Raw genomic sequence first — 112,621 nt, forward strand, 5'->3', positions numbered from 1 at the left:
CCCCCGCCACAAAGTTTAAAAGGACAGCTTTGTTAAGGGACTCCACACTGTAGGAGAGCTTCACCGCTCACTTGCACTACAGGAGGAATGTTATTTGGCAGAGAAAACGACCTTAGCGGCCGTCAAGAAGTGTCTCGAGAGCTCCCCCCAGAGGAAGTTCGTAGAGACCGTTGACCTGGCCATAAACCTCAAGGATGTGGACCTGTCTGTTCCCAAGAACAGGATACAGGAAGACGTTGTTCTACCACATGGACGGGGTAAGGCGCTGAAGGTCTGCGTTATCGGAGGTGCCGAACTGGCCGCCAAGGCCAAGGGCGTCGCCGACCTCATCATCACTCCCGATGAGCTCGGGAAGATCGCTGATGACAAGAAGCAGGCCAAGAAGATGGCTTCCCAGTGCGACTATTTCATCGCCGAAGCCCCCTTGATGCCCCAGATCGGTAAGAGATTGGGTATCGTGCTCGCGCCTCGCGGCAAGATGCCCAAGCCCATACCGCCAGGCGCCGACCCCAAGCCCATGATCGATAACCTGCGCAAGAGCGTGTCGGTCCGCAGCAAGGACCGCCGTACCTTCCAGGCCCCTGTCGGCACCGCGGACATGCCCGCGGAGGAGATAGCGGACAACGTTGATGCCATCCTCAAGAGGGTCACCGGCAAGCTTGAGAAAGGAAGGCACAACATCGACTCGGCCTACGTCAAGACGACCATGGGCCCGGCCGAGAGGCTTCTGTAAGGAGGTTCTGACATGGCACACGTAGCATCCTGGAAAAAGGAGAAGGTGAAGGAGCTCACCGACCTCATGCTCAAGAACCCCGTCGTGGCCGTTGTCGACGTCCACGGCATACCGTCCCCCCAGCTTCAGAACATGAGGCAGGGGATGAGGAAGAACGCCGCCATAATGATGACCAGGAACAACCTGGTGCTCATAGCTCTGGACGAGGCGGCCAAGCAGAGGCCCGGACTGGAGAAGCTGAAGGAGCAGATCAGCGGCCAGTGCGCCATCGTGGCCACCCCGATGAACCCCTTCAAGCTGTTCCAGAACATGGAGGATACCAAGTCCCCCGCGCCCGCCAAACCTGGCGACATAGCGCCCGAGGACATCGTGATCAAGGCGGGAGACACTCCCTTCAAGCCCGGCCCCATCGTGGGCGAGCTGCAGAAGGCCGGCATCCCCGCCGCAATCGAAGGCGGAAAGATCGTCATACGCAAGGAAAAGGTACTTGTAGAGAAGGGGCACAAGGTGTCCGAGGAGCTCAGCAAGATCCTGCCCAAGCTGGAGATCTTCCCCATGATCGTGGGGATGGACCTCAGGGCCGCCTTCGAGGATGGCGTGGTCTACAACAAGGCCGTGCTCGACGTGCCCGCGGACTACTACCCCAGCATGTTGGCCACCGCTTCCCGCAACGCCATCGCGTTGGGCGTCAGCATAGTGTACCCGACCAAGCAGACCATCAATCCGCTGCTGGCCAAGGCGTACCGCGGTGCTAACGCTCTCAGCATCAAAGCGGCTATCCCCACAAAGGATAACATCAAGACTCTCCTGGCAAAGGCGAACGCGGAAATGCTCGCCGTTGCGTCTCGCGTCCCCGGGCTGGAGGACGAGCGGCTGAAGAAGCAGCTGTCCGCAGCTGCCGCGCCCGCACCTACGCAGGAGAAGAAGGAAGACAAGAAGAAAGACGACGAAGATAAGAAGCCCGAGGTCAGCGAAGAAGAAGCCGCTGCAGGCCTTAGTGCTTTATTCGGATGAAACAATCAAAGGAGGTATAAAAATGGAGTACATATACAGCGCCTTGGTCCTACACGCTGCTGGCAAGGCAGTTAGCGAGGAATCGATCGCGAACGTCCTGAAGAGCGCGGGTGTCGAGCCCGACGCCGCCAGGATCAAAGCCTTGACCGCTTCCCTCGAGGGCGTCAACATCGACGAGGCCATCGCCTCCGCCGCTGTCGCCCCCGTCGCCGCCGCAGCCCCCGTTGCTGCCGCGCCCGAGGCCAAGGTCGAGAAGAAGGAAGAAGAGAAGAAGCCGGAAGTCAGCGAGGAAGAGGCTGCTGCCGGTCTGTCCGCTCTGTTCGGCTGAACAGGACCGGATAGGTCTTTCTTCGACCAATGGGGCTCCGGCCCCTCTTTCAACCCCTTTCCTCGTTTTTCATTATCCTGATGCGTTCTGGATCAGTCCATCTTGTTGACCATGCCGGAGACCTCTTTCTCCAGAAGGTCGGCGAGGTCCCGGTCGATCTTGCTCTTCATGTCCTGGGGCACCAGGGAGATGCCGAGGTCCACCCCGTACTTGCCGAGCTTGACCATGGCATAGCCCTCCCTGACCTTGGCCTCCATGAGCTCGCCGATGGCGGAGCGGATGTTGGCCTTGAGATCGGGGTCGTCGTCCAGCTTCTGGCGTATGTGCCGCTTGATCTCGTCCTTGATGAGGTCCCTGGCCGCCTCCATGACCAGGTCCTCGACGCGCATGGCGCCCATGGGGTTCTTCATCAGTGCGGTAAGATAGTCATTGCCCTCAGCCATGAGGATGACAATGCAGGATGTTCTAGACGTACCTTTCCGTAAGGAGATATTTTTAAGCGGTGAGGGGGATTAGTTCTGGATAGCATGCGCTTATTCGACGTCTATAAGCTGGCAGTGGAGGAGGGAAAGAAGGCGGACCCCCGGCGGGGCCAGGAGATGGACCGGCTCCTCAAGCGGACCGAGGAGGCGTATCAAAAGCTGGAGGGGAAAGAGAAGGACCGGTCCGACGCCGACGCGCTGTGGAACCCCTACGCCGACTCCCGCCTGCTGTGCGGGGACCGGGACGCCGAGGTCCAGGGCATGATGTGGGGCATCGACATCACCGTGGGCGAGGCGCTGCTGGCGGACCGCCTCAGGGATAAGGGAAAGCGCATCGACGCGGTGCTGGGCCATCACCCCCGGGGCCGGGCGCAGGCCTCGCTGTACAAGGTCATGAGCATACAGGAGCAGATGATGGAGTCGTGGGGCGTGCCGATCACCGCGGCGGAGTGGATCATGGGGCCCCGGATGAACGAGGTCAAGCAGGCGCTGCACTCCGCGAACCACGCCCAGGCCGTGGACGCCTTCCGGCTCCTGGACCTTCCGCTCATGTGCATCCACACCCCCGCGGACCTGCTGGGCCAGAGGTTCATGCAGGACCTGCTCGATGAGAAGGGCCCGGAGCGCATCAAGGACCTGCTGGACGTGCTGGGCGATCTCCCGGAGTACGATGCGGCCATACGAGAGGCGGCGCCCCCGGAGGTGCTGGTCGGCGACAAGGAAAAGAGGGCCGGCAAGGTGGCCGTGAAGTTCGCCGGCGGGACGGCGGCGCCCAAGGAGATCTACGAGCAGCTGGGCCGCGCCGGGGTCGGGACGATCGTATGCATGCACGCGCCCGAGAGCCACATCGAGGAGGCGAGGAAGAACAAGGTGAACCTGATCGTGGCGAGCCACATGGCCTCCGACTCCCTGGGCCTGAACCTTTTGGCGGACATCTTCGAGGACCGGGGGATAAGTATTATCCCTTGCTCCGGATACATACGTGCGAGGCGCAAGTGACCAGCCAACGCTACGACCGGCCCGCGAAGGTCCTCAAGGACCCCGCCAAGCTCTCCTTCGACTACGTGCCCGAGCGCCTGGTCCATCGGGAGAAGCAGATGGAGCGCCTGTGGATGATCTTCCGCCCGGTGCTGGAGTCGGGGGTCTCCCAGACCGCCCTGCTCATCGGGAACGTCGGGACCGGGAAGACCGCCACCAGCAAGCGCTTCTGCCTGGACCTGGTCAAGAGGGGCAGCGAGACGGGCAAGCCCATGGACTTCGTGGTCGTCAACTGCCGCCAGAGGAGCACCGAGTCCAGCGTCCTGCTGCGCCTGGTGACGCACTTCGACGAAAGGTTCCCGGACAGGGGCTTCTCCACCGCGGAGATGCTGCGCACGCTGCACAAGCACGTGGAGAAGCGGAAAATGCACCTGGTGGTGGTGCTGGACGAGGCCGACGTGCTTCTGCGCAAGGGCGCCGGGGACATCATCTACCACCTGTCCAGGTTCGACGAGGAGAAGATCGGGGCCAAGTCCTCCATGTCCCTCATCCTGATCTCGCAGAAGTACCTGCTGGACATGCTGGACCCCGCCTCGCTGTCGACCTTCCGGAGGGCCAACGTCATCACCTTCGACCGGTACGGCGGCGAGGAGCTGCGGGACATCGTGGCCGACCGCGTGGAGCTGGCCTTCTATCCCGACACCGTTCCCCCGGAGTCCGTCGACCTCATCGCCGACGCCTCCGCGGAGTGGGGGGACGCCCGCTTCGCCATCGAGATCCTGGAGAAGGCGGGCATGCTGGCCGAGGAGGAGGGACTGCCTCAGGTCGCCCCCGAGAACGTCAGGGCGGCCAAGGCGCTCACCTATTCGGTGGTCACCTGGTCCAAGGTGGAGCAGCTGGACATCCAGAAGAAGTTCGTGCTTCTGGCGGTGGCCCGCTCCCTCAAGGACCATGCCTACGTGACCACCAGGGACGTGGAGAAGAACTACCAGGTCGCCGCCGAGGAGTACGGGGAGAGGGCGAGGGGGCATACCCAGTTCTGGGCGTACCTGCAGTCCATCGCCAACGAGGGCCTGGCGGAGACGAAGGTCTCCGGGGACCCCTCGGGCGGGCGGACCACCTACATCTCCGTTCCGGACATACCGGTCAAGGCCCTGCGGGAGATGCTGGAGAACATGCTCGGCGAGAAGGAGTGAGCCGGGACCGCAATCATTGATGATGGACGGCGCAAAGGCCGTTCCGAGGCCGATGACAAGACCCTGGGGAGAGCGGCTCGGGGCCCTGACAGCGAGAGCGGCGGGCACGTACCCTTTTGTGCCATGGCCGCCCGCGGTTTGCATTGGAGTGCCAATATTTCCCCTTCGGAAAAATATAATTATATGGCGGCCCCCGTATGAGTGGCCGATGGGCAAGTTCGTACTGCGCTGCGCTGGGTGCTCCAAGGAGCAGGGGCCGGAACGCCTGGGCTGCGCCATGGACCTGGGCCTCCTGAGGGCGGATTACGAGCGGAAGCGCCTGACCCCGGCGCCGCATCCGGGCATCTGGAAGTTCCTGGACTGGCTGCCGGTCAACGGGACCATCGAGCGGTTCACCGGCGGGCCGATAGCGTACCAGAGCGAGGGGCTGGCCGGCGAGCTGGGCCTGAAGGACCTCTGGATCGCCTTCAACGGTCACTGGCCGGAGAGGGGCGCGGACCTGCCAACCTGCAGCTTCAAGGACCTGGAGGCCCCGCCCACGGTGCGGCGGCTCATGGAGGGGGGAGGCAGGGACGTCCTGGTGGTCTCCTCGGCCGGCAACACCGGGCGCGCTTTCGCGCACATGTCCTGCCTGACCGGGTACCCTCTGGTGCTCGTCGTGCCCTCGTCGGCGGTGCCGAAGCTGTGGCTGCCTCCCGGCGATGACGATCCGAGCTCGATATTCGTGGTGTCGGTGGAGGGGGACTACACCGACGCCATCCAGCTGGGCGAGAGGATCGCGGCGAAGCGGGGCTTCGTTCCCGAGGGCGGCGCGCGGAACATCGCCCGGAGGGACGGCATGGGCACGGTGATGCTGGAGTCCGTCCTGGCCATGGGGGCGCTGCCGGACCGGTATTTCCAGGCCGTCGGCAGCGGAACAGGGGGCATCGCCGCCTGGGAGGCCTCCATGCGACTGATAGGGGACGGGAGGTTCGGCTCCCGCCTCCCGGTGCTGCACCTGGCCCAGAACCTGCCCTGCGCGCCCATTTACAGCGCCGTGCACGGCGGGGCCCCCGACCCCAAGTGCCCCAGCGGCATGTACGACGCGGTGCTGTTCAACCGCCGGGCCCCCTTCGACGTTCCCGGGGGCGTCGCCGACGCCCTCGCCGCCACGCACGGCTCGGTGGCCGGGATCACCAACCGGGAGGGGGAGGAGGCGTCCCGGATGTTCGAAGACAGGGAGGGGATCGACATCATGCCCGCCGCGGCGGTGGCGGTGGCCGCGCTGGTCAAGGCCGTCGCGGATGGCAGCGTAGGCAAGGACGAGAGGGTCCTGCTCAACATCACCGGAGGGGGCGAGGGGCGGCTCAAGAGGGGCTCGGCCCTGGACCGGCTCGAAGCGGACATGAACGTGCCCAAAGGCGAGGGGACGGAGCTGATCGTGAACAAGGCCAACCACAAGCTCAGAAAGGCCAAGAGGGCGGGCGCGTGAGCTCCTCTTCCGAGGTCTTCGAGGCCCTGAAGAGCTGCGGGGTGGATTTAGTCACCAGCGTGCCCTGCGTCAATCTCCGGGAGCTGCTGCTCATGATACGCGATGACCCGAGCATGAGGCATATCCCGGTCACCAGGGAGGAAGAGGGGGTGGGCATCTGCGCCGGCGCGTACCTGGGAGGGATGCACCCCGTCCTGCTGATGCAGAACTCCGGGCTGGGGAACTCCATCAACGCGCTGGCGTCGCTGGACCTGCTGTACGGCATCCCGCTGCTGATGGTGATGAGCCACCGCGGGCTGGAGGGGGAGCAGATAGTGGGCCAGGTGCCGATGGGGCAGCTGACCGAACCGCTGCTGGAGGCCATGGGCATCCCCGCGCACGTCCTGGACCGCGGTGACGACGCCGGGGCGGTCATCGAACGGGCCTGGGACGGTTCACTGAGGGAGCGAAAGCCGGCGGCGGTGCTGATAAAGCAGTCCTACTGGGGCCGGGCATGAAGCGGATGGAAGCGATCGAGCTCATCGCCAGGAGCGCCGGGGACGCCCTCATCGTCTCCAATATCGGCTATCCCAGCAGGGAGCTCGCCGCCGCGTGCGATCGGGAGGAGAACTTCTACATGCTCGGCTCCATGGGGATGGCGTCATCCATAGGCTTGGGGCTGGCGCTGGCGAGGCCGGAGCGGAAGGTGATCGCCCTGGACGGCGACGGCTCCATCCTCATGAACCTGGGGTCGCTGTCCACCATCGCCTGCCACGGGCCGGACAACTACCTCCTGGTGATCCTGGACAATGGGGTTTATGGCTCCACCGGCGCTCAGCCCACGCCGATATGCGCGCGGAGCGACCTGGCTAGCATAGCACGCGCGGCCGGCGTGCCGTTGGTGGAGGAGGCACGCAGCCTTGTGGAGCTGGCGGAGCAGCTTGCAAAGATGAACATGGGAGTCCTCGTGGTAAAGACCGAGCTTGGCAACGCTAACGTGCCAATCATCGAATTCGCTCCCGCCGAGATTCTCGAGCGGTTCATGGCTGCGGTCCGACAATCGTCCGACGAATTTCACGATAGAGCCAGATGAAAATCGTTTTCCTACAGAACGATTTTATGATGAAATCGTCCTATTGCAGAACAACATTCATATCAGGCTGAGATTGGGCAGGTAGATATCGTACTGAAGGGACAGTTCTGGAAAAGAGTGGACCCTGTAGTCAGAAAGGAGGAACATGGTCCTGGAGGCCATCTAGACCTGCCATGACCTGAAGGGCCCCAAGACCATGGCCAGAGAGGTCGGCGCGCTGAAGACATGCCTGGACGAGGTGAAAGCTTCCAGAGGGCCGATAGTAACGGCCGCTCCCCGAATGGCCTCCCCGACCGACGAGAGGATAGCTATCGTCGACACCCTGAATTGGGCCCCTAATGAATATGGGCGTTCTGACACCGTTCTGTATCGTGCCAATTACTGACGTTGCAAGAGAGTTACAATACTAGAGAACGAATCATGTATCGCTCAGTCCCTCATCTTCATGAAGCCCCAGAACGCCGTCAGCGCGAACATGACCGATGGGACCACCACGACCACGCTGGGGACTGCGCCGTCGGTGAGCGAGATCGCCGCGACGCCGAGGACGAAGACCAGCACGAAGCCGATCGAGCCGTTGAGCACCATTTTCTTACCGATCTCGCGGTTGCTTGTCGTGATCTCATGTTTGATCTCGGCCATGCGGCGGCCGCTCTCCGTTACCGCCACGCCCTCCACGGCGGACCAGCATTCTTCCAGCAGCAGGCCCCAGTTCAGTTTTGCTTCGGCCAGCATCATGGCCACGTCGGAGGAGTTGGCCATCGACGGCGTCGCTGTGACGGTGACCGTGACGCCACCGCTGGTCGGCGCGATAGCGAACTTAAGCTTCTTCCTGCCGTTGCGCTCCCACGACCTTATGCACTTCAGCGAGCCGTGGGACGCCTCGACGCTCGCCTTCCCATCACTGATGACCTTCTGCGCGTTCTCCTTTTGCAACCAGAGAACTATTCTATCTGTGATGTCCTCGGGCCTCATGCCCCTGAACTCATGTCGGTAGTTGAGATCCAGTGCCATTGTTACGCCTTCTCTTTCGTCAATTCACGTAGATGCGACAATAGTTGTACGCCGGGACCGAGAAAGAGTCCCTCGGGACCTTGCTCATCAAAAGCGCGCACAGCGGGTCGAAGTTGTCGGAGTCGAGCCTTACATTTATCGCCTGACCCGACCCGGCGATGGCGATGCCGGCGATCTGGTTCGAACCGCCGTAGTAGTCTACGCTGACGACGCTGTCCCACGGTATCTTGGCTTTTTCCTTGTACCCTCGCAGTCCCGGCCTGAGCTGTCTGATGCCCTCGTCGTTCGCCACGACGACGGAAAACCCAGATTCTAACGATTGCAATGGGGCCAACGTGACGACCACAATGGTAAAGCAGAGAGTAAACGTAGGCAAATCTCTCATCGTTCCATCGGTCCACGGATCTGTTCCTCCGAAAATTATGGAGAGTTCGAACAGAAGAATGAACACTATCCAGAAAAAATGTATGAAACCGAAGAAGTAGCCATGCATCTGCTTCCGCCACAGAACCATGTTGCGAGGGTCTTCGGTTCTCAGCCTATCTTCCAGAGCCTTCATCCGGCTCGCCGAGCGTCTGAATACCCAGCGTGAAGCTGCATAGGAAACCAGCCAGCCTATGGCGAATGCGCCAAATGTGATAAGGCAGGCCAAGAATATAGTTATTCACATGCCCCCAACAACCTCTCGCATCTAAAAAGCTCAATAATTGTGTATGTCACGTTTTATCCCTCCTACACCGCGGTGTTAGAAAAGGTACGCACGTCAATCACATCTAGAGGACGCGGACTGGCGACTGCTGTATAACTGGCTATGCTAACATAATGCCTTTTCTGAGCCCATTCCATACCAGACTCAGCAATAGAGAGGCCAACGTCAATGGTTAACTGTACTGCCGCACGGTTTCCTCCTGCAAGATATTCTGGCGCACCAATCATATCCATATATCCCGGTAATCTAAACTCTTTTAAACCAATTTTTGTTGGATATGGGAGCATGGGTTTCAAGTCAACAAGCTTCACGTTTTTGGCACTGCTAATGAATTTAGTCAATGAACCTGTTTTCAAAGCCGGAGCGAACTCGCCCAGTCCACCAAATGCAGCCCCTATCGCCCCAGAAATTAGCACTGAGTTCATATCGATTTCCTTACCATCTAATCTCTGGCTAGCATATTCCCCTACCGCACCTGCGGCGAAGCCTCCTCCCATGCCAATTGCCAACCCTAAGCCACATGTCGCCCCGGCGATTTCTGTTCTCAGTAAAGGGGCTTGGTTGAGAAAGCCCCCCTATCCTTCTTCCGGTAGATGAGCCAGCGGGAAGATGCCCAGTTGTTTCAATTCGTTCTCCCTTTTGCTCTTACTATTCATTGTTGGAATTAGTTCCTCATCTAATGATTCAGCTAGGCTTATTTGTTCCCAGATTGGTTTCTTCACCCTGTTGATTATTATCTGTTCATCATCTTTCATCAAGGTTCACATTTCCTGGCTATAATATCAGCGGCCCATTCATTCATCGCCTGGCAGAGGATGATCTGACATCCAGTTCTGAAGTGGCTCCCACCAATGCATATCTTTGTACCGGCGCTTGAGCCTCCGAATGACACGACGTCCCTTTGATGTCAGGCCGAACCGATCTCCATCAACTGCCAGCCATCCCCTCTCACGAAGACGCAGGAACGCCCAGGAGAGCTTATCAGGATCGGGAATATTGATGAAGAGGTCATCGGCCGATCTGATGACCTCCCATAATGGACGTATGCCGTCCAGGCGATAAAGAGCGTAAGCGACCCATGCCTCGCTGATCAGCCGTTGCGGTGGAAGGACCCCTCGTTCCCCCGCCAAAGCTGCTTGCAGGAACGGCAGGTATTCCTTTTCGAGCCTGCGGTACTCGGATTCGGCATTTTTGTCGAAGACCTTGGTCTCGGATTTCCAGATCTCGGCATTTTCATCGCCTGGCAGAGGATGTTCCGACATCCATCTCTCGATCAGTACATACCAGTACATATCATCGTCCTGGCTCAGGACGTCCCGAACGATATGACTTCCCTCGGGCGTCAGGCCGAACCGATCTCCATCAACTGCCAGCCATCCCCTCTCACGAAGACGCAGGAACGCCCAGGAGAGCTCGTCACAACTTGGGGAACTATGAAAGACGGCATCGGACCGATAGAGGACATTCCAAAGAGGGCGTATCTCATCGCGGTAATAAAGCGCGTAAGCCATCCACGCCTCGATGAACCGTCTTTGTGGTGGAGGGACCTCCCGTTCCCCTGCCAACGTCGCTTGCAAGAACGGCAGGTATTCCTTTTCGAGCCTGCGGTATGCAGATTCGGAATCTTCGACGTATGCTTCGATCCTGGCATTCATAAGCTCGTCCTTGTCGAATCCCATGGATGTCAGTATCTGGTCCAATTCGCGCCATGGCATCGGCTGGGGCGATCTCCAGTTCCCCTGCGGAGGGGTCACTTCCGCCACCCATAGATCGAGGTTCTCTCCATCAACGATTTTGATTTTCAGCATTGGTCCGACACTCCTAAGGCCAATTGATCTTTATCACATTTTCATATCCTCGTGCTGCTATCTCTTTTAGTTCCAACTGGTAGAATTTTTTAGTTTCCAAACCCATCTTCACAAACTCTGGATTTCGACCCAGATCTACAACGGGGTATCCCTTATCCATCATTTTGTTAATCCATTTGATATTTTTTACCTCCATCTTCGCCTCTGGCATTGTGCTCGGCAGTTTCCGCATGGTCTCGCCGCCGTACTTGAGTTTGAACTCATTGACCCGAGTCATGGATTCCCCAATGACGGCGAAACGACCGTTTGAAGGAAGGCTCTTGGATATCGGTGATAGTTTTGACGTTATTGATCCGGCAGTAGCTGCCAGACCTTTGGCCGCGAGTTTGGTTATCGCGGCTCCCGCCCCGAAGCCTATCGCCCCGGTCCCGGCGCCTATTGCCGTGCTCGCCGCCAATCCTTCCCAGGAGAAGCTCGATCCCGCATTCAGACCGTAATCCAAAGCGCTCGTCCCCGCGCCGATGGCTACCGAAGCGGCAAGGGCGAGAGCGGGTGACGCGACACCCGCGGTCGCCACCGTAAGTACGACACAAACAGCGACGACAGCAACTGTCTTCCAATTATTGCTGAACCAGTTGCCAATGTCTCCGAAGATGCTCATTCCGGTCGGGTCGATGAACATCAGCGGGCTGTTCACGCAGTACACGTACCGGTTCAGGGTCTGCGGCATCGACAGCGAGCCAAGCTCTGGATCTAGGGCGAGGAACCGTCCCAGCTCCGGATCATAGTAGCGAGCGAACAGGTACACCAGGCCGGTACCGTCGATCATTTCCCCGGCGAACATAACTTGGTCGTAACCGGTCGGGGAGTAAACGGCGCCGAACGGCTTGTACGTCACCGCCGAGAACAGGATGTCCTGTGGACCGGCGTTCCCGTTCTTCAGCACCAGTCTCGTCGAACCGAGAGCGTCGGAGATGTAGCAGTCGTTCTCGGTCCCGTCGACGATCCTTACGGCCAGCCGCCCGTTGGCATACACGTACTTGTTGGTCGTACCGTCGGAGGAGACCTCGTACACGGGATCGTGGCCGGAGTAGACGAAGCGGCTTGTGCCCGACGGATCGATCGTCATGGCCCTGGCCCCGTTGGCGTCGTAGCCATATTCGCCCATCACCGCTGAGACCCAGCTACCTGACTGCCACTGGTATTTGACAACGGAGCTCATCCGGCCGAGCGGGTCATACAGGTAGTTGTACTTCAGCGACGAGGTTTCCTTCCACGCCACGTTCCCGTCCTCATCGTACCTGTATCCCCATGTTCCATCCGAGGAGAGCTGGTTGTACACGCCGTAGGAGTACGACACGTTGTTCCCGTTCTCGTTCTTCCATATTCGGTTCCCGACGGCATCGTAGCCGTACTGTATGCTGCCCCACGCCCCGGTCGCTTTGGTCAAACGACCGAGAGCGTCGTACGTATAGTCCTCCGTGCCCGCCGGACCGACGCTGTCCTGGATCCTGAGCACGTTGCCTGCCGCGTCGTAGTTGTACCGCAGTCCCAGGATATCGGCACCGTAGCGGTCCTCCGCCGATATGCCGCTGACCCATCCTCGTCCGTTGTAAGAGTACGAAACGACGGAGTTGCCGCCGAGGTAGGTTTCCGTTGCTACGGAGCCGTCGAGGTTGTACGCGAGGTGCAGCAGGTTCGTCCCGCCGGATACTATGTCTACCAAACGGTCGAGGTCGTCGTAAACGTACGATACCCTGCCGGAATCAGGATAGTCGACGTGCAGCAGGTTCCCGACGTCGTCGTACTCGTACGAGAGAGTGAACGGAACGCCGTCCACGATCTCGATCATCTCGACGACCCGGTCCATGTCGTCATACTGGTAGGTTATCGTGCCTAGATCGTTGCTTTTCTCGACGACACGTCCTTTGAGATCATAGCCGGTGGTGATGGTATCATCCTCGCTCGCCACGCTCGTCAGGTAGCCGAAGCCGTCGTAGGAGGATGTGGTCACCAGTCCGCTCCTGGATGTGGATGTGAGCACCTTTCCGGCGTTGTCGTAGGTCCACGATTCGGAGAAGCCGTCCGGGTACAGGATGGAGGTCTGCCGGCCCAAGGCGTCGTAGTGCATGCGGGTGACTTCGCCGTTGGCCTGCCTCACGGTCTTGAGGTTGCCGGCGGCATCGTAGCTCATCAGCGTCTCGTAGTACTGCGTCGAGGAGTGGTACTCCCGGGAAGCGTTAAGGCGACCCAGCACGTCGTACTTCATCACTTTCTTGTTGCCGAGCTCGTCGATGTACGTTACCAGGCGGTTCACGTCATCGTACTCGGTGTACGATGCGTACCTGCTGGTGACGCTGCCGGCGCATTCGACGGAGAGATCGTCGTAGTACACGGTGAAGCGGTCCGCGTTGGAGCCGCCGATATCGACGAAGAATTCGAACCTCACATCGTCGCAGCGAGACCAGTCGATGTTCCAATCATCGGAGGGATGAAGAACGATATTCAGCCAGGTGTTCAGGGCCGGCTTGCCGTAGATGACCTTGGTGTTCGGGTCCGTTGTAGTTCGGCTGTCCGAACTTTGGGTCCAGCATGACAGCCAGTACGTGTAGTTGGCATAATTGCTCCCGGAGGCGTCGTACAACCTCAGCTTGATGCCTGACTCAAGGCGGTCCCACTGCCAGCCGTTGTGAGAGTACTCGCTCACGAACATCTTCACCGAGAGATCCGATATCTCACTGGCGCTGAGGTCCTTGCTCATCGTCGTGGTGCCGTAATCCTGACCGTCGGCGCCTCCTCCGATAGAGGTGAGCTTCACGGACTGCCCGGCGGAATGGTATTGCTCGGTCGAGAACGAGGAGGTAAGCCAGGAGCGGTGCGAGTACGGCTGCCATCCCGCGGTCGAAGTGAAGTCATCATTGATGGTCGTGGCACCGGTCCCTTCATCGTAAACGGCGGCGGAGGTTTGGCGACCAAGATAATCATATGAGTACTCGGTCGCCCGGCCCATCTCGTCTACTACCCGGACAGGCAGGTCCTGCCAGTTATATTCATACGTGACTTGGGAGTGCGGCGTGCTCGACAACCCGTAGCTTTCCACCTTGACGAGGCGGCCGATGACGTCGTAGTAGCTCACGGTCTTGCGTCCCAGCTCGTCATAGTAAGCGGCCTTGTTGTTCTCGTCGTCGTACTCGATGGAAACGCTGGTCCCGTCGGGGTTGGTCGTCCTAACGGTCCGGCCGAGCACATCGTACTGATAGCTGGTCGTAGCGTCGTAGGCGTCGGTGACTGAATTTAGCCGCCCGGTGGCAAGATCGTAAGAATATGATGTTCGCCCCCGCTCGTCCTGCGCCCGGCCATGTATGGATAGGTCGTCATAGTTTACCCTGAACTTGTCGGCGACGGTGCCGGAACCGTATACATGGAGCTCGATGCGCACCTTTGAGCAATCGCTCCAATCTATATCCCAGTCCTCAGAAGGATGCAGAACGACGTCAAGCCAGGCGTTCATCGGCGGCTTGCCGTAGATGACCTTAGTGTAGCTATCGGGAGCGGTGCGATTGTCCGTTGATTGTCTCCAGCATGCCAGCCAATAGGCGTAGGTGGCGTAATTGGTACCGGAGGCGTCGTACAATCTCATACGTATGGCAGAGTCCAGGGTGTCCCATTGGCGGCCGTCGTGAGAGTGCTCGCTCACGTACATCTTCGTCGAGATCTCGTTTACCTCAGCGATGTTGTATTCCTTCCAGGCGGTGACGGAGCCGGTATCGTAGGTACTGGGAGCGCCGGTGGTGAAACCGAGCTCCACCGAGCTGGAGGGAGAGCAGTATCTGGACGTGCTGTATTGCCCTACCAGCCAAGCAACATTGCCGTTGCTTGAACCTTTAGACAGAGTCCAACCGCTCGGCGATCCGAAGTTTTCCAGTTCTTCGACCGCTTCGCCGATCGCAGCGCCCCATGTACGCTCCAGGTATGTTCTTCCGTCCCCATATTCGTAATACGTCCTCACGCCGGCGGCATCGGTGCTCGACACCAGATTGCCGCAGATGTCGTAGAACGACTCGGTGCAGGCCCATCCGGAGCCAAGCCTGGACTTCGACGCGATAGGATACCCGTCATAATTGTACTTGATGTAGCTATCCTGCGCTGTCGTTCCTTCGTCGTTCTGATAGGTCAGCGCGCCTGCCAGACTGCTGTGCAGATCGCTCTTGATGTTGTTCGCGTAGAAGTCGGTCCCCTCGTAGCTGAACTTGTCGTAGTTGTAGATCTCATCATAGACGGGGCTGGCGTAGACCAAGGTCCCGACGCTGTCGTAGATCTCGAAGGAAGCGGAGATGGGGAACGCCCGAACGCCCTGGGAGTACAGGTCCAGAGTTACAGAGCCGGAAGTGGCGGTCTTCGACACCGTGGTACCGTTCACCAGCGTCATCTTCACCGTCATGCCGGACGATAGGCCGTCCACCCTGACCCCGAGGCCATGGACGCCGGAGCTGTCCCACTTGGCCGTCCCGCCCCTGAGGCCGTAGATGATCCCATAGATGTTGCTGCCATCAGGTATCCCAAGGTCAGATGCCTTGACGGTAAGTTGTGCCCATTGCCCCGTAATCTGCGGCACGTTCCCGATGCGATGAATGTGTTGTGATAGGGGTTCCAGTTCAGAGGGAACTAGAGTGGTGAATGCATCGTTTCCAGATGTGTCTCCGCCCCAGTATGCTCTCTTCCAGACACCGTTGACGAAGTACTGGAGCACGATCTCTTGAGGCATCTTCCCGTCCTCAAGCCATATATACTGAACGATAGCGTCCGATGCGTTCACGCGCATGTAGGATGTGGTGGATTTGAAGCCGTGGCCGTGATTATATATGCTTATCGAGTACCCACTCTGCCGATACTTGTCGCTGGTGACGGCATAATCGGAATCCGTTATCCAACTGTACTCCATCATGAAGGAATAAGTGGTCGAGCCGGACGGCCAGGCATCGTCGGCGATGGAGCTCCGGGATTGAGCGTATCCGCTGGAGATCCCCTTCACACCTGCGATGAAAGTGCCGTCTACGACAGAGTACGCATCCCCGCCCCAGATGTCCATCATGGGGGTGGAGATCGAGGTGTCACCTACTTTGAGAAGCCTAATGTACGCAGGTAACGACAGCCGGGAGAACGGAGGGATGCTGAGCGTTCCGGACTTGCTGCGGTCCAGAAGCTCGCCCCTTGAGTTGTACAGCTCGACGATGTCGTCCGCTTCCAGCCCGCTGACGGTGACGGTGCTGCTCTTGTATATCCGGACGTCGTCGAACCACAGGGCGGTCGCGGTTCCGCCATTTGAGTTTGCCTGGAACCTTATGGCGTTGAGCTGTCCCGACGCCAAGAGGGGAACGTTGCTCTTCACCAGCACTCCGTCGATATAGATGTCGTATGCATTGCTGGAGTACTTGACGGCGAACCCGACATCGTACCATGTGTTAGGCGCACATGGTGCGACCGAGACCCATGCGCTTCCGGTATAATATTTGAAATAGCCGCCCTGCGACTCGAAATTGATCCGGGCCGTGCTGCCACTCATCGCCATGATGTAGTTTGGAAGCGTGTTCCGCGTCATGAAGGAGGTCTGGATGTTGAAGTTGCCGCTCTGCCCGGCGAACTGATGAGTTGCTGACAAGTCGCCGGACGTTGTTGTTCGAGTAAGCTTGAGGGACGGCGCTCTTGTCGGGTCCGCAGATCCGTCCAGCTGCACGCTCCCCGCTCCGGCGTCCACGGTCCAATCCGAAAGGTCCCAGTCATCGAACGCGTCGTGGAATATTTTGCCAGTAGAGGTCCTTTCCAGTATGGTCCCGCCCTGGAACGAGTTCTGGGTATCGGTGTTGGCGTACGAATAGTATGAGTCGTGGCCGAGGGCGTCCCTGGTGAATATCACGTTGCCCCAGTCATCGTAGGCCATGTACTCCGAGTAGCTTACCTCAGCAGAGCTGCCGCTGTAGGTGTCCACTCTGCTTGGCTGTCCCCTGGCGTCGTACCACGTGGTGGTCTTCTGCATCTGCTCGCCCGCCGGGCCGAGCACGATCTCGCTGGAACTCTTCAGCGTGGACTGGAAGATGTAGATGTTGCTTCCCTGTATCGTCCCTGTTTCGTCGTAATTGACGAGCTTGCAGTAAGTCACCTTGCCGTTGACGATCTTGTAGTCGAAGGAGGTCTGGCGGATCAGAGCGTTGGTGGCCGCGTTCCTGATGGATTCCGAGATCACCAGTCGGGACGTTACTTCTGTCGCGGGAGTCTGATCCACACCGTAAGTGTACTGCACCTTTCCTCCGCTCGGATAGGTTATGCTGTTGAGCAGATAGTTGCTGCTCGGATCATAGGTGAACGTGGTGACCCTGTCATCGGCATCGGTCACTGACGCAAGGAACTGCTGTCCATCGTGCTGAGCGTAGCCGTACTGGATCGTTTCCCCGTCCGGCCGCATTATGCTGCTCAGCAGCCCATTGGAGTTGTAGTAGAACGTTATGGTCCGTCCCAGTGCCGAATCGGTTATGGATGTAAGGCGGCTGCCGCTATACTCGAGGGTCAGGCAGTTGTATGGTTCCGTGTATGAAGCGGCACCGGGATCATAGTTCGCGAGATCAGATATCTTCTTGAGAGCGTAGCCGGAGTGATCGAACTGATATCTCAGTCCGGCCGACGTGATCAGCTCGTAATATTTCGTCCCTTGCTTGTTCACGTCACGCAGGACGAAATGCACCCCGTCGTGATTGACGAACTCTTTGGCATCGCCTTCATTACCCCACTGAATGACGAAGCGCTGCCCGTTGGCCAGGTACACGTACCGATCATCCATCCACGGCAGGTCGAGCGACCAGAACCGGCCCATGTTGCAGGACGGGAACGCCTTGTAATCATATGGCGTATTGTGCATGAAATATTTCGGTTGCTGGTATATCCTCGATACCCCGAGGTCCAGGCCTCCCCGGCCGGTGATGGAGACATCGTTCTGAACGAGGGTTAGCTGGCCTGACCCCGGGGAGATATACTGGCCGTTCATGGCGAAATATGTCCCATACGGGGACAGCCCGTCCCTGTCCCAGGGGTCCGATGAATAGCCGGAGGTGCCGAATGGAAGTGGGATACTGGCATAACTGATTGAGCATGAACCGTCAAAAAAGTAGTTGGTCCATGCCAGTGCCAATGAGTTAATGGGGCTAACCCATGAGGTTAGTTGATCAAGGAAGACCTCGAATAAGTCCCCACAAGAACAAAGAGTGCCACCTGACCAAGAGCCAGAGTTTGCATATTTTTGATAATGTTGAACCAATGTTTCAGATGTTTCCTCATTAAAATAAGATATGTGCAGAAGGTTATTCGCATCAAGACTGATTGTAGGTGAATAACCACGCCCTATATTGGAAATGGGGTGGGAACCATCAAGACCTATGGCAACGTATCGAACATATTTGTCGGTTCCTACATAGGCAATGTGGACCGCCCCATCCGATGATGCTACAGCCGAAAACTGCCCCGCATTATAGATTGGGGAATAGCCGGAGAACATACCGATATCGTAAGGATATGGCCCTGCCCAACCATTTGTTTCAGGCAGATAATAGCTTATCCGAATGTATTGATTTTGATGTCCTGAAGGACTATAACCTGTTTCAAGCAGAGCTACGGACCCTCTTGCGAGCGGAAGTAGAACGATGTTCCAGTGAGAATAGAGGTCATTCCATGGCGGCACAGTCCAGGACAAATGAAAGCTGTCTTCTTCACAAGTTGCCGATTTCCAGACACGCGTACAGTATGACACCCCTCCGCCATCACAATAGTATGCTACCCAGTAGACGCCGTCCCCTATAGCCACCGATACTGGCGTTTTTAAGATATAGTAATTCGCATCATAGCACTTATCGATCAGAGCCCTGTCAATCCACTGTATGGTAGTCCCTATTACGGTACCTTTTTTCACGTATACTGTCAGGGATGAATCGCACCATCCCACCATCAGATTTCCATCTCTAAATGCAACATCGAATCCACATTCAGGATGAGGGGTAGTTCCCTGCGGCAGCGATACCTGGCCACTCCAAGTGATGCCATCCGCACTGTACCGGTAGCAGATGGCCGTCCCACTGTTGTAGAACAGCCAGTAGATGCCGTCATACCAGAACATCTTCCGTTGGCAAGCGAATCCTGTCGCATTCACATTGGGGACATCCCCGACCACGGTCGGATCGATGACCTCTTCCCCTTCCCGGAACGAGATTACCAGCGACCGTCTCTCCTTCTCTGGGGTTCCTTCGCTCCTCGCATCGTGCCGAGCGACGCTCAGGTCCCCTTCCGCGGCATCGTTCCAGTCGATCGTCAGCTTCTCCGAGCCGACGTTCAACGTAATGCTGAGATCTGACGAGGACGGCCTCTTGCCGACAATATCATCAAGAGATGTTCCCGCCCATTGCGCGTCAGACTCATCCACTGTGGCGTCCTCTCCCGGGATGATGACCCAGGCGATGTTCCAACCCTTCATATCGGCATCGGGCGCGACGACCGAGGCGGTGATCTTCGGTCTCTTCCCTTCCTCGAAGTCGTATACGACGGTCATGTCCCAAGCGGCCTTTGACAACGCGTCGTTGAGCGAGTAGCTTATCTCCAGGCGCTCATCGACGGCGGATAAGATCTTTCCGCCGAGGATATCGAACGACTCGCCTCCGGCATCGAGGGTAAAGAACGATTCCTCCACCAGCTTAGTGCCGTTCAGGGACGTCAAGGACATCTTTTCCGGCCGGGACTCGTTGAAAATATAAACGCCATAGAGGGTCCAGTAGCAAATGCCATACGGTTCTTTGGTCATGTAGCTCTGGGGGATGATATCGTCCAACGACGATACGGTCGGCTCGATCGGCGAGCTGAAGCGGTCCCGTTGCCGTTATCCGTCAGGTCGGCGCTGCCGCTCTTCTTCGGAACCGTTCCCTCTGCTCCGGTCATGCAACTGAACGAGACGGACACCACCAGCAAGGCCATGGCTATCGCGGAAGCGGCCTTGCGGTAATCGAACGATTTGTTCATTACCATGTTCTCCCCCACCATTTCACGCGGCTCTACGATCCCCTGTCGAAGGCCACGCTGCTGAACGATACATCCAACACAGAATCATCATTGGATGTATAGTCCGACTTGGTATTACGATTCTAAAATATAAAAGTTATCATTTTGCATTCACGCGCCGGGGCTCGGCAACATCTGCATAAATTCGCCGGAGAATGAACTGAAAGATCGACGCTGCCAGAGGTGGGCGCAGTCACGAACTCTGGGAGTTGAAAGCGTGACCGCGCTCAAGCAGGACAGGCGTGTTCATCCCGGCCAGTGCTTCCTCGGCTCACATGACGCGTTAGAGACCACGGTCCTCTTCTTGGTGAACATCTGCAGCCGGGACATCGAGGAGGGTATACTGCTCTGCTTCCATCCTTGGAAGTACTCGCCGCACGGCAGCGTCCGAACGCACTCGTTGATCCACACGTTCCCGGCCTCCATCCGCCTCGCCAGCGCACTCCCTTTATCCATGTCCCTGGTCCAGATGGTCGCCCCGAGCCCGTAGGGCGTGTCGTTGGCCAGCCTCACCGCCTCCTCCTCGTCGTGCACCACCTTGACCGGGCACACCGGTCCGAAGGTCTCCTTCCTAACCACTTCCAGGGAGTCGTCGCTGTAGCGCAGCACCGTCGGCTCGTAGAAGAAGCCCGGCCCATCGACGCTGCTCCCTCCGCAGAGAAGCTCCGCGCCCCCCTCCACCGCGCCCTGCACCACCCCGTTGACGTTCTGCCTCGCTTCCTCCCGGATGAGCGGGCCGACGTCCTCCTCTGCGTCGAGCTTGGAGGCGATTCCCACCAGCCTCGACAGGAACTCCTCCGCGACGGCCTCGTGCGCGTAGACCCGCTTTACCCGCACGCACACCTGCCCGCCGCGGGAGAAGGAGCCGTAGGCAATGCCCCGGGCGGCCTGCTCGATGTCGGCGTCCTCGCACACGATGGCCGCGTCGTTGCCCGACAGCTCCAAGATCAGGGGCTTGATCCCGGCGTTCCTGGCGACGTCCCTGCCGGTCTCGATGTTCCCGGTGAACGCTACGGCGTCGCAGTCGGAGCGCACCATCTCCCTGCCCACCTCTGCGCCGCCGATCAAAGGTACGTACAGGTCCTTGGGGTACCCGGCCTCGTGCACCAGGTCGGCGATCCTGAGCCCGGACATGGTGCACAGCTCCGACGGCTTGTACACCACGGAGTTGCCGGTCAGCAGCGCCGGCATCGCGGTGATCATGGTCTGCCAGAAGGGAAAGTTCCACACCCCGATGTGCGCCACGGCCCCGTGGGGCAGGAGCTGTATCTCCGCCCTGGTGTCGGGCCATCCCGCCGGGGGCAGCGGGTACTCCTTGTCTCCGGCGCGGAGGTATTCGGCGACGTAGCCGTCCACTCCTGAGAGGGCGCTGTTGTACGCCCCCACCAGCGCCTTCTTGGGTATGCCCACCTCCTCGAACATGGTCCCCACCACCTCGTCCATCCTCCTGCGGCACACCGCCTCGAGGTCCTTCAGGCGGGCGGCGCGGTCCTCCTTGGTGGTGCTGAGGCACCAGGCCTTCTGCGCCTTCCTAGCCTTCCCGAAGGCCTCGCGGACCTCGCTGGACGACGAGGAGCGGAATTCCTTGATCGGCTGTCCGGTGCGGGGATTTATGGAGCGGACCATGCCCAACGGAACGCTCTAAGCAATAATTAGGCTTGCGCCCCGGCCCGTCCAGAAGCGGCGGGGCCGATGGAAATCATTTTAGCCATAAGGGGAGCTACTCGGGGGACGACCATGATGCGAACCTCCCTGTACCCGGTCCACGCCGCCCTGGGCGCGCGCATGGTCGATTTTGCCGGGTGGGAGATGCCGGTCCAGTACACCACCGTGCTGGACGAGCACCGCGCGGTCCGGGAGCGGGCGGGCCTGTTCGACGTCTCCCACATGGGCGACATCGTCGTCCGGGGGGAGGGGGCCGAAGGCTCTTTGCGCCGGCTGCTCACTAATGACCTCGAGGGGTTGCCGGTGGGAAAGGGGATCTACTCGCACATTCTCGACGATCAGGGGAGGATCATGGACGACGTCATAGTATTCCACTTGTCCCCGGGCACCTACCTCATGGTGCCCAATGCCTCCCGCGCCGACGAGGTCTTCGAGTGGACCGCCGTCCACATGGAGGGAGGGGAGGTCATCAACGTGTCCGACCGCCTGAGCTGCCTGGCCCTGCAGGGGCCGAGGTCCCGGGACATCCTGCAGCGCCTGGCGGCCTTCGACCTCAAGGGGCTGAAGCGCTTCCACGGCGAGTTCGCGGACCTGAGGGTCCGGAGCGCCGAGGGGGCACGGTTCCTGCCCGGCCTGCTGGACCTCCCCGCGCCGGCCCAGGGAACGGTGCAGTGCTACGTCACCCGCACCGGCTACACCGGGGAGGACGGCTTCGAGATCCTCGTGGATAACGGGGCCGCCGCGGCGGTATGGAGCGCCCTGATGGGCGCCGGTAGGGATGCCGGCCTCCAGCCGGCCGGCCTGGGGGCCCGGGACGTGCTCCGCCTGGAGATGGGGTACCTGCTCTCCGGCACCGACTTCGACGGGGCCCAGACCTCCCTGGAGACGGGCCCGGACTGGGTGGTCAAGTGGGACCATCAGTTCATCGGAAGAGGCGCGCTGCTGAAACAGAGGGAGGAGGGGGCGCCCCGCAAGCTGGTGGGCATCGAGCTGCAAGGGAGGGGGATCCCCCGGCACGGCTATCCCGTCGTTGCCGAGGGGAGGGAGGTGGGCGCGGTCACCTCGGGAACGCTGTCCCCCGCCCTCAGCAGGGGCATCGCCCTGGCCTACGTCGACCCGGGGCACGCCAGGACAGGGCAGGCGCTGGAAGTGAGGATAAGGGACGCCCATGTCCCCGCCGCGGTGGTGAAGGTACCGTTCCTGGTGAAGGGAGGGCAGCATGCGAAGTAACGTGGTCCCCACGCTCCAGGAGCTGATCTCCTTTGAGAGCGACCTGCACTCCGACATGGGGCCGGTGCTCGGGTACGTGAGCGGCAGGCTGAAGGACGCGGGCATGAGGGTGCGCAGGGTAGGGAAGGAGGACTTCCCGGTCATCATCGCCACCTACGGCCGCGGCGGCATGCTCTTCTCCGGTCACCTGGACACCGTGCCCGTAGGCACCGGGTGGAGCAGGGAGCAGGGCGAGATCGACGGCCCCCGCCTGTACGGGCGGGGCTCCACCGACATGAAGGGCTTCGGCGCCGCGGTCATCGAGGCGGCCGAGGACCTGGTGAAGGAGAAGGTGCCCTTCTCGGTATGCTTCACCACCGACGAGGAGGAGCAGATGGAGGGAGTGGATGCGGCGGTCCAGGAAAGCGTGGTCAAGAATGCCAAGGGCGTGCTGGTGGGCGAGCCCACCGGCCTCGCCCCCGCGTACCGGGAGAAGGGCTTGTTCCGCTTCCGGCTCACCACCAAGGGCAGGGCCGCCCACGCCTCCCAGCCGTGGCTGGGAGATGACGCCGTGCTCAAGATGCACTACCTGATCGACCGGCTGCTGGACCTGGCGGAGATATCCACGCAGAAGAGCACCGGCATGACCCTGTGCGTCACCACCATTCAGGGGGGAGACAAGAACAACGTGGTGGCGGACCACTGCACCGCCGAGGTGGACATGCGGTTCCCCCTGCCGCAGACCAGCCTGGACGTCCAGGACATCGTGGTGAACCGCCTGCGGGGCGAGGCGTTCCAGATGCAGGTGGAGTACACCATCGAGGCGTTCGAGTCGGACCCCCGCTCGGAGATCGGCGCCGAGCTGGCGAGGTTCCTGGGGACCGAGCCCACCGTGGTGCCGTACGCCACCGAGGCGCCCAAGTTCGCGGCCGTCAATCCCAACGTGTTCATCTGCGGCCCCGGCGACCCCAAGCTGGCGCACACCATCGACGAGCACGTGCTGATCCGCGAGCTGGAGGAGGCGTACGACATGATCACGCACATCGCCCGCTACGTTCAGGGGTAGACCCGGGATACCGTGCGGGGGAACGGGACCGCGTCCCGAATGTGCTCGAGCCCGCACACGAACTTCACCACCCTCTCCACCCCCAGCCCGAAGCCGGAGTGGGGGACCGAACCATATCGCCGGAGGTCCAGGTACCATTCGTACGGTCCCATGGCGATGCCCTGCGCCTGCATCCGGGACACCAGCTTCCGCAGGTCCGTCTCCCTTTCGGAACCGCCTATGATCTCCCCGAAGCCGCCAGGGGCCAGCAGGTCGGCGCACGCGTACGTCCTGGGGTCCTCGGGGTCCTCCTTCATGTAGAAGGCCTTGCACTCCCGAGGATAGTTGGTCACGAACAGCGGGACCGTCTCTTCCGCCGTGAGCGCCCTCTCCTCCGGCGCGCCGAGGTCGCAGCCCCAGGACATCTCGTGGCCCTGCGTTCTGAACCTGTCCACCGCCTGGGAGTAGGTCATCCGCTTGAACGGCGGGCGGATGTCCCTCAGCGGTTCGATGTCCTTGCGCAGGAGCAGCAGCTCCTCCTTCCTCTCGGAGAGGACGTTCTGCACCATCGCCGTGACCAGCTGTTCCTGGACCTCCATGTTCTTCCGGTTGTCCGCCCAGGCCGCCTCCGCCTCCAGGTGCCAGTATTCGGTGAGGTGCCGGGGCGTTCGTGACTTCTCCGCCCGGAACGACGGGGTGACGGAGTACACCCGGCCGAGGGAGAAGATCAGCGCCTCCAGGTACATCTGGGCGCTCTGGCTGAGGTACGCGTCCCGGTCGAAGTACTTCAGCTTGAACAGGGTGGTCCCGCCCTCGCACGCGTTCGTCGTCAGTATCGGCGGCGTCACCTCGGTGAAGCCGCTCTCCTCCAGCCATTCCCTGGCCCCCCGCAGCGCCGCGGCCTTGACCTTCATCACCGCGTTCTGCTCCCTGGAGCGTATCCACAGGTGCCGGTGGTCCAGCAGCAATTCCTCGCTCTGGTGCTCCGTTATGGGGAAGGTCTGCGCCGGCCCCACCACCCGGAACGAGGCGGCGCGCAGCTCCTTGCCCCCGGGGGCGCGCTTGTCCTCGTGCATGGCGCCTCTGACCTCCACGGACGACTCGATGCTGGCTGAACGGGCGGCCTCGAACTCGGCGTCGGGCAGGCCGCCCTTCTTCACGGTCACCTGGACTATTCCGGAGCCGTCGCGCAGCACCGCGAACACGATGGCCCCGCTGGAACGGGCCCGGTATATCCACCCCCGGACCGCGACCTCCTGTCCCGAGGGGGCGTCCAGGACCTGCTTGGCGGAGGAGAAGGTCATGCACCGAGCAAGTGCGCGCAAGCATATTGTTTCTTTGCCGGCGTGACCGCGCGGGGGAAAGAGAGTTATGGTCGGTCCGGCGTTCCAGGACCGTGAACATCAGGCCGGCGGGCATCAAGGACCTGGACCGCGTGTCGTACATCGAATCGTCCTGCTTCGAGGCAGAGCGCTATCCCCGGGAGATGCTGGAAGAGATCCTGGCCCGGGAAGGCTTCCTCACCTTCATCGCCGAGGAGGGAGAGGTGCTGGGAGCGGTCACCGTCCACTACGCCGGGGAGGAGGCCCAGCTTGTATCCCTGGCGGTGCTGCCGGGGTTCCGGAACAGGGGCGTAGCCTCGGCCCTGCTCCGAACGGCCGAGGATGCCGCCCGGGACCTCGGGGCGAGGGAGATGGTCCTGCAGGTCAGGACGCTCAACGTCCCGGCGATGAACTTGTACCTGCATCGCGGCTACGTCCTGGCAGGGATCATCAGGAACTACTATGGGTACCGGAAGGACGCGTTCTTCATGCGCCGGGCGCTTTGAATTTCGCATTTTCAAGGCCTGAAAAATGACCGTGCCCTCTACAGCCAGTACATCTAAAGGAAAACCAATATATAGAGAAGGTGGTATTCGCCGTCCTGTCATCTCTCGCGGAGGTTGGCTCGAGGCGAAGGAAGATGGAAGAGACCCTATGCAACGTTGAATTCATCAAGGACAACAACGACTACATAGCCAGGGTGCAGAGCGAGATAGGCGGTCTTCGCGAATACCGGAGCGCCTCCCTCGAGGAAGTGCTCGAGCAGGTCATTATCGACCTCCAAGAGGAGTTCGAGACCGCAGGCTGAACCATTCTCTGGAAGCTGGCCGCGTTTGCGCTAGCCTCATAGGCCACATCTTCCCAATAATCTAGAGGCGCGAGGTCTTACCATGACGAACCACGAGAAGTCCGATTATGACAAGGTCATGTCCTCCTACTTCGGGGACGAGCAGGTCACTGCTATGATCAGCCTGAAGGTGGAGACCAAGGAGGCGGACGTCATCGCCGAGGCCATAGCCGAGAACGACGCCGTGGACTACGTCTACCTGGTAACGGGGGACACCGACATAGTCGCCATGGCGAAGTTCCAGACCTATGGGCAGCTCAAGAGGTTCCTGATGGAGACCGTGACCAGCATACCCGGGATCAAGGAGACCAAGACCTCCATGGTGGTCACCACGTTCAAGGAGGGCGGCGAGCTCAAATACGAGAAGGGCGAACCTCTCGACCACGTGGGCGCTGAGAAGTGACCCAAACCTTTCCCGCAAGGGGGGTACATTCAATGGTAGACAACACCAAACTCAAGCAGGTAATAGACGTATTAGACCAATTGGCGGAGGACACCTCGGTGCCCAGGAACATCAGGCGCGGAGCCACCGACGCTAAGGACCGCCTGCTGCAGCCCAACGAGGCCATGGACGTTAAGGCGGCCAGCGCGATATTCATACTTGACGAGCTGGCTAACGACCCCAACATCCCGCTGCACGGCAGGACCCTTATCTGGAACATCATCAGCCAGCTAGAGACGGTGAAGTGAGCCTTCGCCTGCAAACTTTTAAAACATAATCAGCAATCAAGTGGGAGCACAAGCGGGCGTAGTCTAGCGGTTAGGACTTAAGCTTCCCAAGCTTGAAGCCCGGGTTCGAATCCCGGCGCCCGCACCTCTTCCGATCTTTTCTCCTGTCACTGCACACTATCATAGCGATCGCCGTCCCGGCGAAAGTGATGAGTACGCGCCGCTCCGATGTGGTCCCGAGGAGAACGTGAGCGCATGAATCACACCATAGTGCATTTCGACATCCCCGCCAACGATGTGGAGAAGGTCAGGAAGTTCTACGCCGGCGTGTTCGGCTGGAAGACCGTGGACATCCCCCAGATGAACTACATAATGTTCCAGACCGTGCCCACCGACGAGAAGGGCATGATCCTGGAGCCCGGCCTCAACGGGGGGCTGTACAAGAAGGATTCCGAGAACCAGAAGCCGGTCAACTATATCCAGGTCGAGTCGGTCGACGAGTACGTCAACAAGGCCGTGAAGGCCGGCGGCAGGGTGGTGCAGCCGAAGGAGCACATCCCCGCGGTGGGGGACGTCGCAATCATCGCCGACCCCGAGGGGAACGCGGTGGGCCTGATACGGCCGGACGAAATGTGAGCCGGGCAAACGGCCTCCGATCAGACCGCGTTGCCAGGTTCTTGCTAAAAAAAAGTATGGAAAGTATACAAGAGTAGGGACTTTTCATATATACATGCGAAAGGAAACTGCCAGCACACCGATCGTGGCGCAAGCTGGATAAGTGACGGCCGCGTTCACCGTTAGATATGCTGGAGATCGACGGCTCGTACGGCGAGGGAGGGGGGCAGATCCTCCGCAGCGCGGTGGCGCTGTCCGCGCTGACGGGCCAGGAGCTGAGGATATCCAATATAAGGGCCAAGCGCGACAGGCCGGGCCTGGCGGCGCAGCATCTTGCCGCGGTGCGCGGTGTCGCTTCTCTTTGCGACGCCGAGCTCTCCCGCGCCGAGGTCGGTTCTACAGAGATCACGTTCAGCCCCGGAAAGGTGAAAGGGGGCGAGCACCGCATCGACGTCGGCACGGCCGGCAGCGTGACATTAGTGCTGCAGGCCTGCCTGCTGGCCTCCGTGAACGCGGAGAAGGCCACCGAGCTCGAGGTGATCGGCGGCACCAATGTGAGGATGTCCCCGCCGGCGGACTATTACTCCAATGTACTGCTGCCGCTGCTGTCCAGGATGGGGATGGACATCAAGCTCGAGATCGTGCAGAGAGGATTCTACCCCCGCGGCGGGGGCAGGGTGAGAGCGGCGATGGCGCCGTCGGCGCCGGGGCCGCTGGTCCTGGAGGAGCGCGGCGATCTCGTGGAGATGGGCGGGACCAGCTTCACCCAGGACCTCCCCGACCATGTGGCGGAACGGATGTCCCACGCCGTCCGCAAGAGGCTCCTGGGAGAAGAGCTGAGGATCCGCACCGAGCGCGCCTCCGGCGCCTCTCCCGGCGCCGGGATCGCGCTGTACGCAAAGTTCCGGAACACCGTGCTGGGCGCTGATGCCCTGGGGGAGAGGGGCGTGCCGTCGGAGAAGGTGGGAGAGAGCGCGGCCCGGCGCCTCTGGGAGGAGCTGGACGGCCCCGGCACCCTGGACGTCCACGCCGCCGACCAGCTGGTGGCGTACATGGCCCTGGCCGGCGGCCCCTCCTCGTTCGTGGTCCGCGAGGTCACCGAGCACCTGCGCACCCAGATGTGGTTGGTGCAGCAGTTCCTGGATGTAAAGTTCGAGGTAAGTAAGGCCGGCCGAGGGCACCGGGTGGAGGTCGTGCCTACCCGTACATCCCCGGGACGGTGACCTTCCTCAGCTCGTCCTGCTTCCCGGCCTTGTCGTACATCTCCTTGAGGCCCTTCTCGATCAGCTCGGCCTCCTGCAGCAGGGGCTTGATGTCCAGGCTGCCGTCCAAAATGAGCTTGTTGATCGCGGCGGTGACCGCCGCGGCGGCCCGGGCGTCAGGGAAGTCCGGACTGGCCTCCGAAAGCAAGGTGATGACGTCGAAGTGGCGGTTGACCCCTTCGTTGAGCAGTATCCCCGACAGGCCGACGATGACGCCGCCCTCGAAGATGGCGATGTCGTTCTTCTTCAGCATCTCCCGCGCTTCAGGGGTCGACGCCACCCCCAGCACGCTGTTGGACGCCGCCTCCTTCTCTTCCTCCCTTTCCTCCGGCTCGGCCTCCGGGACATCCGGAGAAGGCCCGGCCTGCTTGGTGCCGATGCCCTCGGGAGATATGAGCAGGCGACAGCGGTGGTCCTCCACCCAGTTCATTACGGTGACGCCCAGCTCCTTGAGTATGTGCGGAGGGGGCTGGAACTCCGACACGAACACCACCATCCTGTCCCCTTCCTGATTGACCTCCCCGGCGTGGATGCGGACGGGGCTGCTGGGGATGCCGTTCTTGATCATGGACACGGTGGGGAAGTGCACGGAGTCCACCACCGCGATCTGCCGGAGGTTCAGCGCGGTGACGAGGTAATTGGCGACGATGGAGCCGACCAGGCCGATAGAGGGAAAGCCGTCGATGACGTACGCGCCCCGCAAGTTCATCTCCTCGATCTCCACGACCCTGATGCTGTTCATCGACGTTCCATTCCCATCCGTGACTATTAGAACGTTTCCGGTAGCAAATATTATGCATGGTGCCAGAGATGTTGGGGCATGCGGCCGCATGTCACCGTGAACTGCGCCATGACCGCGGACGGGAAGATCGCTTCGAAGGCGAGGAAGCAGCTCCGCATCTCCTCCCCCGAGGACCTCGAGAGGGTCAAGGCCATGAGGGCGTCCTCCGACGCCATCCTGGTCGGCGTCGGCACTGTCCTGGCGGACGATCCGCACCTCACAGTGAAGGGGCTGCCCCCGGAGAAGAACCCCCTGAGGGTGGTCCTGGACTCGAACGGGCGCACACCGCAGGGCGCGAGGGTGCTGGATGCCAGGGCGAGGACGGTCATCGCCACCTCTGAGGAGTGCCCCGCGACGTGGCCGGGGGCCGAGGTGATCAGGGTCGGCAAGGGGAAAGTGGACCTCGCGGCCCTGCTGGACCGCCTCTACGCCATGGGCGTCCGCACCCTGATGGTGGAGGGGGGAGGGGAGACCATCTTCTCCTTCTTCGAGCGGGGCCTGGTGGACCGCTACAGCGTGTTCGTCGGCCCGCTGGTGGTGGGCGGACGGGGCTCCCCCACCCCCGCGGACGGGGAGGGGTTCGCCGAGGACCGCATCAGGCGGCTCCGCCTGGTGGACCACGCCGTTCTGGGCGGGGGGGTCCTGCTGACCTACGAGGTCATCGATGGCTGAGCGCCCCCGCTTCCTGGCGGACGAGATGCTCGGCTCGCTGGCGCGGTGGCTGCGCATCATGGGCTATGACACCGGGTACGCCAAGGGCCGCGACGATACCGCAATACTGAGGGAGGCGAGGGCGGAGCGTCGGGTGCTATTGACCAGGGACCGCCAGCTGGCCGAGAGGGCCGGGGACGGCGGCCTGCTGATCGAGAGCGACGAGCTGGAGGAGCAGCTGGCCCAGGTGACCGGACGCTACGGGCTGAAGTTCGACGAGCCCATGACCAGGTGCGCGCTGTGCAACGGCGAGCTTGTTCTTGTCCCGCGATCGGAGGTCGCGGGTAAGGTCCCGCCCCGGGTGCTGGAGGCTAACGAGGAGTTCTTGGTGTGCCGGAGCTGCGGCCAGGTGTACTGGAAAGGGAGCCACTGGGACCGCATCGTGAAGCAGCTGGACCGAGCGCTCAGAGGCGGCAGCGGTCCTCGGTGACGATCTCGCCGGTGCCGGCGTTGATGATCATGATGCCGTGGGCCCCCTCCACGCACCAGATCGGTATGTAGTAGGTGCCGCGGTCCTCCAGCGCGATCTCCTTCTCCCGCGGCGACACCGTGGTCCTCTCGGTTATGGTGATGCTTTCGTCCTCGTGCACGCGCTCCCTCTGGAACGAGTGCACCCGGACCAGCTCCTTCTTGGCCAGGTCCTCGGCCTCCTGTGCCAGAATGGACGGCTCCAGCCTCCTGTGGACGTCCTCCAGCGCGTACACCACGTCGGTCCGCTCGTTCCACTTCTCCACCCTCCCGGTGAGGCCGTTCACCGAGAGCGTGCCCCTCTCCACGCTCACCTTCCTTCCTCCTGAGTACAGGGGGCAGACGTAGGAGTACACGAAGTGCGGGACCAGCTCCAGGCGGTAGTTGAATGCCTCCACCGCCCGCTCGGAGATCTCCCTGACGTCCTCCACCCCGAGCACCGGGCGAACGATGCGCTCGCCCACCGCGGCCTCGCCGACGCTGTCGAGCGCCTCCGGCGACGCCATCCGGGGGAAGTCGTCGGCCACCAGCTCGTCCACCATGCCGTGGTCCTTGTCCCCTACCACCTTCTCGATCCTGGTCCTCCCGATCTCATGCTCCAGCACCTCGCGGTCCCACACCACCACGGAGCGGTCCATGGCCTCGAGCATAGAGGACGGGACCGGCTCCAGCACGGCGAGCACCCTCTTCCCGGGATGGTCCCGGTACCTGGTCATGAAATCCTCGACCGCTTCATCGTCCAGGGATTCCAGCACGCAGAACACCACCTCGCTGTTCCCCTTGCTGGCGTGAAGGTAGCCGTCTTTCTCTGACACCCTGAAATCTCTTGATTGAAGTATCTCGCAGACCACTGTGGACAAGGAGGACAAAGCGAACCCATGGCCTCATCAGGATTGGGTGATAAAAATATTTGGAGATGGGGATTGAAGGAGCACTTGCTCATCCCCAGGCATATCGGACCACGCGCCCCAGTTATGTAGTACCGATCATGAAGCCCTGTCGAGGCTTCGGCTCGGGTTCGAATCCCGACCAGCCACGCCACTTAGCTATTCTTACCGCATCGGCGTGAGCGCTGGGCTCTGCTGTACAGCACTACATCCCCTGTCGGGATATCGATCGCTTTCCAGCCAGGCATCTCATGGAAAAGGCTAATTGACATAGCCGCCGTTAACGGTGGAGGAAGTGAGCGGCATGACAGCGGGGTGTACCGTATGCGCGCCTTGACCGGGGCGGGACTGGCCATGATAGCCCTGGGCGTCGCGGCCATAGTGGTCGGGGTCATCCAGGGAGAAGTGAGCTTCGCCCTGCTGGTCATAATTCCGGTGATCTACGGCTCCGGCCTGTGGGCGCTGGCGGGCGGCGTCCTGATCTTCCTCGGCTTCGCCGTCACGTTCTTCTCCATGATGGGGACCCCGGTGTGGCGGCACTACGGGGATGACTTCTCCAGGGAGAGCTACCCGGGGCAGGACGACTATTCGAGGTACCCGGGCGAGCCGTGGCAGCGGACCGGGACCGAGGGCACCGGGGATCAGCGCAGGAAGAGCGAGTTCGGCGGAGTGATCTTTCTCGGCCCCATACCCATACTGTTCGGTTCGGGAAGATCGCTCAGGGGCTCCAAGCTCCTGACGGCGATGATGATCATCTCCGCCATCCTGGCGGTCCTGTTCATCCTCGGTCTTCTTTTGCGATGAGGCGGGCGGCGTCCTCCAGTGAGGTCTTGTCCTTGCGGGCCCGCTCCCTGATCTCGCTCATGATGCCAACATACCGGTCGAAGTCCAGGCCCCGGCGCCTCAGTATGCGGCCGAGCGCCTTCTCGAACGGCTCCTTGCGGAGCTGGGCGTCGAGGGCCTCGACCACCGCCGCGCGCTCTTCCGGGCTCAGTGGCGCCACTCTTCGACCACCTTGAGGAAGTTGCGGAAGATGTCGTAGCCGTGCTCGGTGTTCTCCACCTCAGGGTGGAACTGCACGCCATAGAGAGGACGGTCTGCCTTTCTCACCGCTTCCACCGGGCAGTTCTCCGAGTGCGCCAGGACCTTGAAGCCCTCCGGGACCGCGGTGACCTCGTCGTTGTGGCTCTCCCACACCACGAACTCTTTCGGAAGCCCCCTGAAGAGGTCGTCCTCGTCGTCCACCACCAGGGTGGCCTTGCCGAACTCGGGCCTCTGGGCCGGGGTGATGGCGCCGCCGAAGTGGGCGCACATGAACTGGAACCCCGCACAGATGCCGAGTATGGGGAACTCGGCCTTGTCCAGGTAAGTGCCGTTCTCTCCCATCCTCGACCCCTCCACGGCCACGTGGGGGGATCCGCCTGACAGGACTAGCGCGTCCACTTCCAGCGTCTCCAGGGGGGTGGTGTTCGGTATGATCTTGGTCTCCACGTCCAAATACTTCAGGACCCTCCACTCGCGGTGGGTCCATTGGCCCCCGTTGTCCACCACGTAGACGCGCATGAGCGGAACAAGCGATTTGCTTTATAAAAAGCATCGTCGGAAAACCCACCTTTTCAATCGTGGATTGCACGTGATCAACAAATTAGACCAGCAGAACAGTAGTGCACTGGACACGCGGGACCCTCGGATGCCTCGAAAGAGGAAAGGCACTCTCTGATAGCAAGACGGCTGAAGTTCCGAAGCGGCTCCCGTAACAACGCTTACAGGGGCATGATGCCAGCGACGGCATTCGGGAAATGCATTGGAATGCTCCCTGCGAGCAGGCCGCCTAACGGCATCGCACGGTGCCCATTGCCCGTTGCGGGCGGGAGCCGGCCGTCCGGGGGGGCGGTGAGGCCGAGCTCAACTGCAAGCTCACGGATTCATACGTGAGCGGCTGACTTAAAATGTCAGGGAGAGGTACTGGCGTGCCGCGACGTAGCAAAAAATGTAAGGTTTATATTTCGCTCCGGCGTGCCCTATGTCATGAAGGCCGTCCTGTTCGACCTCGGGCACACGCTCATCGATTACTACTGCGACTGGAAGGGTCCGGAAGCAAGAGGGGTCGGCAAGATGTACGAGCTGGTGAGCAAGAGCTCGCCCGGCGAGGTGGACAGGCGGGAGTTCTCCGCGTACCTCGGCGATCTGCTGGTGGAGACCAGGGAACGGAAGCTGAAGGAAATGGTGGAGGTCCCGTTGGTCGACGTCCTGGGGCGATGCCTGGAGCGCTACGACGTCCTGGACGAGGACAACCTGCAGGAGGGCCTGGAGATATTCTACGGGGTGCTGCTGGAGGACCGCAAGCTCGTCCCCGGGGCCGAGGAGATGCTCTCCCGGGTGAAGGAGAAGGGTCTGAAGATCGGCCTCATCTCCGACGTGGCGTGGGGCCTGCCGTCGGAGTTCCCCCTGCGGGACATCGAGCACTACGGCCTCACGGACTTCTTCGATGACATGGTCTTCTCCACCGATGTCGGCCTGAGGAAGCCGCATCCCAAGATATTCAAGATCGCCCTGTCCAACCTCAGCGTGGCCGCGGCCGACTCCATGTACGTCGGCAATTCCCTGAAGCAGGACATCAAGGGAGCGAAAGGCGTGGGCATGAAGGCGGTGCTGAAGAGATCGCAGTTCTGCCCCTACGAGGAAGGGGTCATGCCGGACCACACCGTTTCGGAGCTGCAAGAAGTGGACGCGATCCTCGACGCCAAGTGAGCGCTTAGAGCCCTGCCCACCATCCCAGGGAGGCGAGCGCGGCGTACAGCAGCGTTCCTATGCTGGTGAGCTTGAGCGAGCGCACCAGGTCCTTGGGAGAGCGGGGCCGGAAGGCCGCGCGGACCGCCAGTGCGGCCAGGGGCAGGGAGGCGAGGGCCAGCAAGCTCCCTAGCTCCATGTACGCCATTGGGATCAGCAGGAAGTATGGGATGAGGACGAAGAGCAGGTACACCGCGCGGGCCCGGGGGGCCCCGAGGCGCACCGCCAATGTCCTTTTGCCGGAAGCTTGGTCCGAGGCGATGTCCCTGATGTTGTTGATCATCAGGACGCCGCAGGCGTAGGACCCCGAGGCCACCGCGGCCCCGGCCGACAGCAAGGTGATGGCCCCCAGCTGCACGTAGGTGGTGCCGAGGGTGGCCACCAGCCCGAAGAAGAGGAATACCGAGGCCTCGCCCAGGCCCGCGTAGCCGTAGGGGCACTTGCCCCCGGTGTAGAACCACGCCGCCGCGATGGCCGCCGCCCCGACCGCCAGCAGCCACCAGGTCCCGCTGATGGCGACCAGAGCAAAGCCCGAGACCGCGGCCAGAGCGAAGAAGCCCATGGCGACCTTCAGCACCGTGCCCGGACGCGCCAGCCCGCCTCCGGTGAGCCGGGCCGGGCCCACCCGGTGGCGGTCGGTGCCCCGTATGCCGTCGGAGTAGTCGTTGGCGAAGTTGACGCCTATCTGGATGGAGAGGGCTAGCAGGAGGGCGAGAATGGCGAGAAGCATGTCGGCCCCATTCGCGGCGGCGGCCGCGCCGGCGCCGAGCAGCACCGAAGCGATGCCTAGGGGCAGGGTGCGAAGGCGGGCGCCCTCGATCCAGTCGTGGACGGTGGCCCTGCGCGTTGCGGAGGGAGCTGCTCCCTCCGCCCCCTGAGCGGCACGCTCCTCGCCTCGGCCCTGTGATGCGGTCATGTTCGCGCCGGCATCCCGCTCCCCGCGCTTACTCCCACTCCACCGTTGCCGGCGGCTTGTTGGTGATGTCGTAGACCACCCGGTTCACGTCCCTCTTCATCTCGTTGGTGACGCGAACGGATATCTTCTCCAGCACGTCGTGGGGTATCTTGGAGTAGGCGGCGCTCATGCCGTCGATGGACTGCACCGCCCGGACGGCGATGGTCTTCCCGTAAGCGCGGTTGTCGCCCTGCACGCCCACCGATTGGCAGGGGAGAAGGACGGCGAAGTACTGCCACGGCAGCTCCATGCGCCCGGCCGCGGCGGCCTTCTCGATCTCCTCCTCCACTATGGCGCAGGCCTCGCGCACGATCTCCACCGACGCGGGGGTCGCCTCCCCGATGACGCGAATGGCCAGCGCGGGACCGGGGAAGGGCTGCCTCTCCGCGACCTTGACGTCAAGGTACCTCGCCACCGCCCTGACCTCGTCCTTGTAGAGGTCACGCAGCGGCTCGACGAGCTTGAGGTTCATGTCCTTGGGCAACCCGCCGACATTGTGGTGGCTCTTGATGGTGTCCCTGACCCCGTCCCCGCTCTCGATCCAGTCGGGGGCGATGGTCCCCTGCACCAGGTACTCGGCGTGGTACTCTTTGGCGGCCCTCTCGAAGACCCGTATGAAGCGCTCGCCGATGATCTTGCGCTTCATCTCCGGCTCGGAGACGCCCTTCATGGCGGCGAAGAACTCGTCGGTGGCGTCGATCAGCCGGAAGTTCACGCCGAGCTCGGTGAGCATCTTTCCGACCGCCTCATCCTCGCCCTTCCTCATGAAGCCGTTATTGACGTACACCACCAGCAGGCGGTCCCCGATGGCCTTCGAGACGATGACGGCGGCGACGGTGCTGTCCACCCCGCCGGAGCAGGCGATGACCGCTTTCCCTTTGATCCCGGCCCTGAGCTCCTCGATCTTCTCCTCCACGAACTTCTCAGGCCTGAACATCCTTGGCCACCTCCTCGGAGTCCCTGAGCACCGCGTCGGCCATGGCCTGGCGGTGCTTCAGCAGCTTCCCCGATACGGCGCTGTCGTGGAGGGCGATGATCTGCGCCGCCAGCAGCGCGGCGTTGTCCCCGCGGTCCAGCCCCACCGCCGCCACGGGGATGCCGCCGGGCATCTGCACGACGGAGAGGACCGCGTCCAAATTCACCTTTCCGCTGACGGGAACGCCGATGACCGGCCGGACGGTGGCGGCGGCCACCGCTCCGGGCAATGCCGCGGACAGGCCGGCGATGGCGATGAACACTTCGGCGTCGCTTCCGGCAACTAGCTCCTTGACCCGGTCGGGGGTGCGGTGGGCGGAGGCGACCACGGTGCCGGAGCTGATGCCCAGCTCCTTCAGCACGCCGACGGCCTTCTTGGCCACCGGCGCGTCGCTCTTGCTGCCCAGGATGATAAGGACTTGGGGCATGATGGCAAGCAAAACATGACAAGCTAAAAAAGGTTTGGATAGGAAAGGGTTTGCCGGTCGGTCCCGCTTCAGGACTTCATGATGGCCAGCAGGAAGGCGCCGATGGCAATGAGGGCGCCGATGAGCGCGGCCAGGATGTACACGAAAGCGGTCCAGATGGTATCAAGGATCCCGACTGTGAACAGGCCAGGGTCGGCGTAGCTGAAGGCGACCCAAAGGATTCCGACCAACAGGCCCACTACCAGGAGCACCACTCCAATGGTCCTGCTCTTCCCGCTGCCGAAGTAGGCAGTGAAGATGCCGGCCAGCACGAGGAATAGGCCTAGTGTCATCAGAAGTACCGTCAGAAATTCTATTGCTTCCATTTTTTTCACCTGTTTTTTGATCCCTAGAACTTGATGCCCGTGAGGGTCTTGGTGTCTATCACGCCGGGTATCGACCTCATCTTGTCCACGACCACCTGTCCCAGGAGGTTAAAGTCCTCAGCTTCGATCTTGGCTATTAGATCATATTCGCCGAAGAGAGGATGGAGTTCTACGACCTCCTTTACCTTCAGGAGCTCATTGTAGACCTCGTGCTCCTTGGCCGGTGCCGTGCTTATCAGGACGAACCCCACCGCCAAACTCTCACCTTTTGCCCCCCATTAGATTATGTATACTCTTAAATGTTTCGACCTTGGAAATATCCCTGGCCTGGCCGACGTGGGCGCGCCGGGTCACCTCTCCAGCGCCGCTAGGACGCTCTCCGCCCTCCTCTCCACCATCTCCCAGGTGGGTATGTTGGTCTGCGGGCCCTTCGATTCTAGGACGAACGAGGCGGCGGCGTTGCCGTACGCCAGCGACTCGACCGCATCGTGCCCGTAGTACTGCCCGGCGTAGAACCCCGCCCGGAAGGCGTCCCCCGCCCCGGTGGGGTCCACTATCTTCTCCGGCTTGGCCGGGGGAGCGCGCCTCGACCCCTTGCCGGTGCACAGCAGGGACCCTTCCCCGCCCCGGGTGTTGATGAGCGCATCGACGTAGGAGAGAAGGTCCTCCGGCCGCGACGCGCCCATGTACTCGAGCGCGGCCCTGAGCTCGTTCTTGTTGCAGAAGAACGTGTCGGCGAGCGGCAGCGCCTCGCGGAAGGTGGCCCGATCCCATATGCGGTAGATCTCCTGGGCCGGGTCGAAGGAGATTCTCTTGCCCAGCGCCTTGAGCTCGCGCATCAGGGGGATGTAGTATTCCGGCCGCCCGGTGGAGATGTGCACGCGCTTCGCTTTCTTGGCCCCTTCCATGCTCCGCTCGAACTTGCCCATATCCCGCATCGGACCTTGATATACGTACGCTATCTGGTCCTGGTCCTTGTTGGTCACAATGAGCACGGTGGAGGTCTCGTACCCCTCCACCGCCACCACCTCGCTCAGGTCGACCCCTTTCGAGACCAGGAACTCCCGGAAGTCCTGGGGGAAGTCCGGGCCGACGAAGGAGCACAGCGCCGTGGGCACGCCCAGCGAGGCGGCCACGGCCGCGATGTTCGCCCCCGTGCCTCCGTAGTAGCGGTGCTTCTCCAGCAGATCGACCGACGTGTTGGGATCAGGGAACTTGTCCAAGGTCAATATCTGGTCCAGGCACACGTGCCCGTATACGCACAGGAACGGGTTCATGTGCCTTCCTGCCACCCTTCGAGGTACTTCCTCTGCTCGCCGGTAAGGGAGTCTATCTTCACGCCCATGACCTTCAGCTTGGTGCGCGCCACCTCCTGGTCCAGCTCCTCGGGCACGTTGTACACCTGCGGCTTCAGTTGGGAGTGGTTCTTGGCGAGGTGCTCCAGGGCGAGCGCCTGAATGGAGAAGCTCATGTCCATGATCTCCACCGGATGCCCTTGGCCCGCCGCCAGGTTCATCAGGCGGCCCTCGGCGATCAGGTAGGCCTTCCTGCCGTCGGCGAAGGTGTACTGGTCCACCGCCTCGCGAACGCGCTGGGGCCTCCCGGCCATCTTCTCCAGCGCGGGCTTGGCGACCTCGTTGTCGAAGTGCCCGGAGTTGCCCATGACCGCGCCGTCCTTGAGCACCTTGAGGTGCTCCTCCCTCACGATGTCCTTGTTGCCGGTAGCGGTGATGATGATGTCGGCGACCTTGGCCGCGTCGAGCATGGGCATGACCTCGAACCCGTCCATCTTGGCCTCGATCGCTCTGACCGGGTCGACCTCGGTGACGATGACGTTGGCGCCGAAGCCCTTGGCCCGCATGGCGATGCCGCGCCCGCACCAGCCGTAGCCTGCCACCACGAACCTCTTCCCCGCGATCAGCAGGTTGGTCGCGTTCATGAAGCCGTCGAAGGTCGACTGCCCCGTCCCGTAGCGGTTGTCGAACATGAACTTCATGTGGGCGTCGTTGACGCTGATGACCGGGAACTCCAGCTTGCCTTCCCTGGCCATGGAGCGCAGGCGGACCACCCCGGTGGTCGTTTCCTCGTTCCCTCCCTTCACGTTCTTCAGCAGGTCCCTCCGCGTGGTGTGCAGGATGGTGATGAGGTCCGCGCCGTCATCGATCACGAAGTCCGGGCGCATGTCCAGGACCGAGTTGAGGTTGGCGTAGTACTCCTCGTTGTTCTCGCCCTTCTTGGCGAAGACCTCCAGGCCGTAATGCTCCCGGAGCGCCAGCGATACCGAGTCGTCGGTGGACAGGGGGTTGCAGCTGGCCAGGCGGACCTTCGCTCCCGCCTCCGCCAGCGTGAGGGCGAGGATGCCGGTCTTGGCCTCCACGTGCAGCGCCATTCCCACCTTCAGGCCTTCCAGGGTGCGCTCCTTGACCAGCCGCTCGCGGATGTCCTTGAGGACACCCATATGGTCCCGCGCCCACTCCAGCCTCCTGACTCCTTTCTCTAATAGTTCGTCCACCAACGGAACACCTTCTCAGGGATTGAATAAAGCTGTCCTTATGTTTTTCCCATGCCTTGGAGCACCGAGCGCATGGTCTCCCTGGCCTCGCGGAGGGTGTGCTGGTTGTCGTAGCTCTCGATGACACGCCTTCGTTCCTCGGGGGCGTCCTTCAGCTCGCGCACGAACCTCTCGATGTTGGGCACGGCCCTGGTGAGCTCGTCCACCGCGGTGACGTTCGATACGACGGAGGTGCGCGAGAGAGGGTTGAGGTCGATGGCGAGGACAATCTTTCCGGCCTTCACCAGCGCGCCGGCGCGGTCCCCGTCCTCCAGGGGGATGAGCACCACGTCGGCGGAGGCGATGCCTTCGGCAGCGCAGAGGGCCCGGTCGGAGGCTATGCCTTCCAGCACCGATTCCTGCTGGCGTCCCAGGATGTCCTTCCCTCCGACGCTCTCCAGGAAGCTGACCACCTTCTCCACCCGCTCGGGGGTGCGGTGGAACAGGTTCACCTCGACCTTGGCGGGGACCGCTCTTGCTAATGACAGCAGGCCCTCGGCGCACAGCCCGGCGGCGTTGCCGTTGACGGTGATCACCGGCCTCTTCGCTTCCAGAAGGTAGGCGGCGGCGGCCCTCTCGGCCTCCAGTGCGCTGGGCGATGTTCGCTCGCCCAGGAGGTAGTCGAACGCCTCGCCCCGGCCGTGGGCGATGAGGCCGGTAGGAGCGACCACGCCCTCCCTGACCAGCTCGGACATCCTTTCCCGGACCACCAGGGAGCGGTAGCGGGGATGGTCCTCGGATACTTTCATGGCGCGGCCATGGGGCAGGGCATTGAAATTTGTTGCCCTCGCCGCGCGGCGGGCATCGGGATGTGTGTGCCGTGCCATCCCCCGGCACGCTGGCCTTTATATAGCAGGGGTCAGTTATTTACATATCGCTCTTCTTGCGAGGTCCAAAAGCAGACAGCACAAAACTAAAAAGCCTATCGTAACATTCTTATAGTATATTTCCTTTCTACTTGAACATACCGGTCAGTGTTACTGGAGATATGATGAAGCTTTTAGGGATCATACAAGAAGTAGGTTTTGACGGAAAGCTCATCGTCAGGGGAACGTTCGCTCCCGGATTCCGGGAAAGGGTAGTAGACAATCGGAGCAAGCCTCTGGGCTATGTTAGGAGGGTCTTCGGCCCGGTGGAGTCGCCCTATGTCATAGTAGAGCCGACCGGCAACAGTAGCCTGCTCGCAGCAGTGGGGAGGCAGGTCTACATAGAGGAGGTCACGCACCATGCCAAAGGTAAGAGAAGGGACCGAAGAGATTGAGAAGTGCCCTGAATGCGGGGGCAAGCACCTGGTGAGGGACTACGAGCGCGGCGAGCTGATCTGCGAGGATTGCGGACTGGTGCTCGACGACCAGTTCATCGACCAGGGACCCGAGTGGAGGGCGTTCGACGTAGAGCAGGGCGAGAAGAGGGCCAGGACCGGGGCCCCCATGACCTATACCATTCACGACAAGGGACTTTCCACCGAGATCTCTTGGAAGAACAAGGACAGCTACGGGAAGAGCATCCCCACCAGGAACCGCGCCCAGCTGTACCGCTTGAGGAAGTGGCAGCGGAGGATCAGGGTATCCAACGCCACCGAGAGGAACCTGGCGTTCGCGCTGAGCGAGCTGGACAGGATGGCATCGGCGATGGGGCTGCCCAGGAACGTGAGGGAGACCGCCGCCATGATATACAGGAAGGCGGTCAACAAGAACCTCATTCGCGGCCGGAGCATCGAGGGAGTGGTGGCCGCATCGCTGTACGCGGCGTGCCGCCAGTGCAACGTGCCCAGGACCCTGGACGAGGTCGCCAACTCTTCGCGTGTCGGCAGGAAGGAGATCGGGCGTACCTACCGGTTCATGACCCGCGAGCTGAAGCTGAAGCTGATGCCCACCCGGCCCCAGGACTACGTGCAGAGGTTCTGCTCCGAGCTTAAGCTGAGCGGGGAGGTGCAGTCCAAGGCCGCGGAGATCCTGAAGGACGCCGCCAAGAAGGAGCTGACCTCCGGGCGCGGCCCGACGGGAGTTGCGGCGGCGGCCATCTACATCGCTTCCATCCTGTGCAACGAGCGCAGGACCCAGAGGGAGGTGGCGGACATCGCCGGCGTCACTGAGGTCACCATCAGGAACCGCTACAAGGAGCTCACCGAGAAGCTGGGGATCGAGATCCAGCTCTGAGCCTGCGGTCCCAAACCACTTTCTTTTCTACTTTTCTGCTGCGATGGTTTCGGACATTCCGTCTACCCCGTGCTCCAGACGCTCACCATCTCCGGGCTGGGTTCCTCCAATGTTCGATAAAAGGTGCTGGGCGACGATATTTATCTGGCATAATACCCTGACCCTCAAAGAGGCCCATGACCTGCTTGAATACGGCACGGTGCCGAGATCGAAGCCGCTCCGAGAGATCAATGAGGTCCAGAACTTCAAGAACGTCATTCAGTACCATAACAAGTACAAGGGCAAGGTCACCCTGGACTTCATCAGGACCCTTCATTCGCTTATCATGAACAACATCGATGCCGAGTCCGCCGGCACGTTCCGCCGCATCGACGATATCGGCATAGCGGGATGCGACCTCAGGCTGGCCCCCTCTGAGCTTATCACGGAGGAGCTGCAGGCTGCGATAAATGAATACTATGACCAGCTGGAATCTGGGGTCCACCCTTTCGAAGCAGCCGTATTGTTCCACTACAAGTTCGAGATCGCCCACCCCTTCACGGACGGGAACGGCAGGGTGAGAAGGGAGGTCTTCAACTATCTGCTGATGCGCGAGAAGTTCCCCCGCCTTCTTTTCCTGGGAAAGGACCGGGAAGAATACCTGACCGCACTGAAGGGCGGCAACATTGACGATTATGCGGACATGGTCTCCACCTTCTGTGACCCTATCATGGGCCAGAGGATGCAGATACTGATCGATAACCTGCAGAAGGTCGCCGTTCCGATGGAGACGACCAGGCGGGCGAAGGGCGGACAGATGCTAATAGAGGATTTCCTGCAGATCATCTGAACCGACGCGGTCCCTCGACAGCGTAAGGCGACATCACGGCCTCACGCGCGAGAGCCGCATGTACTCGGTGCCGTCGTCCTTGACCCTGGCGAACAGGATCTCCTTCTTGACCCCGTGGGCCAGGCGGACCGCCCGGGACATCTCCGGCCAGGTGGTCTCGTAGTCGGCGGGTACGGCGTGGACGAGCCAGCTGGCATGGGCCTTGTCCGGGTCGTTGTCGTACACCCGGAAGTGGGAGCCGTACTTGAAGCCGGTCTTGACGACCAGGCCGCGGGAGCGGAGATCGTTGTACGCCTTCAGCCGGAGGTCGAAGTCGGGCTGGAACTTCACCGCCCGCTTCTTGAACCTCTCCGCATTGATGCGGCGGCCGGAGCCGATGGTGACGACGTCGATCCGCCCTATGTCCATGAGATGGGCCGCCTCTATGAGCGAGAGCTGCATCACCCTGCCGATCTTCTTCCCGTAGAAGCCGCTGTTGTGAAGCCTGTCGGCCCCCTGCTCGTCGAACACCAGGACCCGGTCCTCCAGCAGGGAGGCCTTCACCGCCCCCCCGTTCCATGGCAGCTCGGGAGCGCCCTTGGGCAGGCTCCGCTCCGGCCGGTAGTAGGTGATGTCGCCCTCCTCGTCGACGACGGCCACCAGCAGCTCCTTCCTGGTCCGGTCCGAACGATCCAGCTCCTCCATGAACGGGGCGATGCTGAACGTCGACCTCTCAGTGATGGCGCTGACCCAGCTCTTGGTCTGCGCGCTTGCCGGCGTCCCTCCGCGGGGGAACACCCTGAAATCGAACTCCTCTCCCCCGTCCTTCACCACGAAGCCCCTCTGGCGGAGGTCGCGGTACACCGTGTACCTGATCTCGAAATCCCGGCGAACGGACGAGGCGGTGCTTATCAGCCGCTCCAGGCCGAGGACCTCGCCGCCCTCCACCACTTCCAGCCGGGAGGCCTCCACCAGGTACACGGCCTCCAGGAGGTCCAGCTCAAGGGCCCCTCCGGAGCGGGGATAGCCGTAGCAGCCCTTGTTGTAGATCTGGCTGGCCTCGGTTTGGTCCCTGACCATGACGCTGTCCTCGACCAGTTCTCCGGGCATACCCGGTGCAACAACCCCCTGGGCTATTTAGCTTTTTCATGGAACGGCCCCTGTTCGCCCCGGCTCGTTCGCGGACGGCAATGTTTATATGCCGGGGCGCCCTAATAGCATGTTGTCAACTTAAGGTTAATAAGTACGTGGTCCACATGGTAGAACTCGACGAGCTCCTTTCCGTTATCGAGAACCCCGCCCGAAGGCAGATCCTGGAGACCCTGACGCGGGAACCGCACTATCCCCTGCAGCTGTCCAAGGAGCTGGGCATGAGCCAGCAAGCGGTCATGAAGCACCTCAAGGTCCTGGAGAAGTACGGGCTGGTGGAGAGCTTCGAGGAGGAGAGCGATCTGGGGGGACCCATGCGCAAGAAGTACTACCCCACCGTCAACTTCACCATCGTGGTGGACGTGGGGCCGAACCTCTTCAACGCCGAGCTGGTGAAGAGGGAGATGCCGGGGTTCGAGGAGGCTGGCGGCGAGGGGGCGGAGACCAAGGACCTCAGGGTCAAGGAGCTCAGGCAGAGGATGGCCGATATCGACGGCAAGCTGGAGGAGCTGCACCGGCAGAGGGAGGACCTCATCGAGGAGAAGGAGAGGATACTGGACGAGGTCACCAGGCTGACCTCCGGAATGAATGACTACCAGGTCCGCAAGGTCATGTACCAGTTCATCAGCCGCCCCGACCTGGGCCCCCAGGACATCGCCAAGATGCTCGCCATCAGGGACGAGGTGGTGCTGCGCTATCTAAATGACTGGCTGAAGAGCTGAACAGAGCCTGGTCGTTCCGTTCCGCACATCATATTTAGCAAGCATTATATAGAAGGGCAAGCTATAGCGGTAAGAGAGTTTACAACTATCGGTTGTATACTCATTGAACGGAGAAATCATGAACCCGGACATACCTGAGAAGGAGCGTAGCCCTACGCCCAAGAGGCGCTGGAAGCCGCTCGGAGAGTCAGAGAAGAGGAGTATGCCTGGACCGTCCCAGGGGCATTTCGATGTGCCCTCGGGGCCGGGACTGGAGCCGTCGAACGCGTGGGACGGGCTTATATAAGCCCTTCACTCGTAATACGAACTGGAGCGTGAAGCAGTTGGACTCATCGGAAAAGGTATTGAAGGTCGCCGAGGCAAAGTCCAAGGACGTGGAGCGGGGCATCGCCAGAGTGGACCCCGCCGTCATGGAGGTCCTGGGCATCACCGCCGGGGACGTCATTCAGATCGAGGGCAAGAAGCGGACGGTGGCCATAGTATGGCCGGGGTATCCCGAGGACGCCAATAGAGGCGTGATCCGCATCGACGGGACCATCCGCAGGAACGCCCAGACCAGCATCGACGAGAAGGTCGCTATCCGCAAGATCGCGGTCAAGGAGGCCAGGAAGATCTCCTTCGCTCCCACCGAGACGCTGCGCATCATGGGCGGGGAGGAATACCTCAGCCAGATACTGGAAGGGAGGGCCATCACCCGCGGCGACGTCATCCAGATCAACGTTATGGGGCGCAAGATAGACCTGGTGGTGGTCTCGTACACCCCCACCTCCGACGCGGTCCTGGTCCACCGCACCACCGAGGTCAAGATCAGCGAGAAGCCGGTCAAGGAAGCGGCAAGCAACATCCCGAAGGTAACGTACGAGGACATCGGCGGCCTGGAGGACGAGGTCAAGAAGGTGCGCGAGATGATCGAGCTGCCGCTCCGCCACCCCGAACTGTTCGAGAGGCTGGGGGTGGAGGCGCCGAAAGGCGTGCTGCTGCACGGCCCTCCCGGAACCGGGAAGACGCTGCTGGCCAAGGCCGTCGCCGGCGAGACCAATGCCAACTTCGTGACCATCGGAGGACCGGAGATCATGTCCAAGTTCTACGGTGAGAGCGAAGAGAGGCTGAGGGAGATATTCAAGCAGGCCCAGGAGAACGCTCCCAGCATCATCTTCATCGACGAGATCGACTCCATCGCGCCCAAGAGGGAGGAAGTGACCGGGGAAACGGAGCGCCGCGTGGTAGCGCAACTGCTGTCCCTGATGGACGGCCTGGAGTCCCGCGGGAAAGTGGTGGTCATAGGCGCGACCAACAGGCCGAACGCGCTGGACCCCGCCATACGCCGTCCCGGCCGGTTCGACCGGGAGATCGAGATCAACCCGCCCAACCGCTCGGGCCGCCTGCACATCCTGCAGATCCACACCCGCGGCATGCCGCTGGAGAAGGACGTGGACCTGGAGAAGCTGTCCGACCTGACCCACGGGTACGTGGGAGCGGACCTCTCCGCGCTCACCAAGGAGGCGGCCATGCACTCGCTGCGCCGCATCCTCCCGGAGCTGGACCTGGACATGGAGTCCATCCCCATGGACGTGCTGAGCAAGATCACCGTCACCAGGGACGACTTCTTCGCCGCGCTGAGGGACATGCAGCCCTCCAGCCTGAGGGAGGTGTTCGTCGAAACGCCCAACGTCCACTGGGAGGAGATCGGCGGGCTGAGCGATGCCAAGCGGGAGCTCCAGGAGGCCGTGGAATGGCCCCTGAAGTACGGCCAGGTGTTCAGCTACATGAACGCGGTGCCGCCCAAGGGGGTGCTGCTGTACGGTCCCCCGGGCACGGGAAAGACCCTGCTCGCCAAGGCCGTGGCCACCGAGTCGCAGGCCAACTTCATCAACGTCAAGGGACCGGAGTTCCTGAGCAAGTGGGTCGGCGAGTCGGAGAAGGCCGTCCGCGAGACCTTCAGGAAAGCGAGGCAGGCCGCTCCGTGCATCATCTTCATGGACGAGATCGACTCGATAGCGCCGACCAGGGGAGGCGAGTCCGACAGCCACGTGACCGAGAGGGTCATATCTCAGATGCTCACCGAGATCGATGGGCTGCAGAGCCTGTACAACGTGGTGGTGATAGCCGCGACCAACCGGCCGGACATGCTGGACCCCGCCCTGCTGAGGCCGGGACGCTTCGACCGCCTGGTCAAGATAGCCTCCCCAGACCTGGAGGCGAGGAAGCAGATCCTCAAGATCCACACCGCCAAGAAGCCCCTGGCCGACGACGTGGACATCGATGAACTGGCCAGGAAGACCGATGGCTACACCGGCGCGGACCTCGCGGCGGTCGCCAACGAGGCGGTCATGCTGGCCATCAGGGCCCTGGTGTCCAAGAAGAAGGACCTGAGCCAGGAAGAGCTGAAGAAGCAGAAGATCGGCATGAGCTCCTTCACCCGGGCGCTGGAGAAGGTAAAGCCGGTCACGAGGACCGACCTGGGCCAGTACCCCAAGGTCGCGAACGACTACATATACGTGAGGTGAACAGACAATGGCAGAAGGCAACAGAAGGAGGCGCAGGACCTCCTGGGATGACCTGTTCGGCAGCTTCGACGAGGAGTTCGAGGACATGCGCAGGCGCATGGACGAGCTGCTCGAGCAGTACACCAGCGGGAAGCTGGACCCCGGAATGGGGCAGCCGATGATCTATGGCTTCTCCATGCGCATGGGTCCCGACGGAAAGCCCCGCATCCAGGAGTTCGGGAACGCCGCCCCCGAGACCATGGAGGAGGGCAGCATAAGGGAGCCCCTCACCGACATAATCGAGGAGAAAGGGCAGATCCGCGTCATCGTGGAGCTTCCCGGGGTCGAGCACCAGGATATCCAGCTCAACGCCGAGGACGGCATGCTGGACATCGAGGTGAACAGGGAGGACCGCAAGTTCTCCAAGAAGGTCGACCTCCCCGCCGCGGTGGACCCCGATTCCGCCAAGGCGTCGTACAAGAACGGCGTTCTCGAGGTCACGCTCAAGAAGGTCGCTCCCAAGAAGCGCGGGAAGCCGGTGGCCATCGAGCCGCAATGAGGTCCCAAACCTTTTACATCCACTCCCTTTTTTACGGCCGGGATCTCTCGGCCATTTAGTTTTCTCTCTTGATAGCTTGATATAGAAGTACTCTTGTATACGGGTCCGTGCATAGGGACGATCTTATCGAGGCGGTACGGTCGGTACTGGGGATGTCAGGCTTCTACGTCTCCCGGCCCCTGGCCATGAGAGGCATCAGCTTCGACATCGTGGCCAGGAGGGACGACGTCCTTCTCATCATCAAGATCCTCAGCAACGTGGACGCCTTCTCCAAGGAGAACGCCGACGAGCTGACGACCCTCGGCGAGGCTCTGGGCGCCTCTCCCATCCTGATAGGCGAGAGGTCCGGCTCGGGGGACATCGACGAGAGCATCGTGTACTCCAGGTTCGGCGTTCCCATCATATCCCTGCGCACCCTGAAGGACCACCTGCTGGAGGGCGTCCCGCCGTTCATCTTCGCCGCCCCCGGGGGCCTGTACGTGAAGCTGGACAGCGACCTCCTGAAGAAGGTGAGGGAGGAGAGGAACATCTCCCTTGGCACGCTGGCCGAGATCGCCGGCGTATCGAGGCGCACCATCCAGATGTACGAGAGCGGGATGGGGGCCATGATCGATGTGGCCATCCGCCTGGAGGAGTTCCTGGACCGGCCCATAGTCACGCCGGTGAACCCGTTCCATCCCATCGGCCAGAGGCCCAAGGAAAAGGAAGCTCCCGCCAAAGAGCGGCAGGGGTCCGCGTCGCAGGACATCTTCGGCCAGGAGGTCTTCATGAAGCTGCGGGGCCTGGGGTTCTCCATCGTTCCCATCGCCCGCAGCCCCTTCGAGGCGCTCACCAGGGACGAGCACATCCTCATCCTGACCGGGCTCGGAAAGGACGAGAGCAGGCTCATGGAGAAGGCTACGGTGGTGGCGGACATATCGCGCATCACCGAGCGGCGCTCGGTCATATTCATCGAGAAGGAGAGGACCCGGCAGAACATCGGCGGCACGCCATTGGTATGCAAGGACGAGTTGAAGCGCATCAGCGAGTCGTACGTCCTTTACGAGCTTGTCAACGCCCGGAGCGAGGACGATGAGAAGAGCAAGGGTTGACGGCTCCGAGATCGCCATCCTCCCGGTGGTGAAGGGGCTTGTTTCTGAAGAGGAGGCCGTGGCCAGGGCCATCGCGGAAGTCCGCCCGGACCTGGTGGCCGTGTCCATCTCCAAGGAGGAGCTGGCGGCGCTCCGAGACAAGGACCAGTACGACCGCTACGAGCTGAGCGACCTCGAGGACACCTACGCCGCGTTCTTGGAGGCGTTCGGCGAGGTCAAGGTCCCCCCGCCGTGCTTCGTGCGCTCCCTGGACATATGCACCGAGAACGGGATCGCGATCCTCCCGCTGGACATGAACGACGAGGTGTTCACCGAGGCGTACTGCGAGAACGTCCGCACCGGCGACATGATCAAGGAGTCGCTGTTCTCCTCCCGCGCCGGGAAGAAGAAGTACGACCTCAGCAGCGCACAGGCCTTCGCCAGGTCCTGGGACCAGAGGGTCAACCGCAAGGGGTTCAGGAAGCTGGAGACGGCCAGGGAGAGGCATATGGCCTCGGTGCTGCGGACCCTGGCCACCAAGTACCACAACATCCTCGCCGTGGTGGAGTGCGAGCGCGCCGACGGGGTGGAGGCGTTCCTGGTGTCCCCGCCCGATGTCCAGGGCGCTGAGATCAAGTCAGCTGCTCACGTATGAATTCGTGAGCTTGCAGCTGAGCTCGGCCTCGATGGCCCAATGACCTTGTTTGAGGAGATTGACGGCACTTCGAGCCAGCCTGTCTTGCTGTATTGTTTTTGCATGCAATCCTATCTTCGAAAAGATGGATTCTCTGACGATGCTTTTTATAAGCACCGGACGATGCCAGCGACATGGGGGACGATGTTGCTCTTGCCGGCCGGTTCGATGCGACCAGCAGGGTCAGTGACAGCGTGGACCGGTTCGTGGCCTTCCTGGAAAAGGACCGCCTTCCCATTCTGGGCATTTTCCTGTACGTGCTCGCGGTAGCCCTCTTCAGGGACATATCTGAGTATTTCCTCCTGGACCAGGCGTTCGTGACCGGCTCACATCCCTGGATATACAGCATCGCCCACCACGTGGCCTTTTACATCCTCACCTTCCTCGGCTTGGTATTTCTGCTGTCCGCGTTTTCCCAGAGGGATACCCGGAAGTGCATGAACTTCGTGGCCTCATTCTTCTGGGTGATCATCCTCCCGCCTTACCTGGACCATTTCCTCTTCGGCTTGAACGAGAACTACGCTTACTTCTCCCCGACCGATTTCTTGAACTACCTTCTGCATTTCAGCGGGAGCAGTTTTCACCCCGGCCAGGCGGCGGAGATTATCGCTGTCGTGCTCGCTCTGTTCGGCTACACCATATGGACCCAGAGGGAGCACCTGGGGACGGTGGGGGAGCGTCTGGTGGCGCTCCTGAGGATCGCTCTTCTGGGCGTTTCCGCCCTCATGGCCCTGTTCTTCATGGCCACCCCCGGCGCGTACCTCCCGGTGGGCAGCACCGGCGGCGTCCCGGACTTCCCCAACTTCGATGCTCTTCGCTACTACCAGTACCATCTCTTCATTTTCGCCTACTATGTCGTCCTGGGCCTGGTCCTGGGCTTCGCCCTGCTGTTCTTCTCACGTAGAGAGGCGTTCCGACGAATAGCCTCCAGCATGAGACCTGCGCAGACCGTCTTCTTCCTTGGGGTGGTGACGGCGGGCATAGCCATGGGATGGATGGCCTCCGGCGGGACCAGGTACGTCACCAACATCCTCCAGGAGCCATACTGGGTTAACGCGGAGTTCGTAGTGCTGGCCCTGTGCTCCGCATTCATGGCATGGCAGGTCAGCACCATGTGGAACGATCTGTCCGACCGCGCCACTGATTCCCCGCACAAGCCTGGCAGGGTGCTCGCCGCCGGCGTGTTCAACAGCGGCACATATGCGCAGGCGTCGATCGTCCTGGCCATCTCGGCGGTCCTCATCGCCGGCCTCCTGTCGATCTATCACGCCCTGATGCTCCTGGTGATCCTGGCCCTCTCCTATATCTACTCCATGCGGCCGTTCCGGTTCAAGGAGCACCTCCTGAGCCCGGCGCTCATCGGGCTGGGGACCTCCCTGGCATTCATCTTCGGGTTCCTGACACCATACACGGTGATGGTCGAGCTACCGTACACCATAGGCATCGACGTGCTGCCGTCCGCGGAGGTCGCCTTCCCCGCGTTGACCATAAGCGGACTACTGGCCGCCATCTATGCATTCCTTGGTCTTGTCGTCGGCTCGATGGTGACCGATGTGGACGGATACGCGGAGGATGTGAGGGGCGGGGTCAAGACCATCTACACGGCGCTCGGCCTGGACCGCGGCGTCATGGTGGTTAGTACGCTGATCTTCGTCGCGTCCCTCACGACCCTGTTCATGTTCAACGGCCAATGGGACCTCGTCGTCTTTCCCGTTCTGGGTGTCGCGGCCACGGCAGCATTCTACAAGTATCGATCCTCGAGACCTGTGCTCATCATAGCGATGATCGGTTTTGCTTACGCTGCTGTTCGGTTCATGCAGATCCTGCCGCACTAACCTACCGAGGAGAAGAATTGGACCGGGAACCGTACCATAGCTCTCCGGAGAAGGAACGTCCAGTCCTTCTCCGCCCTGCTCATGGCGATACTGGCCCCTACTATGCTCTTGTCATTCTGCATGTTGCGCAAGAATCTGTCCAGATCTATGATGTTGGTCATGTGCTGGAACCATATGCTTGCCCATTTGGCCGCACGCAGCACCGGCAGGACCTCCGATCGTATGGAACGATCATAGCTGAGCAGGATTCCGTCGCGATGTCCTTTGGCCATCGCACTTTGGACCGCTTCCGCGGCCAGCACCCCGCTGGTCAATGAGTATGATATCCCTTCGCCGCTCAGAGCGCTGGCAAGTCCAGCGGCATCCCCTGCCACCAGGCATCGCCCGGAGCTGAACTGTTCCCTTGGCCGGACAGGTATGGGGTGCGCACTTATCCCGCCTTTTATCTCAGCTCCGCCATATGTCCTCCCCGCCTCCTGTACCATGCGGTCCATCTGCCGCCTAATGTCCGTGGTGCCGGCTTTGTAAGCCCCCACTCCCACGTTGCCACCTTGCGCGTGTGGGAATAGCCAGCCATCCATCCCTCCCGGGGTGACGAAGGGCATCTTGAAGCCTCCTTCCTTGAAAAGGTAGAACTCAATCAGATCTCCCGGTGCTGTGCCGAAATCACACTCCGCAGCCAATCCGACGGCTAGTCCGTTCGGAGAGTATGGCCCGAGCACTTGCCGGGCACTGCGGCTGTTGGCCCCCTCTGCGATGATCAGGTATCTGGCCTGGAGCGATTTTCCTTCCTCGCTCTCCACTGTCAGCTTGTCCCCCTCATCCCGGACCCGCTCGGTCCTGAATTTGGTTATGAGCTCGGCGCCAGTCTTCTCTGCGCCACGTGCCAAGAACTCGTCGAATCTGTCCCTTCTTACGGTGACGCCCAAGCGGGATGGGGAGCGGTACTCGTGACGGATGTCACCGTGGACCAGGGCTGCCCCGAAGATCTCCCTCTCGATGAGGGAGTCCGGCAGAGGTGTTCCTAGCTGGCGCAAGGATCTCTCCAGGACGCCCCCTGCGCAACATTTCTGCCGAGGGACCTCCCATCGCTCGACCAGGGCCGTCCGCAGGCCAGCGCGGGCGCATCGGCTCGCTGCCATCGCCCCCGCCGGACCGGCCCCGGACACTATGACATCGTACCTGTCAGGCCCCAATCAGATCTTTCTCCTCCGAGACATCCTTTCCACCGTTGCGCTGGCGGCTACGATGCCCACCACGCCCACCAGAGGCAAGAAGATGGTCAAATCGATGTTGCCTAGGGCGATGTTGATGGCCGAGTCCTCACCGAGCTCGCTCACTGGCTCCTCATAGAACGTCCACAACTGGTTGGCGTCGCTCAATTGATTGTTATAGTATACCCAGAGGGTTGGAGCGTTTCCACCGGTCTTCCCATATGTGAATCCGACCACCAATACGATGTCTAGATCCCCATCGCCGTCCAGGTCGCCCAGTTGGACAGCCCGAGTATCATATGTACCATCGATGCATTTTGTAGCTAGCCCCGTGGTCACTACTGCCCTAATGTCAAACTCTTTTTTCGAATACTGGGTTGCAATGTACAGTGCCCCATTATCGGTCGTTTTGACGGTCGAGAACACAATATCGTTCAGATTGGCTGCATTCTTTGTTATGTCTCCTACGGTCAGGGCAGTTATGGCAGGACTTGATGAAGTGAAGCCAGTCACTTGGGCCGGGGTGCCAAACACTACGGTCTGAGTGTAGTGGTTTATCACCAGCATGTTGATAGACAGTGTATCTTTTACATTATCCGTGCCATTGTTTGTATCTGTCACTTTGATGTAATACTTACTGTTTGGTGTATATGGCAACAGTTTATGATGTGTGGTTTCCGTTTTCGAGCTCACCATGAAGGCATCGAACCACGTCTCATTGTCAACTGAATACTGGACACGAAATGATTCTGAGCCAGAGACGTTAGCCACCATGATCAGATCATGGAAGGCTCGAGCCACGTTCGGTATCTCCCACTGCCATCCCAGTTCACAGGTCTTGACAAATTGAACGTCAAGTCCAATGTGATCGAACGCTACTGAACCCTCTGACCCCGAAGGATTATTGAAACTGATGCGCAGGTATTTCAGCTCATCCCAAGTATCCACCCCGAGAGCCCATAGGTCAATCTCCGCAGTGTTAACGCCAGTACCACTGGGAGTTGGCTTAGCAAGTACATTAGCCAATGTGCTACCATTGTGATACTCCAGCAGTATATCTTGGCCAGCATAGCTACCGCTCGCCGTCCAAGAAATATGCAATGTCGCATTGGAAACTAGCTTGCTAGCGTAAATCTGAGGGGGGGCGAAACCATTGATAGTCATTGTCTCCCCTGCGCTTACGACGTAACATTTGCCGTCGTTGTTGTAAGTGTTAGATAATACCTGGCCTGGATTTATACTAGCATCATTGGTGGCATGCAGGGTCTGGTTCGCATAGTATACATATGTCTCGGTCAAGTGCTCATACATGTTGTCAACGGCTGCTAGATTGGCCTTGGACCCAGTTATTGTTGCCGCTTTATTGCTGTCGATGTTGAACTCAAGGGTAGGAGATTTCGAATCAGGAGTACCGCTAGTGGGCGTGGTGTAGAATATATAAATATTGTTATCCAATGTGCTAGTCCTGATTATGTCGGGATAGCCGTTTCCATCCATGTCCGCCATCTCTACCAGTGGTTGGTATTGACTGGCAGTGGTGTGTTCCCATGGTGTATGTCCCCCAACACTCTGGCTAGTTGTGCTATCAAGGACCATGGGGGCAGTGGAGTTAAAGGCGCCCTCCTCCCGAGCTGCAGTGTCCCCAGTCTTTACGGACCACTGATTTAGCCAAACCTTTGTCGTACCATCCTGATAGACAGCGACCACGTCGGGGAACCCGTCCTGGTTGATGTCCCCTACGGCAATATCGCCGGCTGCGGGATTTTTATCCCCATTAGCGACATTCTCAGAATTAGCGGCATTGTTGTTTTTCCAATCACCGGTCCCATATAATAGGGTCTTAGTCCATTTTCCATCATTCCAGAAGACGTAAATACCGCGATTGAAGAACATGGCCCAGCTGTTTGAGGCAGATGCTTCCTCCTCACTACCTGCGGTAGTGTAGATTACAACGTGGATAAAACTGGCGACAATGTCCCCATCCCCATCCCCATCCAAGTCTCCTATTGATATTTGACCGACTAGCTCATTTTGACAAACATATGTTTTACCATCATATGATGTAACAAACGAATCAATATCTGCTACCTTAATCGGTCCCGTATATCTTTCATAGTCGACCCAAAGGGTCGCATCCTCGTTCGCATTGCCCTTGTCGCCATTACCAGTCCAGCGTTCCCCATTGGACTCAGTGTGAGATTTGGTTGAGGCTTGATTTCCGGTATTGGCATCGAACGCAGAAGATATTACTCTAGCTGATGACCATGAACTCCCATCGATTGCCTCATTCTCATACCATACAATATTAGCAGACGTGCTGGACTGGCTCCCTACTACGACATCGTCCTTGCCATCGCCATTTATATCATATAGTACAAGCGCCAGCGGCCCTGAGGCGGGGTTCCCATCGATCAATGTATAATCCCATTGGTCGCCGCCCTGATACCAGACGATCTTGCTGTTGGCCCATGTAGCACCGGAGGCAGACCAAGTGAACGTCCCTGAGCCAAGGCTTGCCAGAATGTCAGTGGTCGTCCGAGGCGCGGTCACCTCGAACTGGCAACTAATGGAGCTGTATTTTTCACCGATGCTGCTCCCCTCGTCCCCAGTGTCTGCTAGTGAATTAATCTTGAGAGTGTATGTATTTGTTCCAGGCAGCCACCAGCTCTGATACACATCGTATAGGACAAGATATAGCGAGTATGTTCCACCGCTGCCGATGATCGGTGTCTTAGAGGCCCCGTCCGTCTTGAACAGGGAGCTCATCGGCTTGTTATATGTTGGTGTGTCGGTGTAGGCTGCTGCCGACTTCTGGACTATGTAAGTACCAGTGAAATCCCTGATCTGCAGATCGCTAAGGAGGACGGTCTTAGCAGACTTGTCCACATCCCGGGTGTTGATAAGCACATACATGGTGTCGGTATGATTGAACTTAGTGGTCTTGATCAGGTTGCCGGTGGCAACGTCCAACTTATAAGTTGTTATGCTTGGATAATCTCTGCCCCCGACGTTAATTGTGTCGGCTATGTTTGCCGACTTACCAGTATTATCCTTTAGCTTGATCTCCAAGGTATATGTATAGCTCTGCGACGGGGCGTCGAAGCTATACGTGTACTTGTAGAAATTACCGAAGCCTTCCTGGGATGTGAAAGCGGAGGTAGACGACTGAGGGCTCATGGCTTGTCCAGTCAGGGGAAAGATCAGGTTGACGATGTTGTCATAGGCCATGTTCCTAATGGTATCGCTCCATAGTTCTATGGTGACCCGGTCGCCGGGGGAGAAGTCCCTAGTGATTTCACCCTGAGCATTCTTGATGTAGTAGAAGGTCGTCCCGAGGGTCCCGCCCGAGTTTCCGCCGCTAGAATTGGGGGGATATGTGCCGTTCACCCATGACCCGGGGTAGTCGTCGTAGGGGGTGGAACCGCCGCCTCCAGAGGGCGATATCAGCACAATTAGGACCAGCCTAGCCGGCGTCAGGGCCTTCCCATCAGAATCCTGCGCGTTCACGTAAACCGCGGCCCTATTCCACGAGATATCAGCATCATATTTGCTAACCGATGTGAATACGTTGTCACCGTCTAGGTCAGTGAGAGGAATAGTTCCCTGTCCGATCGAGGTGGCATTGAGGGTAACGCTGTTCCTGTCCAGTTTTCCATCTGGATCGAAGATCGACGCGTAGAACGTGACCTTGTTCCCGGCATAGGTCGGGCTAGGGTCCATTCCCCTGTCCCCGATAATAGGCTGAGACATGGCCGCCTGGCTGCCGCCCAGGAGCGAGGCCTGATACACAACGGTGTTGGCCTCTGGATCAACGATCATCACACTGATGACCGTGCTCAAGGACACACCAGTAAGCTTGTAAGACCAGGTCGTCCCGGTCGACCATTGTCCAGAGTATATCCCGCCATCCGACAGGTGCAGAGGTATGGGATTGTTATTGACGAAGAGGTAGATGTTGGTCCTGTAATCTTCTAATGTGTTCCCGCCTTTATGCGTCAGGTTCGCGTAGGCGATCCCGGAGGTGGGATCGAACTGCAACTTGGGAGTGAAATCGGTGTAGACCTTCTCTGCCGGGCCGGGCATCGAAGAGACGAACCACATGATTGTGGAGAACAATGTGACGGTGATCGCCAGTATCAGCAGGTTGCCTATGATCTCGGACACGCCTTGTCTGGTCCAGGCCTTCTTCTTGAGAACTGTTCGCCTGGCGCTCATGCTTGGGCTGGATCGTTCGGCCCGACGACCGGTCGCCCTATCCTGGATTATCCTACTCATCACTGATCACCGCTCCTATCGATTTGAGCGGGTAAAATCCGGCATGAGCGTATAAATATCTATACTTGTGAATTGCAATAACAGGGAATATAATTTCGCTATGAATAGAAATGTTGCTGGATTATATATTTAGCTCACCATATACGCACTATTATGCTCGAGATCGAGGTGAAGGCGCCGTGCGACGATCTGGGGAAGATGGAGCGAACGCTCGCGGACCTCGGCGCCCGCTTCATGAAGGAGGTAGTGCAGTCAGATGTATACCTTTCCCATCCCAGCCGCGATTTCGGCGCGACCGACGAGGCCCTCCGCCTCAGGAGAGAGGGGGACCGCTACACCCTCTACTACAAGGGGCCAAAGCTCGACAGGGAGACCAAGACCAGGGAGGAGCTAGCTAGCCCTGTGCCGGAGCCGGAGTCATTGAAGCTCATCCTGAAGAGGCTGGGGTTCGGGACCGTGGCCGAGGTGGAGAAGCGCCGCCGGATCTACATGCTCCGCGACGTGGAGGTCTCCCTCGACCAGGTTAAGGGGCTGGGCGGGTTCGTCGAGCTAGAAGTGCAGGACCGCGAGATCGAAGAGGGCAAGGCCATGATCCGCGCTCTGATGAAAGAGCTGGGACTGGAAAAGACGGAAAGGAGCTCGTACCTGGAGCTCATCCTGGACAAAGGTTGATTCAGATCTTGCCGAGCTGCTCGATGATGAAGTCCTTGATGTCCTGGTCGTCGGGGATCGTCAGCGACTTCTTGTAGCGCTCCGAGCCGTCCCTGAGCGTGTAGCCCCTGGACAGGGATATGAACTCGGTGGCGCCGTCCTTGGACACCGCCCGCTTCCGGGCCACCTCGATGAAATTGGTCTTTCCGAAAGTGATCTTCTCCGAGCTGACGGTCTCGAACTCTACCTTGCGACCGGGGCCGCTTTCCTCATCCATTGTACGTAACCTCCTTTAATTGGCGATATGCTCGAAGTCCACGGAGAGGGGATAAACGTTTTGGTTACGGGGATGCTTCCGAGACCCCGGAACCCGCTGGGCGATTTCCCGGGACTAAGATAGTTAGCTAGATATAGCACCCAACAGATTGAATGAGCATGTGTCCAGAGGCAGGTGAGGATGTCCCCTCCGGCCGGAAGCGGTTCTGCAAGAGCTGCGGCAGGGAGCTCTCCCCGGACTCCAGGTTCTGCCCGCGATGCGGCCAGGACCAGAACGGCCCCATGACGCCGCCTCCCGCTCCGAGCGCTCCCGCCTACTACGCGCCGTACGTCCCTCCGAAGACGTTCGGCATCCGCGACCTGGGGCGGGGGATAGGGAGCTGGAGCGCGCTAGCCCTTCTCATCCTCACCGCCGTCAACGTCGTCATCCTGCTGTGGGGCATGGGTCTGGTCTACCCGCACCTGGACATGCACGTGACCCTCTACGTCATCGTCCCCTTCATCGTCCCCATCTACGAGCTGGGGGGCGGCATCTCCTTCTTCCTCTACTATGCCTTCCTGGCCGTGGCCATAACCGCCTCGTTCCTGTGGATGATGAAAAAGAGCGTCCGCCCCGCGGCCGACGAGCTCGCGTTCAAGGAGCCCAAGGGCGGCCACAGCCCCCTGTACGTCATCGCCACCGTGTTCATGGCGGTGATCTCCTTCAACATAATATTCAACCTGATGGTGACAACGGGAGGCGCCACCCCCTCCACCCCGGACTTTAATTCCCGAGAAGTGTGGACGCTCCTGTACAGCTTCGCCCACGCTTCAGTATGGGAGGAACTGATCTCCCGCGTCCTGCTCATCGGAATACCCCTGCTGATCGTCGACTACGTCATCAGCTCCGGGAAGGCCGACAGGGGCATGAAGAAGTGGCACCGGTACTTCCTGGGAGGAGGGTTCTCCATCGGCCGGAAGGAGGCGTTCTTCCTGGCGTTCTCGTCCACCATGTTCGGCCTGGCCCACGTGTTCTCCTGGGATTTCTACAAGGTCATCCCCGCCATAGTGGGCGGCTTGGCGTTCGGCTATCTCTTCCTGAAGCTGGGCCTGTACGCCTCCATCATGCTGCACTTCATGCTCGACTACCTGAGCATACCGCTCAGCGTCTTCCCCGACAGCACCGGCCTGACCCTGACCATTGGCCTTCTCATGATCGCCTGGATCTTCATCGGCATCCCCTACCTGATCAGGTACGCCGCCAGGGGGATAGGGTGGATCATCGGGAGGAAGGTGTGGCCGGACGCCCCCATGCAGGCGCCCCAGCCGGTCCAGGCGTATCCGCCGCAGCAGTACCCGCCGTACCAGCAGGCACCCCCATACCAGCCCCAGGCGCCGTCACATCCACAGGGATATCAGCAGTGGCAGCCCCCCGCAGCGCAGGCGCCGCCGGTCCCCCCGCAGCAGCCCCAACGGCCCCGCGACCCCACCGCCATAGGGTACATCTGCCCCCACTGCGGCAACACCGAGGCCACCTACGAGAACGGGGAGCTGAAGTGCACTAAGTGCGGCAAGAGTTAGAGAAGCGCTTCGAGCCTCTCCTTGCCGAGCACCCCGTCCTCGAAGCCGCGCGACTCCACCACGTACCGCCCGCGGTAGTTGCGCAGCCCCTTGAGCACCTTGGGGAAGTCCACGGTGCCGCTGCCGACCGGGAGGTGCTCGTCCCACTGCCCCATGTTGTCGTGGACGTGCATGTTGATGAAGCGGTCCTGCAGCTCCAGGAACTCCTCCACCAGGCCCATGGTGTTGGCGTGCCCGATGTCCCAGCAGATGCCGAGGTCGGTGCCTTCGATGAACCACGCCAGGTCCTGGGGCGTGGAGGCCAGGCAGGTCGGCGCCTTCGGCATGTTCTCGAACGCTATCCTCACCCCCAGCTCGCGTGACAACTTGTCCAGCTGCTCGAGGGAAGAGCGGGTGGTCTCCCTGACCTTCTGTTGCGCCACGAAGCCCAGCGGAGTGAGGAACCCGGGGTGGACGGTGAAGAGGTCGAGGCCCATGCGGCGGCCGGCCTCCATGCTCCCCCTGAGCTCCGTCATCGACGCCTCCCTCATCTTGACGCTCAGCGAGCCGATGTTGATGTCGCTCATGGGGGCGTGGACCGAGAACTCCAGATCGTACGATGGGGTCAGCTCGAGGAACTGCCTCTCTATGTCCGGGAGGCGGTGGAGGCCCTCGGCCACGATCTCCCAGGCCCGGAACTTAGACGCCACCTTCTCCAGGGCCTCGGGGAAGGGGATCATGGAAAAGTACGGCGATGACGCGGCGATCATTCCTCGTCCTCCGATCCTCTCCCGTCCAAGGTGCTCTCGGCCAGGAAGTCGATGGCCCCGTCAATGTCGTCATCCTCCACGGTGACGTCGATGCCGCCCAGGGCGGCGCCGCCCTCCAGGAACGACACTTTGCCCATGAGCGCGGCCTGCTTGTTCAGGCGGAACTTGGTGGAGCTGCCGTCCCTGCCGCGCAGCATGACGGACCGGGCGGAATCGCGGATGTGAGTGTCAAGTATGATCTGCCGGAGCTTGTCCCCCGACATGGTGATGGCCGTCAGCCCCTTCTCGGTCTCCTCGACCTCGCTGCCGGGGAATATGGCCAGCAGGGACTGGCGCACCTTCTCCCGGTCCTCGGTGGGGTACGATCTGGCCTGGGCGGTTATCTTGGGCATGGCTGGCATCTATGGCGCTGCCACGTCTTTAACTGTTTCGAGCGGGGATTTTTGCTCTGGAATGATGAGAGATGCCGGGGGGTCGAGTGCCGGGACCGCGCTCGACTGTCGGAGATTGGATCGTCTTAGATGGCCAGCCCACTGGGGCTACCGTGTTATTTAAAAATTTGAACTGCTGGTCATTGAATGGCCTGTTGATCTTTTTAGCTAAGTGAGCGAGTTTATAGCTAATTAGCTTGTGACATGTTGGCCCGACTTAGCTATAGTTCAGCAGGCGGCCGAGGGTGCAGTTTTAGGTTGACAGAAATTTGCTAATACCTATTTAGGCGTGAATGAGTTAAGGTAGCGGGATGAGGGACCGGATTCTTGATGAGCTTGCCAACGAGGGCATTTTACTGGAGCCCGAGGCCGCGGAGCTGGTCCTAGCCACCGATGACCCCTTGGGCTTCACCCGATCAGTGCTGGCCTCGATGACCCAGCAGCCTCTGGTCCTGACGGCGGAGCACATCCACGGGTTCCGCCCCTCGCCGTCCGTGCCGGCGCCGGTGGTCCCCGAGGCGCTGCACGAGCTGAGGAACGGCCCCACGGTCCCGACGCGCATCACCTGCTCGGAGATCAAGGTCCTCAAGGACATCACCGGGAACTCCACTTGCGAGGGCAACATCATCGATTTCGCACGGTGCTTCAACGACCGCTTCAAGAAGATCAAGAGGATGCTGGCCAGGCGGCACGAGCTGGCCGGGTGCGTGTCCGTGGCCAAGGCCACCAAGTTCGACCGCGAGGTCCGCATGATCGGGATGGTCAACGAGGTCCGCACCACCAAGAACGGGCACAAGCTCATCGAGGTGGAGGACGAGGAGGGCCGCTGCCCCGTCCTGATACTCAAGGACAACCCCTTCGCCCAGGACAGCATCGTGTCCGACGAGGTCATCGGCATCGTGGGGAAGTCGGCCAAGAAGGGGGACATGGTCGTCCTCAACGAGCTGATACGCCCCGACGTGCCGCTGCGGGGGGGCGGGATGCAGCCGAGCGATTCGTCCGCGTCCATCGCCTTCATGTCCGACGTGCACGTCGGCTCCAACACCTTCCTCAAGACGCCGTGGGACAACATGATGCACTGGCTCAAGACCGAGGGCAAGGACGAGATCCAGTACCTGGTAGTGCCGGGCGACGTGGTCGACGGCATCGGCATATTCCCCGGCCAGGAGGAGGAACTGGAGATCGATGACATCTTCATGCAGTACCAGGCCCTGGCCGAGCTGCTGAAGGAGGTGCCCGACGGCATCAAGCTGATGGTGCAGCCGGGCAACCACGACGCCGTCCGGCCGGCCGAGCCGCAGCCCACCTTCCCCAAGGAACTGGTCAATATGTTCGATTCCTCCATCCTCTTCGTCGGCAACCCCTGCTACTTCGAGGTGGAGGACCGCAAGATACTGTCGTACCACGGCCGCAGCCTGGATGATTGGGTCGGCGCGGTCCAGGGGCTCAACTACAACAACCCCCTGGAGGGGATGAAGGAGATGCTGAAGCGCAGGCACCTCGCCCCCCTGTACGGCGGGAGGACGGCGATGGCCCCGGAGAAGGAGGATTACCTCGTGATCGACGAGGTGCCGGACATCTTCGTGGCCGGCCATGTGCACGGGGCCGGCATCACCGACTACCGCGGGGTGAAGCTCATATGCGCGTCCACCTGGCAGGCCCAGACGCCGTTCCAGAGGATGCACAACTTCAATCCCGATCCCGGGAAGCTGCCGATAGTGCACCTCGGCACCGGCAGGGCCAAGATGCTCGACTTCAGCTGATGCGGCGCATCATCTGAACAGCAGGTAGACTATTATCAGGTACCCCAGAACGACCATGAAAAGGGATATTATCCAGAAGGCCTTGAGCAGCCGCCCCCGGCCCGCTGGATCGTTCCAGTCAAAATATTTACGAAGAGATTTCACCTTTCGCCTCGGCCTTGTCCTTGATGCGCTTCAGTCTGAAGATGTTCTCCCTCTCCATCTCCTCGAGGCGGAGCTCGATGAAACCCTCGGCCTCCTGGAGCTCAGGGATGACCTTGTACTCCAGAGCGTTGACGCGCCTCTTGGTCTTCTCGATCTCGTCCAGGAGCTTCTTCATGGTGGTCTCGACCTCGGCCGCCTGCACCAGCGTCTCCACCAGGTTCTCGAATGCCGTGGTCGCTTCGTCGATGTAGGTGGAGGTGCCGATCACACCGTAGCCGCGCTGGTCCACGGTGCTCTTGATGCTGTTGGTCTCGATCTCCGGCACCACCAGCCCCATGACGTTCTTGGAGCGCAGGGAGATCTCGGGATGCGCGCGATGAGCGAAGGCCGCCGACTTGACGGCGATGGCGCCGTCCACGGACTGGGCCACGGCGATGCGGTCCATGGCCGCGGCGTGGTCCTTCGTCACCTTCTCGCGTATCTGCTTGGCCTGCTCCAGGATCTTGAAGAACTCGAGGATCAGGCCATCCCTCTTCATCTTGAGGATCTTGTAGCCTGACTTGGTCAGCTTTATCTTGCGCTTGACCTCGAGCAGCTCAGACCGGGTTGGCTTGACCTCGTTCACCGGCATTTTCACTCACTCTTTCTGTGGGCGGGGTGGTACTTCTCGATGTACTTCCTGTCGATCCTGGACAGCTGGTTCTCCGGCAGGATGGCGATGAGCTCCCACGCGATCTCAAGGGTGGTCTCGATATCCCTGTCCTCGTCCTTGCCCTGCCTCACGAACTTGTTCTCGAAGGCATCGGCGAAGTCCAGGAACTTCCGGTCCCTCTCCGAGAGAGCGTCCTTCCCGACGATGGCGACGAGACCCCTGAGGTCACGGCCTTCGGCGTAGGCGGCGTAGCACTGGTCCGAGACGGCCTTGTGGTCCTCGCGGGTCAGCCCGGGACCGATACCGGCGTTCATCAGCCTGGACAGGGAAGCGCCCACGTTGATGGGCGGGTAGATGCCGGCGCGGAGGAGGTCCCTCGACGCCACTATCTGTCCCTCGGTGATGTAGCCTGTGAGGTCGGGAATGGGGTGAGTGATATCGTCGCCCGGCATGGTCAGGATGGGGATCTGGGTGATGGAGCCCTTCTTTCCCTTGATACGGCCGGCCCTCTCGTACAGGTTGGCCAGGTCGGTGTACATGTACCCCGGATAGCCACGGCGGCCGGGCACTTCCTCACGAGCGGCGCCGATCTGCCTCAGAGCCTCGCAGTAGTTGGTGATGTCGGTCAGGATGACCAGCACGTGCATGTCCAGCTCGAAGGCGAGGTACTCGGCGGTGGTGAGCGCCAGTCTCGGAGTGACGATCCTCTCGATGGCGGGGTCGTCGGCTAGGTTCATGAAGACCACCGCGCGCTTCAGGGCGCCGGTCCTCTCGAAGTCGGCCATGAAGTACTGCGCCTCTTCGGCGGTGATGCCCATGGCGGCGAAGACCACGGCGAACTCCTCATCGGAGCCGCGCACCTTGGCCTGACGAGCGATCTGCAGGGCCACGTCGTTGTGCGGCAGGCCGGACCCGGAGAAGATGGGCAGCTTCTGCCCACGCACCAGGGTGTTCATCCCGTCAATGGAGGATATACCGGTCTGGATGAACTCCTTCGGCTCCGCGCGGGCCCACGGGTTGATGGCCGCGCCGTTGATGTCAAGGCGCTGCTCGGGAGTGATGGCGGGACCGCCGTCGATGGGGTCGCCGGCACCGTTCAGGATCCTGCCCAGCATGTCCTTGGACACCGGCATCTTCATGGTCTCGCCGAGGAACTTGACCCCGGCGGCCCTCTCGATGCCCGAGGTGCCCTCGAACACCTGGATGACCACGGCGGTCTCGGAGGTGTCAAGCACCTGGCCCCTCTTCTGGGACCCGTCGGGCATGGTCACGGTGGCCAGCTCCTGGTAGCCGATGGGCTCGGTCTTCTCGACGAACACCAGCGGTCCGGCGATCTGCGAAATGGTGCGGTACTCCTTGGAAACGATGCTCATGGATTAACCCCCCAGGTTCTCGAACTGGCCATCCATCTCGTCGATGATGGCGCTCAGCTCCTGGTCGATGTTGTCCTCGAACTTGGACTTGGCCAGCCTGTTCCTGACGGGGAGGGCGATGATGGCGTCCACGGAGGCGCCGGAGTCGACCGCCTTGGTGGAAAGGTCGGCGAAGTGCCTTATCAGCTTCATGTAGGTGTACTGGCGGGGCATGGGGCAGTAGGTGTCCACCTTGTGGTAGGCGTTCTGCTGCAGGAAGATCTCACGGATCATCCTCGCCACCTCCAGGGTCATCTTCTGCTCGTCCGGAAGGGCGTCCGACCCGACTAGTTGCACGACCTCCTGAAGCTCGGCCTCGCGCTGCAGGACCTCCATGGCCCACTGCCTCAGGGCGGGGAAGTCCTCGGCCACGTTGGCCTTGTACCAGGGGTCCAGGTTGTTGGTGTACAGGGAGTAGGAGGTCAGCCAGTTGATGGCAGGGAAGTGCCTCCTCTCACGGAGCTTGGAGTCCAGGGCCCAGAACACCCTGACGATACGCAGGGTGTTCTGCGTGACGGGCTCGGACACGTCGCCGCCGGGCGGGGAGACCGCGCCCACCACGGAGACGGAACCGGTGGTGCCGTTGAGGTTCTCGGTGCGGCCGGCCCTCTCGTAGAACTCGGACAGCCTGGCGGCGAGGTAGGCGGGGAAGCCTTCCTCGCCGGGCATCTCCTCAAGCCTGGAGGATATCTCCCTCATGGCCTCGGCCCACCGGGAGGTGGAGTCAGCCATAAGGGACACGTTGTAGCCCATGTCCCTGTAGTACTCGGCGATGGTCATGCCGGTGTAAACGGAGGCCTCACGGGCCGCCACAGGCATGTTGGAGGTGTTGGCGATGAGAACGGTCCTCTGCATGAGAGGCTCGCCGGTCTGGGGATCCTCCAGCTCGGGGAAGGTCGCCAGGACCTCGGTCATCTCGTTGCCGCGCTCGCCGCATCCGATGTAGACGACGATCTCGGCGTCGGACCACTTGGCCAGCTGCTGCTGGGTGACGGTCTTCCCGGTCCCGAAGGCCCCGGGGATGGCGCCGGTGCCGCCCTTGGGCAGGGGGAACATGGTGTCCAGCACCCTTTGGCCGGTGATGAGAGGAATGTCCGGAAGCAGCTTCTTGCCGAAGGGCCTGCCGTTACGGACGGGCCACTTCTGCAGCATGGTGAGGTCCTTGCCGCCGACGTTGGCCACCACTTCGTCGATGGTGTAGTTGCCGCCGCGGATGTCGCCGACGACGCCGCGGACGCCGCTGGGGACCATGATCTTGTGGGTCATGTAGAACTCTTTCACGGTGCCGAGGACGGCGCCGGGGCCCACCTTGTCGCCCTTCTTGGCCACGGGGACGAACTCCCACTTCTTGCTGTGGTCCAGACCGGGAGCGGAGACCCCCCTGGTAATGAAGTCGCCCATGGTCTTCATCAAGACCGGCAGGGGCCTCTGAATGCCGTCGTACACGCTGCTCAGCAAACCGGGGCCGAGCTCGGCCACCAGGGGCTGGGCGGTATCGATGACCTTCTCCCCGGGCCTCAGGCCCGAGGTCTCTTCATAAACCTGGATGATAGTCTTGTCGCCGGAGATCTTGATGACCTCCCCCATCAGGCCCTCTTCCCCGACCTGCATGACATCATACATTTTGGGGGAGATGCCGGTCGCGGTCACCACTGGTCCGGCTACTCTGTAGATCTCTCCTTGCTTTGCCATTTTAATCCCTCTCGGTCTTGTACAGATCAACGCCAATAGCGCTCTTCACTTTCTCCCTGAGGTCGCCCTCGTCGCCGCCTACCTGGATGACGACCGGGGAGATGCTCTCCAGCGCCTTCCTGCGGGTGTTGGCCGACACTCTCGACAGGTCCTTCGCATCGACCGCCAGAATGCCCACGGAGCTGTCGTCTATGATCGACAGGATGGCCTCTTCGAACCCCTCCGGCTGCACGGCGTAAACTCTAGTAACTCCTGCCAGGCGGAAACCCAGCACGAACTCTTCACGACCCAGAACCGCGAACTCCATCAGATCACCAGCAGGTTCTTTATGACATCAGGGTCCATCCCGGAGGCCTTTCCGCGGGCGATTATCCTGAGGTTGTCCACTTCGACCTTCTTCCTGATAATATAGTTGATCACCGGCAGGACCGATAGCGGGTACAGGAGGGAGAAGCTCTCCGCCTCCTTGGTCAGGTACTTCTGCAAGCTCAGCATGACATCGTTGAGGGACCCGGTCCTCTTGGCCTTGTCCAGACCCTCCTTGATGTCGTCGTAGAAGGGAAGTTTGGAAAGTTCGTCGACCATCTGGTCGAACGAGTCTATCGCGGCCAGCCTGCTGAGCTCCTTGACGTTCAGGTATCTGCCGCCCTCGATGAAGTAGGGGCGGACCTTGTCCAGGGGCAGACCGGCCTGCTTCAGCTTGAGCAGGGTCCTCAGGTTGGACACGTCTATCTCACGTTCTATGAACGTCAGGAACAGCTTCTTGGGCTTGGTGTTGGGCAATATGGCGTCCTGAAGCTTGACATAGTATATCTTGTCAAGATAGTCCTCCACCGGCGCTATGGTGCCGCTCTTCTCGAACGTTGCCACCACGTCCTCCGGTACGCCGAACCCGCCCTTCTTGCGGAGGGCGTCCAGGACCTCGGACGGGCCGTCCAGGGCAAGGAGGCCTTTGAGGTACTCCTCGTCCAGTATGCCGGCGGGGACCAGGTCCTCCAGGATCTCCTCCTGGGTCGCGCCGGAGTGCTTGCCGCGCAAGATGGTCTTGATGTTCCAGACATCCCACCTCATGAGGTAGGAGGCTATCATTTCCTTAAGCTCCCCGGTGCAGAACCCGATGATGGTCCGGTACGTGCGCGCGAGGTTCCGAGAAGTGCCAAGCTCAATGAGGTCGACCCCCGAGTACTGGGAGGCCAGCTCGGTCATCTCCACCTTGTACTGGGTCTCCCCCATGAACCTGCCTATCTCGTTGAGGTCCATCATCAGCAGCTTCGGGTAGTTGTCCTTGGTCAGCAGGAGGCTCTTCTGTGCTTTGACCCTCGCGGTCGCGTACGCGTAGTTGCCTCTTTTACGACCTAGTCCAATCATTTATTCACCCAGTGCTCTCACTCGAACAATATGTTCGATACGTTCTTCAGCTCCTTGTCCCAGATGCTTTCCAGGATGGTCCGGAAGCGGAGGTCCAGCCGCACCGTCCCGTCCTCGCTCTCGATGAGCAGGCCGGGCTCCATGTCGATCTCGGTCAGCGAGGCGGCCCCCCGCAGACCGGCCAGTAGGTCGGCCTCGCCCGTGGGGCAGTACACCTTGGGGCGGGAGATGACCTTCTTGCCCTCGGCCAGTATCTTCTTGTACAGGGCGGATTTCTCTTTGGGGCCCATCGCCGAAAGGTCCTGGAGCGTCTCCTCGAAGGTCCTGTTCAGGACCTCCTTCCTTTTGTTGAGGACGACCTTTTTGGCCTCCAGTTCGGCACTGGACAGTTCCTGCCGCCTCATGCGAAGGATGGCCTCTTGGAGGTCCTTCTCTTCCTGCCTCTGAATCTTCTCGATCTCGGAGTCGGCGTCCTTCATTATCCTGGCCCTTTCTTCCTCGGCCCGTTGGATGCGGAGGTTGGCCTCCTGCTGTGCGTTCTCCAGGATCTCGTTGGCTACTTTATCCAATGCCATTCACAAGCCTCTCGATGATATGAATCCCCTTTACTTGAGGAACCATAGCAGGGCAGCAATGACGAAACCAAAGAGAACGATCGTCTCCGGAAGAGCCATCAGGACCAGGCCCTTACCGAGCTTCTTCTCATCCTCGGCGACCATTCCGATGGCCGCAGCACCGATGTTCGACTGAGCGATACCAGTGCCGAGCCCAGCCAGTCCAATCGCGATTCCAGCGCCTATTGCTATCAATCCAATCTCTGCTACCATTTTCATTCCTCCACTGTGTACTTGCGGTTAATCTTCAAGGGGTTGAACTCCAACCCGCCTCCGGTATAGAATTTCTTAAAGAATTCGACATACTGCAACCTTATGCCGTGTATGCCGGCCGAGATTATCGCCATGATGAAGATCATCAGGTGACCGACGACGAATATGGCAAGAGCGGCTATCAGTATGAGCACGTCCGTGGCCGAAGCTGCCCCGCCGACGCCGGCCGCGAGCATCCCGATGGACATGTAGTTGAACGCCAGGGCCATTCCGGCCTTGGACATCCCTATCGCTGCCAGACGAGCATAGGATATCACGTTGCTGAGGACCTCCGGGATCTCCATGAGGACGATCCCGCCCTCTCCCACGACCGCCAGCACGAGGCCGGCTATGAAGAGCCCTATGCCCAGCAGGAACCCGATGTTCTCGGTGATTATCAGATCATGGCCGCTGATGAACACGTCGATGATGACGGGGAGCAAGCAGGCGAAGCCCAGGAAGATCATCAGCCACGATCCCTTCTCCATGATGGCATGCTTTATGCCGTGGCGGATGGCGATGTTATACATGCCCAGGATCAGCCCGAAGATCAGGTGGGCGAGGCCGACCCACAAGGTCGCGTACAGCAGCAGCGTGACGTTGCCCAGCTTGGTAACGTACCCAAGGTTCACATCGAAACCGCCGATGGTGAAAAGCGTATGGGGGATATCGATGCCGAGAAGCTCGGCCCACGTGACGGACCACATGCCCTCCGAGCCTCCGGAGTGGACATTGGTGAACTCGATGCCCATCATGTCGCCGAACAGGAACAATCCGAAGAAGGCGGACCACAAACCGCCGTAGAACAACATGGTGGCGATGGCGCGCCAGTCCTTGCTGACACACATCTTCAGGCCCAGTGCGCCGAGGATGATGAACGGGATGGCGTACCCCACGTCACCCACCATGAACCCGAAGAATAGCGGGAAGAAGATCGACAGCAGTATGGTGGGGTCGATCTCATTGTAGCTTGGAGTGGAATACAAGTTCGTAAAGTAAGTGAAGCGGCCGGCGAGCTTGCCGTGCTTCAGTGATACCGGGGCCTCCTCGGAAGCAGGCTCGTTGCCCTCATCGGTGGCGAACATGCCCACATCCTCGTGCTCCTCCGCGGGCTCCTCATGATGCTTCCGCTCCTTGTTCTCCAGCACCTCAATGTGAATGGAATCGCCAAAACTATCGGAGAAGGCCTTGCAGATATCGTCGAAGGACCTGGTGGGGACCCAGGCCTCCAGGATGAAGGAATGTGCGGAAGCGCCCATGCGGATGGGCAGTTCGGCCTTCTCCACCTCGATGCTCAGGTACTCGTCGGAAGCGAGGATCGCGGCGGCATGCTTCTCCCGCAGCTCGGATAGCTTCTGCTCGGTCTCTTCGAGGTCCTTTCTGGCGCATGAGATGTCGGCCTCCAGCTTGGAGGCCACTTCACGGGGGTTGCCCGTCCCGTCGGGCACCGCGGTCTGAGAGAACCCATACTGGGCGAGGACACGCTGGGCCTCTTCGGCCATGGCGATGGGCACGAACAAGGCGATGAAAGTACCGTCCTCAGTGGTGAAGAGCTCGTATTCGCCGTTGAGCGCATCCCTCAGGCCCGGTTCGGGATCGGAGTGGACGTTGCCGGTGATCACGCTGAGGCAGCTATAGCCTCTGTAAGCCTCAAGGTCCAGGGGGATGCTCCGGTAAGGCCGGAGAGCGGCCAGACGGCCCTCCATCTCGTTCAGCTGACCCTGTCGGGTATTTTTCGACTCGGCCACTGACTGGACGTCGGACTCGATCTCCGCGACGGTCGAACCGAGGTCGGCCTTGACCTTGGAGACCGGCATGCACTCCCCTCCCTTTACAGGCACGATGTCAAGGTCCTTTTCAGCGGACCGCAGCTTGAGAAGCTTGTGCGAGGCGTCGGAGGCCTCCGGGAGCGGCGCTCCGAGAGTGAAGCCTTCCGTCTCGGGAGAGAAATCAATAACGTGGACCTTCTCCAGGCTATAGAGAAGGTTCACGGTCGCCGGCAATTTGTCCTTGGTCCCTACGACCAAGATCCTACTCATTGGTTCCGGCAGAAACATCGAAGGTCCTCTCAAGATGTTGCCTTATGTAGGCTTTCGCTTTGGGAACCCTGTCATTGGCCTTGGTGCCAAGGATGTTCGATTCTCCGGTCCCCTTCTTCAGCAGTTCGTCCCTTTGGATGGCGAGGATACGCTTTTCCTCAGCCAGCTGGGACTCGCTGTTGGCCTTTGAGGCGCTCTCGGCCTTTTGGATCCTGTCAGCCGCATCCCTTCGAGCGGCGGCGATGATGGCCCTTTGCTTCTCATCGGCCTGCTCGATCAAAAGCTTGGCTTTAGCCTCAGCGTCCTTTACTTGGAGAAGTGTCTCAGATTTGCCCACAGCTCTCTCTCCGGAAGGTTTGATGGGAATATACTCCTGATATTTAAAGGGTTCCGACTTAGTCAGTTGGACCCATCAGCCTGGTTGGCTGTTCTAAAAAAAGCGAACTTGTTGATGCTATAAAGGCCTTTTTGATGGACCATCGGACTCTGCTCGGCAGGGTTGCAGAGAGCCGCTCGAAGTACCCTCATGGGCACGGGGTGAGAGGGTCGGGGCCGCTGTAGCGGCGTACCTCGACCTTGCTCTCCTCAAGGACCTTCCTCGACAGCTCATCGACGTAGTCGTCCTTGTACACTATCTCCCTGATCCCGGCGTTGACCAGGATCTTGGCGCACAGCACGCAGGGGAAGTTGGTGATGTAGATGCTGGCATCCTTGACGCTCACGCCGAAGTAGGCCGCCTGGATGACCGCGTTCTGCTCGGCGTGGACCCCCCGGCACAGCTCGTGGCGCGTCCCTGATTCAATGTGGTTGACCAGCCTGACGCAGCCGACCTCGGCGCAGTGCTTGAGGCCTTTGGGGGCCCCATTGTACCCGGTGGTGAGGACCCGCTTCTCCTTCACTATGACGGCGCCCACGTTCCGGCGCAGGCAGGTGGACCGGGTGGCCACCAGCTCGGCCATGCGCATGAAGTAGGTATCGTTGTCCGGCCTGCCGTTCATTGGTCATCCCATTCGCTACCGACCATATCTAGATTTCCGAGCAGGTAGTGTGACCGTGTAGGGAACGATTTTATACTCATTATATCCCTTGTGCGCTCGTGTCCGAGGGGGAGCAGACCAGTTCCTTATTATCATCGCTTAAGGCCTTCATCGTGGCCCCCCTGATCTTCATCATCATCCTCGGCGCCATCTTCGCCTACAGCGGCATCTGGCCGCCCCTGGTGGTCATAGAGTCCAAGAGCATGCAGCATGACGCTTACCAGGCCAGCGACTACGTCGGCCCCAGCAGCATCGGGGCCATCGACACCGGGGATATCGTCATCGTGAAAGAGGTGAACGGCCTCGGTGACGTGGTGACTTACGTCGAGGGCGCCACGTCGGGTTTCGAGACCTACGGCGAGTACGGGGACGTGGTGATCTACTACAAGTCAGGCATGGCCAAGCCCATCATACACCGGGCCATAGTGGAGCTGGAGTACAACGAGACGGGGGGCGGGTTCGACGTGCCATCGCTGCTGGACCTTCCAGATGATGCGTGGTCGGTGTCCCCCGGGCCGCAACAGGTGTGGAACCTCCAAGGGTTCCTGATCCTGTACGATGTAGGGTATGCCGAGGTCACCGTGAGCATCGACCTCAACGCCATGCTGGATACCATGGGGAGCAACGCGCACGGCGGCCTCATCACCATGGGGGACAACAACTGGTACACCAACAACCAGGGCGGCAACATAGGCCGGTACGATCAGGGATTCCTTTCCGTCAAGGAGCCCATCGAGGGGGACTGGGTCATCGGCAAGGCCCGCGGCGAGCTGCCCTGGTTCGGGCTGCTGAAGCTGTGGTTCACCGGCACCGCGCCGGAATACACCCCGCCGAACAGCCAGACCAACCTGTTCATCACTCTGGGCGTGGTCATAGGGGTGCCGATCGTGCTGGACACCGCCAATACCCTGCTGAAGAAGCGGGGCGTGCACATGTTCGGATGGACCGGGAAGCTCAGCACCAGGCGCCTGTGGACCAGGCTGAAGGGCAAAAGATGATCAGATCAGGGTGGTCTGGTTCTTGGGCCGGTAGTTCTTGATGCCCTGGAGGATCTCGTCCTCCTCCAGGATTTTCTTCGTTTCCACCACCGGCACGGAGGACTCTATCTCCTTGGTGCGCCCCCCGCGGCCGAAGGACCTCACCCGGGCATGAATGATGCCCAGCATGTCCAGCTCGGATATGAGGTCGGTGACGCGCCTCTGCGTGAGCACGGTCACGCTGACGATCTGGCTTATCTCCCGGTACGTTTCGTACACGTCCCCGGTGGTCAGCCGGCCCTCTCCCCTCTCCTCCTGGAGCATGATGGCCATGAGCACCAGCTTCGACTGCGTCGGCAGCGTGCGTATCGCCTCCGTAACGCAGTCCAGCTCGATCTTGTTCTTGGCCTTGTACACGTGCGCCTCGGTGACCTTGTCGTCCCCGTTGCGCTCGGCGATCTCCGCCGCCACTCTCAAAAGGTCGAGGGCCCTGCGGGCGTCCCCGTGCTCCTGGGCGGCCAAGGCCGAGCAGAGCGGGGGCACACTGGGGTCGATGACGCCCTGGTAGAACGCGAGATCGGAACGCTGGTTCAGGATATCCCTCAGCTGCTCGGCATTGTACGGCGGGAACACCATCTTCTCCTCGCCCAGGCGGCTTTTCACGCGAGGATCGAGGAACTCGGTGAACTTGAGGTCGTTGGAGATGCCGATGAGCGATACCTTGGCGTTCTGGAGGTCGTCGTTGATCCTGGAGAGATGGTAGAGGACGTCGTCGCCGGATTTGTACACCAGTTTGTCCAGTTCGTCCAGGACGATGATCACGACCCTGTTGGTCTCATCGATCTTCTCCCGTAGGATGTTGTACACACGCTCGGTGCTCCAGCCAGTGAAGGGGATGCGGTCCTTGAACTTGTCATCGGTGAAGAAGGTGTTGCCGATGTTCTGCAGGACACCGTACTGAGTGTCCACCACCTCGCAGTTCATGTACAGGTAGTGAACGCGGTTGAACTGGGAGTCGGCCTTCTTTATCTCCTTCTCCAGGTACTTCACCGAGGCGGTCTTTCCCGTCCCGGTCTTGCCGAAGATGAGGACGTTGGACGGCCGGTCGCCCTTGAGGGCGGTGACCAGGATCGAGGCGAGCTGGTTGATCTGCTCCTTGCGGTGGGGCAGCTCGTCCGGGATGTACGACGATCTGAGGATCTCACGGTTGCGCTGGAAAATGCGCTTCGAGTTCAAGTATGGTTGGAATATGTTCTCTTCCAAATAGCCGCCCCCACAGGTCCTGCCAGAAGGTACCACCCTTACCCCACATGTTCCATTGGAAATCGGCAGGACCTCGGTAATCCGTCGTATAGAGGAAGTTGCTAATGTAGTTTTTCTCCCGGCACTCCCCAGGCGTGCGTCGGACGCCGCGCGGACGTGATGCCGGGAGACCCCCACCCCTTTATTTCCACTGGAACGCGATCTCGCCACCCCCGACCCGGGCGGAGCCCCCCCGACGACGTGGACGAACGGGGCGCGGCTCCCGATCGAGACGTTCTTGACGCGATGAGACGGGGGGATGAGGGAGGGAGCGAAACATCCAGATACCTACATCAGCATCCATCGGATACCGGGAACGTGCGTTTTCGGAAGAAGTGTGAGACGTTAGACGAAGAAACTACTTACGTTAATATATAGAGAAGAGAAGGAAGAAAGAGAATGACAGCGAACGAGAACGACCATCGGGACGAGGAGCGGACTGCGGCGATAGTCACATTGACCGAGGATTTGCTTGAGTTCGAGGACCTTGCCCGGTCGGCCGGGTATTCGGTCCTCTACGAGTCGATCCAGAGGAGGCGCGGTCCCGCCAGGAACACTTTCGTGGGCAAGGGAAAGCTGGAAGAGCTGAAGAAGCTCCTGAAGGAGCGCCCCGTACAGGTCCTTCTCATCAACGGCGACCTCAGGCCGTCCCAGCATTATCTCCTGGAGAACGAGCTCAAGGTCGAGTGCGTCGACAGGATCAGGCTGGTCCTCAACATATTCTCTACCAGGGCCTTCTCCAGGGAAGCAAGGTTGCAGGTCCTCCGGGCGCGGCTACGCTACGAGATCCCCTTCCTGAGAGAATGGGTCCACAACGCCAAGTCCGGCGAGCACCCCGGCTTCCTCGGCGCCGGCGAGTACGAGACCGACGCGTACTACGAGCTTATCCGTCGCCAGCTCAGCAGAGTAGAGCAGGAGCTCGCCAAGATGGACCGGGACCGCTCCCTGAGAAGGGACCAGAGAAAGAAGAGAGGTTTCTGCACCGTCGCCATCGCCGGCTACACCAATGCTGGAAAATCCTCGCTGCTCAACATCCTTGCCGACGAGCGCTCTCTCGTCGAGAATAGAATGTTCTCGACCCTGTCGACCACCACCGGCCGCCTCGAGGAAGGGGTCAACAAGCAGATACTCCTTACCGACACCATCGGCTTCCTCAGCGACCTGCCGCATTTCATGATCGAGTCGTTCAAGAGCACCATCGATGAGATCTACTACGCTGACCTGGCGCTCCTGGTGATCGACGCCTCTGATCCGGATGACGTATTCCGCAAGAAGCTGGAAACATCGGCTGGCATACTGTTCCCGGAGGTCGACCCCTCCTCCATAATCATCGTCCTCAGCAAGCTGGACAAGGTCCGGGATGTCCGCGCCAAGGCGATCCTGGCAGCTTCCACGGTGCCGTGCCAGGAGGTGGTGGCGGTATCCTCCATGAGTGGGGAAGGGATGCCCCAGCTCCGCGAGGCCATCGCTCTCACCTTCCAGTTCCCCGTGGAGATGCGCTTCCGGCTCCCTCATGGTGAAGGGGTGGAGGCCTTCCTGTCCTGGCTGCACGACCACACCGAGGTCCTCTCGGTCGACTACGGCGACAGCGTGGAGGTCCATCTGTTCTGCCGGGAGAAGGACCACTCCAATATCGTCTCCCGGGTCGTGGCCCTCAAAGGCACCCCTGTTTCCACTGCATGAGAACGGTGCTGCGAAGGCCTCTAGGATATCGGATCGATTACGAGGTCAGGTAACAGACCCGGTGCGCATCGGGGAAAGGCGTTCCACAGGAAATAGAGGGGTCCCCCTCTTGCGGCACGCCCTTTACTTCAGCCCGAAATCGCGCTTCTTGAGGCCGAGCTCCTGCTCATACTTCATGGGAAGGTTCCAAGCCAAGTACTCGACGTCGTCCATCTGCTTGACGAAGGCGGCCCTGCTCTTCTCTTCCATGAGCTTGCGGAACTTGCGGACGTTCCTGTGATAGGTAAAGGTCCAGATAGCCCCTATGAGGAGCACGACAGCGCCGATCCCCAGAATCCAGTAGCCCCAGGCGCCCAGCTGTTTGAAGTTGTTCCCATACAGGTCCGAGATGCTGACGATCAACATTATCAGCCCGACAAGGTCGAGGCCCGCAGAAAGCGCTCCGGCCTTCTCTACCGTGAACGGCTTTGCCATGTGCCGACATCTCTGAACGATTATTCAAACATTGGGAAATGACTTAGCCTGATTGTAATGGGCCCTTCCAAGGTCCGGGGGCCGGCTCCAGGGTCATGCCCCCGGCCCGGCGCCACCCCCATGCTTTGTTCTTGCTGGCATGCCTCTCCGTGCTCGCCCTCATGCTGTTGTCGGACTTCTCGCCCCCGCCGGCCGACGACATCCCCGCCCTCGACCAGGGCGGGGGCGAGCTCACCTGCCTGGTGCTGAGCTCGAGGACCACCGCGAAGGGGCATGTGCTGAACCTGACCGACGCCGGGGGCAACCTCGCGAAGGCCTTCTGCCCCCTCGACGTGGCCGGGGCGGCGCCGCCGGACGGCGCCCTGGTGCGCATCGTGGCAGAGCCGTCGTCGGACGATCCCGGCTTCCTGTTCGTCCGCGAGCTGGAGATCCTCCAAGGTCCCGGCGGGAAGGATTGATATGGCCACGCTCCTTACGAGGCCGACATAATGTACGTAGCCGCCGACGACACCGATTCCTCCACGTGGATGTGCACCACCTTCCTGGCAACGGAGCTGGTGGCGGCGATGGGGGATCTCGACCTCATCGGACCGCCCCGGCTGGTCCGCCTGAACCCGGCGGTGCCGTGGAAGACCCGGGGCAACGGGGCCATCTGCCTCAGGGTCGGCCGCGGCGCCGGGCTGAGGCGCTCCATCGGGCGCATCGGGGGCAGGGAGGTGTTCTGCTACCCCCGCTCGACAGGGGAGCCGGACGCCGGAGAGGTAATGGAGCGCTGCTCCAGGGTCATGGACAAGTGGTCCCAGCTGGACGACTCCGACCCCGGCCTGGTGATCTCGGAACGAAGGCCGGACCCCGGTCTGTACCGGCGGGCGGTCAGCAGGATCATCACCAAGGAAGAAGCCCTGGAAGCGGTGAGGAAGGTCGGCGGGACGACTTACCAGCTGAACTCCGGGCGCGGGATCATCGGCGCCGCCAGCGCGATGTCGTGGGTGCCCATGGACCGCACCTACGAGGTGCTGACGTATCGTCGCCGGGACCGCTGGGGCACTCCGAGGGACGTTTCGGTCGAGGATGTCAGCCTAATCGACGAACGGTTCCCCTCCACCTTCAACAACTTCGACCACCACTCCGGCCGGCCGGCCATCATACCGCACACCACCTGCCCCATCCTCTACGGCGTCCGGGGGGACTCGGCCATGGAGCTGATCGAGGCATACCGGTCCATCGCCTCGGAGGAGGTGGAACGCTGGATGCTGTTCATGACCAACCAGGGGACGGACGAGCATATCATACGCCAGTGGACCGCCCTGGAGGCGAACTCCTCGTACGAGATCGTGGGGACGGTCGCCGGCATGCCCCATACCGTCCCGGGCGGCCACGTCATCTTCCGCCTGGCCTCCCAGGGGGAGGAGGTGGACTGCGCCGCCTACGAGCCGTCCAAGGAGTACCGCCAGGTGGCGCGGGCCCTGCGGCCGGGGGACCGGGTCAGGGTGCTGGGGGAGCTGAGGGAGACCCCCAGGACGCTGAACATCGAGAAGATGGAGGTCCTGGAACTAGCGCCGTCCCGGCTCAAGGTCGCCAACCCCTCCTGTCCGCAGTGCGGCAGGAGGATGAAGTCCGTGGGGGCCGGCCAGGGCTACCGGTGCCGGGAGTGCGGGACCAAGAAGAGGGACCCGGTGACGGAGGGGGAGGAGCGCTCCCTGAAGCCAGGATGGTACGAGCCCCCGGTGTGCTCCCGCCGCCACCTCTCCATGCCGCTGTCGCGGATGGGCCGCTGACATCGACCAATGACGAACGTCATGACCGGCAAATATTTTATAGGGAACTCCTCTGGCGTGCCGGGATGGGAGCATCGCTCCTTCTATGAGATAACCAGGAGATCGATCTGGTGAAAGATGTCGTCATACTCAGCGCCGCCCGCACCCCGGTCGGCAAGTTCGGAGGATCACTGAAGAGCTTCACCGCCCCCCAGCTGGGCGCGTTGGCCATCGGCGCGGCCGTCAAGCGGGCCGGGCTGGAGCCGAGCGATGTGCAGGAGTGCATCATGGGCATCGTGCTGTCCGCCGGAGTGGGGCAGAACCCCGCCCGGCAGGCGGCCGTCAAGGCCGGCTTGCCGATCGAGATCGGCTCGCTGAACGTCAACAAGATCTGCGGCTCCGGCCTGAAGTCCGTCATGCTCGCCGCGAACTCCATACGGGCCGGGGAGCACGAGGTCCTGGTGGCCGGAGGCATGGAGAGCATGAGCATGGCCCCCTACCTCCTGACCGAGGGGCGTTTCGGCTACCGCCTGGGGGACAACACCATTGTCGACCACCTCGTAAGGGACGGCCTGTGGGACTCCTTCAGCGACAGCCACATGGGCAACACCGCGGAGACCGTGGCGGAGCGGTTCAACGTCACCAGGCAGGAGGCGGACGAGTTGTCGTACCAGAGCCACGTTAAGGCGGCGGCGGCCCAGAAGGCCGGGAAGTTCGACAAGGAGATCATCCCCGTCAAGGTCAAGAGCAAGAAGGAGGAGATCGAGCTCAGGCAGGACGAGGGCGTGCGCGCGGACACCTCGATGGAGGCGCTTGCCAGGCTCAAGCCCGCCTTCAGGGAGGGCGGCATCGTCACCGCCGGGAACGCTTCCCAGCTGAGCGACGGGGCCGCCGCGGTCATCGTGACATCGAGGGAGTTCGCGGAGTCCCGCGGGCTGAAGCCCCTCGCCTCCATCGTGGACTACAACACCGCCGGCACCAGGCCGGAGTGGATCATGGAGGCCCCCATTCCGTGCACCAGGGCGCTGCTGCAGAGGAACAACCTGACCATCAAGGACATCGACCTGTTCGAGCACAACGAGGCCTTCGCCACCGCCTCCGTCGCGGTGAAGAGGGAGCTGCAGGTGCCGGACGACCGCTTCAACGTCAACGGCGGCGCGGTGGCTTTGGGTCATCCGATCGGCTGCTCCGGCGCCAGGGTGCTGACCACCCTCATCCACGCCATGCACGACCGCGGCGCCAACACCGGCCTCGCGACCCTGTGCCTGGGCGGCGGCAACGCCGTGTCCATGATAGTAAAGCGGGAGTGAGATCAAGACGCATGCCGGTCTGGCCGCCGGCAGGATCTCGATCCCTGGCGGCCCAAACTCATTTATCCCATCATGCGGCAGTCATCGAAATAACCGCGGTCAAGACGTATCCTTCGATCAACCGCTTTTTTCAGCTCAGTAGCAACTCCGACACTGCCTCCTTCGGCAAAAGCCAACGCGATCTCCTTGTTCTTCTTGGCAATCTGCACTGCAGGAACGAAATCCCCATCGCCTGCAACCAGGATGATTTTGTCAAGCCTATCGTCATAAGAGCACTCCATTAATCGGGTGGCGATGAGAATATCCACTTTCTTCTGTCGAGGGATTAGTATGTGCTTCTGGCATATTGGGCAAGTACGGCCTTCATCCTTGACATATCCGAGTTCAACCTGGAACTTGTCGAGATATGACAATCTGTCGAGGAAACGTTGCTTCTTTTCCCGATACGAGGACGACTCCGGTGGAAGAGCATCGAACACGTAGGTCCTAGCTCGTTCATAGCCATAGCAAAGCTTGTCGCTGAACTTCTGATAGTCCAACTTCCCGCTCAATTGAAGGACGTTAGCTAAGTTCTGAAGATACATTCCGTCGAGCAATACTGCTGCCCTCTCCAAAGTATCACCATTACAAGTAGTACCCGTCCCTTTCCCCTGCGAGAAAGAGACGGGGGATAATAGTGCTACGCCATTCTACATTGCCAGGATTTAAAGATTGTCCATACTGGTAATTTTTCTCACGAACAATAAAAAGTTCAACGCGAACCGCTGCATCTCCCGGTTTGCCCTGCCACGCTCCTCAATGGGTGCGGGCATGGGCCCCTGCCACTCGACACGATGTGCGGTCCGGACCAACATGCTTTATTCACCCCATCCCATCTATGTCCGGTGATGGATCCTGACTTCCTTGGATGAGCTCGCAGCATCGGTCGAGGCGTACCGCAAAGACATGATCAAGGAGATGCAGGCCATGCTCCGCATCCCCTCCATGGGGCCGGAGAACGGCGGGCAGGGCGAGGTGGAGAGAGCGCGGCACCTGGAGAAGGTGGTGCGCCTCTGCGGGTTCGAGGACGTGAAGGTGTACAGCTCCCCGGACGAGCGCGTCGCATCAGGGGTCCGGCCGAACATCCTAGCCAGGAGGAAGGGGAGGAGCGACCGCACCATCTGGATCGTCTCGCACATCGACACCGTCTCCGCCGGGGATGAGAAGAAGTGGACCTACCCGCCCTTCGACCCCCAGGTGGTCGACGGCAGGATCTACGGGCGCGGGGCTGAGGACGACGGGCAGGCCGTGATATCGTCGATCTTCGCGGCCAGGGCCCTCCTGGACACCGGCCTGGAGCCGGAGCTGTCCGTCGGCCTGGTCCTGGTCGCCGACGAGGAGGCCGGCTCCGACCACGGCATCAAGTTCCTCATCGACCAGAACCTCTTCGGCAAGGATGACCTGTTCTACGTCCCCGACTCCGGCGACGACAAGGGCTCCGTAATAGAGGTCGCGGAGAAGTCCATCGTCTGGCTGAGGATCACGACCAAGGGAAAGCAGGTGCACGCCTCCACTCCGGCGCTGGGGTTGAACGCCCTGACGGTCGGCGCGGAGTTCATGCTGTTCCTGCGGGACCACCTGTACGGCAAGTTCAACGAGGAGGACCCCCTCTTCATCCCCGCGGCCTCCACCTTCGAGCCGACCAAGAAGCCCGCCAACGTGGAGAACATCAACACCATCCCGGGCGAGGACGTGGTGTTCTTCGACGCTCGATTGCTGCCCCGCTACGACCCCCAGGACGTGGTGGAAACGGCGCAGAAGCTGGCCAAGGTGTTCGAGGAGCGTACCGGGGCCAAGATCACCGTGGAGGGGTCCAGGGTGGACCTGGCGGGACCGGCGTCCTCGCTGGAGACCGACGGCCTGGCCGCTCTGAAGGATGCCGTCAAGAGGGTGCTCGGGATCGAGCCGGCCATCATCGGCGTGGGCGGCCAGACCTGCTCCAACTGGTTCCGCCGGGCCGGGTGGGACGCCTACGTGTGGCAGACCGTGGACGAGACCCTGCACCAGGTCGACGAGTACACCCGCATCGACTCCATGGTCGGCGACGCCAAGGTGTTCGCGGTCCTACTGGCCAATCTGTGCTATCCCGGGCAGTTCAGGTGACCTACTTCCTCACGGCATAGCGGAGCCACACCGCCCCGCCCTTCAGCTTGCGGGAGGACTTGAGGTCGAGATCGATCACGCCCTCTTCCGAGCCGAGGTCGGGGGCCTTGAACATTGAGCGCGGGGAGGACCCGCCGACCAGCTGGGGATGCACCACCACGCTGACCTCGTCCACCAGCCCCTCGCGCAGCAGCACGCCGTTCAGGGTGCCTCCGCTGTCCACCCTCACCGTTTTAACGCCGTAGCGCTCGTTCAGCTCCTCCAGCGCGGCGCGCACATCTACCTTGTCCTTCCCGGCGGTGATGATGTCCACCCCCGCATTCCTCAGATAATCCAGGTGCTCTTCGGGAGTGGAGGCGGAGCACAGCGCCACCCCGGCCCGCCAGTACATGGAAGGCACGATCTTCTCCCACGTCTTGAAGCGCCCCCGGCCGTCCACGACCACCAGCAGGGGGAGGGACGGGTCAGTGGCCCCATCGTTCTCCCACTCGCAGGGGTCCGGCTGCATCATCGTTTCCGAACCGCACAGAGTGGCATCCTCCTTCCAGGTCGGGATGAGCGAATAGTAGAGGCCTATGTCGATCGATACCCAGTCTATCCGGCCGTCCACGCTGACGGCGTTGTGCAGTATCACGTACGGGAGCATGCGAACCATGGCACTAACGCGGGAGCGACGTAAAAGGATGACGGGGAGGTGGCCGAAAGCGCTCAGTCCGAGAACAGCCGGTCCAGCATCCACTTGCTGTCGAACTTGATGATGTCCTCGTACTCCTGGCCGGTGCTGAGGAACGCTATGGGCTTGCCGATGGAGTGGGCGATGGACAGCGCCGCCCCGCCTTTGGCGTCGGCGTCGATCTTGGTGAGAATGATGGCGTCGATGCCCACGGCCTTGTTGAACGCGGTGGCCTGCTCGATGGCATCGTTCCCGGCCAGCGCGTCCCCGACAAAGATGATGAGGTGCGGGTTGACGACCCTCTTGATCTTCTTCATCTCGTCCATGAGGTTGGCGTTGGTCTGCATGCGCCCGGCGGTGTCGACCAGAACGACATCGCGCCGCTTGGCCTTGGCGTGCTCGACGGCATCGTACGCGACGGCGGCGGGGTCGCCCCCGGCCTGGTGCTTTATGATCTTGGATCCCAGGCGCTCGGAGTGAATGGTCAGCTGCTCGATCGCTCCGGCGCGGAAGGTGTCGGAGGCCGAGAGCACGGACGTCAAACCCTGCTTCTGCAGGCGGTTGGCGATCTTGGCGATGGAGGTCGTCTTCCCGGTCCCGTTGATGCCGACGAACATTATGACCACCGGCTTCTCGTGGTCCTTGACGAACTCGTCGAAGTCGAACTCGCTCTTCTCCAGGACGTTCTGGATGGAGCTCTTGAGCCCCTCCTCCACCACCTGGTCGAGATCGTACTTCCGGCCGATCCTCTTGCCCTGGAGGGAATCCCGCACCCCCGCCTTTATCTCCTCGACGACCGGCAGGGCCACGTCGGACTCCAAAAGACCCAGTTCAAGCTCCCACAGAATGTCATCGACCTCGGACTGGTCGATCTTGCGGCCGCTGTCGCCGACGGCCTTGAGGACCTCCGGGGACGGTTCCTTGTGCGGCGCCTGCGCCGGGGCCTTTACCTCGGCCTCAGGCTGCGCCTTCTCGGCCTCGCCTTCCTGCTCGTCGCCCTTGCCCCTCAGGGAGGCAAGCTTCTTCTTGAGCGACTCGAACAAGGCGGACCACCTCGCCTTATCCCAACTGCTGCATGGCCTGCATCTCTTGCTGGACCGCCATGGACAGCTGGTCGGCCTGCTGCTCCAGGGCTATCCTGCGCTCGTCCAGCTTCTTCATGGTATCCACGAGCTCGTTGGCCCTGGACTCCATGGTCTTGACGGCCTCGTCCATGGACTTCTCCACCGATACCCCGGTGCCGAGGCCCACGATGGCCTTGCTGTTGGTGGCGACCTTGGCGAAAATGAAAGAGTTCCCGCCGATGGGAACGAGGAGCTCGGAGCCCTCCGGGGCGTCCTTGTACCGGGTCAGGGTCTCCTTGGCCCTGGCAAGCTCCTCCAAAGACATTTGCACGAGCTGCTGGTTCTGGGCTATGCTCTCCAGCTGGGTGCGGTAAAGCTCCAGCGCGGACATGGCCTGGCGCAGCTCGGCCTCGTTCATTGAGCCCCTCCGGCCAGGTGCTGGACCACCGGGTTGGTTATCTCTTCGCCACTGATGCTCTTGATCTCGTTGATCCTGATCTGCTGTCTGTTGAGCTTGTGGCGGCTCCCCAGGTTGGAATAGATTTGCTCGGTGACGCCGGCCTCGTTATCAGCGGCGACCTCGATGCTGAACTTCTGCCAGCTGAACTTGCCGGTCTTGAATTCACCAGTAGCGCGGTAAGCGTTCATATAATCCTCTCTTGCCCTTGGAAGGTAATCAATACAATAAACCTTTTGGTCTTGAACGGTTTTAATAACTTCGTGTCCCAGACCATCGTGGCCTACCATCCCGGAGGGCGTTTTCCCGCCCTGTCGGTGACGGGGGGGCGGTGCGAGCAGCAGTGCGACCACTGCCAAGGCCATTACCTCAAGGGCATGGGCCCGGCGACCACGCCGGGGGCGCTGATGGAGAGGGCCGCGGAGCTTGAGAGAAAGGGCGCCCGGGGCTTCCTGCTGAGCGGGGGGTGCGATGGGGCGGGGCGCGTGCCCCTGGCCCCCTTCGTCCCGGCCGTCCGGGAGATCAAGGAGCGGACCTCTCTGCTGGTCAACCTGCACACCGGACTGGTGGACGGGGGCGCCGCGGCCGAGCTGCTGTCCTCCGGGGCCGACTGCTTCTCCGTGGACGTGGTCCAGGACCGCGGCGTGATAAGGGAGGCGCTGCACCTGGAGGCGTCGCCGCAGGACTACGCCGCCACCCTGGAGGCGCTGTCCCCTGCGCCGAGGCTCGTTCCGCACATATGCGTGGGGTTGCAGTCCAAGGACGGGGAGAGGCGGTCGCTCGAGCTCGTCGCCGGGTACGACATAGCGGCCCTGGTGGTGCTGGGCCTGGCGCCCGCCAGAGGGACCCCCTGGGACGGGAGGACCTGGGACCTCCGCCGCCTGCCCCGCTTCGTGGAGCAGGCCTCGTCCCTCCTGGACGCCCCGGTCCTGGTGGGGTGCATGCGCCCCCGGGGGCAGTGGGAGGTGGAGCTGGAATGCATCAAGGCCGGGGCCGCCGGGATAGTGAACCCCTCCTCCCGGGCGGTGGAGGGGGCCATCTCTCTAGGATATTCTTTCGAGAAAAGAGAGGAGTGCTGCTCCTTTCACCGGTAGATGGCGCTCCTGGCGTACTTCTTCTTGATCGGGATGGTGTAGGCGATCCACGCCGCGTAGAACCCCATGAACAGTATCCCGAACAAGGTCATGAACCCGACGAAGGTGGACGACAGGGCCCTGTGCACGGTGTAGGTCGCGTCCACCGAGCCTTCCGCGGCGTTCACCACCAGGTAGTAGGTGCCGAAGCTGGCGCTCAGGGGGAACTCCAGGTCCACCCCGCCGGAGGCGTCGCCGGTGTACACCACCGAGAACTGCTTCAGCTTGACCATGTCGCCGGCGTAGAGCAGGTAGTTCGACTCCGAGATTATCAGCGCCTCGGCCGGGACGTCGGTCCTCACGTTCACCTTGTCAACGGTGGTCAGGCCGAACCGGTCCCGGCTCAGGAAGGTCGCCGTGGTGGACGTCGAGCTCGACTCCATGGAGTAGTTGGCGATGGCGTTGGACAGGAACGGCGTGAGCAGGAGCACGACCATCACGGCGGCGACGGCGATGATCACGAGGCTGCGTCGCTGCACGGTCTTGAGAATGAAGTACTTCGAGCTCGAACTCTTGGTGTACTTCAGCTCGAGCATGCGGAAGATGAAGCTCTCCACCCCCGCGACCAGGGCCATGAGGATGACGAAGTACAGGAACGCGCCGACGTTGAAGTAGAAGGGCTTCAGCTGTATGGAGCCGTCGACCACGATCAGGATGATGGCCGCGATGAACACCAGGACGACCTGCGCCATCATCAGCCGCTCCTTGGTGCGGCGGATCTGTTCTAGCTTGTACCCTCCTTGGAAGGTCTCCTTGTCAAAGCCCATGCGACCCCCGTAGGGATTTTAACCTGCGGATAAATATCTTTCCGCCTGATTCACTGCGTTGGACACTATGTCTGGCCATCGCTCTCGCCGGGGGCGTCCAGCGTGGCCATCTTCCTCGCGATCATGAACACCGCCATGTACGCGGGGGCCTCGCACCGCCCCTCGAAAGTCGCTCTTTCTCCGCGCAGCTCCACCTCCGCCCTCCCCCTGACGAACAGCTCCACCGGATCGTCGGTGTAGATGTCCGGCACGGCGTCCCGCAGCGGTTCGAAGCCGTCGAGCTCGTCCCTCTCCATTGTGGTGACCCTCAGCCCGGTCTTCCCGTGCAGGCTGCCCGGAAGGCGTATCAGGCGCTTTATGTCGCTGGTGACCGGCTCGTCGATCTCGGAGGTGAACATCGGCCGGGCCTCCTGGTCCAGCAGGCGGAGGAACAGCTCCACGTGCCTCTTGTCCCTGAAGTGGGCCAGCTCGTTCTTCTCCAGCATAAGCTGGGCGCCGTCCTTCCTGCCGGTCTTGGTGTAGAGATCGTCCAGCATGCCCCTGATCACCGCATCCGGCACGCCTTTCAGCGACGGGAACCTCTCCCGCAGGTCCTCCAGGTCCCGGGAGCGCATCTCCTCCACCAGCCATACCATGCCGTTGCGCATTCTGCGCCTCCAGCCTCCCGACCTCTCGGACGGCACGGAGCGCACCCTGCTCTCCTGCACGTTCCCCACGAAGCTCTTGGCGCTGACCACCCGCTCCGGGAACACCCATTCCATGTTGAGGTCGGTGCCGGCGATGTAGTCGACGATCTCCCTCCGCTCGTGGCTCTTCAGGGTGACCAGGCGGGCGTCGGCGACGTGGATGTGATACCCTCGGCCGCCGGAGAACACGATCTTCAGGTCGGAGTCGTCGAACCCCAGGTCCCCCAGCAGAAAATCGTCCAGCAGCCGCAGCAGCTCGACCTTGATGCGGGCGAGCATCTCAGGGTAGGACAGGGACTCCGCCCCCGGGACGTGGTCGGCGTCGAGGTCGAAGATGAGGTCCGCCCCCGCCCAGCTCTTCTCCTCCATGGTGGGGGCTCCTGGGTACTGATAGTACGCGGTGGAGTAGTACGCGTGCGACGGGACCTGGGAGCGCAAGAAGTAGTGCAGGTCCGCGGGGGCGGGGAAGCCGATGTGCCTCTGCACGAAGGTGCGGTCGAAGAACATGAACCCGAACTCCCTCCGCTCGAACCGCGCGGGCGGCGCGGGGGGGCGCTCCTGGTAGTAGCGGCGGAACCACCCCATCATGAAGTCCTGGTCCAGTCCCATCGCTCATGAAATGGCCTTACCGATTAAATCATTTGCCGCCCCTCACAGCACCTCGAGCCTCTGCGCCTCCTCGGTGTCGATCCTGGTCCCGGTGACCAGCAGCGCCAGGAGCGCCAGCGGCACCGTCAGCCATATGGATGTCGCCACCGAAAGGATGCCGGCCGCGGCGGCCGTGGTCAGCGCCACCCCCGTCGCGGCGAACACGTCCGAGACCACCGCCACGCTCCCGCTCCCCGCCGGCAGGAACACCTGGGCCGTGATCGATAGGGTGGATGCCACCACCACCGCGGGCAGGGACGCTATCGAGCCCAGGGCGGCCATGACCATGAACAGCCGGCCGAACTCCAGCGCCCAGATGGGGACGGTGAGCCCCGCCGCGGCCATGGTGAGCCTCCGGTTGGCCCCCTGCGAGTTCACCAGGGCCTGCCCGAAGGACCTCGCCGTCTTGTCCAGCGCCCCCTCCAGCCGGTCCGCCCCCTCCCCCCGCCGGAGCCGCCTGGCCGCCCTGGTGGCAACGCTCCCCGCCTTCGATATTATGTCGGGGTGCCGCAGCACCAGCAGGATCACGATGTTGGCCAGGACCACCAGGCCCACCACCGCGGTGATGACCATCCAGGCCTGGAAGGGCATGATGGGGAACAGCAGGACCGCCGACACGATCATGACCGCCGTCACCAGCATGACGTCCATGAGCTTCTCCTCCACGATGCTCGCCAGCCCCGAGCCGATGGGCACGCAGGCCTCCTTGTTCACCCCCACGATCCTGACCGCGTCGCCGAGGACCTTGACCGGGGTGAGGTCGTTGAGGGCCTGCCCCACCAGCAGCTGCACCAGGCTGGTGCGGAACCTTAGCTTCTGGTCCGCGGCGAGCAGGAGGACGTGCCACCTGACCGCCCGGAGAAGTATGCTGAGCAGGAACAGGGCCACCGCCGCGCCCAGCAGGAACAGGTCCACCGAGGCCAGCTTGTCCGCCAGGTCCCGGGGGTCGGCCTGGAGGACCAGGCCGCCCACCAGGATGACCGATATGGCCGCTATCGCCGCGTACCTCTTCCAATGCCTTTTCCATCCGGAGGCCATCTTGATTAGCCATGGGAGCGGCCTCCACATAAGCCAGCGCCGCTCCGGCGGCGCTTTCGGAAGCACAGCCTCGGATGAAATTCGACAGGCCTAAATACGTATTCCCTGATGATGGTGAACAGGTGTTAAGATGGGAGCAGTCTCTGCTAACCTTCGTGTTCTAATGATGTTCCTGGTCCTTAGCGGCATCTTTGTCGCTATCGGCTGGGCCGTCGGTGCGATCTTCTTCAACGACTGGGTCGCCGGAGCGCTGATATTCCTAGTGATCGCGGCAGCCATGAACATAGTATCCTACTTCTTCTCCTCGAAGATAGTGCTAGCATCTTATCGAGCAAAGGTGGTCTCCGAGGCCGATGCGCCCCGGCTGTACCGCATCGTGCGGAACATCTCCCAGACCGCCGGGCTGCCCATGCCACAGGTGGCCATAGTTCCCACCCAGACGCCCAACGCCTTCGCAACCGGCAGGAACCCCAAGCATGCCACCGTGGCCGCCACGGAAGGTATACTCAACCTCCTGAACGATGACGAGCTCACCGGCGTGCTGGCGCACGAGATGGCCCACGTCAAGGACCGCGACATCCTGGTGATGAGCGTCGCCGCCACTCTGGCGGGTGCGATATCGTACGCCTCGAGGTCGTTCTTCTGGGGCTCCATGTTCGGCGGCGGCAACCGCGACAACGGCAACATCCTCATCGCCGTGATCGTGGCCATCACCGCGCCCATCGCCGCGCTGATGCTGCAGATGGCGGTGTCCCGCAGCAGGGAGTACCTGGCCGACAGGGAGGGAGCGGAGATGATCGGGAAGCCCCTCTACCTCGCCAGCGCCCTCAGGAAGCTGGAGGCGGGGAACCGCGCCCGGCCCATGCAGTTCGGCAGCCCCACCTCCTCCGGGATGTGGATCGTCAATCCCTTCAAGGGCGGCGGGCTGGTGAACCTGTTCTCCACTCACCCTCCCATGGACGAGAGGATCAGGCGCCTGGAGAACATGGCCTCCGGCATAAGGATGTAAACTTCTTCCTTCCCCCTTTCTTCATTTTTTATGATCAGAACAGGAGGTCGTCCTCCAGCCCCTGCCGCCGCACGAAGCGGTACGGCATCTCCAGGCTGTAGACCTCGCTCAGGGCATGGTGCACGTCGGTGCCGACCGATATCTTGACCCTTCCGCGGAACGCGGCGTAGCGGTCCCTGGCCAGCTCGTAGAACGGCACCCCGTCCCTCTTGTACGGCCACGCGGTGTTGATCTCTACGAACAGGCCGTGGCCCCGGAGGTGCTCCGCCAGCTCCGGGGGGCTCAGGTCCTTGAAGTTCATCTCCAGGTCGTTGTGGGCGAGGCCGCAGGGGACCTTGAGCTGCGAGAGGAGGGGCTCCAGGCCCTCCACGGTGGTGCCGCGGTCGGTCTGCACGTACTCGAACAGGACCAGGTCGAGCTGGTTCAGGAGGTCGATCGGCAGGTTGTCGAGGTCGCACCGGCGGGGGTCAGTGTCAATCTCCACGCCCGCCAGGACCTTGACGTCCGGGTAGCGGCGCCCCAGATCGCGCAGCAGGTCCAGGTACTCCGGGAACTTTGGGGCCCTGAGCGAGCGGACCTTGGAGGTCTCGAAATGGTCGGTTATGGCGATGTGCGTCAGGTGGCCCTTCGACGCCGCTCCCACGATCTGCTCGGGGGTGTAGTCGCCGTCGGAGTACAGGGTGTGGGTGTGCAGGTTGATCAGTGAACCTGCTCCCATTTCTCCAGCTCCTGCACCTTGGAGAGGGTGCCGCCGCGCTTTATCTCCTCGCGCACGCGGTTCTCCCGCTCCGCCACGTCCAGGGAGCGGTTGGCGATCTCCACCGCCATCTCCTGCGGCACCACCACCACGCCGCTCTCGTCGCCGATGATCCAGTCCCCGGTGCGGACCACCATCTCCCCGCAGATGATCTCGTGCCCGATGCCGCCGTACCCCTTGGGCTCCCCGGCGTTGGGGGCGATGTGGCGGGAGAACGCCGGGAACCCCATCTCGTAGATGGCCTCGACATCGCGGACGGCGCCGTCGATGACCACTCCTCTGACGCCCCTCATGCGGCCGCTCCACGCCGCCAGCTCGCCGAACACCGCGATGTCGCTGCCCCCCGCGTCGACGACCAGGACATCGCCGTCGCTGGCCCGGTCGATGGCCTCCACCGGCTTGGCCCAGTCGCCCTTGGATGTCTGCACGGTGAGAGCGCGGCCCACCATCTTTACGCCGTGATCGATGCGGGGCAGGATGTTCTTCATCACTCCGCTCTTGTGCTGGGCGTCGGCGATGTTGCACGTCGACACCTTGGAGAACGCGGTGAACAGCTCATCCTTCCCGTACTTCTTCGAAAGCTCATTGGCGATGCCCTCGCCTGAGAGCATGGCGTCCTTGACCTTGCGGGTTGCGGCCGTCACGTTCTCGGCCTTGATGATCCCCCCGCCCACGATGACGATGGACGCCCCGGCCTTCATCAGCTCGGGGGCCGTTTCCGACGTTATCCCCCCGGCCACGGCGATGGGTATGGACACTGCCTCGGACACCTTCTTCAGCACTTCCAGGGGGGACGAGCTCCCCTTCATTTGCTCGTCGATCCCCACGTGCAGGCAGATGTACGAAGCTCCGAGCTCCTCGGCCCTCTTCGCTCTCGACGGACGATCGACCACCCCGATCATGTCCACCATGACCTTAGCGCCGTACTGCCGCGCCGACAGCACCGCCTCGCGGATGGTGCCGTCGTCGGAGAGGCCGAGCACCGACACTACGTCCGCGCCGCCCTTCGCCGCTATCTCCACCTCGGCCCCGCCGACGTCCATGGTCTTCATGTCCGCGACGATGACGTGTCCCGGGAACGCCCTCTTCAGGGTGCGGATGGAGTCCACTCCCTCCGATTTGATGAGCGGGGTCCCCGCCTCGATCCAATCAGCTCCCCCTTCCACGGCCTCTCCGGCGATCTCCACCGCCCGCTTGAGGTGCATCAGGTCCAGGGCCACCTGCAGCACGGGTTTCATGGGTGATGGAAGCCCTCTTCTCATTATAAGGGTTTCCAGCCGTCCGTTTGGTGATGTCCCTCAACGCGCTCCCTCGGCCCAGAAAGCCGCCGCAACCTGTGGGTCCTTCATGAGCGGCTGACAAAGATCTTTGAGAAGTGGCCGGATAAATCTTTAGTGTAGAAAGGTTTACCTCAGCCCCGATGTCGGAAGGCGTGGCGCGAGCGAGGTGCATTACTGGAATAGAGGGCCTCGACTCCATCCTGGGAGGCGGGATACCGGCGGGAAGCATGGTCCTCGTGACCGGCGTTCCTGGGGCCGGCAAGACCTCGCTGTCCCTGGAGTTCGCCATCCGCGGGGCCGTCATGGGCGAGAAGTCCCTGGTGCTGACCACGGTGGAGAGGCCGGAGAAGCTCCTGTCCTCCGTACCGGAATACGACTTCTACGACTACAAGCTCATGATGGACGGCACCCTGGCCATCATGGAGGTCCAGGAGCTGCTGGACAACCCCTCCACTTACGGTCGTCCGGAGACCAGGGAGGACATGATCAAGCTGGCCGAGAACCTCTCCAAGTACATCGGCGAGAACGAGATCAAGCGCCTGGTCGTCGATTCGTTCTCCACCATGTTCTACGGCTTCGAGGACGGCACCATCGTGCGCGACATGCTGCTGGTGCTGTCCGAGATGACCTACGTCAAGAACTGCACCTGCATGCTCATCTCCGACGCCGACCCCAAGGTCAGCATCGAGAGCCTCATCGCCGACGGGGTCATCGTGCTCGGCAACCACGAGCGCAAGACCGACCTGCTGCGGACGATGCAGGTGCTGAAGATGAAGGCCGCCTCCCACTCCCGATCCAAGTATGTCATCGACCTTACCAGCGCGGGCGTGCTGGTCACTCCCATGCTGAGGGGTGGGATATGAGCGACGATGTCAGCGGCCAGGTGGCCCAGCAGCTCAGCGACGTCGGCCCGGCCGTGGCGGTGGCGCTGGAGTTCCCGGTGGAGAAGTACTTCGAAGTTCTGCGCGGCCTGGTGGAGGAGTTCGCCAAGGAGAGGAAGATAGACTGCATATACATCTCCGCGGCGGTGCCCGCGACCACCATCCAGGCGACCTTTGACGCTCTGGAGATGGACTCCGGGAGCACGTCGTTCATCGACTGCATCTCCCAGATGACCATGGGCCCTCAGGAGAAGGGCACCGACCGGTTCATCTATGTTGAAAGCCCCACCTTCCTGGAGAACGTGGTGCTGAAGGTCCAGTACCTGATGCGCAAGCTCGGCGAGGGGCCGAAGCTGGTGGTGGTCGATTCCGTCAACGCCCTGTCGTTCCACAACGATACCAAGATCCTGTCGGAGTTCCTGCACATACTTATCAGCGGACTGAGCTCGAAGGACGCGTACCCTGTGATCCTCTCGATGAAGGAATCCCTGCGCCCGGAAGTGCATGAAATGCTTGCTCTAGTGTGCGATCAAGTGATAACTTTGGAAGGGCCAGAGTGAAGTTTAATTTATGATTCTATATTATTATCAGCGCAGATACGCAGGGTTCCTCAAAGATACCCATGCAGAAATCTTTATAATGCGCTCAAAAAATCGCGACATCGCGGTAGATAACACTACCCAGAAGGAGGACTATAAATGATGAAGTTGAAGAAGAGCATGAAGAACCGCTCTGCAGTGTCCCCTGTGATTGCCACCATCCTGATGGTCGCTATCACTGTGGTCCTTGCGGCTGTTCTGTATGTGATGGTTATGGGATTCGGGGAAGACCCCGGCAACAACCCGAACGGGTCTATCGGCCCCGCTCAGAGATTGGCTGAAGACAGTTACAAGGTCGGGGTAGGCTCGATCACTTCGACCGAGGTTCTGGTGTCCGACTGCAAGGTTAACCTGCTATACAATGGACAGGCAGGCGCGGCCATAGATGCAGATGAAGCTAGTGCAAAAGAGATAATTAAGGTCGGAACTGAACCAAACGTAGTATCTATATCTGGACTGTATCAGGACGTTGACGGAAACGACAAGATATCTGCTGGTGACACCATTCTGATCACCGGAGGCGCCGCTCTGCCTGCAGGCAACTACGAAGTGAAGCTTCTGGGCCCCAACGCTCAGATAGCGGCTTGCACGTTCACCGTGTACTAAACATTTCAATCCCTTTCCATTTTATTTTTTTAATCAATATATTTTAAGACATACGAACTCCATTTTACTTTTATCCATTATGATTCTATACAAATTAATATAAGTCCCGACGTTCCAAACAATTCTCCCGCTCTAAAACACGGAGCGTGGTGGTTAACGAAACGGGTCTGGAGAATTCATAACAAGTTGGGAGCGTCAGCAGTGGCCGGTACGGCCGCCGCGGCCGGCATCACCATGGTGCTGGCGGCGATGTTGTTCGGGGGCGTCGGTGACGTAGGCGATCATATCGAGATATCTCCGTTCGGCGCCTTCACCAAGGTGAAAGCGACGGGTGACAACACCGTCCGCATGGACTTCGGCACGTTCGCGCCAACGCCGATGTTCGTAAACTGCAAGCTGGTCATAAGCCCACCGTCAGGGGACCGTCTGCTTTCCTGGAACTTCACTCAGGTGGACGGCAAGATTATTGCTGTCGATGACGGGGCCAATGACGGCTTCACGCTGCACGTCACCGATCTGGGAGGCGAAGGCAAAGTGTCCATGGGCGACTTCGTGACCCTAAATGCGGACGAGGACATGGAACAGGGCGAATGGACGGTCAACATGGTCCACGCTCCGACCGGGGGCAGCATGGCAATGAAGACCTTCACCAGGTGAGCCAAACCACTTCCACCATCATTTTATTCTCGGCCGGCCTAAAGGCGCAGCATGCAGTCCTCGGAGGACCGCCACGCCGTCATCAAGGAAGCTCTGAGGGGCAAGAGCCTCACCACCATCGAGCTCGAGGCAGCCCTCGAGGAGCGGGGCGCACGATGCCCCGACGACCTCGCCCGAACGCTCAACATCATGAGGCGCAAAGGCCTGATTAGGGGGGCCGTGTCCACCGAGCGGGGCGGATGGGTGTGGTGGACCGAGGACTAGCGTTATCTATCGGGGCCGACGGTACACAATGACGATGGAGACCATCGCAGTCGGGGGCAGAGAGAGGGAGTTCATTCTTCACCTGCCAACGGGCGGTACCGAAGGCCTTCCTCTTATCATCGCCCTGCACTCGCTGAACAGCAATGCCAGGCTGATGGAGTTCATGACCGACCTGTCTCTGAGGGCCGACGAGCGCGGGTTCGTGGCGGCGTACCCGCAGGGCACTGGACCGGCCGGCAAGCGTTCGTGGAACGCGCTGTTCTGCTGCGCCGAGGCCAGGGCGCAAAAGGTCGACGACGTCGGGTTCGTATCCGAGCTCATCGAGCTGATGAAGGAGCGCTACGGCACCAGGGAAACGTTCGTCACCGGCTTCTCCAACGGCGGCATGCTCGCCCACGCGGCGGGATCATGCTGGCGGACAAGATCGACGCCATCGCCACGGTGGGAGCGACGATAGGTCCGGGGATGTGGGGCATGACGCCGCCGCGGCCGGTCCCCGCCCTCCTGATAAACGGGACCGTCGACCGGCTGGTCCCTTACGACGTGGCGAGGACCGATCCGCTCCTCTCGGCCAGGGAGGCCGTTCGCTACTGGGTGGAAAAGAACGGCTGCAATCCCGAACCGATGGTGAACGACACCGCGGAGATGATCATGGAAAGATATTCGGGCGGCAGGGACGGAAGCGAGGTCCTGGCCTGCCGTGTCAAGGATGCCGGCCATGTGTGGCCGGGGGGCCGCGTGCACACCAGCGCGGACCATGACCCCGGCACCGTCCGTGCCACGGACATGATCGTACACTTCTTCGAGTCGAAGATCAGCGGGTTCAGAGCTCGAAGTCATCCTCCTTCTGGTGCATCCTCGGCCTCGGCTGGGGCACCTTCTTGGCCCGCGGGACCGCGGGATAGTACGCTATGACCAGGGTCCTGGCGACGCCGTCGGACCACCGCTTGCGGGGGTCCCCCTCAATGGCCAGGCCGACCGCCACGTCGAAGGGGAGGAAGATGTACCAGAACAGTTTCGGTATCGAGCGTATGAAGGTTTGCCGGTAGGTCCTGCGCTCGCGCATGGACACCACCTTCAGGTGCACCAGCAGCTTGCCCACGGTGCGGCCGTAGCGGCCCTCCAGCAGGCCCGAGTAGAGGAACCACGCCACCCCCGCGCTCAGGCCGGTGACGATGGCGCGGTCGGAGATCGTCAAAAAGCTCAGGGCGAACCAGATGGGCACGAAGATCAGCGCGATGTCGATGAACCCCGCGACAAATCTCCTAAGCCAGTGGGAGCGAAGCGCTCCGCTGCTCTCGAGTATATCAAATCCTGTGTGCATCCCGAATCCCGGCAGGGGATTCTCGGCCTGTGAAATAAGCTTTTTGTCCCAGTTAATTTATAAAAAACTGGAATGTTGACAATGGTGCACCTCCGATCGCCCATCATTCATCACCGGTCAGCACGATAGTCCTCTTCATCGGTGCAAGGCTCCCACAGCCCTTCTTCGGAATAAATTTATCGATGCAACGGTCGCCATATTCTCATACCCGTTCCGCCTTCCGGAGTCAAGAGGAACGATCACATGGTCGACCGGGATCACGAAGCGCCCAAGAAGCGCGTGCTGTTCATCTGCTGCCACAACGCCGCCCGCTCCCAGATGGCGGAGGCCCTCCTCAACGCCCGGTACGGGGAGAGGTTCCGCGCCTTCTCCGCCGGCACCGAGCCGAGCGAGGCGATCGACCCCCTGGCCATGGAGGCGATGAAGGAGATCGGCATCGACATGTCCAAGCAAAGGACCAAGAGCGTGGACGAGCTCATCCGCATCCAGGCGGTGTTCGATTACGTCGTCACGGTATGCCCGAAGGCCCGCATGACCTGCCCCTACTTCCCCGCCCCGGAACAGGTGCACGTCGGATTCGACGACCCCGAGGACCTCGAGGGGAGCGAGGAGGAGCGCATGGCCCTGATGCGAAAGGTCCGCGACGACATCGGGGAGTGGATCGACCGCTTCTTCGGGTCCCGCTGAGATCACAGGACGCTGAGGAAGAACCAGTACACCAGGCAGTTCAGCGCGGTGAGCGGGACCCCCACCTTGGCGAACTCCAGGAAGGTGAGCGTGCACCCCTCCTTCTCGGCGTTCTGGATGATTATGACGTTGCTCGCCGCCCCCAGGATGAACAGGTTCCCGGCGATGGTGCTCCCGGCGGCCAGCGCAAGCATCTCGTTCGGTCCGGCCCCGGCCTGCATCAGCAGCGGCATGATCAGCGCGACGTAGGGGACGTTGGAAACGAGCTGGCTTATGCCAACGCTCATCCCCAGAATCACCGGCACCGAGGCGATCCCCTCCACGCCGCCGACCAGCCCCTGGAAGAATCCGGTGGACCACACCGCCGCCATCAGCACGAACATGGAGGCGAAGAACACCAGGGTCGGCCAGTCCACCTTCCTGACGATGTCCGCGCGCTGGGGGGAGAACACCACTATCGGCAGCGCGGCGGCGACGGCGATGAGGGTGAGCGGGAAGTCGTACTGTGGCGCGATATACGCCACCGAGATCTTGGCCGCAATGGCCACGGCGATGATGGCCAGGGACGCCTTGCACAGGCGGGCCAGCCGGGGGTCCCCGATCGGCTCCTCATGATGCTCCAGCTCCCTCGGCGCGAACTCCTTCCTGAAGAACAGCTTGAGCACGAGGTACGCGAGCAGCAGGTTCACCAGTGTGGGGAGAAGCAGGAGCGAGAAGAACGACACGAAAGGGTCCGGGACGCCCCCGCTCACGGCGATGAGCAGGTTCTGGGGGTTCCCGATAGGGCTCATGGCGCTGCCGATGGTGACGGCGAACGCCAGGGACAGCAGCATCAGCTTCGGCGAGATCTTGTACCTCGAAGCGTAGTGCAGCACCAGGGGCGTGCCGATGATGGCCAAAGTATCGTTCATCAGGAAGGCGGAGAGCAGCCCGACGGAGAACAGCATCAGCAGGATTAGACGGTCCACGCTCCCGGCCCGGTCGAAGATGGAGTGCGCCATGTGGAAGAGGTACCCGCTACGGTGCAGGGCCTCCCCCACGATGAACATGCCCAGCAGGAACAGCATCACGTCGAGGTCGATCGCCGCCAGCGCGTCCGGTATGCTGATCTGCATCGTCGCCAGCACCGCCACCGCGCCGCCCAGCATGACCTGCCAGATCTTCAGGCGGAACCTGCCGACCTGACGCACCGCGATGAGCGCGAAAACGATGAACATGACGATGACCGGGACGCTCAGCTCCATCGGCGCCGGGGACCGCCGAGGGCGGATATAAGCAATATGTACAATGCTAGCGGGGGTCGCGCGCCCCCATGGTCCCAATCGATGCGGCCTCGTCCTGGGCGTGACAGGATCGTTCGGGTCGGAACTATAGTGCGCCTCAAAAAGAGAGCATAATGAGCCTAGATGCCCGTTTGGACCGAGGCCAATGTTCCGGCGACCGGAGCGAGGGCGGACATGGGCTAGGAGCAAAGAGGCCTCGCCGTCCGCCGTGCTCGCCCCTATGTCTCTATCGAACGCAGTGCATGAGGGAAAGAGTTACCCTGAGGGGGCGGCTCCGCTATGGAGCGCCTCGCGGACGCCTCATCGCTCAGGGCCGAGAGCGAGCTCTCACTTTTTCTTCTTGGTGGTCTTGGCCGCCGGCGCGGGCGCTGCCTTGCTCTTGGTGCTGGCGACGGCCTTGGCCGCGGGGGCTTCTTCCTTCTTGGCGCTGGTCTTGGTCTTGCATGCCATTATTATACACTTCTCCTTTGCGAGAGAGAATAGCGGGACCCTTTTTGGATTTAACTATTGTTTGTAGTCAGATGAGACGGGAACAGAATCGGAAATCTATTTGTCGGAGCCCCGCTTAGTGGTGGCCGCATGGACGTCAGGCTGTACGTTTACGACGAGGACCAGTGCGATCCCAAGAAGTGCACCGGGAAGAAGCTGGTGCGCTTCAAGCTGGCTCAAGAGGTGCCGTCCCTGAGGCGAGTGCCGTACGGGGCCGTCGTGCTCACGCCGTTCTCGCAGAAGTCCATCTCCCGCGAGGACGCCGGCAAGGCCCAGGCGCACGGCCTGCTGGTGATGGACATGTCCTGGAACAGCATCGAGGGGTTCCCCAAGCTCCGGGGCGACCTCCAGCAGCGTGCCCTGCCGTACATGCTCGCCGCCAACCCGGTGAACTGGGGCAAGCCGTTCAAGCTGTCCAGCGTGGAGGCGCTGGCCGCGTCCCTCTACATCATGGGGTACAAGGATCAGGCCCGGGCGATCCTCTCCAAGTTCTCGTGGGGGGAGCAGTTCCTGAAGCTGAACCAGGAGCCCCTGGACCGCTACTCCGAAGTGGAGACCAGCGCCGAGGTGGTGCGGATCCAGATGGAATATGTGCCGCCGGAGCGGCCGGAAAAGGGCGAGGAAAAGTAGTTGCACCCCCTCGCTCCAATATATTCGAGCGCCATTTTCGAGAACCCCCGGGTTACGTTGATATGGTGGGTCGACGTGGCCTGATTGCAGTCGAAATGGCAATCAGCCAGATTGGCGTTGGCCGGCGATAGAACGTATCATATACGGACAATCGGTTAACGGAAGGCTCTGCGGAGAGTTGGCGAGGAAAAGGTGGAAGGTTTGCCCAGCGAAGACATGGACCATGAGGACACCGCGGTCAACAGCATTCCCCAGGAGAACCAGTACGGGGATGAGCAGCGCCGCAAGGACGTTGACGTCAGCATGGTCTCCAAGTGGGAAGCGTTCTTCCAGGGCACCGAGTACATGCAGAAGGTCCGCGAGGTAGCGGACCTGTACCCCGACGTCCGGAGCATAGTGGTGGTGTACGCCGACCTCGACCGCTTCGACGCCGACCTGGCCAAGTACCTCCTGGACCACCCCGACCTCGCCCTCCTGGCCGGCAAGCAGGCCATCAAGAATCTCATGCACCAGGAGATGCGCAAGGCCGAGATCAACCTCCGCATCATCGAGCTCCCCAGGGACTCCCGGGTGGAGATCCGCGACCTCCGGGCCAAGCACGTCGGCAAGATGGTCTCGGTGGAGGGCCTGGTGCGCAAGGCCACCGAGGTGCGGCCGAAGATCACCGATGCCTTGTTCCAGTGCATGCGCTGCGGGCACGTCATCAAGGAGCAGCAGGAAGGCCTGTTCTTCAAGGAGCCGATGGAGTGCTACAAGGAGCAGGAGGGCTGCGGGCGGTCGGCCGGAACGACCAAGTTCAAGCTGTTGACCGAGGAGAGCCGCTTCGTGGACACCCAGAAGGTGGAGGTCCAGGAGAGCCCCGAGGGGCTGAGGGGCGGGGCTCAACCGGAAAGACTGACCGGTTACCTCGAGGACGATGCTGCCGGCTCTGTTGCCCCGGGGGACCGCATCACCCTGAACGGCATCCTGCGCTCCGTGCAGAAGGGGCAGCCCAACAAGTCAACGCTGTTCGACATCAACCTCGACGTCATCTCGGCCGAATCGCAGCGGCACGAGTACGAGGAGATCAACATCACCCCGGAGGACGAGGCCAAGATCATCGAGGCGGCGCGCTCCCCCGGCCTGTTCAGGAACATCATCGCTTCCATATCCCCGACCATCTTCGGCTACGACACCGAGAAGGAATCCCTCGCATTGCAGCTGTTCGGCGGCGTCCCCAAGAACCTGGACGACGGGACGCGCATCAGGGGTGATATCCACATCCTGCTGGTCGGAGATCCGGGTGTGGCCAAGTGCGTGGTCGGCGATACCGAGGTCGTCATGGTCGGCGGGCCGGCCCGCAAGATCAAGGACATCGTGGACGAGGGCTTGAGGAACGGCAAGGTCGAGGAGGTGGACGACGGCGTGTCCGCCGCGGTGGACCTGTCGGTGCTGACCTTCACCGCCCGCGGCAGGATGGAGGCCGGAAAGGCGGTCCGGGTGTGGAAGAGGACCTCTCCGAAGACCATGATCAAGGTCACCACCGCCGGGGGGCGCACCGTGACGGTGACGCCGACGCACCGCCTGTTCCTGCAGAACGTGGTGAGGATCAGGGCGGTGCCGGTGACCGACATCAAGGTCGGCTATCACATCGCCGTTTCCGCTGGACCTTTCGAGCCATGGGACCACAGCAACCTGGGGGGAGGGTGCGGCCTGGACTTCGACGAGGTGGTGTCGAAGGAGGAGGTGCCCGCGGCGGAGGAGTGGGTGTACGACCTGGAGGTCGAGGACAGCCACAACTTCGTCACCAACGGCATACTGTCGCACAACAGCCAGATGCTGAGGTACATGTCCCGCCTGGCCCCGAGGGGCATATACGCGTCCGGCAAGTCGTCATCGGCGGCCGGTCTTTGCGTCGCGCCCGAGACCACTATCATCGTGAACGGGAGGCCGGTCCCCATCGGGGAGTTCGTGGAGACCCGCATGAAGGCTCCAGTGGAAGTGAAGCCCTCTCAGTGGGAGGAAAGGGTCGACGGCCAGTATAGAATTGCGACAATGTCGGACATGCGCCAGACACAGAAAAAGGTGCTGTCCATGTGGCGCATCAAGACCCCTTCATTTCTTGTGGAACTCATAGAATCTTCGGGAATGCGGCTGACGCTCACCCCAGAGACAAAAGTGTGGACCAAGCCAGATGGGGTAAATGAGGGGTGGCAGAAGGCGTCAGACATCAGGGAAGGCCAGGCGATCCTGGTGCGGGACCCCGGCTCCGACGTCTTCCGGTGGAGCGAGGTGAGTTCTACAGGCAAAAAGAGCGCCGATCTGCCGCCGTTCGTGTACGATCTCACTGTCGAGGACAGTCACTCCTTCCTCGCCAACGGCTTCGTGGTGCACAACACCGCCGCCGCGGTGAAGGACGATTTCGGCGAGGGAAGATGGACCCTGGAGGCCGGCGCGCTGGTCCTCGCGGACAAGGGGATGGCTTGCATAGAGGAGAACCAGCCCGTCCTGACGAACCACGGCTTCAAGGCAATAAAGGAAGTGAGGCCGGGCGACCAGATCATCAACTTCGACGGTGGCTACCACGTTGCCACCGTCAAGAGGCTTATAAAAAAAGGGCTCAAGGAAACCATCAAGCTCTACCTGTACAGCGGTGACATCATCGAGTGCACTCCCGATCACAGGATACTGACAGGCGAGGGCTGGAAGGAGGCCGGTGAACTCTGTTCCACGGACGCCATCAAGGTGCCTGCCGACTATCGCTGGCCCATTGTCGTCCGCAAGGACGCCGTGGAAAAGGGATTTATCCACGGCTTCGCGCTGTGTGATATATACACTAACGAAAGGTCCATCAAGAACGGGCTTGGATTCTCTTGTGCCTCAAAAAATGAGGGTCGGGCAAGATATGTACTAGATCTTCTCGAACGGCACTACGATATCAAGACCGTGTCAGAAACACTGCGAAAGGCAAGAAGGACCTTCATCAGGGGAAGAGAGGTCAACTGGTCGGAGAGCACCAGCTACCAGTTCAGCTCGGCCCCGTTAAAGAAAGACGTAATGTCACTTTTCCATAAGGATCACATCGACCTGGAGGACCGTGACTATTGCCTGGGCTTCCTAGCTGGCGTCCTTAGTACCGATTGCTGCACCTCGCACAAGCAGGGCACCTATGGGACCAAGCATATAATCGACATTGGTGTAGGCAGAAGGAAGTACGGTCCTGGATGGACCGAACGGAAGCAGCGCTTGCTCATGGCGCTGTTCCAGAGCTTCGGCATCATGGCCGTCAAGCGGAGGAGGAAGGTCCAGATTCACTCCATGGACAGCTACAATCGAGCGGTCGAGCTTATCGGACCCCTAGTGGTCGGTAAGAACAGGAGCAAACTCTATCCCGTGGAGGCCAAGTCCAGGATCAGCTCCTACGATACCTGGCTGGACGGCGAATACGTCGACTGGCTGGCATCGGTCAAGTTCAATACTAGCAAGACAGTGAAGTTGGGGTTGCACTCCAGGATTTACAGGGCCACCAATAAAAGAAAGGTGACCACGACCCTGATGGAGACCCTGCGGCCTCATTGGAGCGAGATCACCAATGAGCCGTTCAGAGATCCGTCCAAGAACTACCTGTTGAACCCGGTGACCCGCATAGAGCCTGGAGGTCTCAGGCCAGTCTATGACCTCATCATCAACGGAGAGCCCAACTTCCTCCTGTCCGGAGGCATCGTTCACAACTGCATCGATGAGCTCGACAAGATGACCGATCAGGACCGTTCGTCGATGCACGAGGCCATGGAGTCTCAATGCTACGACGATCAAACTGAGATCTTGACCAATATTGGCTGGAAATACTTTAAGGATCTGGACGAGGAGGACCTTGTAGCGTCTCTCACTAAAGATGGAGAGCTAAGGTTCGTCAAGCCGACCAAGTACATCGAGACGTACTACGACGGGGACATGTATTACATACAGGGGAGGCAGGTTGATCTGGCTATCTCCCCAAACCACAAGCTGTACGTCTCGATCCACCAGCGGGCCGATGAGTGGCAGCCGTTCAAGCTTCGCAGGATGGATGAGATTCCTCTGCAGAAGATGCTCAAATTCAAAAGGAACGCCTCGTGGCAGGGCCGCGAGGCGGACACGTTCCGCCTGCCTTCGGTTCTCAAGCTCGGGAACCAGGCGCGGGTGGGCCGGATAGCCAAGAGATCCACCCCCATGGATGATTGGCTGGAATTTCTGGGCTATTTCCTGTCAGAGGGCAGCGTGCAGAGGCTGAACGGCGTCCCATTTAGGGTCCACATTACTCAAACGAAGAGCGAAGAGAAAATCCGCAAAATAGACGCCTGCCTATCTCGCCTTGGCTATACATACTCCTACGATGGGCATAATTTTGCCATATCGGACAAGCAGCTGGCATCCTATCTGGCAAAGCTTGACTATTGCCACCAAAAATTCATTCCGAGAGAATTCCTCGAGCTGTCACCCAGGCAGTTGTTGATCATATTCGAAGCCATGATGCTGGGGGACGGCCACTTCAATGAAAGGACCGGGCATAGTGTCTATGGTACTTCGTCGAAGCGATTAGCTGACGATCTCCAGGAACTGGCCCTGAAAATAGGTGTTTCAGCCAATATAACGGTTAGAGTGCCAGGAAGATATGTGGCCGATCTGAGAGGTCAGAACATCACCTACAGTGTTCCGCATTACTCTGTATCGTTCATCGATGGTTACCGGCGTAGCATGAACCAGCCGATGATCAACTGTGGCAGGCGAAGAAACATCACCAAGGGCCATTACGCTGGCAAGATATTTTGCGTTGAAGTTCCGGATCACATAATCTATGTCCGTCGAAATGGAAAGCCGGTGTGGTGCGGCAATAGCGTTTCGGTGGCCAAGGCCGGCATCACCGCCACCTTGCAATGCCGCTGCTCCCTGCTGGGTGCCGCAAACCCCAAGTACGGCCGCTTCGAGGAGCATCAGTACATTGCCGACCAGATCAACATGCCCCCGGCGCTGCTGTCGAGGTTCGATCTCATATTTGCCATGACCGACAAGCCATCGGCGGAGAAGGACGCCAACATCACCGCGCACATCCTCAAGTCACACCGGCGCGGCCAGGTGCGAAAATATGAGGACCCCGCAGCACTGGTAGGGGTGGACGGGGAAAAGATCCTGAGCGACACCACCGCAATGCTCCCGGTCTTCGACCGGGACTTCTTCCGCAAGTACGTAGCGTACTCGAAGAAAATCAACCCAGTGATGAACGATGAAGCGGTGAAGTTGATCTCCGACTACTACCTGAAGATCAGGAAGCAGGGGGAGGGCGAGGGCGCCTCCGTTCCGATAACCGCCAGGCAGCTGGAGGCGTTCGTTCGCCTGTCGGAGGCATCGGCGAGGGCAAGGCTTTCGCGCGTGGTGGAGGCTGATGACGCCGCCCGTGCCGTCCGCGTGGTGGAGTACTACCTCAGAAAGATCGCCGGCGAGGGGGACAAGCTGGACTTCGACATCATCGCCACCGGCACCAGCCACTCCCAGAGGGAGCAGATCGGGATACTGAAGAAGCTGATCTCCCAGCTGAGCAAGGATGCCGACCCCCGGAAGGGCGTCAGCGCGGAGGAGCTGTTCAAGGCGGCCGGCTCGGAGGGCATAGCCGAGGACCGCGCGAAGACCCTTATAAAGAGGCTAAGTCAGAGCGGGGAAGTTTATTCACCCTCCAACGGCTATTACAAGCTCGCCTCGGAGGGATGAACTCATGATAACGCTGAGGATGCACCGATGCGGCAAGGACCTGGTCCTAGCCGCCGCTGACAAGGACCTGCTCAACCACAAGTTCGCCGAGGGAGAGCTCCGCCTGGACGTGCGCAAGGAGTTCTACGAGGGCGAGGACGCCTCGGAGGAGATGCTCCTCAACCGCCTGTCCATGTGCACCGTGGCCAACCTGGTGGGCGAGGAAACGGTCGGTCTGGCCATCAAGCATAGCTATATCAACAGCGATTGCGTACTCACGATAGCTGGCGTTCCCCACGCCCAGCTGGCCAAGATGTAAATGTTCTGCGTTAAGTGCGGCAAGGAGGGGAGGACCTACGACTCCCTGTGCTCGGAGTGCTACCTGAGCAGCAACCGCTTCACCTCGGTGCCGGAATACCTCGATCTCACCATCTGCGCGCACTGCGACGAGTACTACGTGGACCGGAAGTGGAAGCACTACGACGCCGAGGAGGACGCCGTGCGCGACTTCGCCGAGGAGAGCCTCCTGCTGCGACATGACGCCCGGCTCCAGGTGCTGGAGACCGGCATCGACAAGATGGACGCCAAGAACTACCGGGTGAAGATGCTGGCGCACCTCCTGCATGAGGACCTGGAGGTGCTGGAGGAGAACGACACCACCGTGCGGGTGAAGAGGGGAGTATGCCCAAAGTGCAACAAGATCCAGGGCAACTACTTCGAATCGATCGTCCAGGTACGCCCCACCGGCAAGCGCTTCTCCGATCAGGAGAAGGACGAGGTCCTGAGCCGCTCCATGAGGCACGTCGAGAACGTGGCCAAGGAGAGCAGGGAGGCCTTCATCGCCAAGGTGGCGCAGGCCCACGGAGGGTTCGACCTGTACGTGAGCACCATCGCGCTGGGGAAGACGCTCTCCCGGGACCTGGTATCAACGTACGGCGCGGAATACAAGGAGTCCTCCAGCCTGCAGGGGCAGAAGGACGGCCATGACATATACCGGGTCACGTACCTGGTGCGCCTTCCCCCCTATCGCGTCCGGGACATCGTTTCCATCCGCGACCGCCTGTACCTGGTGCACAGCACTGGCCCCCAGTCCGCTAAGCTCCGGGACCTCAAGAGCAACGAGTTCCTGGCGGTCCCGAACGTCGACCTCCGTGAGGTGAAGGTCGTGGGCACCAAGAGCGACGTGGTCGACGCCGTGGTCCTCTCCGAATCGGAGAGGGAGTTCCAGATCATGCACCCTACCACCTTCGCCACGGTGGAGATCAAGAAGCCCCGCAAGTTCGAGCGGACCGGCGACACCATCAAGGTGTTCCCCTACGAGGGCGAGCTATACTTCCTCGGCAACTGAGCCTTATCACCCGAACCGTTCCTTCACCAGGCGCTCGAAGTGCGCGCACGCCTCTTCCACGGCGTCCTTGCCGCCCTTGAACACCACCTTGTTGCCCTTGCTCCTCCACTCCAGCGAGGGGATCGAGGCGATCCTGACGTCGTGCGCATGAACGACCTCCTGGAACAGCGGCTCCAGCATCGCCTCGCCCTGCCACACCGTCAGCTCCTTCTCGTAGTTCCCGCCGTCGGCGATCAGCGGCAGGATGTGCTCCCGAAACATCGGCACCAGCTCGTTGGGGAACCCTGGAAGGCAGAACACCGTCATGCCGCCCTTGGCGGCCTCGACGCCGCAGGCCGCGCCGGTAATGTTCTTCACCGCCCTCGCTCCGCGGGGGACCCGGGCCATGCGCCTGATGATGTCGTTCATGACGACCTTCCTGCCGCGCATCCTGGTCAGAGACTCCTCCAGCCACACTGCGGCCTCCTCGTCCACGTGAAGTTCCGTCCCCAGCCACGCCGCCACCGCTTCCCTGGTGATGTCGTCGAGCGTAGGTCCGAGACCCCCGGTCACCACCAGGAGCTGGATGCCGGAGGCCTCCGCGTGCCGCAGCGCGCCGACGATGGCGGCTTCATCGTCCCCGATCACCTGCAGCATCTCCACCCTCTCCCTCCTCGAGCGCACCATGCCTATCAGCTCGACAGGGTAGGGGTCGATCTCCCCGGTCAGCAGCTCGTCCCCGATGTGCAGGATCCCGATCCTCATATCCGGCGCGCATCTTCATTCACCTGGATAAAATGAGCGCCGCCAGAGCAGCGGCCCCCGCCCGGGCCGGCATGGTGCGAAAAGGTCCAAAAAAGGAAAAAAGGGGTTTAAGCGGCTTACGCAGCCATCTCCCTGCGCTTGAACAGGAAGTAGGCCAGGGCCAGGGGGATCACCGTCCAGGCGATCATCACCCCGACGGATTCCCATATCTTCGGGTAGAAGAGATAGGTGGTGAAGTCGCCGAACCCTTCTATGGTCTGGGTCCAGATCTCGTCCACAGGGTAGGGGGTCTGCATGATGTAGCTCAGCGTCTCCCCCGCGAAGGTGGGAATGAACCAGGGCTTGATTCCGCCCAGGGCGCCCAGCAACGACCCCGCGATGTTGAACACGAAGAAGAACAGCGCGAAGGTGAGGATCAGCGAGCCCGTGGACCCCTTCATCAGCGAGCTGATGAAGAACGCCACCGCCAGCGCGGAAACGCCGTACAGCACTGAAAGCAGGCCGGAGTACAGTATCAGCCAGGAGACCCCGCCGGTGTCCGAGATGACCAGCCCCGCTACCAACGTGATCACGTAGTAGAGCCCCATCACTAGGACCATGGCCCCGCACGCGGAGAGGAACTTGCCTGCCAGGATGGTCCCCCTCTTCACCGGGTTGGGGAACAGCAGGTAGCCGGTGCGGCCCTGGAACTCCGATACTATGGCATCGCCCCCGAACAGCGTGGCGGCGATGATGACCAGAGTGCTGGCGAAGCTGATGTATTGGTACGCGACCTCATCGAAGGTCATGCTGGGGCGGTCGGTGGTCAGCAGGAGCGCGGTGATCAGCGCCAGGACCAGGCCCTCGATGATCAGCATGCCCAGCAGGCGCCGGCTGCGCAGGAACTTCAGGATGTCGTACTTGGCGACGATGCCCACCTGCTTTATGTCGGACGGCAGCGCGGCTTGTGCGTCACTCTTGGCGAACTCGGTGGTTGCGTTAACGGTCGTCATGGGATCACCTCGACTCTTCGATGAGGTTCATGTACAGCGACTCCAGGGCCACCCCGGACTCCTTGAACGACACGATCGAGAAGCCCAATGTCTGCAGGTCGGTGAGCAGGCGGGCCTGGGCCTCGTCCCCTCCGGCCAAGGAGAGGACGAACTGGTTCTTCCCGGACGCCCGGAGCTCGGACACGCCTTCGAGCTGGGAGATGCGGTTCAGCCCCTCCCCTCCGACGTTCTGCACGGTGCGGACCTCCATCCTCCTGATGTTGACGGTGTTGACAAGCTCGTTGACGGAGCCGCTCTTCAGCAGCTTCCCGCGGTTGATCAGGGCGACGTCGTCGCACACCTCCTGCACCTCGTTAAGAAGGTGGGAGGACATGAACACGGTGTAGTCCTGCTTCTTCAGCTCGCGCAGGATGTCCCTGACCTCGAACATGCCGCGGGGATCGAGCCCCGAGGTCGGCTCGTCCAGTATGATTACCGCCGGCTCGTGCAACATGGCCTGCGCCAGGGCTACCCTCTGCTTCATGCCCTTGGAGAACTTCCCGACCTTCTTGTCCGCCCACTCGGTCATCTTGACCGTTTCCAGTACGATCTGGGAGCGAGACCTGATGTCCTCCGGGCTCATCCCCCTGAGCTCGCCCAGGTAGGCCAAGGTCTCTCTCGGCGTGAGGTAGGGATAGAACTCCGGCGTCTCTACCACGGCGCCCACGTTGGACAGCGCCGTCTTGGGCTCCTTGAGCACGTCCACCCCGTTCAGGAAGGCCGATCCGCCGGTGGCGGACAGCATGTTCGTCAGGATCTTGATGGTGGTGGTCTTCCCCGCCCCGTTGGGGCCGAGGAAGCCCATGAAGGAGCCTCTGCGGACGGTAAGGTTGAGGTTATCCACAGCCTTGAACCCCGCGAAGTCCTTCGTCAGGTTCTGAATGACGATAGGTTCTGCCATTTCGTTTCCCCTAAGCTTCCTATCAATGCTAGAACGCTTCTTAGGATTGAAGTATAGTCAGCTTATGAACCTTTTGCATGGGTTTTTTCCGTTGGGTGCAATGCCGGCCGCGATTTGGACATAGAGGCGGTCCCGGGCGCCTACCTGCCAGCCTACTTATTTATCGCCGCCGGGGCATTGAGGTGGACATAACGGGGCGGGAACGATGAAAGATCCTATCGAAGAGGCGGTGGTGCAGATCCTCCGCGAGGCGGTCACCTACCTGCCGGGCGACGTGGCCAGGGCGCTGGCCGAGGCGGAGAGGAAGGAGCCGAGCCCGATCGCCCGGACCCAGCTGCGGACCATCCTCGACAACATCGATGCCGGCGGCCGCCTGGCCGTGCCGATGTGCCAGGACACCGGGGTGCACCTGTTCTTCGTGTCCGGCAAGCTCAACGGCGGCATTGAGGGGAGCATACGCAGGGGAGTGGCGAGGGCCACCGCCCAGATCCCGCTGCGCCCCAACGCCGTGCACCCGCTGACCCGGCAGAACCCCGGCACCAACGTCGCCGACGGCCTGCCCTATGTCTCGTTCCATCCCACCGACGACGAGTTCGTGGAGATCACCGTCATGCCCAAGGGCGCCGGCTCGGAGAACATGTCCGCCCTTGCGATGCTCACCCCGTCCCAGGGCCTCAAGGGCGTCAAGAGCTTCGTGCTCGACACCGTCATCAAGGCCGGGGGGAGGCCCTGCCCGCCGACCATCGTGGGCGTGGGCATCGGGGGCACCGCCGACCTGGCCTGTTCCCTCGCCAAGAAAGCGCTCCTCCGCCCCCTGGATGAGGAGAACAGGGACCCCGGCCTGGCCGCTCTGGAGGCCGATCTCGCGGAGGCCCTGAACCTCACCGGCATCGGGCCGATGGGGCTGGGAGGAAGAACTACCGTGCTGGGCGTGCGGATCGCCACCGCATACTGCCACACCGCCAGCCTCCCGGTGGCGGTGAACCTGCAGTGCTGGGCCGCCCGCCGGGCTACCGCAAGGGTCCACCCCGACGGAAGAGTGGAGATGATGGGAGGGGGGAGATGAACCTCAGGGCGCCGCTGTCGGAGGAGGAGGTCCGCTCCCTGAAGCTGGGGGACGAGGTCAGCGTGAGCGGCACGGTGTTCATAGGGCGGGACGAGGTCCACATCCGCGCGCTGGAGATGCACGAGAGGAAGGAGCCGCTGCCAGTGGACCTGAACGGCGGCGTCCTCTTCCATTGCGGCCCCATCGCCAGGCAGGCGGACGGCGGGTGGGAGATCATCGCCGCCGGCCCCACCACTTCCTCGCGCATGAACTCCCTGGAGCCGGATTTCATCGAGGCCTTCGGGATCAGGGCGATAATAGGCAAGGGCGGCATGTCGCGCCCCACCGTGGAGGCGATGAAGGAGCATGGCTGCGTGTACCTGGCGTTCCCGGGGGGCGCGGCGGTGCTGGCGGCAAAGGGCATCCGCGAGGTGAAGAAGGTGGAGTGGCTGGACCTGGGGATGCCGGAGGCGCTGTGGGTGGTAGAGGCCGAGGACCTGGGGCCGCTCACGGTGGCGATAGACGCCCGCGGCAACTCATGGTATGACCGGGTCGACCAGGAGGTGCAGAGGAACCTCTCCGCCGCCCGGGCCCGCCTGGGCCTTTGACCGCTTACTTCTCCTCGTCGCCGCGCTTGGTGAGCAGCTCAGGCTTGAGCCTCACCCGGTAGCGGAGGAACAGGGCGGATATGATGGTCACGAGGGACATGGACAATCCCACCACCATCATGGAGTGCGGCATGTCGTAGTCTCTGATGAAGCCGGAATTGCCCGGCAGAGTGCTCTTTTTCAGCTCCACGTTCGCGGTGTTCTCGCGCAGCGGGAAGAGGATCTTCGTCATCGTGGAGGTCACGAAGCCGCTCTTGCTGAAGGTGATGGTGTACTCCCCGGAAGGCACCTTGAAATAGTATCCGCCGTCGTCGTCGGTCACGTTGGTGTATCTGAGCCCGCCCTTCGATTCCAAGGTCACCAGGACCCCTTCCAGGGGAGTGCCGTCATAGGTGACCTTGCCCACCAGCCAGGACGGCTGCTCCGCCATGACGATGAGCACGTTCGACACCACCCCGCGCTTCACATCCACTTCGGAAAAGCTGATGTTGTATCCCTCTTTCTCGGCGCGGAGCAGATAGAGCCCCGGGGTGACGTTCTCTATCGTGAAATTCCCGAAGGGGGCCGTGCTCACCGCACCATAGCTCGCGGTCCCGTTGCTTAGCGTAATGGTGACATTGGCCACCGTGGAGATGGCGTCGACCACCTGGCCGGTAACGGTGCCCAGGACCTCGTACATGGTGAAGTCCAGGCCGCCCCCCTCCGATATCCCGTGATATGTGGTGTTGGCCCTATGGTCCTTCAGCGTGGCGGAGATGTTGTACACGCCCGTGGCCAGGGGCAGGGTGTAGCCTCCTCCCGAATCGGTGAGCGTTGAAACGATATGGGTGCCGTTGCTGGCGTACACCGCGGTGATGTTGACGCCGCCGAGACCGTTCCCGTCCGCGTCCTCTACCAGACCGACGACGGAGAACTCCCCCAGGATGGAGGCATCCTCCTCCGCCAGGGCCGTTCCGCCCGTCAGCACGGTAGCTAGAAGGGCGAAGCACAGGACCAGGGAGACGGCTTTCATGGCACCGCCCCAACGTCCTCTGGAGATAAAACCCTTGTTCACAACGTTATTGGAATAACGTGCCAACCGGGGCCGGACCTTGTCACAACGCGGCGAACTACGAGCGTAGCCAGATGTACGTTCTAGACCGCCCCGCTCCGAGATCGGCGGCATGGAACTTTCGAAGCACTGCCCGAAACCATATAATAGGAGCAGGGGGAATCGCGCGTGATTCGAACGGAGACCGACGATGCATAAGGTAACAAAACGGTACAAGAAGGACGAGGTCATCGCGCTCCTGGATCCTCTGATCGCCAAGTGGTTCAACGGGCGGTTCAAGGACTTCACGGAGCCCCAGTCCTACGCCGTACCTCTTATCCACGACAGGCAGAGCGTGCTGGTGTCCTCGCCCACCGGATCGGGCAAGACCCTCACCGCCTTCACTTCGATCATCAACGAGCTGTTCAAGTGTTCCAAGGAGGGGAAGCTGGAGGACCGCGTGTATGCGATATATGTGTCCCCGCTCAAGGCCCTGGCCAACGACATCAATAAGAACCTGGAGGAGCCGCTCCGGGAGATGAGGGAGGTGGCCGAGAAGGAGGGTGTGGAGTTCCCCTCCATCCGCGTGGGCGTGAGGACCGGCGACACGTCGCAATCGGACCGGCAGAAGATGCTGCGCAAGCCGCCGCACATCCTCATCACCACGCCGGAGACGCTGGCCCTGGTGCTGGCGGCGCCGAAGTTCCGCGAGAAGCTGGCCAAGACGGAGTACGTCATCGTGGACGAGATCCACGAGGTGTGCGACTCCAAGAGGGGGGTGTTCCTCTCGCTGACCTTGGAGAGGCTGCAGGACCTGTGCCCCCGCCCCATCGTGCGCGTCGGTCTGTCGGCCACCCTCGCGCCCATAGAGGAGGTGGCCCAGTACCTGGTGGGGTACGAGGACGGCAAGCCCCGCGACGTGAACGTGGTCGAGATCATGAGGCAGAGGGACCTCGACGTCAGGGTGATATGCCCAACCGACGACATGACCGCGCTGCCGTATGAGATAGTGAACTCCAAGATGTACGACATGCTCTACGAGATGATCCAGGAGCATCGCACCACCATAGTGTTCACCAACACCAGGTCCGGCACCGAGCACGTGGTGTTCAAGCTCAAGGAGCGCGGCCTGGAAGGCATCGAGGCGCACCATGGCTCCCTGGCCAAGGAGACCAGGCTGGACGTGGAGGAGCGCCTGAAGAAGGGCCAGCTGAAGTGCGTGGTGTCGTCCACATCCCTGGAGCTGGGGATCGACATAGGGTCGGTCGACCTGGTGTGCCAGATCGGTTCCCCCAAGTCGGTGGCCAAGGGGCTGCAGCGCATCGGCCGCAGCGGGCACGGCCACGGGCTGACCTCGAAAGGACGCATGCTGGTGTTCGAGAAGGACGACCTGGTGGAGTGCGCCGTGCTGTGCAGGGCCGCGCACAACAAGCACATCGACCGCGTATCGATCTCGGAGAACTGCTTGGACGTTCTCTCGCAGAGCCTGGTGGGCATGTCCCTGGAGAAGAGGTGGGACGTGCCGGAGGCGCTGAAGCTGGTGCGCCGCTCGTACTGCTACCGCAACCTGCCGGAGAAGCAGTTCCTGGAAGTTCTGCGCTACCTCGGCAGCAAGGACGCCTTCGAGGGAGTGTACCCCAAGCTGTGGTTCGACGAGGAGGAGAACCGCTTCGGCAAGCGCGCCGGCTCGCGCATGATATACTTCCTGAACCTCGGCACCATCCCCGAGGAGGCGAACTACAAGGTGTTCACCGACAAGGGCGGCATGATCGGCGACCTGTCGGAGAAGTTCGTGGAGCGCCTCTCCACCAGGGACGTGTTCGTGCTGGGCGGCCGTTCGTACGAGTACGTGCGCACCAAGGGCATGAAGGTCTTCGTGAAGGAGGCCTCCGGCCGCAAGCCCACCGTGCCGTCATGGAGCGGGGAGATGCTCCCGCGGTCGTTCGACCTGTCCATGGGCGTGGCGACCTTCAGGCGCGAGCTGAAGGAGAGGCTGGGGGACAATCCCGACGAGGTGCTGGAATGGCTCACCTCCTTCGGCATCGACCTCGGCTCGGCGCAGTCCATCCTCTCGTACTTCAAGGAGCAGCAGGCCGCCTGCGACTTCATACCGGGCGACAGGGAACTTGCCATCGAGGGCTACATCGACATGTCCGGCAATTACAGCCTGGTGTTCCACTTCCCCTTCGGGAGGAGGGTCAACGACGCCCTCTCCCGGGCGTACGCCTTCGTGCTGACGCAGCAGATGGGTTGCAACGTATCGGTGTCCATCACCGACGACTCCTTTATGGTCTCCTCGCCCAAGCGCATCGAGATCAAAGGCATCGAGAAGCTCCTCAGCTCGACGATGCTGGAGAGCACGCTGTCCCGGGCCATCAAGGACTCCGAGCTGTTCAAGCAGAGGTTCCGCCACACCGCCTCCCGCAGCTTCATGATCCTGCGCAACTACAAAGGCCGCGAGGTGTCGGTGGGGCGGCAGCAGGTCCGCTCCTCCTACCTCCTCGAAGCGCTGGGCGATCTGGAAGGGGTCCCTGTCATCGATGAGACGTACCGGGAGATCATGGAGGACGTGATGGACGTCAA

General features: G+C 61.2%; 114 protein-coding genes and 1 tRNA gene (1 of these 115 cut by a window edge). 57 read left to right on the top strand and 58 right to left on the bottom strand.

What is annotated here, in order from left to right:
* Positions 1-94: 94 nt before the first annotated feature.
* The 3 genes from WYS_RS11450 to rpl12p are packed head-to-tail and all read left to right on the top strand — an operon-like array spanning position 95 to position 2,075.
* Positions 95-733, top strand: coding sequence for a 50S ribosomal protein L1 (locus WYS_RS11450; RefSeq protein ID WP_019178312.1), 639 nt, complete (start codon positions 95-97; stop codon positions 731-733).
* A 12-nt stretch (positions 734-745) separates the two neighbouring features.
* The gene (locus WYS_RS11455) at positions 746-1,747 is read left to right on the top strand and encodes a 50S ribosomal protein L10 (protein ID WP_026069060.1); all 1,002 of its coding nucleotides are present in this window, start codon (positions 746-748) and stop codon (positions 1,745-1,747) included.
* 22 nt (positions 1,748-1,769) lie between these two features.
* The gene (rpl12p, locus tag WYS_RS11460) at positions 1,770-2,075 is read left to right on the top strand and encodes a 50S ribosomal protein P1 (RefSeq protein ID WP_019178314.1); all 306 of its coding nucleotides are present in this window, start codon (positions 1,770-1,772) and stop codon (positions 2,073-2,075) included.
* A 92-nt stretch (positions 2,076-2,167) separates the two neighbouring features.
* On the opposite strand, the gene WYS_RS11465 is transcribed toward rpl12p, so the two are convergent.
* Positions 2,168-2,518 (bottom strand): hypothetical protein, encoded by a 351-nt coding sequence (locus tag WYS_RS11465; RefSeq protein WP_019178315.1) that lies wholly within the window; start codon positions 2,516-2,518, stop codon positions 2,168-2,170.
* 84 nt (positions 2,519-2,602) lie between these two features.
* Between WYS_RS11465 and WYS_RS16260 the strand changes: the two genes are divergently transcribed.
* The 6 genes from WYS_RS16260 (at position 2,603) to WYS_RS11495 (ending at position 7,659) form a co-directional block, all read left to right on the top strand.
* Positions 2,603-3,556, top strand: a complete 954-nt coding sequence (locus WYS_RS16260) for a hypothetical protein (RefSeq protein ID WP_019178316.1) — start codon at positions 2,603-2,605, stop codon at positions 3,554-3,556.
* Complete coding sequence (locus tag WYS_RS11475) at positions 3,553-4,731, top strand: Cdc6/Cdc18 family protein (RefSeq protein WP_019178317.1); 1,179 nt, start codon at positions 3,553-3,555, stop codon at positions 4,729-4,731. The genes WYS_RS16260 and WYS_RS11475 overlap by 4 nt, the downstream gene beginning before the upstream one ends.
* Positions 4,732-4,939: 208 nt before the next feature.
* Positions 4,940-6,202, top strand: a complete 1,263-nt coding sequence (locus WYS_RS11480; RefSeq protein WP_019178318.1) for a cysteate synthase — start codon at positions 4,940-4,942, stop codon at positions 6,200-6,202.
* Positions 6,199-6,699, top strand: coding sequence for a sulfopyruvate decarboxylase subunit alpha (gene comD / locus WYS_RS11485; protein WP_019178319.1), 501 nt, complete (start codon positions 6,199-6,201; stop codon positions 6,697-6,699). The genes WYS_RS11480 and comD overlap by 4 nt, the downstream gene beginning before the upstream one ends.
* Complete coding sequence (comE, locus tag WYS_RS11490) at positions 6,696-7,274, top strand: sulfopyruvate decarboxylase subunit beta (RefSeq protein WP_019178320.1); 579 nt, start codon at positions 6,696-6,698, stop codon at positions 7,272-7,274. Before comD ends, comE begins: the two co-directional genes overlap by 4 nt.
* A 196-nt stretch (positions 7,275-7,470) precedes the next feature.
* Positions 7,471-7,659, top strand: a complete 189-nt coding sequence (locus tag WYS_RS11495) for a hypothetical protein (protein WP_026069062.1) — start codon at positions 7,471-7,473, stop codon at positions 7,657-7,659.
* A gap of 44 nt (positions 7,660-7,703) precedes the next feature.
* On the opposite strand, the gene WYS_RS11500 is transcribed toward WYS_RS11495, so the two are convergent.
* The 8 genes from WYS_RS11500 to WYS_RS11540 all read right to left on the bottom strand — a co-directional run bounded on the left by WYS_RS11500 (position 7,704) and on the right by WYS_RS11540 (position 21,521).
* Positions 7,704-8,288, bottom strand: a complete 585-nt coding sequence (locus tag WYS_RS11500) for a hypothetical protein (RefSeq protein ID WP_019178323.1) — start codon at positions 8,286-8,288, stop codon at positions 7,704-7,706.
* A 19-nt stretch (positions 8,289-8,307) separates the two neighbouring features.
* Entirely contained in the window at positions 8,308-8,580 is a 273-nt protein-coding gene (locus tag WYS_RS16135; RefSeq protein WP_147654262.1) for a hypothetical protein, read from the bottom strand.
* A 440-nt stretch (positions 8,581-9,020) separates the two neighbouring features.
* Positions 9,021-9,506 (bottom strand): hypothetical protein, encoded by a 486-nt coding sequence (locus WYS_RS11510; protein WP_019178325.1) that lies wholly within the window; start codon positions 9,504-9,506, stop codon positions 9,021-9,023.
* Between the two features lie 66 nt (positions 9,507-9,572).
* A complete protein-coding gene (locus WYS_RS11515; RefSeq protein ID WP_019178326.1) occupies positions 9,573-9,752 on the bottom strand; it encodes a hypothetical protein in 180 nt (59 codons plus the stop codon).
* A gap of 39 nt (positions 9,753-9,791) precedes the next feature.
* Positions 9,792-10,805: a hypothetical protein gene (locus WYS_RS11520; RefSeq protein WP_019178327.1), complete on the bottom strand. Its 1,014-nt coding sequence runs from the start codon at positions 10,803-10,805 to the stop codon at positions 9,792-9,794.
* A 13-nt stretch (positions 10,806-10,818) separates the two neighbouring features.
* On the bottom strand, positions 10,819-17,841 hold the full coding sequence (locus tag WYS_RS11525; protein WP_019178328.1) for an RHS repeat domain-containing protein: 7,023 nt from the start codon (positions 17,839-17,841) through the stop codon (positions 10,819-10,821).
* Between the two features lie 1,796 nt (positions 17,842-19,637).
* Entirely contained in the window at positions 19,638-19,862 is a 225-nt protein-coding gene (locus WYS_RS16140; RefSeq protein WP_147654264.1) for a hypothetical protein, read from the bottom strand.
* 279 nt (positions 19,863-20,141) lie between these two features.
* A complete protein-coding gene (locus tag WYS_RS11540; RefSeq protein WP_019178331.1) occupies positions 20,142-21,521 on the bottom strand; it encodes an aldehyde dehydrogenase family protein in 1,380 nt (459 codons plus the stop codon).
* A gap of 111 nt (positions 21,522-21,632) precedes the next feature.
* Here WYS_RS11540 and gcvT point away from each other — a divergent pair, with 111 nt between their 5' ends.
* Positions 21,633-22,790: a glycine cleavage system aminomethyltransferase GcvT gene (gene gcvT / locus WYS_RS11545; protein WP_019178332.1), complete on the top strand. Its 1,158-nt coding sequence runs from the start codon at positions 21,633-21,635 to the stop codon at positions 22,788-22,790.
* A complete protein-coding gene (locus WYS_RS11550; protein WP_081579972.1) occupies positions 22,780-23,835 on the top strand; it encodes a M20 family metallopeptidase in 1,056 nt (351 codons plus the stop codon). The genes gcvT and WYS_RS11550 overlap by 11 nt, the downstream gene beginning before the upstream one ends.
* On the opposite strand, the gene asnS is transcribed toward WYS_RS11550, so the two are convergent.
* Positions 23,826-25,118 (bottom strand): asparagine--tRNA ligase, encoded by a 1,293-nt coding sequence (asnS, locus tag WYS_RS11555; protein WP_019178334.1) that lies wholly within the window; start codon positions 25,116-25,118, stop codon positions 23,826-23,828. The genes WYS_RS11550 and asnS overlap by 10 nt on opposite strands.
* A gap of 92 nt (positions 25,119-25,210) precedes the next feature.
* Between asnS and WYS_RS11560 the strand changes: the two genes are divergently transcribed.
* From WYS_RS11560 to rtcA, 7 genes are all read left to right on the top strand, one after another.
* Positions 25,211-25,642, top strand: coding sequence for a GNAT family N-acetyltransferase (locus tag WYS_RS11560; RefSeq protein ID WP_019178335.1), 432 nt, complete (start codon positions 25,211-25,213; stop codon positions 25,640-25,642).
* Between the two features lie 134 nt (positions 25,643-25,776).
* Positions 25,777-25,944, top strand: a complete 168-nt coding sequence (locus WYS_RS16340) for a hypothetical protein (RefSeq protein WP_187120175.1) — start codon at positions 25,777-25,779, stop codon at positions 25,942-25,944.
* An 82-nt stretch (positions 25,945-26,026) separates the two neighbouring features.
* On the top strand, positions 26,027-26,386 hold the full coding sequence (locus WYS_RS15255) for an Lrp/AsnC family transcriptional regulator (protein WP_019178337.1): 360 nt from the start codon (positions 26,027-26,029) through the stop codon (positions 26,384-26,386).
* Positions 26,387-26,418: 32 nt separating this feature from the next.
* The gene (locus WYS_RS11575) at positions 26,419-26,673 is read left to right on the top strand and encodes a UPF0147 family protein (RefSeq protein WP_026069065.1); all 255 of its coding nucleotides are present in this window, start codon (positions 26,419-26,421) and stop codon (positions 26,671-26,673) included.
* Between the two features lie 52 nt (positions 26,674-26,725).
* A tRNA-Gly gene (locus WYS_RS11580) sits at positions 26,726-26,797 on the top strand.
* A 110-nt stretch (positions 26,798-26,907) separates the two neighbouring features.
* Positions 26,908-27,288 (top strand): VOC family protein, encoded by a 381-nt coding sequence (locus WYS_RS11585; RefSeq protein WP_019178339.1) that lies wholly within the window; start codon positions 26,908-26,910, stop codon positions 27,286-27,288.
* A gap of 167 nt (positions 27,289-27,455) precedes the next feature.
* Positions 27,456-28,490, top strand: coding sequence for an RNA 3'-terminal phosphate cyclase (gene rtcA, locus WYS_RS11590; protein ID WP_019178340.1), 1,035 nt, complete (start codon positions 27,456-27,458; stop codon positions 28,488-28,490).
* Here the strand turns inward: rtcA and WYS_RS11595 are convergent.
* Positions 28,465-29,271: a proteasome assembly chaperone family protein gene (locus tag WYS_RS11595; protein ID WP_019178341.1), complete on the bottom strand. Its 807-nt coding sequence runs from the start codon at positions 29,269-29,271 to the stop codon at positions 28,465-28,467. The two genes, rtcA and WYS_RS11595, sit on opposite strands and share 26 nt — an antisense overlap.
* 78 nt (positions 29,272-29,349) lie before the next feature.
* Here WYS_RS11595 and WYS_RS11600 point away from each other — a divergent pair, with 78 nt between their 5' ends.
* On the top strand, positions 29,350-29,982 hold the full coding sequence (locus WYS_RS11600) for a 2,5-diamino-6-(ribosylamino)-4(3H)-pyrimidinone 5'-phosphate reductase (protein ID WP_019178342.1): 633 nt from the start codon (positions 29,350-29,352) through the stop codon (positions 29,980-29,982).
* Positions 29,975-30,451, top strand: coding sequence for a Mut7-C RNAse domain-containing protein (locus tag WYS_RS11605; RefSeq protein ID WP_019178343.1), 477 nt, complete (start codon positions 29,975-29,977; stop codon positions 30,449-30,451). The genes WYS_RS11600 and WYS_RS11605 overlap by 8 nt, the downstream gene beginning before the upstream one ends.
* Here the strand turns inward: WYS_RS11605 and WYS_RS11610 are convergent.
* Positions 30,426-31,304, bottom strand: coding sequence for a hypothetical protein (locus WYS_RS11610; protein WP_026069066.1), 879 nt, complete (start codon positions 31,302-31,304; stop codon positions 30,426-30,428). The genes WYS_RS11605 and WYS_RS11610 overlap by 26 nt on opposite strands.
* A gap of 396 nt (positions 31,305-31,700) precedes the next feature.
* On the opposite strand from WYS_RS11610, the gene WYS_RS15260 reads away from it, so the two are divergent.
* Complete coding sequence (locus tag WYS_RS15260; protein ID WP_019178345.1) at positions 31,701-32,180, top strand: TIGR00304 family membrane protein; 480 nt, start codon at positions 31,701-31,703, stop codon at positions 32,178-32,180.
* Here WYS_RS15260 and WYS_RS11625 read toward each other — a convergent pair.
* Positions 32,155-32,379 (bottom strand): hypothetical protein, encoded by a 225-nt coding sequence (locus WYS_RS11625; protein ID WP_019178346.1) that lies wholly within the window; start codon positions 32,377-32,379, stop codon positions 32,155-32,157. The genes WYS_RS15260 and WYS_RS11625 overlap by 26 nt on opposite strands.
* Complete coding sequence (locus WYS_RS11630; protein ID WP_019178347.1) at positions 32,367-32,939, bottom strand: GMP synthase subunit A; 573 nt, start codon at positions 32,937-32,939, stop codon at positions 32,367-32,369. The genes WYS_RS11625 and WYS_RS11630 overlap by 13 nt, the downstream gene beginning before the upstream one ends.
* 465 nt (positions 32,940-33,404) lie before the next feature.
* On the opposite strand from WYS_RS11630, the gene WYS_RS15265 reads away from it, so the two are divergent.
* A complete protein-coding gene (locus WYS_RS15265) occupies positions 33,405-34,127 on the top strand; it encodes an HAD family hydrolase (RefSeq protein ID WP_019178348.1) in 723 nt (240 codons plus the stop codon).
* A 4-nt stretch (positions 34,128-34,131) separates the two neighbouring features.
* On the opposite strand, the gene WYS_RS11640 is transcribed toward WYS_RS15265, so the two are convergent.
* The 8 genes from WYS_RS11640 to WYS_RS11675 form a co-directional block, all read right to left on the bottom strand.
* Positions 34,132-35,082 carry a 1,4-dihydroxy-2-naphthoate polyprenyltransferase gene (locus WYS_RS11640; RefSeq protein WP_019178349.1) on the bottom strand — a complete coding sequence of 317 codons (951 nt, stop codon included), beginning with the start codon at positions 35,080-35,082 and terminating at the stop codon, positions 34,132-34,134.
* A gap of 28 nt (positions 35,083-35,110) precedes the next feature.
* Entirely contained in the window at positions 35,111-36,058 is a 948-nt protein-coding gene (gene guaA / locus WYS_RS11645) for a glutamine-hydrolyzing GMP synthase (protein WP_019178350.1), read from the bottom strand.
* Positions 36,045-36,524 carry a 5-(carboxyamino)imidazole ribonucleotide mutase gene (gene purE / locus WYS_RS11650; RefSeq protein WP_026069067.1) on the bottom strand — a complete coding sequence of 160 codons (480 nt, stop codon included), beginning with the start codon at positions 36,522-36,524 and terminating at the stop codon, positions 36,045-36,047. The genes guaA and purE overlap by 14 nt, the downstream gene beginning before the upstream one ends.
* A gap of 68 nt (positions 36,525-36,592) precedes the next feature.
* On the bottom strand, positions 36,593-36,856 hold the full coding sequence (locus WYS_RS11655) for a hypothetical protein (RefSeq protein ID WP_019178352.1): 264 nt from the start codon (positions 36,854-36,856) through the stop codon (positions 36,593-36,595).
* A gap of 56 nt (positions 36,857-36,912) precedes the next feature.
* A complete protein-coding gene (locus tag WYS_RS11660) occupies positions 36,913-37,146 on the bottom strand; it encodes an Lrp/AsnC ligand binding domain-containing protein (RefSeq protein ID WP_019178353.1) in 234 nt (77 codons plus the stop codon).
* 93 nt (positions 37,147-37,239) lie between these two features.
* On the bottom strand, positions 37,240-38,166 hold the full coding sequence (locus WYS_RS11665; protein ID WP_019178354.1) for a carbohydrate kinase family protein: 927 nt from the start codon (positions 38,164-38,166) through the stop codon (positions 37,240-37,242).
* Positions 38,163-39,404, bottom strand: coding sequence for an adenosylhomocysteinase (locus WYS_RS11670; protein ID WP_019178355.1), 1,242 nt, complete (start codon positions 39,402-39,404; stop codon positions 38,163-38,165). The genes WYS_RS11665 and WYS_RS11670 overlap by 4 nt, the downstream gene beginning before the upstream one ends.
* A gap of 35 nt (positions 39,405-39,439) precedes the next feature.
* Complete coding sequence (locus tag WYS_RS11675) at positions 39,440-40,189, bottom strand: phosphopantothenate/pantothenate synthetase (protein ID WP_019178356.1); 750 nt, start codon at positions 40,187-40,189, stop codon at positions 39,440-39,442.
* A gap of 209 nt (positions 40,190-40,398) precedes the next feature.
* On the opposite strand from WYS_RS11675, the gene WYS_RS16145 reads away from it, so the two are divergent.
* The 3 genes from WYS_RS16145 (at position 40,399) to WYS_RS11690 (ending at position 42,428) form a co-directional block, all read left to right on the top strand.
* On the top strand, positions 40,399-40,701 hold the full coding sequence (locus tag WYS_RS16145; protein ID WP_147654267.1) for an H/ACA ribonucleoprotein complex subunit GAR1: 303 nt from the start codon (positions 40,399-40,401) through the stop codon (positions 40,699-40,701).
* A complete protein-coding gene (locus WYS_RS11685) occupies positions 40,667-41,599 on the top strand; it encodes a transcription initiation factor IIB (protein WP_026069070.1) in 933 nt (310 codons plus the stop codon). The genes WYS_RS16145 and WYS_RS11685 overlap by 35 nt, the downstream gene beginning before the upstream one ends.
* 109 nt (positions 41,600-41,708) lie before the next feature.
* Entirely contained in the window at positions 41,709-42,428 is a 720-nt protein-coding gene (locus WYS_RS11690) for a Fic family protein (RefSeq protein ID WP_019178359.1), read from the top strand.
* Positions 42,429-42,461: 33 nt separating this feature from the next.
* Here the strand turns inward: WYS_RS11690 and endA are convergent, their stop codons facing one another.
* On the bottom strand, positions 42,462-43,517 hold the full coding sequence (gene endA, locus WYS_RS11695; protein ID WP_019178360.1) for a tRNA-intron lyase: 1,056 nt from the start codon (positions 43,515-43,517) through the stop codon (positions 42,462-42,464).
* A 146-nt stretch (positions 43,518-43,663) separates the two neighbouring features.
* On the opposite strand from endA, the gene WYS_RS11700 reads away from it, so the two are divergent.
* The 6 genes from WYS_RS11700 (at position 43,664) to WYS_RS11725 (ending at position 50,922) form a co-directional block, all read left to right on the top strand.
* Positions 43,664-44,278 carry an ArsR/SmtB family transcription factor gene (locus WYS_RS11700; protein WP_019178361.1) on the top strand — a complete coding sequence of 205 codons (615 nt, stop codon included), beginning with the start codon at positions 43,664-43,666 and terminating at the stop codon, positions 44,276-44,278.
* Between the two features lie 314 nt (positions 44,279-44,592).
* Complete coding sequence (locus WYS_RS11705; protein WP_019178362.1) at positions 44,593-46,785, top strand: CDC48 family AAA ATPase; 2,193 nt, start codon at positions 44,593-44,595, stop codon at positions 46,783-46,785.
* Positions 46,786-46,792: 7 nt separating this feature from the next.
* Complete coding sequence (gene hsp20 / locus WYS_RS11710; RefSeq protein ID WP_019178363.1) at positions 46,793-47,323, top strand: archaeal heat shock protein Hsp20; 531 nt, start codon at positions 46,793-46,795, stop codon at positions 47,321-47,323.
* A 107-nt stretch (positions 47,324-47,430) separates the two neighbouring features.
* Positions 47,431-48,414 carry a transcriptional regulator gene (locus WYS_RS11715; RefSeq protein WP_026069071.1) on the top strand — a complete coding sequence of 328 codons (984 nt, stop codon included), beginning with the start codon at positions 47,431-47,433 and terminating at the stop codon, positions 48,412-48,414.
* Complete coding sequence (locus WYS_RS11720; protein WP_019178365.1) at positions 48,395-49,048, top strand: hypothetical protein; 654 nt, start codon at positions 48,395-48,397, stop codon at positions 49,046-49,048. The genes WYS_RS11715 and WYS_RS11720 overlap by 20 nt, the downstream gene beginning before the upstream one ends.
* A 173-nt stretch (positions 49,049-49,221) precedes the next feature.
* Positions 49,222-50,922 (top strand): UbiA family prenyltransferase, encoded by a 1,701-nt coding sequence (locus WYS_RS11725; RefSeq protein WP_019178366.1) that lies wholly within the window; start codon positions 49,222-49,224, stop codon positions 50,920-50,922.
* Here WYS_RS11725 and WYS_RS11730 read toward each other — a convergent pair.
* Both WYS_RS11730 and WYS_RS11735 read right to left on the bottom strand, forming a co-directional pair.
* Positions 50,919-52,118 carry a geranylgeranyl reductase family protein gene (locus tag WYS_RS11730; RefSeq protein ID WP_019178367.1) on the bottom strand — a complete coding sequence of 400 codons (1,200 nt, stop codon included), beginning with the start codon at positions 52,116-52,118 and terminating at the stop codon, positions 50,919-50,921. The genes WYS_RS11725 and WYS_RS11730 overlap by 4 nt on opposite strands.
* On the bottom strand, positions 52,119-56,411 hold the full coding sequence (locus WYS_RS11735; RefSeq protein WP_019178368.1) for a type IV pilin: 4,293 nt from the start codon (positions 56,409-56,411) through the stop codon (positions 52,119-52,121).
* 153 nt (positions 56,412-56,564) lie between these two features.
* Between WYS_RS11735 and cyaB the strand changes: the two genes are divergently transcribed.
* Positions 56,565-57,083 (top strand): class IV adenylate cyclase, encoded by a 519-nt coding sequence (cyaB, locus tag WYS_RS11740; protein WP_019178369.1) that lies wholly within the window; start codon positions 56,565-56,567, stop codon positions 57,081-57,083.
* 1 nt (position 57,084) lies between these two features.
* Here cyaB and WYS_RS11745 read toward each other — a convergent pair whose 3' ends face one another.
* Positions 57,085-57,339: a hypothetical protein gene (locus WYS_RS11745; RefSeq protein ID WP_019178370.1), complete on the bottom strand. Its 255-nt coding sequence runs from the start codon at positions 57,337-57,339 to the stop codon at positions 57,085-57,087.
* 152 nt (positions 57,340-57,491) lie between these two features.
* Here WYS_RS11745 and WYS_RS11750 point away from each other — a divergent pair, with 152 nt between their 5' ends.
* Complete coding sequence (locus WYS_RS11750) at positions 57,492-58,898, top strand: CPBP family glutamic-type intramembrane protease (protein ID WP_026069072.1); 1,407 nt, start codon at positions 57,492-57,494, stop codon at positions 58,896-58,898.
* On the opposite strand, the gene WYS_RS11755 is transcribed toward WYS_RS11750, so the two are convergent.
* Both WYS_RS11755 and WYS_RS11760 read right to left on the bottom strand, forming a co-directional pair.
* Positions 58,895-59,647, bottom strand: coding sequence for a sugar phosphate isomerase/epimerase family protein (locus tag WYS_RS11755; protein ID WP_026069073.1), 753 nt, complete (start codon positions 59,645-59,647; stop codon positions 58,895-58,897). The genes WYS_RS11750 and WYS_RS11755 overlap by 4 nt on opposite strands.
* Positions 59,644-60,039: an RNA-binding domain-containing protein gene (locus tag WYS_RS11760; protein WP_019178372.1), complete on the bottom strand. Its 396-nt coding sequence runs from the start codon at positions 60,037-60,039 to the stop codon at positions 59,644-59,646. Before WYS_RS11760 ends, WYS_RS11755 begins: the two co-directional genes overlap by 4 nt.
* 350 nt (positions 60,040-60,389) lie before the next feature.
* Between WYS_RS11760 and WYS_RS11765 the strand changes: the two genes are divergently transcribed.
* Entirely contained in the window at positions 60,390-61,841 is a 1,452-nt protein-coding gene (locus tag WYS_RS11765) for a DNA-directed DNA polymerase II small subunit (RefSeq protein WP_019178373.1), read from the top strand.
* A 9-nt stretch (positions 61,842-61,850) separates the two neighbouring features.
* Here the strand turns inward: WYS_RS11765 and WYS_RS16545 are convergent, their stop codons facing one another.
* The 11 genes from WYS_RS16545 to WYS_RS11815 all read right to left on the bottom strand — a co-directional run bounded on the left by WYS_RS16545 (position 61,851) and on the right by WYS_RS11815 (position 71,012).
* Positions 61,851-61,985 (bottom strand): hypothetical protein, encoded by a 135-nt coding sequence (locus WYS_RS16545; RefSeq protein WP_272898432.1) that lies wholly within the window; start codon positions 61,983-61,985, stop codon positions 61,851-61,853.
* Positions 61,969-62,616 carry a V-type ATP synthase subunit D gene (locus WYS_RS11770; RefSeq protein WP_026069075.1) on the bottom strand — a complete coding sequence of 216 codons (648 nt, stop codon included), beginning with the start codon at positions 62,614-62,616 and terminating at the stop codon, positions 61,969-61,971. Before WYS_RS11770 ends, WYS_RS16545 begins: the two co-directional genes overlap by 17 nt.
* Before the next feature lie 2 nt (positions 62,617-62,618).
* On the bottom strand, positions 62,619-64,010 hold the full coding sequence (locus WYS_RS11775) for an ATP synthase subunit B (protein ID WP_019178375.1): 1,392 nt from the start codon (positions 64,008-64,010) through the stop codon (positions 62,619-62,621).
* Positions 64,011-64,013: 3 nt separating this feature from the next.
* A complete protein-coding gene (locus tag WYS_RS11780; RefSeq protein ID WP_019178376.1) occupies positions 64,014-65,741 on the bottom strand; it encodes a V-type ATP synthase subunit A in 1,728 nt (575 codons plus the stop codon).
* Between the two features lies 1 nt (position 65,742).
* Positions 65,743-66,048 (bottom strand): V-type ATP synthase subunit F, encoded by a 306-nt coding sequence (locus WYS_RS11785; RefSeq protein WP_019178377.1) that lies wholly within the window; start codon positions 66,046-66,048, stop codon positions 65,743-65,745.
* Positions 66,048-67,109: an ATP synthase A1 subunit C gene (ahaC, locus tag WYS_RS11790; RefSeq protein ID WP_019178378.1), complete on the bottom strand. Its 1,062-nt coding sequence runs from the start codon at positions 67,107-67,109 to the stop codon at positions 66,048-66,050. Before ahaC ends, WYS_RS11785 begins: the two co-directional genes overlap by 1 nt.
* 17 nt (positions 67,110-67,126) lie before the next feature.
* Positions 67,127-67,684: a V-type ATP synthase subunit E family protein gene (locus tag WYS_RS11795; RefSeq protein WP_026069076.1), complete on the bottom strand. Its 558-nt coding sequence runs from the start codon at positions 67,682-67,684 to the stop codon at positions 67,127-67,129.
* A gap of 30 nt (positions 67,685-67,714) precedes the next feature.
* A complete protein-coding gene (locus WYS_RS11800) occupies positions 67,715-67,942 on the bottom strand; it encodes a hypothetical protein (RefSeq protein WP_019178380.1) in 228 nt (75 codons plus the stop codon).
* Positions 67,939-70,014 (bottom strand): V-type ATP synthase subunit I, encoded by a 2,076-nt coding sequence (locus tag WYS_RS11805; protein ID WP_019178381.1) that lies wholly within the window; start codon positions 70,012-70,014, stop codon positions 67,939-67,941. Before WYS_RS11805 ends, WYS_RS11800 begins: the two co-directional genes overlap by 4 nt.
* Complete coding sequence (locus WYS_RS11810) at positions 70,007-70,351, bottom strand: hypothetical protein (RefSeq protein ID WP_019178382.1); 345 nt, start codon at positions 70,349-70,351, stop codon at positions 70,007-70,009. Before WYS_RS11810 ends, WYS_RS11805 begins: the two co-directional genes overlap by 8 nt.
* Positions 70,352-70,538: 187 nt before the next feature.
* Entirely contained in the window at positions 70,539-71,012 is a 474-nt protein-coding gene (locus WYS_RS11815) for a deoxycytidylate deaminase (protein ID WP_019178383.1), read from the bottom strand.
* A gap of 98 nt (positions 71,013-71,110) precedes the next feature.
* Here WYS_RS11815 and WYS_RS15275 point away from each other — a divergent pair, with 98 nt between their 5' ends.
* Entirely contained in the window at positions 71,111-72,049 is a 939-nt protein-coding gene (locus WYS_RS15275; protein ID WP_019178384.1) for a S26 family signal peptidase, read from the top strand.
* Here WYS_RS15275 and WYS_RS11825 read toward each other — a convergent pair whose 3' ends face one another.
* Positions 72,050-73,291: an ORC1-type DNA replication protein gene (locus WYS_RS11825; RefSeq protein WP_049796358.1), complete on the bottom strand. Its 1,242-nt coding sequence runs from the start codon at positions 73,289-73,291 to the stop codon at positions 72,050-72,052. It abuts the gene before it with no gap.
* A gap of 438 nt (positions 73,292-73,729) precedes the next feature.
* Here WYS_RS11825 and hflX point away from each other — a divergent pair, with 438 nt between their 5' ends.
* Positions 73,730-75,013 carry a GTPase HflX gene (gene hflX, locus WYS_RS15280; protein WP_019178386.1) on the top strand — a complete coding sequence of 428 codons (1,284 nt, stop codon included), beginning with the start codon at positions 73,730-73,732 and terminating at the stop codon, positions 75,011-75,013.
* Between the two features lie 123 nt (positions 75,014-75,136).
* On the opposite strand, the gene WYS_RS11835 is transcribed toward hflX, so the two are convergent.
* On the bottom strand, positions 75,137-75,487 hold the full coding sequence (locus tag WYS_RS11835) for a hypothetical protein (RefSeq protein WP_019178387.1): 351 nt from the start codon (positions 75,485-75,487) through the stop codon (positions 75,137-75,139).
* Positions 75,488-75,618: 131 nt separating this feature from the next.
* On the opposite strand from WYS_RS11835, the gene WYS_RS11840 reads away from it, so the two are divergent.
* The 3 genes from WYS_RS11840 to WYS_RS11850 all read left to right on the top strand — a co-directional run bounded on the left by WYS_RS11840 (position 75,619) and on the right by WYS_RS11850 (position 78,554).
* Entirely contained in the window at positions 75,619-75,945 is a 327-nt protein-coding gene (locus WYS_RS11840; RefSeq protein WP_026069079.1) for a hypothetical protein, read from the top strand.
* A gap of 30 nt (positions 75,946-75,975) precedes the next feature.
* Entirely contained in the window at positions 75,976-77,265 is a 1,290-nt protein-coding gene (locus WYS_RS11845) for a tRNA(Ile)(2)-agmatinylcytidine synthase (protein ID WP_019178389.1), read from the top strand.
* A gap of 110 nt (positions 77,266-77,375) precedes the next feature.
* Positions 77,376-78,554 carry an acetyl-CoA C-acetyltransferase gene (locus WYS_RS11850; RefSeq protein WP_019178390.1) on the top strand — a complete coding sequence of 393 codons (1,179 nt, stop codon included), beginning with the start codon at positions 77,376-77,378 and terminating at the stop codon, positions 78,552-78,554.
* 62 nt (positions 78,555-78,616) lie between these two features.
* Here the strand turns inward: WYS_RS11850 and WYS_RS11855 are convergent, their stop codons facing one another.
* The gene (locus WYS_RS11855; protein WP_049796359.1) at positions 78,617-79,150 is read right to left on the bottom strand and encodes an NYN domain-containing protein; all 534 of its coding nucleotides are present in this window, start codon (positions 79,148-79,150) and stop codon (positions 78,617-78,619) included.
* A 307-nt stretch (positions 79,151-79,457) separates the two neighbouring features.
* Between WYS_RS11855 and WYS_RS11865 the strand changes: the two genes are divergently transcribed.
* Positions 79,458-80,696, top strand: coding sequence for a M20 family metallo-hydrolase (locus tag WYS_RS11865; protein ID WP_019178393.1), 1,239 nt, complete (start codon positions 79,458-79,460; stop codon positions 80,694-80,696).
* A 1-nt stretch (position 80,697) separates the two neighbouring features.
* Here WYS_RS11865 and WYS_RS11870 read toward each other — a convergent pair whose 3' ends face one another.
* Genes WYS_RS11870 through rpl18a form a run of 4 tightly spaced genes read right to left on the bottom strand, consistent with a single transcriptional unit; the run spans position 80,698 to position 83,081 of the window.
* Positions 80,698-81,351, bottom strand: coding sequence for a dihydrofolate reductase family protein (locus WYS_RS11870; RefSeq protein WP_019178394.1), 654 nt, complete (start codon positions 81,349-81,351; stop codon positions 80,698-80,700).
* A 53-nt stretch (positions 81,352-81,404) separates the two neighbouring features.
* Positions 81,405-82,412, bottom strand: coding sequence for a signal recognition particle-docking protein FtsY (gene ftsY, locus WYS_RS11875; RefSeq protein ID WP_019178395.1), 1,008 nt, complete (start codon positions 82,410-82,412; stop codon positions 81,405-81,407).
* A gap of 16 nt (positions 82,413-82,428) precedes the next feature.
* Entirely contained in the window at positions 82,429-82,851 is a 423-nt protein-coding gene (gene pfdA, locus WYS_RS11880) for a prefoldin subunit alpha (RefSeq protein WP_019178396.1), read from the bottom strand.
* Positions 82,848-83,081 (bottom strand): 50S ribosomal protein L18Ae, encoded by a 234-nt coding sequence (gene rpl18a / locus WYS_RS11885; protein WP_019178397.1) that lies wholly within the window; start codon positions 83,079-83,081, stop codon positions 82,848-82,850. The genes pfdA and rpl18a overlap by 4 nt, the downstream gene beginning before the upstream one ends.
* A gap of 72 nt (positions 83,082-83,153) precedes the next feature.
* Here rpl18a and WYS_RS11890 point away from each other — a divergent pair, with 72 nt between their 5' ends.
* Positions 83,154-83,984, top strand: coding sequence for a hypothetical protein (locus tag WYS_RS11890; protein WP_019178398.1), 831 nt, complete (start codon positions 83,154-83,156; stop codon positions 83,982-83,984).
* Here WYS_RS11890 and WYS_RS11895 read toward each other — a convergent pair.
* From WYS_RS11895 to WYS_RS11905, 3 genes are all read right to left on the bottom strand, one after another.
* The gene (locus WYS_RS11895; protein WP_019178399.1) at positions 83,975-84,790 is read right to left on the bottom strand and encodes a hypothetical protein; all 816 of its coding nucleotides are present in this window, start codon (positions 84,788-84,790) and stop codon (positions 83,975-83,977) included. The two genes, WYS_RS11890 and WYS_RS11895, sit on opposite strands and share 10 nt — an antisense overlap.
* 65 nt (positions 84,791-84,855) lie before the next feature.
* On the bottom strand, positions 84,856-86,085 hold the full coding sequence (gene priS, locus WYS_RS11900; protein ID WP_019178400.1) for a DNA primase catalytic subunit PriS: 1,230 nt from the start codon (positions 86,083-86,085) through the stop codon (positions 84,856-84,858).
* 42 nt (positions 86,086-86,127) lie between these two features.
* The gene (locus tag WYS_RS11905) at positions 86,128-87,162 is read right to left on the bottom strand and encodes a lysylphosphatidylglycerol synthase transmembrane domain-containing protein (protein ID WP_019178401.1); all 1,035 of its coding nucleotides are present in this window, start codon (positions 87,160-87,162) and stop codon (positions 86,128-86,130) included.
* A 163-nt stretch (positions 87,163-87,325) separates the two neighbouring features.
* Here WYS_RS11905 and WYS_RS11910 point away from each other — a divergent pair, with 163 nt between their 5' ends.
* Positions 87,326-88,171 carry a zinc metalloprotease HtpX gene (locus tag WYS_RS11910; RefSeq protein ID WP_019178402.1) on the top strand — a complete coding sequence of 282 codons (846 nt, stop codon included), beginning with the start codon at positions 87,326-87,328 and terminating at the stop codon, positions 88,169-88,171.
* Positions 88,172-88,205: 34 nt separating this feature from the next.
* Here WYS_RS11910 and WYS_RS15285 read toward each other — a convergent pair whose 3' ends face one another.
* The gene (locus tag WYS_RS15285) at positions 88,206-88,889 is read right to left on the bottom strand and encodes a PHP domain-containing protein (RefSeq protein WP_019178403.1); all 684 of its coding nucleotides are present in this window, start codon (positions 88,887-88,889) and stop codon (positions 88,206-88,208) included.
* Positions 88,871-90,166, bottom strand: a complete 1,296-nt coding sequence (hxlA, locus tag WYS_RS11920; protein WP_019178404.1) for a 3-hexulose-6-phosphate synthase — start codon at positions 90,164-90,166, stop codon at positions 88,871-88,873. The genes WYS_RS15285 and hxlA overlap by 19 nt, the downstream gene beginning before the upstream one ends.
* Positions 90,167-90,348: 182 nt before the next feature.
* Here hxlA and WYS_RS11925 point away from each other — a divergent pair, with 182 nt between their 5' ends.
* The 7 genes from WYS_RS11925 (at position 90,349) to WYS_RS16150 (ending at position 94,130) form a co-directional block, all read left to right on the top strand.
* Positions 90,349-91,071 (top strand): RAD55 family ATPase, encoded by a 723-nt coding sequence (locus tag WYS_RS11925; protein WP_019178405.1) that lies wholly within the window; start codon positions 90,349-90,351, stop codon positions 91,069-91,071.
* The gene (locus WYS_RS11930) at positions 91,068-91,649 is read left to right on the top strand and encodes a hypothetical protein (RefSeq protein WP_019178406.1); all 582 of its coding nucleotides are present in this window, start codon (positions 91,068-91,070) and stop codon (positions 91,647-91,649) included. The genes WYS_RS11925 and WYS_RS11930 overlap by 4 nt, the downstream gene beginning before the upstream one ends.
* A 138-nt stretch (positions 91,650-91,787) precedes the next feature.
* A complete protein-coding gene (locus WYS_RS11940) occupies positions 91,788-92,294 on the top strand; it encodes an archaellin/type IV pilin N-terminal domain-containing protein (RefSeq protein WP_019178408.1) in 507 nt (168 codons plus the stop codon).
* A 201-nt stretch (positions 92,295-92,495) separates the two neighbouring features.
* Positions 92,496-92,951 (top strand): hypothetical protein, encoded by a 456-nt coding sequence (locus WYS_RS11945; RefSeq protein ID WP_019178409.1) that lies wholly within the window; start codon positions 92,496-92,498, stop codon positions 92,949-92,951.
* Positions 92,952-93,002: 51 nt separating this feature from the next.
* Positions 93,003-93,215, top strand: a complete 213-nt coding sequence (locus tag WYS_RS11950; protein ID WP_019178410.1) for a hypothetical protein — start codon at positions 93,003-93,005, stop codon at positions 93,213-93,215.
* Positions 93,216-93,249: 34 nt separating this feature from the next.
* The gene (locus tag WYS_RS11955) at positions 93,250-93,672 is read left to right on the top strand and encodes an alpha/beta hydrolase family esterase (RefSeq protein ID WP_026069083.1); all 423 of its coding nucleotides are present in this window, start codon (positions 93,250-93,252) and stop codon (positions 93,670-93,672) included.
* Positions 93,624-94,130 (top strand): hypothetical protein, encoded by a 507-nt coding sequence (locus WYS_RS16150; RefSeq protein WP_147654270.1) that lies wholly within the window; start codon positions 93,624-93,626, stop codon positions 94,128-94,130. Before WYS_RS11955 ends, WYS_RS16150 begins: the two co-directional genes overlap by 49 nt.
* Here WYS_RS16150 and WYS_RS11960 read toward each other — a convergent pair.
* Positions 94,039-94,539: an RDD family protein gene (locus tag WYS_RS11960; RefSeq protein WP_019178411.1), complete on the bottom strand. Its 501-nt coding sequence runs from the start codon at positions 94,537-94,539 to the stop codon at positions 94,039-94,041. The genes WYS_RS16150 and WYS_RS11960 overlap by 92 nt on opposite strands.
* A 243-nt stretch (positions 94,540-94,782) precedes the next feature.
* On the opposite strand from WYS_RS11960, the gene WYS_RS11965 reads away from it, so the two are divergent.
* The gene (locus WYS_RS11965; RefSeq protein ID WP_019178412.1) at positions 94,783-95,226 is read left to right on the top strand and encodes an arsenate reductase ArsC; all 444 of its coding nucleotides are present in this window, start codon (positions 94,783-94,785) and stop codon (positions 95,224-95,226) included.
* A 2-nt stretch (positions 95,227-95,228) separates the two neighbouring features.
* Here the strand turns inward: WYS_RS11965 and WYS_RS11970 are convergent, their stop codons facing one another.
* Together WYS_RS11970 and WYS_RS16550 are read right to left on the bottom strand one after the other, a co-directional pair.
* Entirely contained in the window at positions 95,229-96,470 is a 1,242-nt protein-coding gene (locus tag WYS_RS11970; RefSeq protein ID WP_019178413.1) for an anion transporter, read from the bottom strand.
* Between the two features lie 366 nt (positions 96,471-96,836).
* Positions 96,837-96,959 (bottom strand): hypothetical protein, encoded by a 123-nt coding sequence (locus WYS_RS16550; protein WP_019178414.1) that lies wholly within the window; start codon positions 96,957-96,959, stop codon positions 96,837-96,839.
* Between the two features lie 129 nt (positions 96,960-97,088).
* Between WYS_RS16550 and WYS_RS15290 the strand changes: the two genes are divergently transcribed.
* The 4 genes from WYS_RS15290 to WYS_RS11995 all read left to right on the top strand — a co-directional run bounded on the left by WYS_RS15290 (position 97,089) and on the right by WYS_RS11995 (position 104,679).
* Positions 97,089-97,628: a DUF367 family protein gene (locus WYS_RS15290; protein ID WP_019178415.1), complete on the top strand. Its 540-nt coding sequence runs from the start codon at positions 97,089-97,091 to the stop codon at positions 97,626-97,628.
* Positions 97,629-97,829: 201 nt separating this feature from the next.
* Positions 97,830-103,352 carry an intein-containing Cdc46/Mcm family DNA replicative helicase gene (locus tag WYS_RS15295; protein ID WP_019178416.1) on the top strand — a complete coding sequence of 1,841 codons (5,523 nt, stop codon included), beginning with the start codon at positions 97,830-97,832 and terminating at the stop codon, positions 103,350-103,352.
* Positions 103,353-103,356: 4 nt separating this feature from the next.
* Positions 103,357-103,650, top strand: a complete 294-nt coding sequence (locus WYS_RS11990; protein WP_019178417.1) for a DUF424 domain-containing protein — start codon at positions 103,357-103,359, stop codon at positions 103,648-103,650.
* Entirely contained in the window at positions 103,651-104,679 is a 1,029-nt protein-coding gene (locus WYS_RS11995; protein WP_019178418.1) for a 60S ribosomal export protein NMD3, read from the top strand. It abuts the gene before it with no gap.
* 6 nt (positions 104,680-104,685) lie between these two features.
* On the opposite strand, the gene WYS_RS12000 is transcribed toward WYS_RS11995, so the two are convergent.
* The 3 genes from WYS_RS12000 to WYS_RS12010 form a co-directional block, all read right to left on the bottom strand.
* Complete coding sequence (locus WYS_RS12000) at positions 104,686-105,423, bottom strand: competence/damage-inducible protein A (protein WP_019178419.1); 738 nt, start codon at positions 105,421-105,423, stop codon at positions 104,686-104,688.
* A 116-nt stretch (positions 105,424-105,539) separates the two neighbouring features.
* The gene (locus WYS_RS12005) at positions 105,540-106,415 is read right to left on the bottom strand and encodes an ABC transporter permease (RefSeq protein ID WP_019178420.1); all 876 of its coding nucleotides are present in this window, start codon (positions 106,413-106,415) and stop codon (positions 105,540-105,542) included.
* A gap of 4 nt (positions 106,416-106,419) precedes the next feature.
* The gene (locus tag WYS_RS12010; protein WP_019178421.1) at positions 106,420-107,355 is read right to left on the bottom strand and encodes an ABC transporter ATP-binding protein; all 936 of its coding nucleotides are present in this window, start codon (positions 107,353-107,355) and stop codon (positions 106,420-106,422) included.
* A 205-nt stretch (positions 107,356-107,560) separates the two neighbouring features.
* On the opposite strand from WYS_RS12010, the gene WYS_RS12015 reads away from it, so the two are divergent.
* Positions 107,561-108,421, top strand: coding sequence for a fumarate hydratase (locus tag WYS_RS12015; protein ID WP_019178422.1), 861 nt, complete (start codon positions 107,561-107,563; stop codon positions 108,419-108,421).
* Positions 108,418-109,008, top strand: coding sequence for a FumA C-terminus/TtdB family hydratase beta subunit (locus tag WYS_RS12020; RefSeq protein ID WP_019178423.1), 591 nt, complete (start codon positions 108,418-108,420; stop codon positions 109,006-109,008). Before WYS_RS12015 ends, WYS_RS12020 begins: the two co-directional genes overlap by 4 nt.
* Positions 109,009-109,012: 4 nt before the next feature.
* Here the strand turns inward: WYS_RS12020 and WYS_RS16155 are convergent, their stop codons facing one another.
* Complete coding sequence (locus WYS_RS16155) at positions 109,013-110,020, bottom strand: carboxypeptidase-like regulatory domain-containing protein (RefSeq protein ID WP_019178424.1); 1,008 nt, start codon at positions 110,018-110,020, stop codon at positions 109,013-109,015.
* A 229-nt stretch (positions 110,021-110,249) separates the two neighbouring features.
* Between WYS_RS16155 and WYS_RS12030 the strand changes: the two genes are divergently transcribed.
* Positions 110,250-112,621 carry the 5' end (the start) of an ATP-dependent helicase gene (locus WYS_RS12030; protein ID WP_019178425.1) on the top strand. The gene runs 3,013 nt beyond the window's last position, so 2,372 of the gene's 5,385 nt are visible here — the first part of the coding sequence; the start codon lies at positions 110,250-110,252; its stop codon lies beyond the right edge, outside the window.

Origin of the sequence: Methanomassiliicoccus luminyensis B10 (assembly GCF_000308215.1) — an archaeon.
Lineage (GTDB): Archaea > Thermoplasmatota > Thermoplasmata > Methanomassiliicoccales > Methanomassiliicoccaceae > Methanomassiliicoccus > Methanomassiliicoccus luminyensis.

What these genes read in the sequence shown, in the direction of transcription:
- WYS_RS11455 (WP_026069060.1), top strand. Translation starts at nt 746, where the DNA reads ATGGCACACGTAGCATCCTGGAAAAAGGAGAAGGTGAAGGAGCTCACC.
- rpl12p (WP_019178314.1), top strand. Translation starts at nt 1,770, where the DNA reads ATGGAGTACATATACAGCGCCTTGGTCCTACACGCTGCTGGCAAGGCA.
- WYS_RS11465 (WP_019178315.1), bottom strand. Translation starts at nt 2,518, where the DNA reads ATGGCTGAGGGCAATGACTATCTTACCGCACTGATGAAGAACCCCATG.
- WYS_RS16260 (WP_019178316.1), top strand. Translation starts at nt 2,603, where the DNA reads ATGCGCTTATTCGACGTCTATAAGCTGGCAGTGGAGGAGGGAAAGAAG.
- WYS_RS11480 (WP_019178318.1), top strand. Translation starts at nt 4,940, where the DNA reads ATGGGCAAGTTCGTACTGCGCTGCGCTGGGTGCTCCAAGGAGCAGGGG.
- comE (WP_019178320.1), top strand. Translation starts at nt 6,696, where the DNA reads ATGAAGCGGATGGAAGCGATCGAGCTCATCGCCAGGAGCGCCGGGGAC.
- WYS_RS11495 (WP_026069062.1), top strand. Translation starts at nt 7,471, where the DNA reads ATGGCCAGAGAGGTCGGCGCGCTGAAGACATGCCTGGACGAGGTGAAA.
- WYS_RS11500 (WP_019178323.1), bottom strand. Translation starts at nt 8,288, where the DNA reads ATGGCACTGGATCTCAACTACCGACATGAGTTCAGGGGCATGAGGCCC.
- WYS_RS11515 (WP_019178326.1), bottom strand. Translation starts at nt 9,752, where the DNA reads ATGAAAGATGATGAACAGATAATAATCAACAGGGTGAAGAAACCAATC.
- WYS_RS11520 (WP_019178327.1), bottom strand. Translation starts at nt 10,805, where the DNA reads ATGCTGAAAATCAAAATCGTTGATGGAGAGAACCTCGATCTATGGGTG.
- WYS_RS11525 (WP_019178328.1), bottom strand. Translation starts at nt 17,841, where the DNA reads ATGAACGGCCAGTATATCTCCCCGGGGTCAGGCCAGCTAACCCTCGTT.
- WYS_RS16140 (WP_147654264.1), bottom strand. Translation starts at nt 19,862, where the DNA reads ATGGTAATGAACAAATCGTTCGATTACCGCAAGGCCGCTTCCGCGATA.
- WYS_RS11540 (WP_019178331.1), bottom strand. Translation starts at nt 21,521, where the DNA reads ATGGTCCGCTCCATAAATCCCCGCACCGGACAGCCGATCAAGGAATTC.
- gcvT (WP_019178332.1), top strand. Translation starts at nt 21,633, where the DNA reads ATGATGCGAACCTCCCTGTACCCGGTCCACGCCGCCCTGGGCGCGCGC.
- WYS_RS11550 (WP_081579972.1), top strand. Translation starts at nt 22,780, where the DNA reads ATGCGAAGTAACGTGGTCCCCACGCTCCAGGAGCTGATCTCCTTTGAG.
- asnS (WP_019178334.1), bottom strand. Translation starts at nt 25,118, where the DNA reads ATGACCTTCTCCTCCGCCAAGCAGGTCCTGGACGCCCCCTCGGGACAG.
- WYS_RS16340 (WP_187120175.1), top strand. Translation starts at nt 25,777, where the DNA reads ATGGAAGAGACCCTATGCAACGTTGAATTCATCAAGGACAACAACGAC.
- WYS_RS15255 (WP_019178337.1), top strand. Translation starts at nt 26,027, where the DNA reads ATGACGAACCACGAGAAGTCCGATTATGACAAGGTCATGTCCTCCTAC.
- WYS_RS11575 (WP_026069065.1), top strand. Translation starts at nt 26,419, where the DNA reads ATGGTAGACAACACCAAACTCAAGCAGGTAATAGACGTATTAGACCAA.
- WYS_RS11585 (WP_019178339.1), top strand. Translation starts at nt 26,908, where the DNA reads ATGAATCACACCATAGTGCATTTCGACATCCCCGCCAACGATGTGGAG.
- rtcA (WP_019178340.1), top strand. Translation starts at nt 27,456, where the DNA reads ATGCTGGAGATCGACGGCTCGTACGGCGAGGGAGGGGGGCAGATCCTC.
- WYS_RS11595 (WP_019178341.1), bottom strand. Translation starts at nt 29,271, where the DNA reads ATGAACAGCATCAGGGTCGTGGAGATCGAGGAGATGAACTTGCGGGGC.
- WYS_RS11600 (WP_019178342.1), top strand. Translation starts at nt 29,350, where the DNA reads ATGCGGCCGCATGTCACCGTGAACTGCGCCATGACCGCGGACGGGAAG.
- WYS_RS11605 (WP_019178343.1), top strand. Translation starts at nt 29,975, where the DNA reads ATGGCTGAGCGCCCCCGCTTCCTGGCGGACGAGATGCTCGGCTCGCTG.
- WYS_RS15260 (WP_019178345.1), top strand. Translation starts at nt 31,701, where the DNA reads ATGCGCGCCTTGACCGGGGCGGGACTGGCCATGATAGCCCTGGGCGTC.
- WYS_RS11630 (WP_019178347.1), bottom strand. Translation starts at nt 32,939, where the DNA reads ATGCGCGTCTACGTGGTGGACAACGGGGGCCAATGGACCCACCGCGAG.
- WYS_RS15265 (WP_019178348.1), top strand. Translation starts at nt 33,405, where the DNA reads ATGAAGGCCGTCCTGTTCGACCTCGGGCACACGCTCATCGATTACTAC.
- WYS_RS11640 (WP_019178349.1), bottom strand. Translation starts at nt 35,082, where the DNA reads ATGACCGCATCACAGGGCCGAGGCGAGGAGCGTGCCGCTCAGGGGGCG.
- guaA (WP_019178350.1), bottom strand. Translation starts at nt 36,058, where the DNA reads ATGTTCAGGCCTGAGAAGTTCGTGGAGGAGAAGATCGAGGAGCTCAGG.
- purE (WP_026069067.1), bottom strand. Translation starts at nt 36,524, where the DNA reads ATGCCCCAAGTCCTTATCATCCTGGGCAGCAAGAGCGACGCGCCGGTG.
- WYS_RS11655 (WP_019178352.1), bottom strand. Translation starts at nt 36,856, where the DNA reads ATGACACTAGGCCTATTCCTCGTGCTGGCCGGCATCTTCACTGCCTAC.
- WYS_RS11665 (WP_019178354.1), bottom strand. Translation starts at nt 38,166, where the DNA reads ATGAACCCGTTCCTGTGCGTATACGGGCACGTGTGCCTGGACCAGATA.
- WYS_RS11675 (WP_019178356.1), bottom strand. Translation starts at nt 40,189, where the DNA reads ATGAAAGTATCCGAGGACCATCCCCGCTACCGCTCCCTGGTGGTCCGG.
- WYS_RS11685 (WP_026069070.1), top strand. Translation starts at nt 40,667, where the DNA reads ATGCCAAAGGTAAGAGAAGGGACCGAAGAGATTGAGAAGTGCCCTGAA.
- WYS_RS11690 (WP_019178359.1), top strand. Translation starts at nt 41,709, where the DNA reads ATGTTCGATAAAAGGTGCTGGGCGACGATATTTATCTGGCATAATACC.
- endA (WP_019178360.1), bottom strand. Translation starts at nt 43,517, where the DNA reads ATGCCCGGAGAACTGGTCGAGGACAGCGTCATGGTCAGGGACCAAACC.
- WYS_RS11700 (WP_019178361.1), top strand. Translation starts at nt 43,664, where the DNA reads ATGGTAGAACTCGACGAGCTCCTTTCCGTTATCGAGAACCCCGCCCGA.
- hsp20 (WP_019178363.1), top strand. Translation starts at nt 46,793, where the DNA reads ATGGCAGAAGGCAACAGAAGGAGGCGCAGGACCTCCTGGGATGACCTG.
- WYS_RS11720 (WP_019178365.1), top strand. Translation starts at nt 48,395, where the DNA reads ATGAGAAGAGCAAGGGTTGACGGCTCCGAGATCGCCATCCTCCCGGTG.
- WYS_RS11725 (WP_019178366.1), top strand. Translation starts at nt 49,222, where the DNA reads ATGGGGGACGATGTTGCTCTTGCCGGCCGGTTCGATGCGACCAGCAGG.
- WYS_RS11735 (WP_019178368.1), bottom strand. Translation starts at nt 56,411, where the DNA reads ATGAGTAGGATAATCCAGGATAGGGCGACCGGTCGTCGGGCCGAACGA.
- cyaB (WP_019178369.1), top strand. Translation starts at nt 56,565, where the DNA reads ATGCTCGAGATCGAGGTGAAGGCGCCGTGCGACGATCTGGGGAAGATG.
- WYS_RS11745 (WP_019178370.1), bottom strand. Translation starts at nt 57,339, where the DNA reads ATGGATGAGGAAAGCGGCCCCGGTCGCAAGGTAGAGTTCGAGACCGTC.
- WYS_RS11750 (WP_026069072.1), top strand. Translation starts at nt 57,492, where the DNA reads ATGAGCATGTGTCCAGAGGCAGGTGAGGATGTCCCCTCCGGCCGGAAG.
- WYS_RS11755 (WP_026069073.1), bottom strand. Translation starts at nt 59,647, where the DNA reads ATGATCGCCGCGTCATCGCCGTACTTTTCCATGATCCCCTTCCCCGAG.
- WYS_RS11760 (WP_019178372.1), bottom strand. Translation starts at nt 60,039, where the DNA reads ATGCCCAAGATAACCGCCCAGGCCAGATCGTACCCCACCGAGGACCGG.
- WYS_RS11765 (WP_019178373.1), top strand. Translation starts at nt 60,390, where the DNA reads ATGAGGGACCGGATTCTTGATGAGCTTGCCAACGAGGGCATTTTACTG.
- WYS_RS11770 (WP_026069075.1), bottom strand. Translation starts at nt 62,616, where the DNA reads ATGCCGGTGAACGAGGTCAAGCCAACCCGGTCTGAGCTGCTCGAGGTC.
- WYS_RS11775 (WP_019178375.1), bottom strand. Translation starts at nt 64,010, where the DNA reads ATGAGCATCGTTTCCAAGGAGTACCGCACCATTTCGCAGATCGCCGGA.
- WYS_RS11780 (WP_019178376.1), bottom strand. Translation starts at nt 65,741, where the DNA reads ATGGCAAAGCAAGGAGAGATCTACAGAGTAGCCGGACCAGTGGTGACC.
- WYS_RS11785 (WP_019178377.1), bottom strand. Translation starts at nt 66,048, where the DNA reads ATGGAGTTCGCGGTTCTGGGTCGTGAAGAGTTCGTGCTGGGTTTCCGC.
- ahaC (WP_019178378.1), bottom strand. Translation starts at nt 67,109, where the DNA reads ATGATTGGACTAGGTCGTAAAAGAGGCAACTACGCGTACGCGACCGCG.
- WYS_RS11795 (WP_026069076.1), bottom strand. Translation starts at nt 67,684, where the DNA reads ATGGCATTGGATAAAGTAGCCAACGAGATCCTGGAGAACGCACAGCAG.
- WYS_RS11800 (WP_019178380.1), bottom strand. Translation starts at nt 67,942, where the DNA reads ATGAAAATGGTAGCAGAGATTGGATTGATAGCAATAGGCGCTGGAATC.
- WYS_RS11805 (WP_019178381.1), bottom strand. Translation starts at nt 70,014, where the DNA reads ATGAGTAGGATCTTGGTCGTAGGGACCAAGGACAAATTGCCGGCGACC.
- WYS_RS11815 (WP_019178383.1), bottom strand. Translation starts at nt 71,012, where the DNA reads ATGAACGGCAGGCCGGACAACGATACCTACTTCATGCGCATGGCCGAG.
- hflX (WP_019178386.1), top strand. Translation starts at nt 73,730, where the DNA reads ATGACAGCGAACGAGAACGACCATCGGGACGAGGAGCGGACTGCGGCG.
- WYS_RS11835 (WP_019178387.1), bottom strand. Translation starts at nt 75,487, where the DNA reads ATGGCAAAGCCGTTCACGGTAGAGAAGGCCGGAGCGCTTTCTGCGGGC.
- WYS_RS11845 (WP_019178389.1), top strand. Translation starts at nt 75,976, where the DNA reads ATGTACGTAGCCGCCGACGACACCGATTCCTCCACGTGGATGTGCACC.
- WYS_RS11870 (WP_019178394.1), bottom strand. Translation starts at nt 81,351, where the DNA reads ATGGTTCGCATGCTCCCGTACGTGATACTGCACAACGCCGTCAGCGTG.
- pfdA (WP_019178396.1), bottom strand. Translation starts at nt 82,851, where the DNA reads ATGAACGAGGCCGAGCTGCGCCAGGCCATGTCCGCGCTGGAGCTTTAC.
- rpl18a (WP_019178397.1), bottom strand. Translation starts at nt 83,081, where the DNA reads ATGAACGCTTACCGCGCTACTGGTGAATTCAAGACCGGCAAGTTCAGC.
- WYS_RS11895 (WP_019178399.1), bottom strand. Translation starts at nt 84,790, where the DNA reads ATGGGCTTTGACAAGGAGACCTTCCAAGGAGGGTACAAGCTAGAACAG.
- priS (WP_019178400.1), bottom strand. Translation starts at nt 86,085, where the DNA reads ATGGGACTGGACCAGGACTTCATGATGGGGTGGTTCCGCCGCTACTAC.
- WYS_RS11905 (WP_019178401.1), bottom strand. Translation starts at nt 87,162, where the DNA reads ATGGCCTCCGGATGGAAAAGGCATTGGAAGAGGTACGCGGCGATAGCG.
- WYS_RS11910 (WP_019178402.1), top strand. Translation starts at nt 87,326, where the DNA reads ATGATGTTCCTGGTCCTTAGCGGCATCTTTGTCGCTATCGGCTGGGCC.
- WYS_RS15285 (WP_019178403.1), bottom strand. Translation starts at nt 88,889, where the DNA reads ATGGGAGCAGGTTCACTGATCAACCTGCACACCCACACCCTGTACTCC.
- hxlA (WP_019178404.1), bottom strand. Translation starts at nt 90,166, where the DNA reads ATGAAACCCGTGCTGCAGGTGGCCCTGGACCTGATGCACCTCAAGCGG.
- WYS_RS11925 (WP_019178405.1), top strand. Translation starts at nt 90,349, where the DNA reads ATGTCGGAAGGCGTGGCGCGAGCGAGGTGCATTACTGGAATAGAGGGC.
- WYS_RS11930 (WP_019178406.1), top strand. Translation starts at nt 91,068, where the DNA reads ATGAGCGACGATGTCAGCGGCCAGGTGGCCCAGCAGCTCAGCGACGTC.
- WYS_RS11940 (WP_019178408.1), top strand. Translation starts at nt 91,788, where the DNA reads ATGATGAAGTTGAAGAAGAGCATGAAGAACCGCTCTGCAGTGTCCCCT.
- WYS_RS11950 (WP_019178410.1), top strand. Translation starts at nt 93,003, where the DNA reads ATGCAGTCCTCGGAGGACCGCCACGCCGTCATCAAGGAAGCTCTGAGG.
- WYS_RS11955 (WP_026069083.1), top strand. Translation starts at nt 93,250, where the DNA reads ATGGAGACCATCGCAGTCGGGGGCAGAGAGAGGGAGTTCATTCTTCAC.
- WYS_RS16150 (WP_147654270.1), top strand. Translation starts at nt 93,624, where the DNA reads ATGCTGGCGGACAAGATCGACGCCATCGCCACGGTGGGAGCGACGATA.
- WYS_RS11960 (WP_019178411.1), bottom strand. Translation starts at nt 94,539, where the DNA reads ATGCACACAGGATTTGATATACTCGAGAGCAGCGGAGCGCTTCGCTCC.
- WYS_RS11965 (WP_019178412.1), top strand. Translation starts at nt 94,783, where the DNA reads ATGGTCGACCGGGATCACGAAGCGCCCAAGAAGCGCGTGCTGTTCATC.
- WYS_RS11970 (WP_019178413.1), bottom strand. Translation starts at nt 96,470, where the DNA reads ATGGAGCTGAGCGTCCCGGTCATCGTCATGTTCATCGTTTTCGCGCTC.
- WYS_RS16550 (WP_019178414.1), bottom strand. Translation starts at nt 96,959, where the DNA reads ATGGCATGCAAGACCAAGACCAGCGCCAAGAAGGAAGAAGCCCCCGCG.
- WYS_RS15290 (WP_019178415.1), top strand. Translation starts at nt 97,089, where the DNA reads ATGGACGTCAGGCTGTACGTTTACGACGAGGACCAGTGCGATCCCAAG.
- WYS_RS11990 (WP_019178417.1), top strand. Translation starts at nt 103,357, where the DNA reads ATGATAACGCTGAGGATGCACCGATGCGGCAAGGACCTGGTCCTAGCC.
- WYS_RS11995 (WP_019178418.1), top strand. Translation starts at nt 103,651, where the DNA reads ATGTTCTGCGTTAAGTGCGGCAAGGAGGGGAGGACCTACGACTCCCTG.
- WYS_RS12000 (WP_019178419.1), bottom strand. Translation starts at nt 105,423, where the DNA reads ATGAGGATCGGGATCCTGCACATCGGGGACGAGCTGCTGACCGGGGAG.
- WYS_RS12005 (WP_019178420.1), bottom strand. Translation starts at nt 106,415, where the DNA reads ATGACGACCGTTAACGCAACCACCGAGTTCGCCAAGAGTGACGCACAA.
- WYS_RS12010 (WP_019178421.1), bottom strand. Translation starts at nt 107,355, where the DNA reads ATGGCAGAACCTATCGTCATTCAGAACCTGACGAAGGACTTCGCGGGG.
- WYS_RS12015 (WP_019178422.1), top strand. Translation starts at nt 107,561, where the DNA reads ATGAAAGATCCTATCGAAGAGGCGGTGGTGCAGATCCTCCGCGAGGCG.
- WYS_RS12020 (WP_019178423.1), top strand. Translation starts at nt 108,418, where the DNA reads ATGAACCTCAGGGCGCCGCTGTCGGAGGAGGAGGTCCGCTCCCTGAAG.
- WYS_RS16155 (WP_019178424.1), bottom strand. Translation starts at nt 110,020, where the DNA reads ATGAAAGCCGTCTCCCTGGTCCTGTGCTTCGCCCTTCTAGCTACCGTG.